Consider the following 115,343-nt stretch of genomic DNA (forward strand, 5'->3'; position numbering starts at 1 on the left):
GAAATCTGGTAGCTGTCGGTGATGCGCTTCATGGACGATGAAATCGCGATTGCATTGAGATAATCGTCGATGAAGACCAAAATACCCAGCACGAAAGTGAGCAGCATGGACTGACGCTTGCTTTTTACTTTCGTCACCAACACTTCACTGAAACTGAGAATGCTGCCGCCTTTCTCCAGAATCGTGATCAGGCCGCCCATCAGGCCACACACCAAAATCAGCCATGCGATGGTTTCATCCATCATCACCGACATCGACATGTCGACCACGCCACCAACCACTTCAGTCGGGTTAAGCATGATCAAGCCGACAATCGCACCACTGAACAGCGCTTCCACCGTGCGGTGGGTTAGCAGGGCGAAGGCCAGAACGAAGACCGTAGGCAGTATGCTGTACCAGCCATATGCCGTATCAGGCTGGTGGTGGGTTCCAATGGTCGCAAAAATGCCAATGAGCACTGCGATACCAAGGACCGCAATCAGACTTTTAAAGTCGAATGCGGGTTGCATCTTGATTGCTGGGTTTTTAGTCGTCATAAATAGAGATCCTTTCTCAATTAGGCTGAATGAAGCATCCATTCCACTTCCAGTGGCGTTACTGCTTGTTCAAACTCCCTCAGCTCCGTGTCTTTACATGCGGTATAAAGCGAAACAAAGTCTTGTGGCAAATACATGCCAATCAGTTCACTGGAACTCAGTGTTCTGAGTGCATCCGCCATGCGCGTTGGCAAAGAGGCTGCGTGCTCATCCAGAGCGGGAGGGCATTGCTCTGGAACGAATTGTTGACTGGCGAGCAGGCCGCTTAGTACGACGGCTGCAAGCAGGTAAGGGTTCACGTCCGCGCCGGCAATCCGGTGCTCGATGCGGCGGTTTTTGCTGTCACTCATCGGGATTCGAAGGGCCACACCACGATGGTTTTCCGCCCAGTCTGCTCGGGTTGGGGTGTACATCATCGGGCAGAAGCGTCGGTAGGAGTTCACATTCGGACAAAGTAGTGCCATAGATTCCGGCATCATGGCAAGCATTGCGGTTAATGTTTTGTAAAAAAACGGGCTGCAATCACCTTGGGTGTCTGAGAAACGATTCTGGCCGTGCTCGTCTAATACACTCAGGTGAATATGCATGCCGTTACCCGCTTCGTCGGCGAACGGCTTTGCCATAAAGGTCACATCAAACCCATGTTTGAGCGCCACTTGGCGGATCAGACGCTTAGCATAAATCACCTGATCGCAGGCATTGATGACGTCAGCTTGATGGTTGAAGTTGATTTCGAATTGGCCCGGAGCCGATTCAGACAGTGCGCCAGATGTATTGAGGCCCTGAGCTTGCGCGGCGATGTTGAGGTCGCTGAGGAAGTCGGCGTAATCGTCCAGATTTTCGATGTTGTACACATCCGATTTGAATTCGCGTCCCTGATGAATCGGGTTGACGGGAGGTTGGATTTCGCCTTTGTCGTTGCGGTTTTTATCGATGAGGTAGAACTCAAGTTCAATCGCGGTGACTGGGAAGAGGTTGTTTGCGTGTAAGCGTTCCATCATCTGAGACAGCACCACACGCGGTGACATCAGTGTCTCTTTTTCCCCTTTGCGGTCCATCATATTGAGCATGATCTGGCCGACTTCGGGGTTAAAGGTTGGGGTTAAGGTGCCTGCAATTGGATAACAAATATGATCCGGTTCGCCAATCGCTTCTCCCAATCCCGCTTCTTCCACCACCTTGCCATGCACACTCAATGACAGCGTGGAGAGTGGCAGATAGACGCCTTTGTCCACTTTATCGAGCGCTTCAATGGGGATGCGTTTGCCGCGTGGTCGCGCATTGATGTCGGGAAAAATGAGATCGATGAAACGAATCTCGGGCCATTCTTGTTTAAAATTTTTAACTTCTTGTGTGAATCCGTCCATTTTCAGACACTCCGTATGGCTGATATGTAACTTATATTTAACAAGCTTTGTGTTTTTGGCAATAATTAATGCCTTTTTGGTAGAAATTTTTAACGAAGATCATATTTTGTGTCTTTTTTGTTAATTTCAGGTTGTACTTTTGGTTTTTGGGTTTTAGTTTGGTAAATATATTGAACAAGCGAGTAGGACGTCGCGATGAATAAAGAGAACGGAATGACGAAGCCCGTGATTGGCGTGATTTGTTGTCGTAAGCAAGTGGAAGGGTATGACGTACAGAGCGTGAATGAGTTGTATCTGAATGCGGTTCGTGATGCCGGAGCTTCGCCACTACTGCTGCCAGCAGGCGCGGATGCCCAAGAGCTCAAACAACTGCTGACCATGCTGGATGGTGTGCTACTCACCGGCAGTCACTCGAACGTCGCCCCGCATCGTTATGCGGCCACGCACGATGAACCGAAAACGGATGAGTCTCGTGATGCGTTGTCGTTTTCACTCATTGATCACTGCATCGAACAAGAGATTCCGCTGCTGGGGATCTGCCGCGGTTTTCAGGAAATGAATGTGGCTTTGGGCGGCACACTGCACCCGAAAGTGCACGAGACCGACGGTTTTATGGATCACCGCGAAAGCGCGAGTTCGGATTTCAATGAAAAATATGCTGACGTGCATACGGTAAAAATATCTTCCAACGGCAGCTTTGCACATTGGCTGAATGCCACGCAGGAAATCGACGTCAATTCGCTGCATGGTCAAGGGGTCAATCAATTAGCGCCGCGTTTGACGAAAGAGGCCGAAGCGCCGGATGGATTGGTTGAAGCCTTTAGCCTCAAGGGGCATCCGTACTTCATTGGTGTGCAATGGCACCCAGAATGGCAATCTCGTCAAAGGATCTTTTCCAGAATTCTATTCGATCGGTTTATCATAGCCGCTTCGGAACGTCGGAGTCTTATAAATGGAAACGGATTCAATTGGTCAAAAAATTGCGCAACTGCGTAAGGAACACAAATTATCTCAACGTGAACTGGCGGAAAAAGCCAATATAACTCACAGCGCCATCTCGTCGATTGAGAACAACAAAGTGAGTCCTTCTGTCAGTTCGCTGCACAAGATTGTGAAAGTATTCAATCTGTCTCTGTCCGAGTTCTTTACTCAGGATCAGGAGATCGATGATCGCCCTGTGGTGATCGCGCCGGAACAGTTAATTGAGATCGGTAACGAACGGGTATCGATGCGATTGGTGTGTGATGGGCGTGATAAACGCCGAATGGGTTTCTTGATTGAGTGTTTTCAACCTCATACCGATACCGGTGTGATCAGTATTAAACACGAAGGCGAGGAGAGCGGAACGGTACTCGAAGGTGAAATTGAACTGACTCTGGGCGATAAAACTTATGTGATTCGCGAGGGTGAGTGTTACCTCTTCGATACCAACGTGCCTCATAAATTTACCAATAAAACGGATAGAGTTTGCCGGATCATTAGTGCTCATACGCCGCCAAGCTTCTAGACGTTTTCTTTGTTAAGGAAGCGTGATGAAAACTCAACAGCAATGGATGGATTTGCGGCAGCAACACAATATTGAAGGACGAGCCTTCATCAATGGTCAATATCAGGATTCACTCAGCGGCGAGACGTTTGAAGTCATCAACCCCGCCACTGAAGAAGTCATCGCCTACGTGGCACGATGCAATGATCAGGATGCGATAGCCGCAGTTGAGTATGCAAAGGGCGCTTTCCGAAGCGGAGAATGGGCCGGTCAGTCACCGGCCGCGAGAAAACAAGTTCTGCTGAAACTGGCCGATCTGATTGAACAGGAGAGAGAGACTCTGGCGCTGCTGGAGACCTTAGACACAGGAAAACCCATCAGTCACAGCTATCAGACTGACATTCCGGGCGCGGCTGCCTGCCTCCGTTGGTATGCGGAGGCCATCGACAAAGTGTATGGCGAAGTCGCGACCACCGAACACAATGTTCACGCCTACATTACACATCAGGCGGTCGGTGTTGTGACCGCCATCGTGCCTTGGAACTTCCCGTTGTGGCTCGCGTGCTGGAAAATTGCTCCGGCATTGGCGGCAGGCAATAGCGTGATCCTCAAACCGTCCGAAAAATCCCCGCTGACTGCAATTTTCCTGGGTCAACTGGCGCAACAAGCCGGGCTGCCGAACGGCGTCTTCCAAGTCCTACCGGGCTTTGGCCACGAAGTGGGCGATGCGCTGGCGCGTCACCATGACGTCGATTGTATTGCGTTCACCGGTTCCACTCGCATTGCGCGCCAACTGATGATCTGCTCGGGTGAGTCCAACATGAAGCGCGTGTGGGCGGAAGCGGGCGGTAAGAACGCCAATATCGTGTTCGCTGACTACAAAAACTTAGATAAAGCAGCGCAAGAAACGGCTGCTGGCTGTTTCTACAATCAAGGCGAAGTCTGCGTAGCGGCGACTCGTTTGCTGGTGCACGAGAGCATCAAAGATGAGTTTGTCCGCAAAGTGATTGCCGCCAGCGAAGCTTTCACCCCGAAAGATCCACTCGACCCAAGCAGCAGCATGGGCGCGCTGATTGACCAAGAGCACAAGAACAAAGTGCTGAGCTACATTCGTCAGGGCGTGGACGAGGGCGCAACTCAATTATGCGGCGGCAGCGTGCAATGCAAAGGCGCGTTTGTGTCACCAGTCATTCTCGACAATGTCACCAACGACATGACCGTGGCGCAGGAAGAGATTTTTGGCCCGGTGTTGTGTGTGATCCCATTCTCAACCGAAGAAGAAGCGATTCAGATTGCCAATGACTCCCCATACGGATTGGGCGCAGCATTGTGGACTTCCGATCTCGACCGTGCTCACCGCGTGGCGCGCAAACTAGAAGCCGGTTCAGTGTGGATCAACAACTACAACGAAGGCGACATGACGGTGCCATTCGGTGGGTTCAAACAGAGTGGCAACGGACGCGACAAATCGCTGCACGCATTGGAAAAATTTACGGAAGTGAAGACGACCTGGCTACGTCTGGGCTCGTACTAAAAGGAGTTAGCTGTGATTAATCATACCAGTTCATATTACGCCGCAACGGCGAATTACCATCGTGATTTCCCTGTGCTTGAAGGCGACATGGAGTGCGATATCTGTATTGTTGGCGCTGGATTCAGTGGCCTCTCTTCAGCGCTGCATCTGGCGCAGAAAGGTTTCAAAGTCGTGGTGCTGGAAAGTGCCAAAGTGGGCTTTGGCGCCACCGGTCGCAACGGCGGCCAAATTGTGAACAGCTACAGCCGTGATGTCGACGTGATTGAAAAACGGTACTCACCGGATGTGGCGCAATCACTGTGCAATATGATTTTTGAAGGCGGCGACATCATTCGCGGCCTGATCAAAGACCACAACATCGATTGTGATTACCGTCAGGGCGGCCTGTTTACTTCAGTCAACAAGAAGCAACAAGCTGGGCTGGCCGCGCACAAACATCATTGGGAACGCTATGGTAACCACGATCTGACGCTGCTGGACAAACAAGAGCTGCAAACCATGATCGGCACCGACGCCTACGAAGGCGGCTTGCTTGATATGCGTGGCGGTCACATTCATCCATTGAAACTGGCGCTGGGTGAAGCTGAAGTGATTTTGTCTCTTGGGGGGCAGATCTTTGAACAGTCGGCAGTCACACGTATCGAAAAAGGGGCGAACCCTGTTGCGCACACGGCGAACGGGTCGGTCAAAGCCAAATATCTGGTGTTGGCCGGCAACGCGTATCTCGGCGGTTTGGCGCCCAATATCAGTAACAAGGCGATTCCGTGCGGCACTCAGATTGTCACCACCGAAGTGCTGAGTGATGAATTGGCAAGCGAGCTGCTGCCACAGCGCTACTGTGTCGAAGATTGTAACTATCTGCTGGACTATTTCCGCCTCACGGCTGACAACCGCATGTTGTTTGGCGGTGGTGTGGTGTACGGTGCACGCGATCCAAACGATATCGAAAAACTGATTCGTCCGAAAATGGAAACCGTGTTCCCACAACTCAAAGGCAAGAAAATCGATTTTGCTTGGACGGGCAACTTCCTGCTCACGTACTCGCGCATGCCGCAGTTCGGTGCCTTTGCAGATAACATCTATTACCTGCAAGGCTACAGCGGCCATGGCGTGACGTGCACGCATCTGGCGGGCAAATTGCTGGCAGAAGCATTGACTGGTCACGCGGAACGTTTCGATGCCTTTGCATCGCTCAAACATTACGCCTTCCCGGGTGGCCGCCACTTCCAAGTGCCATTCACTGCGCTCGGCGCGGCGTACTACAACCTGCGCGACAAATTAGCGATTTAATCAGCCTGCGAGTAAAAGGAACAATCCGATGTCTAGAAACGTAACCTTTGCGTGTGTTCAATTGGCGATCTCTTGGGATGTGGAAGAGAACCTCAACAAGATCCGTCTAGCGGTGGCGGAAGCCGCGTCACATGGCGCGAATGTGGTGGTGCTGCAGGAGCTGATTGCCGCGCCGTATTTCTGCAAAAAGCAGGAAGCGAAATATTTCTCGCTGGCCGAAGAAACTGACCAGTGCCGCTTGATCAAAGAGATGAGCCTGTTGGCGAAAGAGTTCAATGTGGTGATTCCGGTGTCTTACTTTGAAAAAGCAGGGAATAGCTTTTTCAACTCGCTGGTGATGGTGGATGCGGACGGCACCGTGCTGGACAACTACCGCAAATCGCACATTCCGGATGGCCCGGGATACAGTGAAAAATTCTACTTCAGCCCCGGCGATACGGGTTTCAAAGTATGGGATACCCGTTTTGGTCGCTTTGGTGTTGGTATCTGTTGGGATCAATGGTTCCCGGAGTTGGCGCGCAGCTTGGCGCTCGCGGGCGCAGAAGCCATTTTCTACCCGACTGCCATCGGCTCGGAGCCACAAGATCCCACGCTGGATTCACGCGACCATTGGCAGCGCACCATGCAAGGCCACTCGGCGGCGAATTTGGTGCCAGTGATTGCGTCTAACCGCACTGGCGTTGAAACTGATGATGGCATCGAAACCACTTTCTACGGCTCATCATTTATCACCGACCACACCGGTAAGAAACTGGCGGAAGCGGAGCGCCATGAAGAGACCATCCTCTATGCGACCATCGACCTTGAGCAGACGGCTCAAGCGCGTCATAGCTGGGGCTTGTTCCGCGACCGTCGTCCGGATCTTTACGGCGCGATTCAGTCGCTGACCGGACAATAACGCGGAGGTCGGATATGGAACTTACCGGCACACCCAAACAGAACGGATTTTATTTCCCGGCCGAATTTGCGCCTCAGGAGCAAGTGTGGATGGCGTGGCCGTTTCGCCCGGACAACTGGCGCGACAACGGCGAGCCTGCGCAGCGCGCTTTTGCGGATGTCGCGATGGCGATCAGCCGCAAAGCCAAAGTCACCGTCGCGGTTACCGCGGACTATCTTGAGGCGGCGCGTGCCTTGCTACCTGAGCCGATTTCAGTGGTGGAAATGGCATACAACGATGCGTGGATGCGTGATATCGGCCCGACGATGGTGGTGAACGCCGACGGCGAACGTCGTGGCATCAGTTGGCAATTCAATGCGTGGGGCGGTGAATACAATGGCTTGTATGCACACTGGCGTGAAGACGACCAAGTCGCGGGGCAGATCTGCAATCAACTGAATGTCGATCACTACCAAGCGCCGTTTGTGCTGGAAGGCGGCGCGATTCACACCGATGGCGAAGGCACGCTGTATACCACGGAAGAGTGTTTGTTGTCTCCGGGGCGCAACCCGCATCTGAGCCGTGAAGCGATTGAAGCGCAACTGGCGCAATATCTGGGCATTCGCAAAGTGATTTGGCTGCCGCGCGGTCTGTTTAACGACGAAACCGACGGCCACGTCGACAACCTGATGCACGTGATTGCGCCGGGTGAAGTGGTGCTCAGTTGGTGCGACGATGAATCGGACCCGCAGTATGCAATTTCGCGCCAAGCATACGATGTGCTCAAGCGTGAAACCGATGCAGAGGGCCGGCGCATTGTGGTGCACAAGTTGCCGATTCCCGGGCCGCTCTATCTGGATGAACATGAAGCTGCGGGCATTGCAGCTTCACAAGGGATGAAGCGCGCGGCGGGTGAACGACTCGGCGGCTCATACGCGAATTTTCTGATGTGTAACCAGAGCATTTTTCTGCCGCTGCTGGATGACACGATGGACAAGCAAGCGATCGCGGTACTGCAAACGGCGCTGCCCGATTACGAGATCATTGGCGTCGCCACGCGAGAAATCCTGCTCGGTGGTGGCAACATACACTGTATTACCCAGCAGATTCCCGCCGCTCGTTAATACGTCACTCAGGTAAACAAAATGGAACAGATAAAAAATAAAGCGCTGCTGGCGTTCCTTGGTGAACCCTGCGGCATGGAGTTGGCCGTCTCAAATCCGGCGACCGGCGATGTTTTAGGTTACCTTCCGACCCAAAGTGAAGGCGAAATTCTGGATGCAATTGAACGCGCACATTTGGCACAAAAAGCATGGCAAACGCGCACCGCAAAAGAGCGCGGCGCCATTCTTGAACGTTGGTATGACTTGATCATGGCCAATCAGGATGACCTCGGTCGCCTGATGACGCTGGAGCAGGGCAAGCCGCTGGCGGAAGCCAAAGGTGAAGTGGCGTACGGCGCCAGTTTCATTCAATGGTTTGCTGAAGAGGGCAAACGCACGTACGGCGAGTCGATTCCCACACCGGCCAGCGACAAACGCATCGTCACCATCAAACAGCCGATCGGTGTGGCTTGCGCCATCACGCCGTGGAATTTCCCGATTGCGATGATCACCCGAAAAGCGGCGCCAGCACTGGCTGCCGGCTGCGCGTTCATCTGCAAGCCGGCCAATCAGACGCCGCTGTCGGCATTTGCGGTTGCAGAGCTGGCTTATCAGGCAGGTGTACCGCGCGATGTGTTGCAGCTGGTGGTCAATGAATCGTCGTCCATGATTGGTGAGCTGTTTACCACCAGCCCGCTGATTCGCAAGTTGTCATTCACCGGATCGACGCATGTCGGTCGACTGCTGATGGCGCAGTGCGCAAGCAGCGTAAAACGCATGTCGATGGAACTTGGCGGCAACGCGCCGTTTATCGTGTTTGACGATGCAGACATTGAACTAGCAGTGAAAGGCGCGATGGCATCGAAGTTTCGTAATGCCGGGCAAACCTGTGTGTGCGCAAACCGTTTCTACGTGCATGATTCCGTCTATGACGCGTTCGTCAATCGTTTCAAACAAGAAGTGGAAAAGCTCGTCGTGGGCAATGGCTTGGATGATGGCGTGACGGTCGGCCCGGTCATTGAGCAAAAGGCCAAAGAGAACATTCTGGCGCTGATCGAAACCGCGGTCGAGCAGGGTGCGACTCAATTGACGGGCAAAGCGTCGCTGGATGGTCTGTTTATTCAGCCGTGCATTCTGACGGATGTCCGCCACGATATGGACATCGTGCAGGAAGAGATCTTCGGCCCGGTTGCGCCGGTGATTCGTTTCCACAGCGACGCTGAACTGATTGAGATGGCCAACGACACCATTTACGGCTTGGCGGCGTACTTCTACAGCCAGAACATTGCCCGCATTTGGCAGGTCGCGGAAGCACTTGAATACGGCATGGTCGGCATCAACGACGGCATGATTTCAACGGAAGTCGCTCCATTTGGCGGCGTCAAACAATCCGGCATCGGCCGGGAAGGTGCCAAACAAGGCATCGATGAATATCTGGACATCAAATACCTCTGCTTTGGCGGACTCAAAGGATAAGGAACATAGCGATGAATAACTCTCAATGGCAGGAAAGAAAGCAGCAGGTGATCGCCAATGGTATGGCGAACCTGAGTCCGATTTACGTGGAAAAAGCAAATAACGCGCAGTTGTGGGACATCGAAGGCAATCGTTACATCGATTTCGCTGCGGGGATTGCGGTCAACAACACCGGCCACTCGCACCCGCGCATTGTGGCTGCCGTGACCGCGCAATTGCAGCGTTTCTCCCACACCTGTTCGATGGTGACGCCGTACGCGTCATTCATCGAGCTGGCTGAGGCGCTGACCCGCCGCGCGCCGGGCCCTTCAGAGAAGAAAGCGATCTTTCTGACCACTGGCGCTGAAGCGGTGGAAAACGCCGTGAAAATCGCGCGTGCCCATACTGGCCGACCGGGCGTGATTGCATTTAAAGGCGGCTTCCATGGCCGCACCAACATGACCATGGGACTGACGGGTAAAGTGGCGCCCTACAAGAGCAGCTTTGGTCCGTTCCCGGGCGAAATTTTCCACGTGCCGTACCCAAATGATGTGCACGGTATTTCTATTGAGCAAAGTTTACAGGCGCTGGATGATCTGTTCGCGTGTGATATCGAGCCCTCACGTGTGGCCGCAATCATCTTTGAACCTGTGCAGGGAGAGGGCGGCTTCTACGCCGCTCCCCCAGCGTTTGCTCATGCACTGCGTGAGCTGTGTAATCGTCACGGTATCATGCTGATCGCCGACGAAATTCAGACGGGTTTTGCGCGCACCGGTAAACTGTTTGCCACCGAATATCTGGGCGTTGAGCCGGATCTGATGACCATGGCCAAAGGCATTGCAGGCGGTTTCCCGATTTCAGCCGTGGTGGGGAAAGCACAAGTGATGGATTCGGCAGCGCCGGGTGGCTTGGGCGGCACCTATGCGGGTTCTCCGCTGGGCTGTGTGGCGGGTCTGGAAGTGCTCAAGATCATCGAAGAAGAGCGTTTGTGTGAAAAAGCGCTGGATATCGGTGAAGTGATGACAACTGAACTGAAATCGTGGCAGCAACGCTGGCCCCAAATCGGGGATGTGCGCAATTTGGGCGCAATGATCGCGATGGAGTTTATTGACCCGAACGATGGCAAACCGATGGCCGAACTGACGAAATCGTTGGTGGCTGCGGCGCGCGATCAGGGTGTCATCCTGCTTTCGTGTGGCGTGAAAGGCAACGTGATTCGCTTCCTGCCACCACTGACGATTGAGGCAGACGTCCTGCGTGAAGGCCTAGACAAAGTCAAGCAAGCGCTGAGCACGCTCATCTAACCGATGTTGATTTCATTGAGGCTGTTCGCAGATATGGCCTGATGATCAGAAGAACGCGATGGGTGGGTTTCCATCGCGCTCGCTTGGCCTCGACACCAACAAAAACGGTCCGGCTGAATCAGCGGGACCGTTTTTCTATTTCATGCGGGATGAAACACTTAATCGATCAAACCGTACTCTTTTGCCAGTACGTCGATGATTTCCTGTTTTGGATTCGTGCTCAGCTCAATCGGATGGCCGACGATTTTCTCGGCAATACCCAGGTAAGTGCGAGAGATGTCCATCAGTGATTCTAGAGGCAACGCGTTATCACGTGCGAGTGCTTCACGCTCAGGCATGCGCTCTTTGTTGAGCAGAATGTCTGGATCTGGGAAGTAGTTCAGCAGGAACTGACGGAACCCTTCTTTTGAGTTTTCGACAATCTTACCTGCTTGGTATTCCTGCGCATCCCAAATACGAGATGAGTCAGGCGTGCCCACTTCATCCATATAGATCAGTTTTTCAACGCCATTGGCATCGGTCACGTAGCCAAATTCAAACTTGGTGTCGACGAAAATCTGACCAATCGCTTTCAGCGCATCGCTGATCACGCCAAAGCCTTCTTTCAGCAGTTTTTCGTACAGCGCGATGTCTGACGCTTTGCTGAAGTTGAATGCTGCAAAGTTATCTTCAATGTTCTGACGTGTGATGTTGACGTCATCCGCTTCCGGTACGCCGGGAATGCCTTTCAGAATGCCTTTGGTTGATGGCGTCATCAGCAGCTCTGGCAGCGCTTTATCTTTTTCCAGACCTTCTGGCAGCGCAATACCACAGAATTCGCGTTCGCCTTTTGAGTACGCTCGCCACATCGAACCGGTGATGTACTGGCGGCAAATCGCTTCAATCTTGATTGGTTTGGCTTTTTGTACGATCCACACAAACGGGTGAGGGATGTCCAGAATATGGCTATCGGCTAGGCCATTTTCTTGAAATAGCTTAAACCAGTGGTTTGAAATCGCGTTCAGTGCCGCACCTTTGCCCGGAACCCCGTTGACGCCGCCTTCGGCGTGCCAGATACAGTCAAAAGCAGAAATTCGGTCACTGATCACCATGATGGCCAGTGGCGCATCTTCGGCAACGTTGTAGCCTTTTTCTTTGATCAGGCGACGGCTGTCGTCTTCAGTTAGCCAGTATACCGAGCGGACTTTGCCGCTGTGAACAGGTTGGTTGGTGCGGATGGGGAGGTCGTCATTGACGGCAAGAACTTGGTCAGCAAGGCTCATTTAGACATTCCTATCTTATTTCAAACGTCGTTGAGAGAAGATATCCGTAGCGTAAAAACGGGATGAGATATCAAATACTGAGCGCATCATACCAGAACTATTTTCTGTCGCCAGATAAAAAGCAAACGTTTGCTTAAATAACTCAGTGCTTTGTCTGGTCACTCTATTTTACAGCGGGGGAATGTGAAGATTTGGGGGAATCCGTAAGCACGGCAGAAAAGCCCCCCCGCCGAAACGGAGGGAAAAGACAGTAATAATCATCCTTAATGGAAAGCACAATTAATGGAAAGCGGTCGGCATGCCGGAGAGGAAGAAGACTTCACAGTGATGTTCAGCCGCCAACTGTGCCAGCAATTTTTGGCTGACGATGTCGATGTTGCTTGAGGCCACAATCGCACTGGCGTTGCCGGATTGAATCGCTTTCATCACGATTTCGATTTCGGAGTGAGACTGAGAAGGTTTCATATGAATAATTTTTCCGCACTGTACGTGATGTGCATTGAGCTCATCGTATTGAGGACGCGGGCACTGGGCAGTGTAAAGAATCCACTGTTGCTGCTGCGATAAATTAGCCAGGCGAGACATCATGCCGGTGTTAGCCCCTTGTGGGGTGTAACGGGTGGTGTTGTAAGTGTGGTTTACAAAACGTGTGGTCTTGAAATCTGCGTGAAGCATAATACTGTCCTTTCATACATGCTGTATGTGTATACAGTATTATCAAATGCGGTACTGATCAAGTGATAATTCGCTTATGGAATGCACGAATTCAAATCAGTGATGCGTAGTTTTTAATTTATCCTATTGATTATATTTATTATTTTATTGAATTTGGTTGTGTGTTTTTTGTTCGCTAAGTGCGATGTTTTGTGATCGCGGTGGTGCTTTATGGTGACGCGAATACTGTTCAACGACCTGTACAACAGGCAAACCCCTGTATAGAAATCCAAAGGAAAACGGAGACGAGGCTTCATTGCGCGTGTTTGACGACGGAGATCGGCAGAGATAAAAGAAGAGACGAAAAAAGAAGACAAGAACATATGCGGAAGGACGGCGATCAAAAAAGCGCCATCCTGGCGCTCTTTTCTCGGGTTAAGGTCTGAATGCGGCCTGCTGGGCTCGACGCTCTCGCAACGCTTGCTCGGCAATATTAAATTGTCGTACATCCATACGCGCAAATTCATTGCATTTAGCACAAGAGTAGTGTGATTTACCGTCGATATATTCGTGTTTAGTCAGCAGGCTGGGTTGTTTACACCAGTCGCAAATGCCTTCGATTGTGAACATGTTTTCTCCCCACCTGATTCAGGTGTTTAATTCGCGGCGAATTATCGCATAGTCAACTGGGGTAAGTTAAGTGTTTGTTATGGATCTTGCGAGAGTAATCGATTGCGCCATAAGGGCTGCGAGCAATCATGGGAAATTAATATCAGAATAATGAATGTTGAATTAACTATTTATTAACATGGTTAATAATAATCTTTAAGGCGCCGTTCAGACGCTTCATTTCCTCTTCGCTGCCCTTCATGTCGGGATGGTAGATTTTCGACAGTTGTTTGTATCGCACTTTGATGCTGCGTTCATCGGGAAGCTGGCTGGGATGAAAACCAAACATCGCACAGGCCAGTGATAACTTATGATCCTGATTTAGATTGGCTTGCGCGTTTTGCAGAGATTTCAGTTCGCGATAGAGGGTTTCTAACTGGCGCTTTTGTTGTTTAACGATGCCGGATTGCGCGTTGAGTTTGGCGGCATAGTCTTCCTGCTCGTGCGTGGATTGGCGACGTTTGGCCAGTTTGACATAGCGATAAGCCGACAGCAAACAGACGATCACCAACACCACCAGAACGATGAACAGGTAATCGCTCATCAGGCTTTCGGTTTGATGTTGCGTCGTGGTGGTTACCACGGGTGTGGGTTGGGCGGTGGAGGCGTCGATGGCACTTTCCAATTGTTCGATGGACGACACCTGTCGCGCACGCTGCTGGTTGAATTTCTGCTCCAGCAATTGCGCGTACAATTGCTCCGCTTGTGGGTTGTGTTCGGCGGCGCTGTGATACCAAATCTCCGCCATCGCGTCTGGGCTCGGTGATTGCGTTAAGCTTTGATACAACTGCCCGATATGCACAGCAGCGCTCTGATTGCCGTCCACCAAGGATTTGATCAACCAAAAGAGCGCTTTGTGGATGTCTTTGTCTGTGCCAGCTCCGGCAACATAGGCGTTGGCAAGCTGAACCATTGCGGGCGTGTGGCCGGCTTCTGCGGCCTGTTGAAACCAATAGAATGCATCGTCCTGACTGACAGGCGTGTTATGGCCACGTTGATAATCAACGGCGAGCTGATACTGCGCGTTACGATCGCCCTGATTGGCCAAGGTGATCAAATCTGAAATGTCGGCTTGTGCGCTGAATGTCAGCAGTGCAGTAAGAGCAACGAGCAATCCTCGAACGAAGTGGCGCATACCCGATCACGATCCTTATTAAAAAAGCCCGGCGTTATGCCAGGCTTAAGTCATTGATGTTCAGACACATCCCATCATTGTGGCTGGCTCATTAAATCATTTTAGCGGGAGAATTTGAATCTCAACGCGGCGGTTACATGAACGGCCATCCGCGGTGCTGTTGGTGCACAGTGGGTAACGTTCACCATTGCCACGCGCAATGGCACGGCCTGCGGCAACACCTTGAGACAGTAAGAACGAACGAACGGATTCCGCGCGACGTTCAGACAAAATTTGGTTGGTGGTGTCGCTGCCTGTGCTGTCGGTGTGACCGTCAATCACAAGGCTGGTGTCTGGGTATTCGACCAGAATTTTTGCCACACCACGCAGCGTGTTGTGGATAGACGAGTCGAGCTGGTATGAGTTGGTTTGGAAGCCGATGCCGTTTTGCATCCGCAGCACCAATTGGTTTTCGCCCACACGTTCGACTTGAACGCCGGAGTTCAGCAGCTCTTGACGAAGCGCAGCTTCTTGTTGGTCAAAGTAGTAGCCGACGCCACCGCCCACTGCAGCCCCCCCCGCGGCGCCGATGAGTGCACGCTGACGACGCTCTTTGGCATCATCACCACTTGCAAGGCCCACCGCAGCACCCGCCAGTGCGCCGAGCAATGCGCCTTTGGTGGCTGAGTTTGTCTCGGTTTCACCGGTGGTTGCGTTCTGTCGCTGTGTTGCTGCACAGCCAGAAAGTGCGATCAACACGGCCAATGCCAGAGTTATTTTTTTCAAAACGTCATCTCCATGAGTCATTATTTTTTCCGCATGCAATAAACGAAAAAACAGCCTTGTCGTCAATGCAAGCTTAGACGATTTTACTCAGGTTTGACGAAGGATTTACTTCAATAACTTGGGCGCTTGAGCGCCATCAATGGGGCGGCTGACCGAAATTCGACGACCTTTTTTCAGCCCAACTTCGTAATCGGCGGTGAGGTTTTTCATCGCTTCACGCAATTGCTGCTTAAAGGTTTCGCGGTCTATGTTTTTGAATTCTTTATCAATATAACTATTGATTTTATTTGCAGATTCTTCATCTGGCGTAATGATCGGCAATTTTTCCAGTGCGCCTTCGACCCAACCCGAGAGGAATGAGTTCACGCGACGCTGTACTTCTGGGTTCGATGTGCCGCTGCCAGCAAAGCTGTTGCGGAATTGACCGGTCTGTTCGTTCATCTCGCGATAGACGATATCAAACGCAAACGCCGCAAAGATGGCGCGGTCCGCTTCGCCGATGAATTCCACGCGTTTCAGGCCTTTGTGATTGAGCAGCACCGCTTCAACGCCAAACTTGGTGTTGATACCGCGAATGACACGCAAAATGGCAGATGAAATCGAAGCCGGCAGCAGGTGCGTCGACTGCGTTTTCCCCATTTTGATAAACTCAATGTCATCTTTGTCCAAGCCATACTTGAGCATCAGGCGGTGCGCCATCTTGATGGCGTTCGCAGCTTCGTTCACGTTGGCTGAATTGCCTAACTCTAGGCATTTCGCGATTTTTTTGAGGGCTTTTTGTTTATCCATCGACATGCGAAAAACGTTTCTACGGCATTAAGAAAAGTTGGCTATTTTAACGTTTCTGTCATGGAATTTAAAGGCGGAGCGCCAATCTCCTCAAAGAATCTCCTCAAAGATTGGCGCGTCAATGGATTACAAACCCAGTTCGTCGAGTAGGTCAGAAGGGTCAACGTCGTTGCTTTTCGCCGGTTCTTTCTTGGTGGCCATTTTCTGTTGAGTGGCTTCAAGAATCGAATCTGGGCTTTCGTCTTCCTGCACTTCAAACTCTTCCAACTGGATGAATTCGGTTTTATCCATTGCCAGCTCAAGGTAGAAGATGTTGTTGTTTTCGGTGGAGAAGGTGACGCGACGTGCTTGCGGGCGATCGAGGTTGGTGTCGACCGACAGAATGACCTGCTTGTTCAGCGACAGCATTTTAGGTTGGTTTTGCGTGATGTTGGTTTGCAGCTCTTTGCGTACTTTCTTGGTGAAATCGCCGACCAACTGGTTCATCAGTTCTCCCAAGACGTCGCCCACTTCATCGGAGGTGTGCAGAACGGCCAGTTCTTCTTCCGGCATGCCCATGTTACGCATGTAGTTCGCGTAGACTTCCAGAGCGGCTTTCGCCGTAAAGTTAATCACGACCAAGCCAGTGAACCCGCCGTCGAACAGAACGAAGCAACCAAAATCAGGTTTCAATGAGGTTTTGTTGATCTTCTGCACCATCGCAGAATAAGAAATGGTTGAACCTGTGGCTGAAGTAAGCACGCTTGAAACTGATTGGCACAGCTTCAACAAAATGTCTTCGGTGGTCACGATTTTATTTTTTTTCATGTATTTGTCCGTAGATGCTAATAAGACGAAAAGCGGAATAAGCAGCGTATCCTTATCGGTCGAAAAGGAGTAGTGCAATGTGCACATTCCCCTCCATTCAAACCATCAATCGCGAAGAGAAAATTTCTCAGCTAAACGATTGCGTATGTGCTTTGACCCACATTTATGTGTGTTTTGGCTGCAACTTGACCGATTTGGCGTGTCGCCCACAATAAATTCCCTTTCAATTCATTCTGGCATTGAGATTCTGATTTGATCACCTTTTTAAATGTTGTAAAGTGACCTGATTCAAAGATTAATTCCAAAATTAACTCTCAACCCAGAGCTGATCGGATCAGCGCAGTACGGGCAGGAAGCAAATGTTACCAAGACTTCATCTCCAATCCGATGTCGACCCCGTTGTTTTAACCTTTTTGCATGAACTGGAAGCAGCAGGTTTTAGCGGCGACATTGAAACGCAGTATTCAAGCCGTTTGGCCGTGTCCACCGATAACAGCGTGTATCAACAGCTGCCGCAAGCGGTGATTCACCCCAAATCGACTCACGACGTCACCCTTATCGGTAAACTTAGCACTAAACCGGAATTCGAGCGCGTGACATTTTCAGCGCGTGGCGGCGGCACGGGCACCAACGGCCAGTCGCTGACCAAAGGCGTGGTGGTGGATCTGTCGCGTCACATGAACCAAATTCTTGAAGTGAATGCCGAAGAGGGTTGGGTGCGTGTGCAGGCCGGCGTGATCAAAGATCAACTCAACGATGCTGTTCGTCCATATGGGTTCTTCTTCTCACCCGATTTGTCCACCAGCAACCGCGCCACGCTCGGCGGCATGATCAATACTGATGCGTCGGGGCAAGGCTCGTTGAAATACGGGAAAACTTCCGATCACGTGCTGTCGTTGCAAGCGGTGTTTGCCGACGGTTCGATGCTGGAAACCGATTTATCACGCGGTTTGCCGAATGCGGGAGAATATGCTGCCGTGGCGATGCAAGTGACCGAAACGGTGTGCCGCGAAAAACGCGCGCAAATTGTGGAGAAATTCCCGCCGCTGAACCGTTTTCTGACCGGCTACGATCTGAAAAATGCGATTGATGAAGCAACCGATCAATTTAATATCACCCGTGTGTTGTGTGGTGCAGAAGGGTCTTTGGCGTTCATTACTGAAGCCAAACTGAACCTGACGCGCATTCCGAAAGCGCGCACGTTGGTGAACATCAAATACGACAGCTTTGACTCGGCACTGCGCAATGCGCCGGTGATGGTGGAAGCGAATGCGTTGTCGGTAGAAACCGTGGATTCGAAAGTGTTGAATCTTGCGAAAGAAGACATCGTTTGGCACAGCGTGAGCGACTTGATCACTGACGTACCGGGCAAAACGATGCAAGGCATCAATATTGTCGAATTCGCTGACCAAGATGACGCGCTGGTGGCATCCCAAGTGGCGGTCTTGACCGCTCGCTTAGAGCAAATGGTCGCGAATCAGGAAGCGGGCATTATCGGCTTCCAAGTGTGTGACGATCTGCCAAGCATCAACCGTATCTACAATATGCGGAAAAAAGCGGTGGGCCTGCTGGGCGCGGCGAAAGGCCGTGCAAAACCGGTTCCGTTTACCGAAGATACCTGCGTGCCGCCGGAAAACTTGGCTGACTTTATTGCAGAGTTCCGCCAGTTGCTTGATTCCAAAGGCTTGGCTTACGGCATGTTCGGTCACGTGGATGCAGGCGTATTGCACGTGCGCCCAGCGCTGGACATGTGCGATCCCAAGCAAGAGCTGATGATGCATGAAGTCTCGGATGAAGTGGTCAAACTGGTCGCGAAATATGGCGGTTTGATGTGGGGTGAGCACGGTAAAGGGTACCGTTCTGAATACGGCCCTGAGTTTTTCGGTGATGAACTGTTTACTGAACTGCGCCGTGTAAAAGCCGCATTTGACCCGCACAACAAGATGAACCCGGGCAAAATTTGTACGCCGCTCGACACCAACTTTGAATTGGTCAAAGTGTCTGATACCAAGCGTGGTTACTTTGATCGCCAAATCGACGTGCAAGTGCGCGACAGCTTCAAGCAAGCGATGGAGTGTAACGGCAACGGCTTGTGCTTTAACTACGACACCAGCTCGCCAATGTGCCCATCGATGAAAGTGACCGCAGATCGCCGCCACTCACCCAAAGGCCGCGCGGGTCTGGTGCGTGAATGGCTGCGCCAACTGACTGAGCAGGGCATCGATATTCTCGATCTGGAAAAACAGACGCTGGAAACCGCGCCGACCATCAAAACCATGATTGAGCGCGTGCGTAACCGCATGAACAAGCGTCACGAATACGACTTCTCGCATGAAGTATATGAAGCGATGAATGGTTGTTTGGCGTGTAAAGCGTGTGCCAGCCAGTGTCCGATTAAAGTTGATGTACCGAGTTTCCGTTCGCGCTTCCTCAATATCTATCACTCCCGTTACCAACGTCCGGTGAAGGATTACTTGGTGGCGAACATTGAAAGCATGTTGCCGGTGATGGGCAAAGCGCCGAGATTGGTCAATGGCGTGATCGCGCAGAAATGGGTACAAAGCCTGACTGCGTCAACCGTGGGTTACGTTGATGCGCCGCTGCTGTCGGTGCCGACGCTGGCACAGCGTACGCGTCGTCATCCGGTGGCGCACTTTGACATGCAGCGTTTGGCCTCTTTGTCGCAGGCCGATCGCGATCAACATGTGATCATTGTGCAAGACCCGTTCACCAGTTACTACGATGCGGATGTGGTGGAAGATTTCATCGCCTTGGCGGTCAAACTGGGTAAAAAACCGATTCTGCTGCCGTTTAAACCGAACGGGAAAGCGCAGCACATCAAAGGGTTCTTGCAACAGTTCCGCACCACGGCGGCCAATACGTCGGCGTTTCTCTCTCAAGTCGCGGATCTCAACATTCCTCTGGTGGGTGTCGATCCGGCATTGGTGCTGTGTTACCGCGATGAATACGTTGAAGTGCTGGGCGCTGAGCGCGGTGATTATCAAGTTCTGACTGTACACGAATGGTTGCAGCCGCGTCTGCGTGAGTTTGAAGCGCGTGACGCCGGCCAAGAAGAGCCGTGGTATTTGCTGGCGCACTGCACCGAGAAAACCAAAATGCCAAACGCGGAGAAAGAGTGGGGCGCTATCTTTGCGCACTTTGGCGCGACGCTGCAAACTGTGCCCGTTGGGTGTTGTGGCATGGCGGGGACGTTTGGTCACGAAGTGGATAAACTGCAAATGTCGAAAGACATTTACGGCTTGAGCTGGAAGCCCAGCTTAGACAAGTTGCCTAAAGAGCGTTGTTTGATCACCGGCTATTCGTGCCGCAGTCAGGTGAAGCGCTTTGAGCAGGTGAAGCCGAAGCATCCACTGCAAGCGCTGCTGACGCTGCTGTAATCGAAAGCCCGGTATTGCCGGGCTTTCTTGTCTCTGCCGCAGCGAATTGCGGTAGAGTTGGCAGCACGCTGGCGTGTTTTGCGTATACTGAAAGCGACATCGAAAGGAGCGGTTATGCGATATTTGGAGTTAAAAATACCACCAGTGGCGCTGTTTCTGATTGCGCTGGTGATGGTGAATCGTCTGGCTCAAGCGTGTCGATTTGCGGATGTGATGTTGCCTTACCAGTACGGGGTATTTGCGGTGTGCTTTGTGTTGTCAGGCGTGATTGGGATCGCCGGTGTGGTGCAATTTCGCCGCGCGAAGACCACGGTGAATCCGACCAAACCGCATGAAGCGTCGACGGTCGTCGATAGCGGCATTTTCCATTACAGCCGCAATCCGATGTATCTGGCGTTGTTATTGCTTCTGCTGGGTTTTGCATACTGGCATCAAAATGGGGTCAGCTTGCTGGTGGTGGGGCTGTTTGTGGTCTACATGAACCGGTTTCAGATTCAACCCGAAGAGCGAGTGCTGACGCGATTGTTCGGCCGGGCTTACACCGATTACAAAGCGCGCGTGCGCCGCTGGATATGAAAAAAGCTCCCAAGGGAGCTTTTTCTCTTTATGCCATGTGAGCAACCGTTAGGCCGCTTTAGCGAACTTTGCTAGGAAGGCATCCTTTCGCTCGTTGAAGCGATTGACCAAATCGTCAATGTCTTCTTGGCTGTAGGGCTTCAGGCCGCTAGCCACCATCCGTTTCACGCCTTTACCGACCACACGGCCTTCTTCTTTAAAGGCGAAGTTTAAGGTCACGAGACCACGCTTACCATCAACATCAAAAGTGGCACCAGTAAATGCAACTTCTGGATGGGTGAGGTCGAGGTGGTCGAATTCCACTTCCATGCTTTCGTAAATCACCAAGGGGCGTTGGCAGTTGATCATCATCTGCTTCTCTTCCATCAGCGGTACCATGATGTGTGGGAAGTTCATGCCTGAAAACTGCACGTAGTTGGTCACCACGTGTTCAATGAATGCGGCGTTGTGGCTCACATCGCCTTCATGGCGCATGTGCAGGTACTCTTTACCTGCCGCATCGATGACGGCGCTTTCTTTGCTGCACTTGTTCTCAATGTGAAGCGCTGTTCCGTCGCTCACCATCCCCGAGAAGTTGAAGTGCATTTTCTGGCTAATGCCTTCTTTTTGCAGCAGAACCGCAAACAGAAGATCGCCCGGCACACAGAAGCGTTTGCTGTCTTCGTCGTGGATAGGGTTGAAGTCGCCCGCCACTTTTTTGGCAAAGTGACTTGCCTGTTCGCGGGTGAATTGGAACTGATGTTCTTGAGATGAGAAGTACGGAGCTAGAAACATAATTTACGCTATTTCGTCAAAACTGCCTCGGATTATAGCCGCATCAAAAGTTTTAATGGTCCAATGAGTGCCAACTTATTGTGAAATCTTAGCTTTGAGCGCAAAAGAGAGACAAATGACATTGATCGTGCTTGTGTTATCTGCGTATTTCTTGAAAAGTCCACGCGGAGGCGGCCATGATGGCGGGTCATCACAAAGCGCATTTACCATCTAAAATTTGCATCGTTTGCGCGCGGCCATTTCAATGGCGCAAAAAATGGGCACGTTGCTGGGATGAGGTGAAGTATTGTTCGCAGCGCTGCCGACGTAGTCAATGCGCAAAATAAACGCGGAAATAAACGCACAAAAAAGAGCCCCGCAGGGCTCTGATGGATGCGCAAGATGCGACTTACTGCAAGAAGTGACTTACTGCAAGATCTTACCTACTGAAAGCTTGGCAGAATCTGCTCTGGCATCAGGTGGTTATGCACCGCCTGCTTCAGCAGTTCGTTGGCATCGGCGATGTCTGGCGCAAAGTATCGGTCTTTGTCGTAGAACGGCACTTTACTGCGCAGAATTTGCTTCGCTTCTTCCACACGCGCGGACGATTTATTTGGCGCACGAAAATCTAACCCCTGTGCCGACGCGAGGTATTCCACCGCCAAAATGCCACGAGTGTTTTCGCTCATTTCACGCAGACGACGCCCTGCAAAGGTCGCCATGGAAACGTGGTCTTCTTGGTTGGCGGATGTGGGCAGGCTATCCACCGACGCGGGATGCGCCAGCGTTTTGTTTTCGCTCGCCAGCGCCGCTGAAGTGACCTGCGCAATCATAAAGCCGGAGTTCACGCCGCCATTGTCAACCAGGAATGGGGGCAGTTTGCTCAGCGCGCTGTCGATTAGTAGCGCCATACGACGCTCAGACAGGCTGCCGATTTCGGCAATCGCCAATGCCAGATTGTCCGCCGCCATCGCAACCGGTTCGGCATGGAAGTTGCCGCCGGAGATGATATCGCCATCGTCGGCAAACACCAATGGGTTGTCCGATACCGAGTTGGCTTCGACTTCCAGAGTCTCGGCCGCATTGCGGATTTGTTGCAGACACGCGCCCATGACTTGAGGTTGGCAGCGCAGTGAATATGGATCCTGTACTTTTTCACACCCTTGGTGCGAATTGCCAATCTCGCTCTGGCTATCTAGCAGGTGACGATAGGCCGCGGCAGCATCCATTTGGCTGCGATGGCCGCGCACGCGATGAATACGCGGATCAAACGGGCGGCGGCTGCCCAATGCAGCTTCCACCGACATGGCGCCGCACACGGTCGCTGATGCAAACAAATCTTCCGCCATAAACAAGCCTTCGAGGGCGAATGCTGTCGATGCCTGCGTGCCGTTTAGCAATGCCAAGCCTTCTTTGGGCGCCAGCGTGACAGGTTCTAGACCGGCGATTTTGAGTGCCTGTAAGCCTGAAACAATTTCACCTTTGTGGCGCGCTTGACCTTCGCCCAGTAGTACGGTGCTCATGTGAGCCAGTGGCGCCAAGTCACCTGATGCACCTACCGACCCTTTTTGAGGGACGCACGGGTACACTTGGCTGTTAACCAGTGCCATCAGCGCTTCCAGCACTTCCAAACGAATGCCTGAGAAGCCGCGGGCCAGACTGTTGATTTTCAGCACCATCATCAGACGAACAGTTTCGTCGGCCATGAATTCACCAATACCGGCTGCGTGTGACAACACGATACTGCGTTGCAGGATTTCCAGATCCTCGGGTGCAATCTTGGTGTTTGCCAACAATCCAAAACCGGTGTTGATGCCGTACACGGTACGACCTTCCGCAATCACTTGCTCGACAACCTGCGTGCTCTGTTCAATGGCAGGAATCGCGGCTGAATCGAGTGACAGTGTCACAGGTGAGCGGCTGATTTGACGCAGTTGGTTCAGCGTGAGCGAACCCGGTTTAATGACTAAATTCAACATGTCCATTGTCCTTACTTCAGTTGAGCCAGCTCGTCGTTCAGCATCGGCAGATCGAGCTTTTGTTCTTTGGCACAGCGTTTTGCGATGTCGTAGCCTGCATCCGCATGACGCATCACGCCTGTGGCTGGATCGTTGTGCAAGACCCGTGCAATGCGTTGTGATGCATCATCACTACCGTCACAGCAAATCACCATACCGGAGTGTTGGGAGAAGCCCATGCCGACGCCGCCACCGTGATGCAACGACACCCAAGTCGCACCGCCTGCGGTATTGAGCAGCGCATTCAGTAGTGGCCAGTCAGACACGGCGTCTGAACCATCCATCATGCCTTCGGTTTCACGGTTCGGGCTGGCGACGGAGCCGGAGTCCAAGTGATCACGGCCGATGACGACAGGCGCTTTCAGTTCGCCATTTTTGACCATTTCATTGAATGCCTGACCCAAACGTTCACGATCTTTCAGACCGACCCAACAGATGCGTGCTGGCAGACCTTGGAAGTGAATGCGTTCGCGCGCCATGTCCAGCCAGTTATGCAGATGCGGGTTGTCTGGGATCAGCTCTTTCACTTTTTGATCCGTTTTGTAGATATCCTCTGGATCGCCAGATAGGGCAGCCCAGCGGAAAGGACCGATGCCCTCACAGAACAGGGGGCGAATGTATGCTGGTACAAAGCCTGGGAAATCAAAGGCATTCTCAACGCCTTCTTCCAGCGCCATCTGACGAATGTTGTTGCCGTAGTCGAGGGTAGCGGCGCCGCGTTCTTGCAGTTCGAGCATGGCGCGAACTTGAATCGCCATCGACGCTTTCGCTGCTTTAACGACTTTCGCTTCGTCAACTTTGCGCATTTCTGCTGCGTGTTCCATGCTCCAGCCCAGTGGCAGATAACCGTTCAGCGGGTCGTGCGCCGAAGTTTGGTCTGTGACCACATCAGGAATGATGTTGCGTTCAATCAGTTGGGGGAAAATGTCTGCGGCGTTGCCCAGCAGGCCAACCGAAACGGGTTCATCGGACTCGTAAATGATCGCTAGTGCTTCATCCAAGCTGGTGGCTTTCTTATCGACGTAACCGGTGCGCAGGCGGTAGTCGATGCGTGATTCGTCGCATTCCACCGCAATCATCGAGAAACCGGCCATGGTCGCGGCCAGCGGCTGTGCGCCACCCATGCCGCCCAAACCGCCCGTCAGTACCCAGCGACCTTTCGCGTTGCCATCGAAATGCTTCTTCGCGACGGCAACGAACGTTTCGTAAGTGCCTTGAACGATGCCCTGAGAACCGATGTAGATCCAAGAGCCCGCCGTCATCTGGCCATACATCATCAGGCCTTGTTTATCCAGCTCGTTGAAGTGTTCCCAGTTTGCCCAGTGGGGAACTAGGTTGGAGTTCGCAATCAGCACGCGGGGGGCGTTTTTATGCGTTGGGAACACGCCGACGGGCTTACCAGATTGAACCACCAGCGTTTGGTCGTCTTCCAGACGCTCCAGCACTTCGACGATTTTGTCGTAACATTCCCAGTTACGCGCCGCGCGGCCGATACCGCCATACACCACCAGTGAATGTGGGTGTTCAGCAACGTCCGGGTCAAGGTTGTTCATCAGCATACGTAATGGTGCTTCAGTCAGCCAAGATTTGGCGCGTAGTGTGGTTCCGTGGGGTGCACGAATGGTGCGGCTTGTGTCCAGACGGGTACCGTGAGCGTGGTGCTGCGTCATGTTACGACTCCTTTATGTTTGGGTTGGCGAACCCCGTTGTGTCGAGTCAGGGTTCGCCGTTTCATTTGTTTGGCTCGTTTTCCGTTGAGCGTTTTCGGGTTTGTTGTTTCGCGTTGGCTGGCCCGTGGCTAACTATCAGCGCACATTTTTCTCGGCCATGGTGTTGGCGATATCCCAACACAATCGGGCCGCGAGGCGGGCGGTTTGATGGTCGATATCGTAAGTCGGGTTGTATTCCGCAATATCGGCAATCATGAGTTTGTTTTTGTAGTGCAGAATCCGGTCGAGATATGGCGTCAGCGTTTCTAAACTCACGCCCCGCGCCGCGGGTGCACTCACGCCCGGCGCAGTCGCGGCGGGGAACACGTCCAAATCGATGGTGAGATAGAGATAATCGCAGTCATCGATGAAGTGTTGCAGCTGCGTCATGTGATAGATGTGGTTGGCTTGCGACAGCGCGCGATCTTCCACATACCACACGCCCAGTTCATCGGCGCGTTCAAACAGGGCGGCGGTATTGCTCGCGCGGCTGACACCCAGACAGGCATAGTGAAAACACCAGTTGTGCTCGGCGCAGTAGTGTTGAATCTGATTAAATGGTGTGCCTGAACTCGGTTTGACTGGTGCCAGCGCCGATTCAAAGGCACGCAGGTCAAAGTGCGCATCGAAATTGATGATGCCGATGCGTGGCTGGGTGATGCCCTGTGCATGCAGATGCTGAGCCAAGCCTTGAAATGTCGCCCATGCGACTTCGTGACCACCGCCTAACACAATCACTGGCGTATGAGACAGCGCTTTCGCCACCACCTGTGCGCAGCGCGATTGAGCCTGTTCCAAGGCGTCGTCATCACAATGAATGTTGCCCAGATCATAGAGCGCTGAGCTGCGATGCCATGCCATGTTGGCCAGCGCCTGTTTGATGAGGTTGGGCGACTGAGCAGCGCCAACGCGCCCTTTGTTACGCGCCACGCCGGCATCACATTCAAAACCGACCAAAGACACGGCATGGTGTTCGCCGTTGAGTTCACTGGCTTGCAAGCATTGCATCACATGGTGAACCCGTGTGCCCAGTGAGCCATCTTCAGCGTCGTGACGACCAAGCCATTGGTAATCATGGGAAGTTTGAGGAAAATCAGTCATGGCAGAAAGCTCCATCCACAATTCGTGCATGTAAACGAGGAACGCCAACCTGATAGCTGAGATCCGCCGGGTGGTCGATGTTCCAAATCGCAAGGTCGGCATCAAAGCCTGTTGCAACTTGACCTCGTGTTTCTGCAAAGCCCAGTGCTTTGGCTGCGTGAACGGTCACGCCACGCAGCGTTTCTTCTGGGGTCAGGCCGAACAGTGTGCAGCCCATGTTCATCATTAAGGTTAGGTCGGCAAACGGCGATGTGCCCGGGTTCATGTCGGTCGCCAGTGCCATCGGCACCTGATACGCGCGCAATGTCGCAACCGGTGGCTTTTGCGTTTCACGCAGGAAATAAAACGCACCCGGTAACAGCGTGGCGACGGTGCCGGATTTCGCCAGCGCTTTGACGCCGTCTTCGTCGAGGTATTCAATATGATCCGCTGACAAGCCTTGATAGCGGGCGGTTAAGGCCGTGCCACCCAGATTAGACAGTTGCTCGGTATGACCTTTGATCTGCAAACCATGTGCTTGGGCGCACTGAAAGACACGCTCAGTTTGCGCGAGATTAAACCCAACCGATTCACAGAAGACGTCCACGCTGGTGGCCAGTTTTTCTTCCGCAACTTGGGGAATGATGGTTTGACAGACGTGCTGAATGTAGTCGTCCGCGCGGCCGATGTATTCCGGTGGTAGCGCATGGGCAGCCAGCAGCGTCGTGGTGATTTTGACCCGGCGGTGATTTTCCAGCGCTTTCGCGGCGCGCAGCATTTTCACTTCGTCGTTGAGCGTTAAGCCGTAACCGGATTTGACTTCGACCGATGTCACGCCGCTTTTTAGCAGGCCATCGAGCCGTGGCAGGGCCAACTCCACCAGTTCATCCACGCTGGCACGACGCGTCGCTTTGACCGTGGAAATAATGCCGCCCCCTTGCGCTGCGATGGTTTGATACGGCATGCCTTGCAAGCGCATTTCAAACTCATTGGCACGGTTACCGGCATAAATCAGGTGGGTGTGGCAATCAATCAGCCCGGGCGTGACCAGTTTGCCACTGCAATCAATGGGCTTGGCATCGGTGTCGATAGCGTCTGCGCTGATGGCAGTCATTTGACCGTTTTGGATCAACACGTTCATCGGCTCGCTGGGTTGGTAGCCAGCGCTTCCGGCTTGCATGCTGACAATGCGTGCGTTGGTCAGAATCAGTTCCATGTTTCCCTCGGTCAGTCATGCATTGGTCATGACTCAATGAGCACTTCAGCGTGAAGTGTATTTGTCTATTTAAATGTATATACAATTAATAGTGGAAACTAGGGGCGCCGGCAAGGTTGATGTTGCAAAAATGTGATCAGCTTTCGGTCTTCAGGTTTAATTGTCGTCCAACAATACTTTGGACGTGAGCTTGTATTTAGAACCCGGATGATAGAGCAGGGCAGAGCTGACCAGCTTATCGCCACTCCACGTGCGGCGGTTGAGCAGCAGGCATGGCTCGTTTGGATTGAGCGCCAGCGTGGCTTTGATGTGGCTATCGGGCACGATGGCTTCTACGGTGTGTTCTATCGCGCTGAGCGGACAGTTTTCTGAGAGGTATTGATTGGGCGTGATGCGCGAGAAATCTTGCTGGAGATAGTGGGGCGCATAACGGGCGTTGACCCAGCGCACTTCCAGTTGCAGCGGCGCATCGTTGGCGTAATGAAGGATTTCGCTGTAAAACACCGGTGTGCCGAGCATTACCCCCAACTTGGTCGCGACGCTTTCGTCGGCAACCATCTGTTGCTGCTGTATCACTTTACTGTGGTAGCGCTTCCCCCGGCTGACCACTTCATCGGCGATGTTGCGAATATCGAGCAGCGGGGATTCAGCTTTCTCTTCCGGCGCGCAAACGAAGGTGCCCAAACGCGGACGGCGCTGCAATTTGCCTTCCGTCACCAAGTCGCGAATCGCTTTATTGACCGTCATTCGGCTGACATTGAACTGTTCCGTCAATGCCATTTCTGTCGCGATGCGATGGCCGACAGGCCAGCGACCGGATTCAATGTTATCCAGAATGAAGTGTTTGATCTGTAAATAAAGGGGAGATTCGGACATTGTGTTCTGCGTGATTAATTTGAATATACAAATAATCTAAAACTGCAAGACAAATTGCAATTGCTGCTGAGGGTTTTTGCTTCAGGGTGTTAGCAAGGTCTGATTTTTGAGGGCGCGTTTTCATCAACGTGTGGTGAAATGAACACGTCGAGGAGATAAATCAGGCATGATCGTGAAATATGGCCGTTGAATCTGGTGATTTTCCCCCTGCGATCTCGCATAATCGCTGCGGTATTCGATATTTGCATCTACGCAAATTGAGGGTGCAGCGCTGTGTCGACCACAGTGTGTGAATGATTTGAATAAAAGGTGTGTTATGACAGCTCCAACAACCATGACGTTTTTCGCCCGATTTGAGCGCGACATTCTGGCGGGCAAGAAAGTGATCACGATTCGTGATGCCAGTGAAAAAGATTATCAGCCGGGCACGGTAGTGGATGTGAGTACGCTGGAGGAAGGACGTTGGTTCTGCCGCCTGCATATTGAGAGTGTGGAACCGGTTCAGTTCTCGGCGTTGACGGCATATCACGCTGAGCAGGAGAACATGACGCTGGATGAACTGAAGCAAGTGATCAGCGATATTTACCCGGGCATCGAAGCGTTGTATGTGATTACGTACCAGTTGGTGGAATAGCCTGGGTTGAGTAATCGACCGAAAATGAAAACGCCAGCGTGATGCTGGCGTTTTTGAAGCAGATTAATCGCGTTTCCACATCATGTGGCAAGCTTTCTGATCCGGGTCGCGGCTGATGAGCATTCGTGCGAACACATCATCTAATACGTCGTTCTCTTCGTTGACAAGGCCGATGCGTACTTCCGTGAACACTTCCTTATCGACTTCAAAACCAACCTGTTCATCCCAATCATCGCCCACTTCAACGATTTCTGCGGCGCCGCGGTCATCAAATTGCGCGGTGAACAGAATCACGTCGGCTGGCTCTAGGTTGTCGGGTGCCATTTCGAGGAAAATATCGTAAGCGGCGTCGATTGCGTCGTCGTAAGAAATTAAATCAGACATGCAATTACGCTCGGCTCATGAATTTACGTTCAGTGGTGTTCACGATCACGCGTTCACCCGTTGCGATGTATTCAGGAACTTGCACAACAAGACCAGTTGCGAAACGAGCTGGTTTAGTGCGAGCAGAAGCTGACGCGCCTTTGATTGATGGGTCAGTTTCTTCGATCACCATTTCTACCGATGATGGCAGTTCGATTGCAACTGCTTTACCGTCAACCAGAACCACTTGCATACCTTGAATTTCTTCAGTGATGAACAGCAGCTCGTCTTCGATGTCAGCTTGTTTGAATGTGAATTGAGAGTAATCTTCGTTATCCATGAAGATGCACTCATCACCGTCTACGTAAGAGAACGAAATGTTGCGTTTGTTCATGTCTACGGTATCCAGGAAATCGTCCGATTTGTAGCGCTCATCTACACGTGCACCTGTGGTTAGGTCAGTACAACGCAGTTTGTAGATTTTAGAACCACCACGGCCACCTGGAGTGGTCACTTCGATATCTTTGATCAGTAGTGTTTTGCCGTTAGATACGATCGCAAAACCTTTTTTCAGTTCACTTGCCTTTGGCATGGAATAATTTCCTTCGTTCTTAAATTCGGCGCATTATAACTAAAGCAGTGGGGGAAAAGGAATATCTGAGATGAGACTAAACTCGCTGTTCTTTCGCTTAATGTGTAATTCTTCAGCAACGGATTCGGCAAGGTATTGATTCAACGGTAGCCTTGGGCGAACATAACGCTGTCTCCCCATGAACGGATATTGTTTTTGACCATGAGTTTGCCGGTGATCGATCCCCAACAGCCTTTTCAGCCAGAGTACCAACCGGCGATTGCCGATTTGGTGAAGTTTCTGCGTGCCGGGCTTGGCGAACGTCTACACAGTATCTACTTGTATGGCAGCGTGGCGCGCAAAACCGCGCGGCCGGGCGAATCTAACCTCGATGTGGTGGTGATCACCAAGCGCGGCTTTGACGACAACAAAACTACGCTGCTCAACACCATTCGTTGGCGTTTTCAAAAAAGCTTTCCTTTTATTACTGATGTGTCCGTCAAAACGGCCTTGGTGAGTGATGTCGCGACGCTCGACAGCATTTTCTCGTGGGGATTTATGCTGCGTCACTGTTGCGTCTGTGTCTACGGTGACGATCTGGCCGAATGTTTTGGCCATTACGAACCGAGCTGGGAAATCGCTAAGCACTGGAACCAAGATGTGGGCGACTGGCTGACCTTCTACCGTGATAAAATTGCCAAAGCAGGCAATGCGGCCGAGCAGAGTGCGGCACAAAAGACGATTGCGAAAAAGCTGCTGCGGGCCAGTTATTCGCTGATCATGTACCGCGACAAGCAGTGGTTTGACGATCCGGCGGCGTGTGGCGCGCATTTTTTACGTTACCATCCTGAAAAACAACAAGACGTGGAACGGCTGACGATTCTGCTCAGCGGCCGCGTCATTCCCAAACGCTCGGTCATTGGCCTGCTCGATAGTTTTGGCCCGTGGCTGGTGAAACAGTACGAGAAAACAGAATTTCGTATCGGTTAACCAAGACGAGTTGACTCAGAACAAGCCGAGCTGAGGCGCGCTGATCTGTTCAAACTGACGACCGATGAACGGTAAAATGGCATCGGCAACCGGTTTGAGCTGTTTATCGATGTAGTGTTGATAATCCATCGGGCTGTTCATGTACTCTTTCGGTTCGGGGCCATTCACGGTGATACAGTACTCAATCAGGCCACGATTCTGGTATTGCAGTGGGCGGCCAAGACGCGCGTTAATGTCATCGGCCATGCGCGCCGCGCGGACTTGCGGCGGCACATTTTTTTGGTATTCGTGCAGTTTGCGGCGCAGGCGTTTTTGATACACCAACTCGTTGTCGTATTCGCCAGCCAGCGTTGCTTCCACCGTGGTACGAATGTAGTCATCCGGCGATTCGCCGTGGAAAATCATCCAGTAAAGTTGGTGTTGAAAACGCTGTGCCAGTGGCGTCCAGTCGGTGCGCGCACTTTCGAGTCCTTTAAACACCATGCGTTCTTTGTCGCCTTCTCCAATCAAACCCGCGTAGCGCTTTTTCGACCCGGTTTCTGCGCCGCGGATGGTCGGCATCAGAAACTTGCGATAGTGAGTTTCATATTCAAGCTCCAAAATTGAGGTTAACGCGTATTCCTGCTGCAGGTGATTCGTCCACCATTGGTTGATGTGCTGAACCAAACCTTGGCCAATGGCATCGGCATCGTGCTGGGCATGTTCACGACCCAGTGAGACAAACGTTGAGTCGGTGTCGCCGTAAATTACTTGGTAACCTTGCGCTTCAATCAGTTGCTTGGTTTGCTTCATGATTTCGTGTCCGCGCATGGTGATACTGGACGCCAAACGGGTATCAAAGAAGCGGCAACCCGACGAACCGAGCACGCCGTAAAACGAGTTCATGATGATTTTGATTGCCTGCGAGAACGCTTTTTCATTGTTCTTTTTCGCCACATCGCGCGCCGCCCACAAGGTTTCGATCATCTGCGGCAGGAAATGTTTGCTGCGATGGAACTGGCCGCCGCGAAAGCCGGGAACGGCTTGGTCGGGTGCGTTGCCCAGCGGTTGTTGCAATCCTTCAATCAACCCCATTGGGTCAATCAAAAATGAGCGAATAATCGACGGATAGAGGCTCTTAAAATCTAGGACCAACACCGAGTCGTACAACCCGGGAATGGAATCCATCACATAGCCGCCGGGGCTGGCGAGCCAATCTTCGGAGTGCAGATTCGGTGCGATGTAACCCGCTCGATGTAACTGGGGCAAGTAAAGGTTGGTGAACGCTGCAACGGAGCCGCCAATGCGGTCCAATTCCACCCCCGTCAGGCGCGAGCGCTCAATGGCGAAATCCAACAGGTGCGTCTGGGTGAAAATCTTATTCACCAGCACGCAATCTTGCAGGTTATATTTCGCCAGCGAAGGTTTGTCTTCACGGTACATGCGGTTGATTTCATCCATTCGGTCATGCACGTTGTGAATCTCTTTGCCTTCGCCGAGCAATTCTTGCGACACCGATTCCAGTGACCAAGAACGGAAGTGATACGTGGCGGTTTTCAGCGTGTCGATGCCATCGAGCACCACGCGACCGGGAATGGTGATGAAGCCTTGTTGCGTTTGGCTGGCACTGCGAAAGAAACTCGGTTGTTTGGCGCGCCCCAACATCAGCTTCATCTTGTGCCATTCAGCGCGTTTGTGCAGCAAGCGAAAGTCAAAATCAATCACATTCCAGCCGATAATCACGTCGGGGTCGAAACGCTCAAACCACTCAATCAGCGCCTGCAATAGGGCGTATTCATCGGCAACCCATTGAATCGGCGTGTCGGCTTCTTGCGGCTCCCCAATCATGATCACGCGGCTATCGAGCGGGCTGTCGAGCCCGATGGAGTAGAGAATACCTTTCTCGGAACATTCCAAATCCAATGACACCACACTCAGCGCGGGCAGGTAATCGCCCTGACGGCATTTTGCCTGGCGCACTTGACGGTAATCGGCATGAGGTGTGATGTGGCCGGTAAATTCAACGCTGCCTTTGACAAAGCGCTCCATTAAATAGCGATCGGCAAGGCGAATGTCTGCTTCCAGCGTCAGCAGTTGCGCTTGTTCCAACTGGTGGGCCAAAGATTGCGCGTGTTGGATTTGAATGCAGTAACACGCAGCCAGCGGTTCTTGGTCGAATGATTTCAGCGGCAGCGGGCGAATCTCCACGGTGATCTGATGCTGTTGGGCGATCGCCTGCGCTGCATCGATGTCCTGCTGGCGAATAAAGAACACCGGTTGCTCACCACGAATGATCAACTGCGTGGGACCTTGGTCGGTGGCGAGCCAGAGTTCAATCTGGGTTTGGCCTTGGATATCACGCGCTTGTCGAGTTAATAAGAAGCCTTGCTGAATACTCAAATCGCTATTCCGGTATTGATATTAATAACATTCTGTTTCATTGAGCAGAGACTATATCAAAATTCTGAAAGTGGGGAGATTAATGGCAGGAATATCTGCCTTGTCAGCATGATAATTCGTCATATTGGCACGCTTTTTAACCGGAATAATATTCACCAAGTGGCTGAGAATGAGTCAATTTTTATTCGTTACCGGATCCCGTTCAAACTATTGAATGATGACGATAAAAATGACGCAAACGGTTTGATATAATTCTTAACTTGTTGATTTAATAATCGATTCTCAATCCGTGATGGTGAGCAAAAATAAGTGCTTGCTAAACTTTGCGTTTGAGCACATATTCAGAGTAAGAAAATATTCCGAATTTAAGTTAGACTAAGGCAGCCAAGCTGCTATCCACTATCTCAGTGGGTGCAGAGCCAATTAATAAGTGTGGAGATACAAGTTTGATAAGTGTTTTCCTTGTAGATGATCACGAGCTGGTTCGCACAGGGATACGACGTATTATTGAAGACGTCCGTGGAATGAACGTAGCAGGGGAAGCTGATAGCGGTGAAGAAGCAGTGAAGTGGTGTCGTAGCCAACATGCTGACGTCGTACTGATGGATATGAACATGCCGGGTATTGGTGGCTTAGAAGCCACAAAGAAGATCCTGCGCTTCAATCCTGACGTCAAGATCATCGTTTTAACCGTTCATACAGAGAACCCGTTCCCGACTAAAGTGATGCAAGCCGGAGCCGCGGGCTATTTGACCAAAGGTGCAGCACCTGACGAAATGGTGAACGCCATTCGTGTGGTGCACAGTGGTCAACGTTATATTTCTCCGGAAATTGCCCAGCAAATGGCGTTAAGTCAGTTTTCACCCGCCTCCGAAAACCCATTTGCCGATTTGTCCGAACGTGAACTTCAGATCATGCTGATGATCACCAAAGGACAGAAAGTGACTGATATTTCGGAACAATTGAATTTAAGTCCGAAGACGGTCAACAGTTATCGTTATCGACTATTTGCGAAGCTCGACATCAGTGGTGATGTGGAACTGACGCATTTGGCGATTCGACACGGAATGCTCGACACTGAGAAGTTATAAGTGTCTTCATTTGATTCGACCTCCTTTCTGAAAACAGTAACCAATCAGCCCGGCGTGTACCGCATGTACAATGCCGAGGCTGAGGTTATTTATGTCGGTAAAGCCAAAGATCTCAAAAAGCGTCTTTCCAGTTACTTTCGCAAGAAGATAGACAGCGAAAAAACACGGGCGTTGGTGACGCACATCGAGAAAATCGATGTGACGATCACGCATACCGAAACGGAAGCGCTGATCCTTGAGCACAACTACATCAAGCAGTACCTGCCAAAGTACAACGTGCTACTGCGGGATGATAAATCCTACCCATATATTTTCATCAGCGGTCATCGTCACCCGAGGCTGTCGATGCATCGTGGTGCCAAAAAACGCAAAGGCGAATACTTCGGCCCGTATCCGGATTCCGGGGCGGTGCGTGAAACGCTGCACCTGATTCAAAAGATCTTTCCAGTGCGTCAGTGTGAAGATACGGTTTACAGCAACCGAACACGCCCGTGCCTGATGTATCAGATCGGTCGCTGTGCGGGCCCTTGTGTCAGCAGCATTATTTCTGATGACGACTACGCCGAACTGGTGAACTACGTGCGCCTGTTTTTGCAAGGCAAAGACAAACAAGTGCTAGAAATCCTCATCGATAAGATGGAAAAAGCCAGCATGGGATTGCGCTTTGAAGATGCGGCGAAGTTTCGCGACCAGATTCATGCCATTCGCCGAGTGCAAGAGCAGCAATTCGTGTCTGAAGACAGCATGGACGACATGGACGTGCTCGGTTTTGCGCAGGAAAAGGGCATTGCCTGTATCCATATTTTGATGATTCGTCAGGGCAAAGTCCTTGGCAGTCGCAGCCACTTTCCGAAGATTCCACACAACACGTCGCAAGAAGAGGTGTTTGAGAGCTTCCTGAGCCAGTATTACCTCAGCCACAATGAAGCGCGGACGATGCCAAGCCGTATCTTGTTGAATGATGGATTGCTGGTGGATGCCAAACCAATGCAGGATGCCTTAACGCAATTGGCGGGTCGCAAAGTCACTTTCCACGTTAATCCAACGGGCACGCGTGGGCGCTATTTGAAGCTGTCGAACACCAACGCGCTGACGGCGATCACCACCAAGATTAACCATAAGATGACCATCAATCAGCGTTTCAAAGCGCTGCAAGATGAGTTGGGGTTCGACAATATTACTCGCATGGAGTGTTTCGATATTTCGCACACCATGGGGGAAAGTACCATCGCCTCATGCGTGGTGTTTAACCAAGAAGGCCCGCTCAAGCAGGAATATCGTCGCTACAACATCACGGGCATTACCGGTGGTGATGATTATGCGGCGATGGGGCAAGTGCTCGAGCGCCGTTACGGCAAACAGTTAGACGTCGACAGAATTCCAGACATCATCTTTATCGATGGCGGCAAAGGGCAGTTGAACCGCGCACATGAAATCATGACGCAGTGTTGGCAAGATTGGCCGAAGCGTCCGCGGCTGATTGGTATTGCCAAAGGGGTCACGCGCAAACCGGGTCTGGAAACGCTGATCACCACCGATGGCGATGAATTTCATTTGCCAAGTGATGCACCTGCGCTGCACTTGATTCAACACATTCGTGATGAAAGCCATAACCACGCGATTGCTGGTCACCGCGCCAAACGGGGTAAAACGCGTCGCACCAGTGCACTGGAAGGCATTGAAGGGGTTGGACCCAAACGTCGTCAGGCGTTACTCAAATACATGGGTGGTTTGCAAGAGCTCAAACGTGCAACTGTTGAAGAAATCGCCAAAGTGCCGGGCATCAGTCATTCTTTAGCAGAAATCATTTATCAAACATTGAAACAATAAGAAAAATACCGCACCATAAACGCGCAGTCGATAAGAGCCTAAAAATATGCGTTTTAACATTCCCAATATTCTGTCTTTAGTACGACTTTTTCTGATCCCAGTCTTTGTCGTGTGTTTCTACTTACCTTACCACTGGGCTCCATTTGCAGCAGCGATGGTGTTCTGGGTTGCAGGGTTCACCGATTGGTTGGATGGGATGTTGGCGCGAAAACTCGGGCAGACGTCGCGTTTTGGTGCGTTTATCGACCCGGTTGCCGATAAAGTGTTGGTCGCCACTGCGCTGATTCTGATTACTGAGTACTACCACAACATTTGGATCACCATTCCTGCGGTTACCATGATTGCGCGCGAGATCATCATCTCTGCACTGCGCGAGTGGATGGCGGAAATTGGCAAACGCGCCAGTGTTGCTGTGTCTTGGATCGGTAAAGTGAAAACCTTGACCCAAATGTTTGCATTGTGGGTGCTGATTTGGCGCTACGACGACTGGATGGTTTGGCTGGGTTACGCTGCGATTTACGTGGCGACCATTTTGACCTACTGGTCAATGGTGCAATATTTGGCGGCCGCCAAAGACGATTTACTCAGCGAAGAACATCAATAGAAAAGCGGGCGAAAGCCCGTTTTTTTGTCTCTCGATTTTTGTTTTAGGTTGAGCGAGTATTTCGCCATGAAATGCTCGGTCTGAGTTCGGTTATCTTGTGGAAATATCGAGCTTTTTTGCTAGTAAACTGAGCAAATCAACGCTTTTTGAATGCAAAATAGACAAACGATTTAAAATCAAAAAAATTGTGTTGACTCATTTCATCGAATCCGTAGAATGCATCCCGTACTCCAGAGGAATGCCGCAATGCGGTGAGCCTTGAAGAGTGTCAGAGGCGCGTTGGCAGAGTGGCCATGCAGCGGATTGCAAATCCGTGGACCTCGGTTCGACTCCGGGACGCGCCTCCATTTGCGACACTAGCTCAGTTGGTAGAGCGCAACCTTGCCAAGGTTGAGGTCACGAGTTCGAACCTCGTGTGTCGCTCCAAATTACAGTGATAGGATCGACAATCGGTCGTGTTACTTCGATTTGAGTATCGTTATTCGATGCTTAGATGGTGTTACCATCGCAACAATTTTGCGTGCCCTGGTGGTGAAATTGGTAGACACAAGGGATTTAAAATCCCTCGACTTTCGAGTCGTGCCGGTTCAAGTCCGGCCCGGGGCACCATCTCTCTACAATATAGTTTATGCGACACTAGCTCAGTTGGTAGAGCGCAACCTTGCCAAGGTTGAGGTCACGAGTTCGAACCTCGTGTGTCGCTCCAAACAAGAAAAGCCCGACCAGAAATGGTCGGGTTTTTTGCTATCTGGCGGATGCGAAGAGGGCGAACCTCGTGCCTAAGCTGGTCGCGTCGTTCCAAACAAGAAAAGCCCGATCAGAAATGGTCGGGCTTTTTGTTATCCGGCACATGCGAAGAGGGCGAACCTCGTGCCCAAGCTGGTCGCGTCGCTCCAAACAAGAAAAGCTTGATCAGACAGGGTTGGGTTTTTTGTTATCCGGCACATGCGAAGAGGGCGAACCTCGTGCCCAAGCTGGTCGCGTCGTTCCAAACAAGAAAAGCCCGATCAGAAATGGTCGGGCTTTTTGCTATCTGGCATTTATTATCTGATATGGCTGATTGGGCTTTCAGCGCACTGCAACTTTACGGCTTGAGGCGATAAATATTGCCGCTGTCGGTGGAGAAGTAGATCCAGTCATCGGGTGAACGGCGAATATCGCGAATGCGCTCGTTCAGTGACTCCAGTAATCGCGTCTCTTCTATGGCGCTCTGGTTGTCATCCAACGTGATCACGTTAATGTGGGTGAGCTTGAGGGCGCCCGTCAGCAATTTACCATTGAGTTGTGGGTAGCGTTGACCGCGGTAGAGCAATAAGCCGCTGGGGGCGATTGAAGGAATGTACACTTTCCTTGGGGAGTCGATGCCGTCCGCTTCTTCACTGTCGCCGACAGACACCGGCCCCCAGTATTCTTTACCATACGATGTAGTTGGCCAGCCATAGTTGGCGCCTTTACGAATCAGATTGATTTCATCGCCGCCTCGCGGGCCGTGTTCAATTTCCCACAAGGTTTGACTGGGGGCATCATAATACAGCCCTTGCGGGTTGCGATGGCCGTAACTCCAGATCTGTGCTTGTGCGTTGGGATTACCAGCGAACGGGTTGTCATCGGGCGTTGTACCATCAAGGTTTAAACGCAACACGCTGCCTGCATGGGTTCGGCGATCTTGCCCGTTCGGGCGCATACCGCGATCGCCAATAGTGAAATAAAGGTGGGTCGCGTCAAAGGCAATGCGGCTACCGAAGTGACGCGTTGTGGTGGAATTGGACACAGTGATCAATACGTCTCGCCACGCCGTGACAGTTTTTCCGTCCCAGTTCGCCATGGCAAGCGTGGTATCGACACCGGAATCGTGTTGTTTACTGTAGGTGAAGTAGAACACGGTGGGGTCATGAGGTGAGAGTGCCACATCGAGCAAGCCGCCTTGGCCGTTTGCGGCTACCGAGGCCACTTGAAGCAGAGTGGTTTTGGTCTGCGTTTTGAGGTCCACCAGTACAATATCGCCATTTCTTTCCGTCACCAGCAGTTGATCGTTGGAGACAAAACTCATTCCCCAAGGCACCAACAGGCCACTCATCACTTTCTCGGCTTCCCACGCAGCCGCGTTGAAACTGCAAAGCCACATTAATATGCACAGTCGACGCACCATATCCTCATCCTTCACGTTGGGCGATAGAGAGAGTTTAGCAGCCTTTCACGGCCTATTCGTTTGTGTTCAGGGATGGTTGACGCTGTTGATCGCTCATTTATTCGTTAGGTGTGACACGTCATGTCATGTGTTGTCGCGCGTCATACTTTGGTCGAGTCCTCTGCGCGGGCAATGGCGTTGATTTTTCATGAAAGTTTCTTATCTATCTGTTTTTAAGATGATTTATTTCATGTTGAGTGGCCGTTTGGGCGGCGGCTATTTCACTTTGGCGCAGTGAAGCGTCCATATTTTCTGCTTTATCTCACAACCTATTGATGGTTTCTATGGCATAGTCATTACACTTATTGTGGTTTTATGCATTGATGGTGAATTCTTTACGCGACGGAGCCTCTGCTTGATATGAAGTCATTCCAATGGGATCGGTATTTTGAAACGGGCATCGATGATGTCGATGAACAGCATCAATATTTGGTGGGGTTCATTAATCGATATGGCGAGTTACTGTCGGAAAACAACGTCTCATTGCAAGACGTGCGTATGGCGTTGTTTGAACTCTCACGCTATGCCGAATTTCATTTCAAAGAAGAAGAGCAGTTAATGCGTGATGTTGGCATCGCTGAGGCGCACCTGAGTGAGCATATTGATGTTCATCGTACCTTTATGTCGGAGATTTTCAGCATGCAAGCGTTCCTCAGTGAAAGCGATGAGCGGCCTGCGGTGCAATTGTTGGAGTTCCTGATCCACTGGCTCGCTTACCACATTCTCGGTATCGATCAGAACATGGCGCGGCAGGTCAAAGCGATTGAACAGGGCCTCTCGGCGCAACACGCGTATGAGCAAGAAGAACGGCAACGAGACAGCGCGACGGAGCCGTTACTCAATGCGTTAAATGGTTTGTTTGAGCAGGTGTCGGAGCGAAACCGTGAGCTGATTCGCGTCAACCAATCGCTGGAAGAAAAGGTGCATGAACGCACGCAACAGTTGATGCAAGCGAATCGGCAGCTTGAAGCCTTATCGATGACTGACAGTTTGACAGCCTTACCCAATCGCCGCAAAGCGATGCGCCAGTTGGAGGTGTATTGGAACGAATCACAGCAGCAAGGGTTGCCGCTGGTGTGCATCATGATTGATGCAGACTACTTCAAACAGGTAAACGACAGTTGTGGTCATGATGCGGGCGATCGCGTGTTGATGGCGCTGGCGCATACGTTAAAACATGCGTTTCGTAGCGATGACTTAGTGTGCCGACTTGGGGGCGATGAGTTTTTGGTGATTTGCCCTAATACCGATCTCGATGGCGGCGTGCACATTGCAGAACTGACGCGTCAGCAAGTCAACAACCTGTTGGTGCCTACGGGCATGGAGCCTTGGCGGGGGAGCATCAGTGTCGGCGTGGCGGAATCCCATGGGTTTATGAACGATCACCATGCGTTGATTAAGCTCGCCGATACGGCGGTTTATCGCGCTAAAAAGGCGGGCAAAAACCGCGTTTGTGTGGCTCAATTTGAAGAAGTGATGAGCGCAGAGCCCAAGGCCAACTTGGCTTGAAAATCACGTTGCAGATGGGCAAAACAGAGTTCGCGAAACCAACGGTGCTCATCGTCATTTTGGAATTTTGCATGCCACAGTAAGTAGTAATTGTGCGTGGCCAATTCAAACGGCGCACTCAGTACCGCCAACGGGTAACGCTTGGCGTATTGCGCAGCGATATGCAGCGGCACCGTGACCAAGCAGTGTGTCCCAATGACGGTCTCCAAAGCCAAGCGAAGGGAAGGGAGCGTCGCGAAAATGCGGCGTTGTTTCTTGTGCTGACGAAACAAGTTATCCACCTGTCGCGTCTCTTCATGTAAGTCACTGACCAGAATATGTCGCGCGGAGAAGTAGTGCTCCAGCGACATGCCGTTTGTGGCGATCTCATTCGTCTGACAGCAGCAAATGACATAATGGTCGCTGGCCAGGCGTTTACCGTACAAATTCTCTGGCACCGTGACCGCCAATGTGCCCAGCAAGTCAAAGTTGGTTTCACCCAATTCACTCAGCGGTGCATTCTGCCACAGCGAGGTTTGAATGCCCGCTTGCGGGGCCTTCTCATACAGTTCAGCACAGAGCGCAGGCAGAATATCCATGGAAATGAAACTGTTGAACGCGAGTCGGAAAGAGCGGTCGCAATGTTGAATATTGGCTTGCGGCGGTAAATACAATTGATCGAGCTGAAACAGCAACGCGGGCAGGCGCTCTTTGAGCTGTTCGCCCCGCTGTGTCAACGTAAACTGCTGGCCATCACGGATGAGAATCGGATCCTGAAACTCGTCGCGAATCAAGCGCAGCGCCTTACTCATCGCCGGTTGAGTCACGTTCAGGCGGCGCGCGGCATCCGTGAGATTGCGAGTTTCAAGCAGCGCCATCAGCGCAGGCAGCAGTTTGTAGTTGTTCATCCGTGTCCTTACAGCGTTTTCAGCATCCACACATCGCAGCCGTTGTGTTCGGTGCCGGGCATCGCCGAGGGCAAATGCTCAAACCCCAAACTCTCATACAAACGCACTGCGGTACTCATATTCGACAGCGTGTCGAGGTAACAGTGCGTAAACCCTTGGTGCTTGGCAAAGGCGAGGCATTGTGTGGCCAGCGCTTTGCCCAAACCATGACCACGACTTTCCGGCAACAGGAATAGCTTTTTGAGTTCGCAGACGGAATCACTGCCGTTGAATGGTGCGATGCCGCCGCCACCAACGATCTTGCCGCCCAGCGTTGCAACCCAATAGCCACTGCGATTTTGGGCCACATAATGCTGGCTCATTGCCAGTACTTCATCATCGGATGGGCCGAAACCGTCGCCAATTGCGCCAAATTCAGCACCGACGCTTTTGATGATCGTGCAGATGATGGGATCGTCGTCTGTGCAGATGGGCTGGATGTGTGTGTTCATGTCGACCTCGAGAAATGATGAAGATGGAGTCGTCACCTTACGTGGGGAAGAGTATAAACAGAAATCAAAATATTCACTAATCACCATAACCAAAAGTGATAGCTGGCGAAAAATAATCGGAGGGTCAAATTCGGCTGTTTAACAAATAAACGAAAGCACCTTTTCCTGCGGTTGAAAGTGTGATTCAGGCCGATTTCAATTTGGCTTTGACAGCAGCTTTCGTTACTATGTACAGCTATTTGAAAAACCCCAAGAATCCCTTATGGTCAGCCTATCGGTACCCCAAAAGGGCACCAAGGTCACCCTTTTGGGCTCCTTAAGGAAACTGCTCATCAGCAGACGAGGAAACGATGCAACATCTACAAGAGATTATTGCTAACGCGACCGCAGCCATTAATGCTGCAGAGTCGTTAGTCGCACTGGATGAAGTGCGTGTTCAGTACCTGGGCAAAAAAGGTGAGCTGACGGCTCAGCTGCAAAGCCTAGGCAAACTTCCACCAGAAGAGCGCCGCACTGCTGGTCAGGAAATCAACGTCGCAAAAGAAACGGTTCAAAAAGCCATTGCTGCGCGCAAAGACAGCCTGCAACGTGCAGAGCTGGAAGCGAAGCTGGCGGCAGAAACCATCGACGTGACCCTGCCTGGTCGTCGTATCGAGAACGGTGGTCTGCACCCAGTCACCCGTACGATCGAGCGTATTGAAAGCTTCTTTGGCGAACTGGGCTTTACCGTTGAGTCTGGTCCTGAAATCGAAGATGATTTCCATAACTTCGATGCGTTGAACATCGCCGACGATCACCCAGCGCGTACTGACCACGATACCTTCTTCTTTAATCCAAAGTTGATGCTGCGTACTCACACGTCTGGCGTACAGATCCGTACCATGGAAGAGAACCAGCCGCCGCTGCGTTTCATCGCACCTGGCCGTGTTTACCGTAACGACTACGACCAAACACACACGCCAATGTTCCACCAAGTGGAAGGCATGCTGGTTGACGAAAACGTCAACTTCGCACAGCTAAAAGGCATCCTGCACGACTTCCTGTGTAACTTCTTTGAAGAAGACTTGGAAGTGCGTTTCCGTCCATCTTACTTCCCATTCACTGAGCCTTCAGCAGAAGTGGATGTGAAAGGTAAGAACGGTAAATGGCTGGAAGTACTGGGCTGCGGTATGGTGCATCCAAATGTACTGCGCAGTGTGGGTATCGACCCTGAAAAATACTCTGGTTTCGCATTCGGTATGGGCGTTGAGCGTCTGACCATGCTTCGTTACGGTGTGAACGACTTGCGTGCGTTCTTCGAAAACGACCTTCGTTTCCTAAAACAGTTCAAGTAATCCAGAGGTTTAATCACAATGAAATTCAGCGAATCTTGGCTTCGTGAGTGGGTTAACCCTGCGGTTACCACGGACGAGCTTACTCACCAAATTACGATGGCCGGCTTGGAAGTTGACGATGTCCTTCCGGTTGCGGGCACTTTTACTGGCGTGAAAGTGGGCCACGTTGTGGAATGTGGTCAGCACCCAGATGCCGACAAACTGCGTGTAACCAAAGTGGATGTGGGCGAAGAAGAACTGCTCGACATCGTGTGTGGCGCGCCAAACTGCCGTCAGGGCCTCAAAGTCGCGGTTGCGACGGTTGGCGCTGTACTGCCAGGCGATTTCAAAATCAAAAAAGCGAAACTACGTGGCCAGCCTTCTCACGGCATGCTGTGTTCTTTCTCTGAACTGGGTATTGATGTTGAATCCAACGGCATCATGGAACTCGCGGAAGATGCCGTGATCGGTACTGACTTCCGTGAATTCCTGGCGTTGAATGACGTCACCATCGATGTTGACCTAACCTCAAACCGCGCCGACTGTTTCAGCCTGCGTGGTATGGCGCGTGAAGTGGGCGTACTCAACCGCGCGGATGTGGCTGAGCCTGCCGTTTCACCTGTTGCTCCCACGATTGATGCGAACATTTCGATCGAAGTGAAAGCACCAGCGGCGTGTCCTCGCTACTTGGGTCGTATTGTGAAGAACGTCAACGTTCAAGCGCAAACGCCATTGTGGATGCAAGAAAAACTGCGTCGTTGTGGCATTCGTTCTATCGATCCAATCGTCGACATCACCAACTACGTGATGCTTGAGCAAGGCCAGCCAATGCACGCATTTGATCTGGCGAAGATCGAAGGCGGCATCGTGGTGCGTCTGGCTGAGCAAGGCGAGAAACTGACGCTGCTAGACGGCAACGAAGCGGAACTCAATGCCGACACACTGATCATTGCTGACCACAACAAAGCGCTGGCGATTGCGGGTATCTTTGGTGGCGAGCACTCAGGTGTGAGCACTGAAACCAAAGACGTGCTGTTAGAATGTGCATTCTTCGCTCCGGATCATATTCGTGGCCGCGCACGCAGCTACGGTCTGCACACTGATTCTTCTATGCGTTACGAACGTGGTGTGGATTACGCACTGCAACACGCTGCGATGGAACGTGCAACACAACTGCTGATCGACATCTGTGGTGGTGACGTTGCACCGGTTGTGGCGGCTGAATCTGATGCGGATCTGCCAAAACCAAACACCGTGGCTCTGCGCCGCACGAAACTAGACAACCTGCTGGGTCACCACATCGCGGATGCGGACGTGGTTGAAATCCTGCAACGTCTAGGCATGAGCGTTGAAACCACAGCGGAAGGCTGGACTGCGACAGCGCCAACTTGGCGTTTTGACATCGCTATCGAGCAAGATTTGGTGGAAGAAGTTGGCCGTATCTACGGTTACGACAACATTCCAAACCAAGCGCCGGCGGCTGCACTGAACATGAACCTGCACAAAGAAGCAAACCTGCCTCTGAAACGCGTTCGTGATCTGCTGGTTGACCGTGGTTACCACGAAGCCATCACATACAGCTTCGTAGAGCCAGAACAGCAAAAACTGATCGTGCCAGATGTAGAGCCTTTGATTCTGCCAAACCCAATCTCAGCAGACATGTCTGCGATGCGTTTGAGCCTGATTCAAGGTCTGCTGAACACAGTGGTTCACAACCAAAAACGTCAGCAACCACGCGTGCGTCTGTTCGAACAAGGTCTGCGTTTCATTCCGGATCAAGCGGCTGAAAACGGCATGCGCCAAGAGCCGATTTTGGCGGGCGTGATTTCAGGAACTCGTGGTGAAGAGCACTGGAACCTAGAAACCGCAACCGTTGATTTCTTTGACTTGAAAGGCGACGTGGAAGCGATTCTGGAACTGACTGCGAACGGCAAAGCATACAGCTTCGCTGCGGCAAAACACCCAGCGCTGCACCCAGGCCAATCCGCTGCGATTGTTCTGGATGGCAAAACGATCGGTGTGATCGGTACGGTTCACCCAGAGCTTGAGCGTAAATTTGGTCTGAACGGTCGTACCATCGTGTTTGAAATCGAATGGTCGGCGATCAACACCAAAGTGATCCCAGAAGCGGTTGCACTGTCTAAGTTCCCATCAAACCGTCGCGATATCGCGGTTGTGGTTGACGACGCGGTGGCATCTGGTGACATCGTGAAAGCGTGTCTGGCGCAGGGCGGCGAATTCCTAAAAGACGCCAAACTGTTTGACGTTTACGTGGGCAAAGGCGTTGAGGATGGCAAGAAGAGCTTGGCAATTGCTCTGACGCTACAATCCGCTGAACGTACGCTGGAAGATGCTGATATCGCCGGTGCGGTTGAAGCCATCGTGGCTCATGTCTCCGCGAAATTTGGTGCCACACTGCGCGACTAATGGTTGCAAATTGTGTGAAAAAGCAGGCTCGAGAGCCTGCTTTTTTTATTCCGAATGACTTGCATTTGCCCCATCGGTTGGCGCATCATTTGGAGCAACCACCTGATTTACAGATAAATTTAAAAATTTTTTTTGGCGTAACGAAAATTTTTTCCTACGCTGTAATTAGAGAGAAGCTCTAAATATTTTGGGTGAATTAGTATAAGTAACTAAAATATCAGTAGTTTTTCTTTAAATGTGAAGACAAGTTTTGCGGCTAAGCGCGCGATGAACGTCTCTTTTTGTGGTGAGATTTTGGTTGGTCTCAATAAAAAAGTTGGCGAAAATCATAAGCTTGGCATACACTTTTCAGGTGATGCCAATTATGTCTTTGATTGGCTAAGCAAAAATTGCTTTGGTGCTGTCGTTGCACAGCAAGGTTTAACATAGCTTTGAGGGAAGTTTTATGGCGCTCACAAAGGCCGATTTGGCTGAGAACCTGTTTGAAAAACTAGGGTTTAGTAAACGGGATGCCAAGGAAACGGTTGAAGTGTTTTTTGAAGAAATTCGCAAAGCACTCGAAGGTGGCGAACAGGTAAAACTCTCCGGTTTTGGTAATTTTGATCTGCGAGACAAAAACGAACGTCCGGGTCGAAATCCAAAAACGGGTGAAGATATTCCGATCACCGCTCGACGTGTCGTAACGTTCCGCCCAGGGCAAAAACTAAAAGCCCGAGTCGAGAACATTAAAAAGTCGTAAAAAGACCGAGCATTAGACCACGCTTTCGCGTGGTCTTTTCATATCTGGCTTATGCGGCTTGAATGTGTGTGGTGATGTAAGGCTGCCATGCCTGCTGGTAGAGATCTTGTGACTCGCGGCGAATCTTCTGAATTTTAGCCATCTCCCAATCGTTGAGTGCGCGCTGGTCACGACCTGCGGTGCGCTCAATGTTCTGAATCTGTTTATAAAGGTCATGCTCTGGGCCACTTTTCACATCGGCAATCGCTTTCAAGTGAAATTGTACTTCGGCAATGATGCCGGTTTTTGGCAACTGAACCAGCACGTTCAAGTCGCGATAACCTGATTCCGCTGGTGATTTAAAGCGGTTTTTCACCTTCATCACCGTCGCTTCGCGGCTCAGGGCCTCATAGGCGTCAACCAAGCTCGGCACATCATCGGCGATGATCGTGGCGCGCGCCAAATCGGTAATGCGTTCCGGTTGACCATTCAACTCCAATTCGATTTTTTCCAAGGCGCGGTGGTGTGATTTTACGCCAGAAAAGTAGGCGTGGGTGGATGTGAGTAGTGCGGTACTTTTGCACAAAGTTTCCAGTTCACACTGGGCTTGATGCGCTTTGCTGTAGAGGATGTCGAAATCCTGATAAGGCTGCAGAACGCTGTTTTGCGTGGTTTGAATGCCGTAAAGGCCGCTGAGGCTATGTTTGAAAAGCTTTGAACTGACTTGATTTTGCGATTCACCTCGGTTGTCTTCCGACGTGGTATCAAAAGGCAGAGCGGCCGCAAAAGCAGGCGCTCGGCTCAGAACCAGAAGCATCAGTGCCGTCGTTCGTAAGAATAGGCTCATTCACTCTCCTTAGCTTGCGCTGTTAGGTCAAAATTGGCAATCAGAAGGGCCATAACAGTGTGCAAACGAAGCATTCTCTTCAATAAAGATGTTGGGTTGAAAACGCTAAACTCAATCGCATCCCAACGACAAATGTGCAGAGTGTGTGGTCTGTCACATGACAATGCTCGGTTATTCAGACTATTAGCCGAATAAACAGTTCCTTTTGAGAGTGTAAGGAAGTGTGTCTTTCACAAAACGCTGACCGAGTGTTAAAAACTGGCTACCGAATTTAACCAGAATTCGTTACCCTATCGCGCTTCCATGACTTCAGAGATGACGAATGAACGATCCAGAATTTTGGCACGCGAAATGGGCCTCAAACCAAATTGGCTTTCACTTGACCGATGTGAACACATTGCTCAGCGATCACTGGCACGAGACACAGCCAAAACGTGATGAACGCGTTTTGGTGCCGTTGTGTGGTAAAAGCGAAGACCTCATTTGGTTGGCGGAAAAACATGACGATGTGCAAGGGGTGGAACTCAGCCCGATTGCGGTGCGCGCCTTTTTTGCGGAACACTTCTATACTCCAACTGTGACGCAGATTAACGGCCTGCATGAGCTGTATCAGTTTGATGAGCTGTCAATTTACACCGGGGATTACTTCACGGCGCCGCTGCAACCGGTCGACATTGTTTATGATCGCGCGGCACTGATTGCCTTGCCGGAAGGGATGCGCGCGGATTACGTGGCTCGTCTGAAATCTCTGCTCAATCCGGGCGCACGGATTCTTTTGGTCACCCTCGATTACGATCAGCAAGAGCTGAGTGGCCCACCGTTTAGTGTGAATGAAGAGGAAGTGAAGCGCTTGTTTAGTGGGTTTTCGGTTCGTCGTTTACTGCGTGATGAAGCCAACGCACAGCATCCGAAACGCGCCAAAAAAGGCCTCAGTCGTTTTGCCGAAGAAGTTTGGTTGATTGAAAGCTGAACCTGTGGCTCACGAATGGAGTAAAAGGTCTAATCAAAGATTGTAAAGGTGCCAAGATGCTGTACGATATGGCACCTTTTCGCTAGGTTGAAAAATAAGCAGCGCATGAAGAATGCTGCAAATCATCTCAAATTTTCCGATTGTGGCGGGCTCTCCCGCAATACCATGAGGTCCTAGTATGTTTCTTTTTAACAGCCGTAAACAAGAACAGAATCACCAAGCTCAACTCGACGCCATACGCTCTGCCAGTATGGTGCTCACTGCGATTAAACATCGCGTACCGTATATCGAATTTTCCAGTGATGGCCGTATTCTTACGGCCAACGAACTGTTTCTCAGCGCGATGGGATACTCGCTTGACGAAGTGCAAGGCCAACACCATCGTCTTTTTTGTGATAAGCAACTGACTTCATCGGCATCGTATCAAAATTTTTGGCGTGAATTGGCGCAGGGCAACCCGCAACACGGGACGTTTCGCCGCGTGCGTAAAGATGGTCAAGATATCTGGATTGAAGCCACGTACGTGCCGGTGGTCGATGAACAGGGCCGCGTGGTGAAAGTGGTCAAAGTGGCCAGCGATGTCACCGAAGAAAAATTGCAGCTCGATAGCCAAGCCGCCATTTTTGAAGCACTAAAAACGTCGTTGGCGTACATCGAATTCACCCCGCAGGGGCAGATCCTCAATGCCAATGATAATTTCTGTCGCTGCGTGGGGTACTCACTGCGTGAGATTCAAGGCCAGCACCATCGCCTATTTTGCAGTGAGGCGTTCATGCAGAACAATCCCGATTTTTGGCCATCATTGGCCCGTGGTGAATTCAAATCCGGACTGTTTGAACGTCGCAATCGAAATGGTGATGTGATTTGGTTGGAAGCCACCTACAACCCGATCAAAGATCAGCAGGGCAACGTGGTGCGAGTGGTGAAATTCGCCAGTGAAATCACCGCGCGTATTCATCATCTGCAGGCGATTCAACAGGCGTCGAAGGTGGCGCAGCGCACGTCGCTTGAAACGTTGGACATTGCCAATGATGGCGCGAAAACCTTAGATGTCGCCGCTGATGTGGCGAACCAGATTGACGGCTCGGTAGAGCAAGCGTCGTCGTTGATGGAGAAACTGACCGAACAGTCACAGCAAATATCGCAAATCGTCACCACCATTTCGACCATTGCTGACCAAACCAATTTGTTGGCATTAAACGCTGCGATTGAAGCGGCAAGAGCCGGTGAATATGGCCGTGGGTTTGCGGTGGTGGCCGATGAAGTGCGTAAGCTTGCGGCGAACACATCGCACGCGACGGATGAAATTGGCAACATCGTGAAACGGAACAGCGAATTGACCCAAGTGTCAGAGCAAACCATGACGGAAATTCAGCGCAAGGTCATTGAATGCAATCAACAATTGCAAGCGACCCAAGCGCTCATCGACGAGATTCGACACGGTGCGCAGAATGTTGCGGATACGGTGAGTCAACTCGTCAACGACTGATTGCTTCATCACGCGACAAAAAAGCGCGCTCAATGGCGCGCTTTGTGTTTTCTAATGCCACGAACACTCAGTAGTGGATTTTCACTGCTTTGGCGCATTCAATCGCGCGAGTTGTTGCTTCAGTGGTGGTTTTCCCCCGAGACAGCGCCACACCTAGGCGGCGACGACCGTTGATTTCGGGTTTGCCGAACAGGCGGATTTGCGAGTTCGGGACACACAACGCATCGTCTAAACCGGAGAACTGAATATCGCTTGAGGTGCCTTGACCAAGAATCGCCGCGGACGCAGCAGGGCCGTATTGCGTGATCTCGCCAATCGGTAAGCCGCTAAATGCACGCACATGCAGTGCGAACTCTGATACATCTTGAGAGACCAACGTCACCATGCCGGTGTCGTGAGGGCGAGGGGAGACTTCGTTGAAGATCACTTGGTCGCCTTTGACAAACAGTTCAACACCAAACAAACCATAGCCGCCCAGTGCGTTGACGATTTGTTCTGCCACGTATTCTGCTGCTTTGAGTGCATTTTCTGACATCGTTTGTGGCTGCCAAGATTCACGGTAATCCCCGTCTTCTTGACGGTGGCCAATTGGCGCGCAGAAATGAACGCCATCGACCGCGCGCACGGTCAGCAACGTAATTTCATAATCAAAATCGATAAAGCCTTCAACAATCACACGGCCTGCGCCTGTGCGGCCGCCTTCTTGCGCGTATTGCCACGCTTTTTCTACATCTTCCGCGGTCTTAATCACGCTCTGGCCTTTGCCCGATGAGCTCATGACCGGCTTACATACACAAGGAATACCGACGAATTCAACCGCCGCGACGAAATCGTCATAGTTGTCAGCAAACTGATATGGGGACGTCGGCAGAGAAAGTTCTTCAGACGCGAGGCGACGAATGCCTTCACGGTTCATGGTGAGACGCGTCGCATTTGCCGTGGGAACCACGTTCAACCCTTGCGCTTCCAATTCCACCAGTTTGCTGGTGGCGATCGCTTCAATTTCGGGTACCACGTAATGCGGTTTTTCTAAATCAATCACCTGTTGCAATGCGTTTGCATCGAGCATATCGAATACATGGCTGCGGTGCGCGACTTGCATCGCTGGCGCATGTTCATAACGATCGCAGGCAATCACTTCCAAGCCTAAACGCTGGCACTCAATCGCCACTTCTTTACCAAGTTCACCAGAGCCAAGCAACAGCACGCGTTTAGCACTGTTTCGAGTCGCAGTCCCCAACATAGAGCGAAAATCCTTATAGTGATGCATCGATTCCCAGTATCACAGCGATACTGGGAATACCCTGAGTAAAAACAGCGGCAATCATACTGGAATTTGCTAAAAAAGCAAACGTTTGCGCTAGGTGTGTCGTGAGCAAAATTAACGCATCGCAAACCGTTCGGAATGAAAGTTTTGTTGCGGTAACCCCATGCCAATCAACTGATTTTTCAAGCTGGAAGCAAAGCCTGCTGGGCCACAGAAACTGACACTCGCCTGTGTGAGGTTGAGGTGCTCTGCCACGCGTTCGGCACACAATCGTTCGTTGTTGGCCGAGGTGTAAACATGCAGGTTCACGTTCGGCAAGTTGCTGACGAAGCGCTCCAAGAGTTTGACGAAATACTGCTGTTTGTTGTTATCACGGCAGTAGAACAATTCAATATGACGTCCTGATGAATGCGGTTGTTGTGTCAGGTGTTGTAACCACGCGACAAACGGCACAATCCCGATTCCGGCGCCCACCCACACTTGTTGCACCTCGGCAGGGACTTGGAAACGTCCGTAACCCCCTTCGACGGTGACCGCATGCCCTTGTTGCAATGTGGTGAACAGGTGATGGGTGTAATCGCCCAGATCTTTCATCGCAAATTCAACGTGTTGGGTGAATGCATCGTACTTCAAGATGGAGAAGGGGTGAGGCGCTTCGCCATCTTGAAAATCGAGGTAAGCGAATTGACCTGCACGGTAATCCAACGGCTTATCCAACGTGATGCCAATATGCAGCACACGATAATCATTGCTGTCATCCACCACGTGTTGCACCAATGACACCCGCCCATTCACTTTGCGACGGCGACCAATTTGGCCGCTGAGTGACAGCACGGCGCACAGTGAACCGACTGCCGCGCAAACCCAAACCAGCGTGTTTAAGGTCGCGGCACTCCATTGATAATCCAGCACGGCCACCGAGTGGAATGCACCGGCGAGGAAAATCGCGCCTGCTAGTTTGTGAGTGAAACGAAAACGGCGGTAACTGATGGCTTGAAATAGGCTAATCGCGACGAAGATAACGAACACATAAAAGCTGTATTCGCCGACGACTTTCCCCCAATGCATCCAGTTGATGCCCTCGATGGCTTGCCCTAACCGTGCACGACGTTGCGGTGCGGCTAACAGGCCAAGGCTGATGAGCCACTTAGGAGATTCAATCATGATCCAGTGCGCTACTAGGGCTACGAGCGCGCCGATCCCCATCTGTTTGTGAATGGCGTAGCCTTTGTCGAGTCCGTTGACAAACTCTTCCACTTTGGGCAACCGCATCGCCAACACCATTGCGACGGCCATGTAGGCAAACCCGATCGCACCAGTCAGCAGGATTAGTTGGTGACGCCAATAGAAAAAGTTTGCCTCTGGATCCCAGGTGAACAAGACATTGGGTAACCATAACAAACTGATAATGAACGCAATTGTTTTCATGATCTAAGTCCTTTCATTTATTGTGGGTATAGATTAGATCGGTCAATGAAAAGACGGAATCGACTTTATCTTGTTTTACTTGGGTTGACTTATCTTTACATAACACCGCTTTCCAGCGACAGCGCAAAGATCAGCAGTAGGGGGAGGGTCACGACGCACAAGAAGTTGCCAAACAGCACCATGGACGCCACATTGGTTGGCTCGATATGAAACCGTTCGGCGAACAGATAGTTCATGACCGCAGGAGGTAACATGGTAAACAGCACCATCATTTGCAATTGCATGGTGGGCAAAGGAATCAAGATGTAGATGAGGGTAAATGCGACGGCGCCGGTGGCGAGTGATTGCGCGGTTGAGATCAACCCAACCCGTAAACCCGACAGGCGCATGTTGGTCATCTGAGCGCCCAACGACAGCAGCATCACGGGCACCGCCGCTTGGCCCAGCAGGGTGGTTGCTTCGTAAAGTGGCGTCCATACGGGCGTGCCCGATAAGTTAAACAGCATGGCAATCACGGTCGCAATGAATACAGGTGCAGTGAAAATCTGACGAAATGACCCGCCTTTACTGAGCAGCGCAAGCCCCAAGCTGATGTGCAAGCACGCGGAAACCACAAACAGCAACACCGCCGAAGCGAGCGCGGTTTCCCCAAACGTATAAGTAAACAGCGGAATGGCGAGGTTACCGCTGTTGCGAAACATATGCAGCGGCGCCCATGCTTTAAAGTTCCAGCCGCCGATTTTACACAGTGGGATCATCAGTAATCCGGGCACCAACACCGCAATGAGTGAAGCGTAAATCAGCGGCAGTTGCGCGGTGTCTAATGGCATGGTCGCCAGTGAAGAGAACACCAAGGCGGGCAGAAACGTATCCATGTTGATGCGGTTGATAGGGCGAAAATCGGGTTTGAGCCAGCGCCCAATCGCATAACCCACGCACACCAGAGCCATCACGGGAAAAAGAATACTCACGACCTGTTCAAACATCGGTGTCCTTACCTAAGTTACGCCACATAAGGTGTTCAAATTAGCAGGGTTTTTCACCAGCGTCACGGATTCGATGGGGGATTCGTGCAGCGTGTGGCGCCGAGGTGTGTCGTTGGCAACCATGGGCTATCGCCAAAAAGTGCAATCAAAGTCAGGGATAAGAAGTCGATTAACGGTGTCGCTCAACTAAGCTTTTGATTACTACAACAATAAGGAATCAGCGTATGAAATCATCCTTCGTAGCAATCGGATTAGGGCTTGTTGTCGTCAGCAGTGGCAGTGTGGCCAGCACCGATAACTTTGATCGGTTTTACATCGGGCTTGGCGCGAGTTTTACCGAATTGGAAAGTGAGAGTTACGACATTGTCTCGGAAGACAAAGCGGACGTGACCTCACTCGGGTTAGTGTTCGGTTATCAACCGATCAAATATTTTGCCATTGAAGGGCGTGAACTGTTTCGCGTCTCTCGACACGATGATCTCTACGATACACAAGCGTCGTTGTTGGCGCGCGGTATCTTACCCATTCATGAATACTTCAACTTTTACGCGGTGGCAGGGTTGAGTTTGCTTGCCAAAGATGGATTTGACGAACACGGCACAGACTTTACCTACGGCGTGGGCATGCGTATCAAAAACCGCACGCCGTTCATTTTGGATGTGGAGTACCGCATGCTCTACGACGACACGTTTGATGGCATCGACATGGAGCTTCGTTCAATCAACCTCAACTTTTTATACGGTTTTTAATCTGCGTAGCCCACGATGTGTGGTGGGCTGTGCTGCCATATGTCGCGAAAGCACGCCAAGACAGCATTTGAATCGGATGAGCAGCGCATCTCATCGCGTTTTGATGCTCGAACAATAGAAACGCGGCGTGAATCATTTCAATTCGATATATTAACGATTAGAATTTTAGCCATTACTAACATTTAGCCATTGCTAACATTCAGAGGACTGAGATGTCTCGCTTTCGCTTAGTCAAACTGCACACGAAAACGGTGCTGCTGTTCTCATTGGGTATCATGGCCGTCCTATTGAGCTGCCTATTTGTCACCCGTTACTTTTTCCTGTTTAGTCTCAATGAACTTGAAGATATGGAGATTCACCGCGCCAGCGACCAAGCGCAGGCGGTGATTCAGTCGTTGGTGAGTCGTCAAGAAAAGAACTCGTATGATTGGGCTTACTGGGACGAAACCTACCGTCTGCTGATTGATGACAATCCCGAGTATATTGATCGAAATTTATCGCAGGAATCGCTCGATGCGTTGACCATCGATCTGATGGTCTTTATGCGGCCCGACTACACATCCGTGGCCACATTGCGTCGCAGCGACGATGAGCACGTCGATGTACCCGTTCTGCTTGCCACATCAAGTTTGCATGCGTTTCTGCAGCATATGTCGACACGCTTAGACAGCCAAAAACGCAGCGAAGCGGGGCTGGTCAAAGTGAACCAACAAGTCTGGATCATCACCATCACCCCCGTTCGTGACAGCAATGGCGAATCTGAGACCGTGGGCTGGATGCTCTGGGGACAACTACTCACGCGTTCTTTCCCCGCGTTGTATCAAGAATTATTGATGGCACAGAGCCAACTGCTGACCGATCCCAACGTCATCTCTGGCGTGCACGAAGCCTTTGGGGTTGACGACAACCCCCATTCGATACTTAGAACCGATGACGAATTGGTTCACTACGCGTCGATTCGAGATTTGAGTGGCAGCGAAGTGGCGATCCTCAAAACGTGGGAGCCGCGCTTGTACTACCAGAAAGGTGAATATGTTTTTTTCTATATGATCCTCAGCCTATTGGTAGTGACATCGTTGATTTCGGCGGTCGTGTATTGGTTGTTTAAAGACAAAGTGGGCAAACGCTTCACCCATTTTGAACAGAATATCGAGGCGCTGCTCGGCAGCGTGCCGTTGCAATCGGACGTACGCCAAGATGAGTTTGAACGCATAACTCAGTTGGTGGAGTCGCTGGCGCGTTCGTCCAATCAAGCGCAAGATCAGTTGAAGGCGACGTTGCAAAAGTTTGAAGCGCTTTATCATGGCCAGTCGGTGGGCATGATTTTGCTGAATGAAAAAGTCATAGTGGATGTCAATCCGGCCACATTGGAGTTGCTCGGCTACTCACGTGAAACCTTGATTGGCAAAACGCTGGAGGCGATTTGCGGCACCAGCAATGCTGACTGCGCAGTGGAGCAGTTTTTCGCGATGCTCGACAAGGGGCAAAACAAATTCGAAGCCATGATGCTGCGATCTGATATGACAGAAATTGCCTGCTCGATAGAAGCCACGATTCTGCAAGATGGCGATACGTCTTCGGTGATGTTGGCGGTGCAAGATATCAGTGAGCAAAAGCAGCAGGCGGAATTGATTCAAACGCTGACGCAATACGATCCAATTTCCGGCTTACTCAATCGTCCCACACTCATTCATTGTGTTCGCCGCCTGTTTCGTCATCAGTCCGAAGGGCTTGAATTTTCAGTCATCTACTTTAACGCGACCCGGCTCAAAGAGATTGATGAAGTGTATGGTCATGAACTCTACGATGCGTGCGTGCGCCACATCGCCGACAGTTTGAAGCGTTATTTTAGCCGCGAAGATGTAGGGCGGATCAGTGAACATGAGTTTATCGTCTGCTGCACTGGCCCGCTGAATCGCGTGGAGTCGATGGGCAGCCACATTCTGTCAGCGTATCGCGCGAAGATCAGTTTGGCGGAGATGGAGCTCGACCTTGGGCTCAAAGGGGCGTTGCTGCCGTCTTCCATCGATTTCGAGAACTTTGAAAATATCGTCCATTGTGGTTACTACACCGTCATGAATCGCTCGTTGTCGGTGGCACATTCGCTGAACGTCGTGACGCCAGAACAGTTTGAGCAAACCCAAGAAGTGCAGATCCTTAATCGCGACATCGTGGCTGCACTGAAAAATCGCGAAATCATTGCTCATTATCAACCGATTGTGAAAGCCGCATCCGGCCAGTTAGTTGGCTTTGAAGCCTTGGCGCGCTGGAAACATTCGCAATTTGGAATGGTGTCGCCTGCCGTGTTTGTGCCACTGGCCGAACAGCGAAAACTGATAGTGGAACTCGGCGAGCAAATTCTTGACCAAGCGTGTGCATTTTTGCAAACGTTTCAACAAGCGCAAGGCCACAACAAACAGATGGTGAGCATTCACGTCAACATCTCCAGCCCGCATTTTTATCACAGCAGTTTGGTTGATACGCTGCGCAACGTGATCGCGCAGTATCAACTTGAAGCCGGGCAATTGGTACTAGAGCTGACGGAAAGCATTCTGATGGGGGTTGAAGAAGAGACGCAGCAGCGCATGGATGCCATTAAAGCGCTTGGCGTTCAATTGGCGCTGGATGATTTTGGTACGGGTTACTCATCGTTCAGTTCGTTGTGTAATTTTCCACTGGATATTGTCAAACTGGACAAGTCGTACATCGATGGTTTAGACACCAATGAGAAAGCCAAATCGCTGATTCGCAATATCATCAACATGTCACAAGAACTCGGCTTAACCACGGTGGCCGAAGGGGTTGAGAACGCGTCACAGCTGAGAAAGCTCAACGTGTGGAACGTGGATGAAATTCAAGGCTATTACTTCTACAAACCGATGGATGCAGCGCTGGCGCTGGAAACGTTTCGTCATTGAAAGAGGGAACGTTGATGGGAAATGGCGAAGAAACGTCGGCAAAAAGGTAAGAGCGAAAAGAAAAAGCCAGACTGCGTCTGGCTTTTTCGTGGATATCATTCTTTGGGGCACCGAGCGTTACAGTGACAGATACGACAGTGGAATGTCCGGATTAATGGCTTCCAGTGTGGATTGGGTATCGGCCAAGTGACTGATGCTGCCTTCGGCCATTTCAGCCAGCGCGGCACTTTCGATGGTGTCGAATGTTTCACCCGCCATGCGCAATTGAATCAAGGCCACTTGCAATGGGGGCAAGCTTGGGTTGAACGCCGCATTTTCTGCGTACGCACCCAGATATTGCTGACCGCTGGTGGTTTGCAGCGCTACGCCGCTCAGGTTGGCGGTGTATGGCGCGTGGCTGCGGTTCAGGGCAACTAGTGCTTGCTGCACCAATGGTTCTTCATCGTCGCTGGTTTTGCCATGATTGACGTTGGCCATCAGCGCCGATTCAATGCCTAAATCTGCTGGGCCAAACGATTCTGGCAAGTAGTATTGCAACGACTTTTCTTCACGTTGTGGCAGTTGAATTGACAGCGTTTTCGATGTGTTCAATTCATTCATGAACTGACGGCAGTGACCACATGGGCTGTAGTTGACGGTAATGTCCGCCAAACCTTCTTCGCCCTTCATCCAAGCATGGCTGATGGCCGCTTGTTCAGCGTGAATAGTTTGACCCAGTTGCACCCCAGAAAACTCCATGTTGCCGCCGAAGTAGAGGCGACCCGACAGGCCACGCACGATGGCGCCGACATAAAACTTGGAGATAGGCACATAGGCGTAGGCCGCTGCCAAAGGAAGCAAAGTCACACGCAGATCAGCATCACTCATTTCCGAAATGGAAAGCAGTTGGTTGAACTGGTCGGGAGAAAGGGTAGCGTCAAAATCATCAGCCAAGGTGATCGGAGTCAGAAACTCTGCGATTGGCTTCGGCATGCCCGCTAGCGCCTGTTCAATACGGCTTTTCATAAAGAATCCTTAATAATGTATTGAACTTCATTTTAGGCAACCGATGCAGCTTTACTGAGATTTTTGTCACATAAATGAATGTAACGACATTTCAGTTTTCATAATTAGAGTGATATCACACATGTCATCGATTGCACAAGGCGAAAGAGTGAAGTCCGTCGATGATCGCGTCACGATCATCGACAGAGGCCACAAAGTTTCCATGAGTTTAGAGGGCGGAGAGCCAGATCGCGAATCCAAATAGGCTTGGTGCGAGAATCGAGGTGATGACGCCGCACAGCACCAACGCCAGAGAACTGAAGGCCGCATCGCGCGGGTCTCTTTCTGCGCAACTGGCGGTGCCCAATGCGTGGGACACGGTGCCCATCGTCAGGCCGCGAGCGATCGGGTGTGTCACGTTGAGCACTTTGTAAATGGGGTAGGCGAGAATCGCGCCAAACAGACCAACCATGAGTACCAGAATGGCGGCCACCGCTGGCTCACCGCCAAGGTTACTGGCGACTTCCATGGCAATCGGTGTGGTGACGGATTTGCCCATCAAGGCGGCGATCAAGCTGATTTCGGCTTTCATGCTCACCGCGATCAAGCTGGCGGTCAACATCGACATCACACTGCCCACGCCACAGGCCAGCATCACCAAACGCCAGTTGGCACGGATCTGAGGCAGTTGCTCATACAGCGGATAGGCGAGCGCCACCACGGCGGGTTGCAGCAAGTCGCTCAACCATTTGTTGTCGGCATAGTAGGTTTCAAACGGCACCTTCAGGTACATCAGCACCGGAATGATGATCGCGATACAAATCAGCAAAGGATTCAAGAACGGTGAATTGCCTTTCTTCGCCACCCAACGAGCGAAGAAGAAGACGATGAGGGTGACAATCAACCACATGATTTCTTACCTCGCTTGAGAAAACGATCCAAGCAGACACCAAGCGTGACGATCACCAAAGTGGTGCCGCCAATGGCGCTGGCAATGATGGTCCATGCGTTGGCGACCAACATATCAAAATGTGCCATCAAGCCCACACTGACCGGCACAAACAGCAGCACCATGTAGCGAATGAACAGATTGGCTCCGGGTTTGACCCATTCCACGGGAACGAGGCCACTTGCCAACAAGGAGAACAGAATCAGCATGCCGATGATGCTGCCGGGAACGGACACGCCGAGCCAGCTTTGCAGGTTCACACCGGCCAGTAGGCACAGGAAGATCAACCCGATTGAGACCACATATTGTGCGATGGTTTTTACCATGAGAATGTCAGCCGTAATTGCAATCAAATAAACTCAGAAACTAAGAGGCTAGCTTCTCTACGTATTGGTAAACGGATTTGAGAATCGCGATTTTCTTTTCATCACTTTCATGTTCATGCACCAGATTTTCCAGGTTCAGCATGTAATCGGGCAGATGCGTTTCGTAGTAATCGCGACAATGGTTCGCCCAGCGGCGTTGCTCTTCGTCGTCGAGCGTCCACGGGAAGTTGCGCGCGCGGTAACGAAACAGCAGAGGTTCAATGCGTTTGTCGCTGAACGTGATATCCAACTCGCCGAGCAGTTCAGGATTCGTGGAACGAATAATTTCCATCGCAGCTTTATCTGCAGGGGAGAAGAACCCGTCATAGAGCTGCGTATCCACATCGTTCGAGGCTTCAAATTCGCGCTCAATACTAAACAGCGCCGCCAGTTTTTCGCGAATATCGGGAGACTGACGAATGCGTGCCAAGTTGGCCAAGCACAGTTCGCGGTCGATGCCGATGGTGGCGGCATTTTCGGCGGTGAGCGTTTTCGCCGGGGCTAGAATCGGACACTTGTTGAGATGAACCAGCTTGACGGGCACAGGCAATTCATCCGGCGCTAAATCGTCATGACGAGTGTATAAACGCGCGTGCAGTGATTCCACATCCAAATCGAGCAGCGGCTGCGGGTTTTTGGCTAAATCCACCACAATGACCGCGTTTTGGTTGGTCGGGTGCCAAGCAATCGGCACAATCCAACTGGTGTATTGGCATTCACGGCCCAGCATGCCAGAGACATGCATCAGCGGCGTCATGTTGACAATATCAATCAGTTCATTGAGCTTGCGTTTATGACGCATCGAGAAGAAATACTCAAACAGCTTGGGTTGCGCGGCTTTGACTTTTTTCGCCAGTTCAATCGTCGCAATCACATCCGCCATCGCATCGTGCGCATTTTCGTGCTCAATGCCGTTGGCTTTTGACAAATGCTCCAGTTTGAAGCTGGTAAACCCTTCGTCGTTTTCTGGCCACACCACACCTTCCGGGCGCAATGCGTGACATGCACGCATCACATCCAGTAAATCCCAGCGGGAGTTGCCGTTTTGCCAGCTCCAAGCATACGGATCAAGGAAGTTGCGATAACAGGTATAGCGGGTGACTTCATCGTCGAAACGAATGCTGTTGTACCCAAGGCTTGTGGTGTTTGGTGTCGATAACTCGGCGTGAATTTTGGCGATGAATTCGGGCTCAGGCAGCCCTTGAGCCATCGCTTTTTGCGGAATGATGCCAGTAATCAGCGCGGCTTCTGGCGCCGGCAGGTAATCCGATGGCAATTGGCAATAAATCACCAACGGCTCACCGATGATATTGAACTCCATGTCTGTGCGTACACCAGCAAACTGACTCGGACGGTCTTTGGCCGGGCTGGTGCCCCACGTCTCATAGTCAAAGAAAAAATAAGTGGGCTGCTGTTGCTGCATGTTTGTTTACCAAGTCGCTGATTTAAAAATTATTGAACGGTTATTAGAACATTCCGCACTGGACATGGCAATCTCGAAACCCAGCGGCAGGCTATGTTCGGTCAGTGATGCAACAAAAAAGCCGACGTTTAAGCGTCGGCTTTGGATGATTCATGATGGCGGCTTAGGCCGTTGCTTCTTGCGCGGCTTCTGCGTCTGCTGAATTCTCGGCAGTTTGGTTCAAAATGCGGCTGGTAATGGTGCCTGCGGTCATTGAACCGGACACGTTGAGCGCGGTACGTGCCATATCAATCAACGGCTCGATCGAGATGAGCAGCGCAGCAATCGTGACCGGTAGGCCCATGGCTGGCAGCACAATCAGAGCTGCGAAAGTAGCGCCACCACCGACACCTGCGATACCAAATGAGCTGATCGCGATGATGGCAATCAGTGACAGAATGAACTGAATGTCCAGCGGGTTGATGCCCATGGTGGGTGCAACCATCACAGCCAGCATAGCAGGGTAGATGCCTGCACAACCGTTCTGACCAATCGTTGCACCAAAGGATGCTGACAGGTTTGCGATCGCTGGTGACACGTTCAGTTTGGTGATTTGCGCTTCCACATTCAGTGGAATGGTTGCCGCTGAGCTACGCGAGGTGAACGCGAACGTCAGTACAGGCCAAACTTTCTGGAAGTAAGTTTTTGGATTCACGCCCACAAATGACACCAGTACGCCGTGAACGACAAACATCAAGGCGATGGCGATGTACGACGCCACGATAAAGCCCAGCAGGTTCAGGATGTCAGCAGCGCTTGAGGTTGCGACCACTTTTGCCATCAGTGCAGCGATACCGTAAGGCGTCAGCGCCATGATCATTTTCACCAAACGCATGACGATCGATTGAATCGCGTCAACAAACGTGCGGATAGGTGCTTCTAGTTGCTCTTTTTCAATCATCACTTTGCGAGCAGCAATGCCAACGAGCACGCCGAAGATCACCACGGCGATGATTGATGTTGAACGTGAACCGGTCAAATCTGCAAATGGGTTGGTAGGAATAAAGCTCAGCAGCATTTGCGGAATGGTCAGGTCAGCGACGGTGGACGCGCGGCTTTGCAGCACCGCAATGCGAGCGGTTTCACGCGCGCCTTCCGTCAGGCCCGCAGACGTTAGGCCAAACGCTTGGGTGACCAGAATACCGATCAGCGCTGCAATGGCGGTGGTCAACAGCAAAATGGCAATCGTTAGGCCGGAAATTTTACCCAGTGACCCGTTTTTATCCAGCTTCACCACGGCAGAAATCATCGACACCAAGACCAACGGCATGATGACCATTTTCAGCAGGCCAACGTAACCATTGCCGACAATCGCGACCCAAGATAGGGTTTCACCGATGACATAGCTGCCTTCGCCAAAGATGAGCTGAAGTGCTAAACCGAACGCACTGCCCAGCACTAAACCGAGTAACACGAGACGAGAAAGGGTGTAGGCTTTTTTCTGTTGTCCAAATAAGAAGAACAGAATGCCGACAAATACCGCAATCGATGCGATAGCTGCAACTGACATAATTGAGAATCCTTAAAACGGGTGGATATCGACTTGGCGGGAAACCGTCCGCGATATCGAAAAAGTAGGAATATATCTAGGGAGCACCATAACGTTTCATATGCTGAATAGAAAATATAAAAACAGCATTATTTAGAACGAAACGTTATGAATGCAGGGTGTTGTACAAATTATTGTCGAATCGATGGTGAAATATTCGTTTCAGCGATAATTCTTCAGCAGGCGCTGCATGTCGGTGGTGTGCAGAACGGATACGGCCGGAGCGCGGCGATCAAACACATTGTAGAGCAGCGCTTGGGCGACCGCTTCGGCGCGAATCGGGATCAGGTTTTTCAGTGTGCCCCACAGCAGGTATTGGCCGATTTTCATCACGCGTTGCAACCAAATTTCATCGGATCTGACGACCTGCCGTTCACCCACCAACGGGCCGGGGCGAACAAACGTGACGTGTTCAAAGCCCATTTGGCGAATGGCTTCTTCCATCTTGCCCTTGCAGCGTAGGTAATGAGATCGCGAGCGTGGGTGCGCGCCATAGCTCGACACCACCGCCAAACGTTTTACACCGATGGTTTTCATGGTTTGAGCAACCTGGCAAACCAAGTGGTAATCGACCGCTTCTAATCCGGCTTGAGAACCTGCTTGTTTGCGTGTTGTGCCCAGCGCAATCACGCCATAATTGGGCGCAATGTGCTGCTCATCCCACTGCTTGATGCCTAGTTCGCTATCGCATATTGCGGTGAGTTTTTCATGGCTCGCCAAGGGTTTTCGCGTGAGCGCGTACACGCCATCAATCGCAGGCGTTGCCAATAACTGGTGGAGTGCACATGAACCGACAAGGCCGCTGGCACCGGCGATGATCACGTGGGTAGAGGAGGAAGTTGTCATGCTATTCTTTCGCTATCGTCTTATTCGCTATCATCTTATTCATTATCGTCGTAAAAAGACCCCGCGAAGCGAGGTCTTGTTCGGTGAATGATACATCAGGTGAGCGACAATGGGATTTGATTGTGCTTTTTGTTTCCCGACGATTTTGCCGGTTTCTGTTTTTGCGATCGTTGATTAGCAAACATAACGTCTCCTTTGCTGTGAGTTATCGCGGACGACAGTGCAGCCCTGCATCATCTGTACCAAAAGTATAGTGTATAAATTGATCAATGGCTTACCTGCACTTGCCAATCTATTGAGCGTCGTTTCGGCAAATGCACGCAACGCAGCGGCAAAGTTTGGTATCCAAGATTGTTTGCGGGTAGACTGCAAAACGAATTCACGTTCCTCTCATTGCCAGCTTACGGACTAGCTCATGTATATTGATTTCAGCCAGTGGGATCCTTCGGCGATCTACCATCTGATGACACAAACGGTCGTTCCTCGTCCCATCGCTTGGGTGTTGACCGAATCGGCCGACCAAAACTTCAATCTTGCCCCTTTTTCTTACTTTACCGCGGTGTCGAGTCATCCGCCGCTGCTGATGATTTCGATTGGCAAAAAGCCGTCTGGCGAGGTGAAAGACACCGCACGCAACGCCAAAGCAAGAGGCCAATTGGTGATTCACATTGCGGATGTCGGCCTCGCGGAAGCCGTCACTCAAACGGCTGCGACACTTGACCACGGTGAATCGGAAGTGACGGCGAACGGGATTGAACTGAGTGATTTCGACGGTTTTCCGCTTCCGCGCGTCAAAGCATGTCCGGTGGCATTTGGCTGCACACTTTATGAAATGCAGGAGATAGGCGCGACCCCACAAACGCTGCTGTTTGCTAAGGTCGAACAGGTGTATCTCGATGACCGCATCCTCAACGTGCAGGACGATCGCCTGACCGTGGATGCGTTGACGCTGGACCCGCTGTCTCGTCTTGGCGGCGGCGAATACGCCACGCTCGAAAAAACTTTTACCATTCAACGCCCACACTAATCAGGACATTTTCATGTTAGACCGTTCATTCCACGATGCCATCACGCAGCGTATCGACCAAAAAACCAAGCCGCTTGGTGCTTTAGGACAACTGGAGCAGGTGGCTTATCAATTGGCCTTGATTCAAAGCCAAGGCCAAAGCAGCGCCGTCACGCACATTGCGATAGAGCAACCAACGGTGTTGGTGTTTGCGGGCGATCATGGCATCGCCGATGAAGGCGTCAGCATTGCGCCGAGTGCGGTGACGCAGCAAATGGTGCTCAATTTCCTCGCTGGTGGTGCCGCCATCAACTGTTTTTGTCGTGCCAACCAAGTGGCGATGAAAGTAGTGGATACCGGTATTCTGCTGCCCATCGACGCGCAACATCCGGACTTCGTGGTGCAGCGTTTAGGGGAGCGCACCGAAAACTTTGCCCATCAAGCGGCAATGAGCGCTGAGCAGGTCACGCAAGGGCTGGCGCTGGGGCAGGCTCTGACCGAACGCGTCATTGATGGCGGGTCCAATCTGGTGATGTTTGGTGAAATGGGGATTGCCAATACCAGCAGTGCGGCGGCGTTGCTGGCGGCGCTGAGTGGGTTGTCTGCTGAGCAATGTGTGGGGATGGGAACCGGGATTTCTGAGCAGCAGTTTGAGAAAAAACGTCAGTTGGTGGCGCAGGCGGTTGCGCGCTGCGACGGCCTTGATGTGGAAGCTATATTGGCGGAAGTGGGCGGCTTTGAAATCGTCCAAATGGTGGGCGCGTTCTTGGGCGCATCACGCCGTAATACGCCTGTGCTGGTCGATGGTTTTATCGTGACGGTCGCAGCGTATGTGGCCACATTGCTGGAGCCGAAGGCGCGTGATGTCATGATTTTTGCGCATCGCTCACACGAATCGGGTCATCGCGCAGTTCTGGATTTGTTAGACGCTGAGCCGCTGCTGGATTTGGGATTGCGCCTTGGCGAAGGAACCGGCGCGGTCTTGGCCGTCCCGCTACTGCGTGCTGCGGCGGAGTTTTATAACACCATGGCAAGTTTTGCCGAAGCGGGAGTGACGGTGTAATGCCTGCGTCGCTTTTGTATCAATGGCAGCTCTTTTTACTGGCGGTGAGCTTTTTCTCACGCTTGCCGGTACCGGCGTCATTGCCTTATAGCAGTGAACGTATGAATCAAGCGGGCCGTTATTTTGCGCTGGTGGGCGTGTTATTGGGTGGTATTTGCGCGCTGGTGTACGTGCTGCTGAGTCATCTGTTTTCGCCGGCGATCAGCGTTTTTTTGACGATGGTCGTGAGCTTGCTGCTGACTGGAGCGTTTCATGAAGATGGCTTAACGGACATGGCAGATGGCATCGGCGGTGGCATGACCGTCGAGCGTCGCTTGATCATCATGAAAGACAGCCGCATTGGTACGTATGGTGCGTCGGCACTGGTGATGACGCTGCTGGGTAAATTTCTGTTTTTGAGTGCATTGGCGGAGCAGATGTCGCTTGTGAGCGTTTGGCTGTTGGGTTACACCCTAAGCCGCGCAGTCGCAGCTTCACTGATTTATGACATGCCTTATGTCTCTGACCCCGATAGCAGCAAATCCAAGCCGCTGGCGAGTCGTCAAAGCCGCCGTGAACTACTGATCTTATTGGTGACGGGGCTAATTCCTTGTCTTTGGTTCAGCGCCTACGTTTGGGTCGGCGCCATTGCGCTGTGCGTGGTGATTCGCGTTGCGCTCAAACAGTGGCTGATGAAACGCTTGGGCGGTTTTACTGGCGATTGTTTGGGCGGCACGCAACAAATTGTCGAACTGAGTCTCTATTTGTTGCTGCTGGCTTACTTGCACACTGGCATTACGGTTAGCGGAGGGCTGGTGGGATGAGCATTCATTTGATCTTGGGGGGCGCGCGCAGCGGTAAATCGAGTTTTGCGGAACAAAAAGCGAAGCAGTTTGCTGCGCTTGGCGCGAGTCAACGCCATTATGTTGCGACGGCGATTGCGTTTGATGACGAAATGCAGCAACGCATTTTGCATCATCAGGCGCAGCGCGGCGATGCGTGGTGTGAACATGAAGCGCCCATCGCGCTGGCGGAAACCTTGGCTCAATTCACACGTCGCGATGTGGTGTTGGTTGATTGCCTCACGTTGTGGCTCAACAATGTGATTTATAACCATGGCGAAACGCTTGATGCGCAGGCGATTGAAGCACGCGTTACCGCGCTGACAGACGCATTGGTTGAAACGCAAGCCACGGTGCTGCTCGTCTCAAACGAAGTTGGCCTTGGGGTGGTGCCGATGGGGGAAGTGTCGCGTTTGTTTGTTGATCACGCAGGGTGGATGAATCAAGCGATTGCACGACACGCCGACAGCGTGACGCTCATTGCGGCGGGCTTGCCGCTGGCGCTCAAGGGGAATCTATGAATCAAGGGAAGCCGATGACTCAAGAGGAGCCCATGAATCAAGAGCCAGCGATGAGTCAAGAGACAACGATGAAGCGCGTCTTTTTGTTGCGGCACGCCAAAACGCTGGGGCCGGCCGCGCTCAACGGTTCAACCGATATTGCAGTGGCTGATGAAGTGCAAGATGAACTGGCGCAGTTACTCAACTCGCACGGCTTTACGCACATCATCACCTCTCCGCTGCGTCGCTGCGCCGATTTAGCGCACAAACTGCAAGCGCTCAACCCATCGCTGACGGTGGCCATTGAATCCGATTTTCGTGAAATGCACTTTGGCGAGTTCGACGGACAACCCTTTGACGCGTTGGCGCCTCATTGGGCGATGCTTGAAGCATTTTGGCAGTCTCCGGCAGAACAGCCATTGCCCGGCGCAGAACGGTTGGCGGATTGCTATCAGCGCGTCACGCAAGCGTGGCAGCGCAGGTTGCCGTCATGCCCGGACAACACTTTGATCATCACGCATGGCGGCACGATTCGTTTGTTACTGGCGCATGTGCTGCACACCGATTGGCGCAATCCGCGTTGGTATTCGTCGTTGGCCATTGGCAATCAAACGTTAACGCAATTGGACATTTTTCCCGCGCCGACGCCATTTGTGAGTGTGAGGAATATCGGAATTGAACTCAAAGATAAGCCACTGAACTAATTGAATATAGAGTATCTGAAGTGGTTAGTGGTAGAATCCGCCGTTAGTTATCGATTCATCCATCAGTACTTAAACATGATGGTGGGCGCGTGAGTTAAAGGGTGTCGTACGGCAAATATTTCCCTTGTGAGTTGGGTTGGACTGGTCTTGATAAGTGGGATCGTTCCAACATAATTTGGCAGTACAATTCTTTAACATAGCCGCTGTGCAATAAAGGAGTAGCGCATGACGAAGTCCCTCTTTCGCCAATCTTTTCTTTTTGACAGTTTAGATCTCGAGCAATCTGTGACGCGCGGAGAAATACAAACCGCAGCGGGTATCACACTGAAATTGCACGATCGCGGTGTGTTAGAAGTGCTGCCAGCGGCGCAGGACGAATCAACCCGTCATATTGTCATTTCCTGTGGTATTCATGGTGACGAAACGGCGCCGATGGAGTTGGTGGACAAGCTGGTGGATGACATCATTTCTGGCTTCCAACCGGTTCAAGAACGCTTGCTGCTGATCATTGCGCATCCGAAAGCGACCAATCAACATACCCGCTTTATCGATGTGAACCTGAATCGCCTGTTTGATGACAAGCCGCACGATTCGAGTGAAGAGCTGGCGATTGCCGACCGGCTTAAAATTCATGTGCAAGACTTCTATGCAGAAACGCCGATGTTGTCGCGTTGGCATCTGGATCTGCATTGCGCGATTCGCCAATCCAAACATTATTCATTCGCCGTCAGTCCTAAAGCGCGTCACGCTGTGCGCAGCCACGCGCTGATGGATTTTGTTGAAGCAGCACACGTGGAAGCGGTGATGCTGTCCAACGCGCCTTCGAGCACATTTAGTTGGTATAGCGCCGAGCACTTTGGCGCCCAAGCGTTAACGATGGAGCTGGGGCAGGTGGCTCGTCTGGGTGAAAACAACCTCAAACGTCTGGTGGCCTTTGATTTGGCGCTGCACAATCTGGTGGCGCGTAGTGCCTGTGAACACCTGTCGAAAAAAACCATTATGTACCGCGTCAGTCGCACCATTGTGCGTTTGCATGACGATTTTGATTTCCGCTTTGACGACGACGTCGAAAACTTTACTTCGTTTATGCATGGCGAAGTGTTTGGTCACGATGGCGACAAGCCGTTGATGGCGAAAAATGAAGGCGAGGCGATTGTGTTTCCGAATCGACATGTCGCCATTGGTCAGCGCGCAGCGTTGATGGTCTGCACCGTGGATACACGCTACGAAGACGATCAACTGGTCTACGATTAAGGTCTGCGCAACCCCAGTGATGCGGGGCAACTAACACTTTCTATTTGATTGGCTTAACGTTATGGTTAGGCCAATCTTCTTTCTGGCGCCGTTCATTAACCTGAGTACTGCATGGATTTTAGTCAGCTTCTATTACAAAAACAGCGCCGTTGGCAGCGCGCTGCGCTCATCATGTTGGTTTTACTTGGGGTAGCCAGTGCCGCCTATGTGATGGTCGGCGAAATCTTTATCTCGCCTTTCTCACCCCTTTCTCCGCTCGAACAGCAATTGGTGGTCGAACTACGTTTGCCTCGTTTGTTGGCCGCGATTGTGATTGGTGCCGCACTGGCGGTGTCTGGCGCAACGCTGCAAGTCTTGCTTGGGAACGTGCTTGCAGAGCCCGGAATCATTGGCATTTCCGGTGGGGCTAGCGTGGCGATGGTGATTTTGCTGTTTTTCTTTCCAGCCGCTGCAACCCCAGTCGGGTTTATGCTCTCGGCGATTGCCGGATCGCTGGTATTTACGTTGCTGCTGGTTTCAATTGCCAAAGCGATGCACCTGACGACCACGCGCTTGTTGTTGGTGGGAGTGGCGCTGGGGATCTTGTCTGGGTCGGTCGTGACGTGGGCATTCTATTTCAGTGATGATTTGAGCTTGCGCCAACTGATGTATTGGCTGATGGGCAGTATCGGCGGGGCAAGTTGGTATCAACACACGTTGTCGCTTGTCGCCATTCCCGTGATGGTGTGGCTGGTGATGCAAGGCAGAACACTGGATAAATTAATGCTCGGTGAAACCCACGCCAAACAGCTGGGGGTGGATGTGATCGCCCTGCGCTGGAAACTGATCCTCGCGGTGTCGGTGCTGGTAGGTGCGGCTGTGGCACTGGGTGGCGTGATTGGTTTTGTCGGCTTAGTGGTACCGCATTTGCTGCGCTTGGCTCTGGGGACAGAAAACCGCATGTTGCTGCCACTGTCTGCCATTTGTGGCGCACTGCTCTTGGTCTTTGCAGATACCATTGCGCGGCTTGCGTTAGATTCAGCAGAGCTGCCACTGGGGGTGGTGACCACCACGCTCGGCGCGCCTATTTTTATCTGGATGTTGGTAAAGAGCCATGATTCGCATTAACAGCTTGCGTGTCGAATCACGCCTATTGCCATTGTCGTTCACCTGCAAGCCGGGCGAAATCTTGCATGTGGTTGGTCCAAATGGCAGTGGTAAAAGCACCTTACTGGCCGCGCTTTCGGGCGTTTTAGACAGTGAGGGCGACATTCAGATCGGCGACGTGGATGTGCGTACTGCCACGTTGAGTGAGTTGGCGCTGCATCGTGCTTATTTGTCGCAGAGCGAAAAGCCCGCATTCAATCTGGATGTGTTTCAATATCTCGCGTTGTCGTTGCCTGCCTGCGCGGCGGAAAAGGGAGATGAGGTCAATTTGGCCATCCGCCAAATCACCACGCTGCTCAACATTAAAGACAAGCTGCATCGTTCCATCCATCATTTATCGGGCGGCGAATGGCAACGCGTGCGTCTTGCGGGCAGTTGTTTGCAAATTTGGCCATCGCTCAACCCTTACGCCAAACTACTGATTCTCGATGAACCGGCTGCGCCGTTAGATATCGCGCAAGAAGGGCTGTTGTATGCGTTGATTCAGCAGGTGTCCAAGCAGGGCATCACGGTGATCATGGCCAATCACGATCTCAACCGTTCTCTGCGTCATGCCGATCAAGTGTTGTTGCTGAGTCAAGGCATCGTGCACTGCGTCGACACGCCACAAAACGTGCTCACGGAGCAACATCTGGCTCAAGTGTTTGAAACTTCTGTGAAGCGCGTCGAAGTTGAAGGTAAACCTTACCTAATTTTCGACTAATTTTGGTGCATAGAGCACAATTTTGGGTCGGCTACCCCTTTGGAGTCATCACTCTATTTTGCGTTGAAAAATTGTTTCTATTTAAAATCAATAACTTAAATTAATTTCAAAAGTTGGCACGCAAATGGCATTAATAAGATCGATACATTCTCGTTCTTGTTAGGCTTTTTATAGTCTCCTTAGCCACCTTGCTCCCAAGGTGGCCTTTTTTTTTCTAAATCGCCATCGAACGTGTTGTCGAATCAACTGAGTTGTCAACTGAGCGAGCAGCGCTTACTTGTACTTGAGGCGCGCAGAACGGCTGAGAATGGAGAGCGTCGTCCCGTTGTGGAGAAGGGCGCTCATCGTCGGATTGAGCCACCCCAGCGCAGCTGCCAACATGATGCCGCTATTGACGTATTCAGCAATTTTGATGTTGGAGTTAATCACGCTCATCGCAATATTGGCCAGCTCTCGCGCTTCAGCAAGCCCGTAGAGTTGATCGCGCAAGAGCACGACATCGGCGACTTGGCGAGCCAACTCGGTGCCGCGTCCCATCGCAATGCCAACGTCTGCAATGGTCAGTGCGGGCGCATCATTCACACCATCCCCCACAAACATCACGGTACGCCCCTCGGATTGAAGCGCTTCGACGATGGTGGATTTCTCGGCAGGCACGGCTTCGGCAAAGACGCGGTCTAACTTCAACTCATCTGCGAGAATATTGGCCTTATATTGGCTGTCTCCGGTGATCATGATCAGCTCTTTGACCCCAAATTGGCGCAGGGCGTTTAAAGTGTCCCGCGCATCTTCCCGCAGGTGATCGCGCAAGCCAATCATGCCAATCAGTCGGTTTTGATGGGAGATGAACACCAAATGGCGCCCTTGTGCTTCGTAGCTTTCGATCACCGCCTCAAAGGGTGTGAAATCGACCTGCTCGTGCACTTCTAAGAAGTGTCGGCTGCCCATCACCAGTTCGTGGTCATTCATGGTGCTTTTGAGACCATGGGCAATCACGTACTCAACTTCGCCGTGCTCGATATGTGGCAGTTGGTTGTGTTTCGCTGCGTTGACCACCGCTTGAGACAAGGGATGGTTGCTGTGCTCTTCGACAGACGCGGCAATGGCGAGTAAGTCGCGCGCAGAGTTGGTGTCACACAATGGAATCACATCAGTGACTTGCATATCTCCGTGCGTCAGGGTTCCCGTTTTGTCAAAGACGCAGGTATCGACGTTGACGAGTTTCTCTATCGCACTGCCGCCCTTGAACAAGATTCCTTGCTGCGCTGCGCGGTACATGATGGATTTGAATGTGACCGGTGTGCTGAGTTTCAACGCACATGAGTAGTCAACCAAGAACACCGAGGCAACGCGGTTTAAGTCTTGTGTTAAGGCAAATACGGCCGCCCCAATACCCAAGGTGATTTTCACGCGGCGGTTCGCCATGTCTTGCGTGACTTGTTGAATTTCACTCTTTTCACTGAGCGAGTCATAAATCAGCTTGGCAATTTTTGCCGTGGTGGCTTCGCTACCCACTTTGTCGACACGAACCTGAATGGTGCCTTCATGCACACTGGTCCCAGAGTACACGACAGCGCTTTGTTCACGACGCACTGGGACGTTTTCCCCAGTCAACGAAGATTGATTGATCAGCGCCGCACCTTTGACGATGGTGCCGTCGACCGGAATCGAGACGCCGGGAGCGAGCTCAATGATATCGCCAACGGTTAAGGTTGATGAATTGACTTGTGTGCGCTCTGTGCCATCCACTCGCCATACGATCGATTCTTGAGGCCGCATTAAATCAGCCAACAGTTGATCGCTATTTCGGCAAGTTTTTTGTTCCATATATTCGCCTAAGCTGATGAGACTTTGCGTCATCATCGCCGTACGATAATCCCCGCGCCAGGCTGATAGCCCCACGGCAATTGCATCCAACACTTCCACCGAAACCGTTTTGTCTCGGAGATCGTTGATACCTTCAAACAGGGTCGGTGCAATCAAGGTGGCTGTGGACAGCGCGCCCCATTTATTGGGCAATAATGCTGCCGCGATGGTGCCGATGACGTTTAATGCGACATCGCCACGCGTAAATTTGTGTTCGGTCTTTTCTTGTGTCGCTTCGTTCAAGTCAAGTTGGTTTAAACGCGCTTCCACGATGTTTGCTTGCAGCAATTGGGTGTCATATTCCACCACAACCGACTGAGCCGATTCGTTGACGCGCACCGCGCTGATGCCTTGAATAGCCATGAGGCTGGATTCAATCCAAGTCCCCACATCTTGATGATGTCTCAGCGCAGGTGCTTTGAAACGGATCCGGCCAGGGAAATGGTGCTTGACCAGAATCGCGATCATTCTTCGCCTTTACATAAGTTACGGTAGTATTCCAGCTCGGCTTGTGTATCTTCCAAGCGCTCTTTTAGCTCTTCAACTTCACCTCGAACGGCTGACCATGCTTTTTCACCTGTGGTCGCGACACCTTGTTGAAATTTCTTATTGGTCAACAAGTAAGCGACGGCGGCACCGGCTGCCAAGCCCATCATAAAATGGGTTTTGGTGTTTTGCTTTTGGTAGGGTTGTTCTGGTGTCTGTTGCGGTTGCTGTGGATCGGCCGCTGGGTTGGGTTGTTGAGGATAGCCGTAATAAGGGTAACCGTAATAGGGGTTGTTATTGTTCATCTTTAGATTCCGAAACTTGATCCATCAGGTAAAGACCCGCTGCGCCGACGCTGAGAATGGTCAGCAGAGAAAGCGCAGGGCGTCCGGCCATTTGTTCTGCGACATAGGTGGTGACGCCCGCAATGGCCGCCGTTTTTAGCGCTGATTTCGCTGCATTCGCGGCCATATCCTGAGTCTCGATATGGCCCGCTTTGTGCTCTTTCCACTGGCTGGCGATGGTGGCGCTACCCCCTGCAATCGCACCAACGATCATGGCGCGATTGGCAGAACTGAGTTTATTGGCTGAGTTACTCATGTTCTTTGAGCGTGCGTTGGCTGTCGTCACCTTGGGTATCTTCCCCCGGTGCATCCTCGGCGCGCGTCTCGATTTGATGTCGCTTCACGGACTCTTTGAAGCCTTGTTTACCTGCCGCATAGGTGTCTTTGAAAATCTCGCTGCCTGTCGACACATTGTCTTTCACCGCGCTTGCTGTATGCACCGCGCCTTCTTTGACGCTCGAACCGCCAGATTTAAGTAGGTCTCCCGCGCCGGAGACTAAACCCATGAGTTTGCCACGCACGTTCTCATTGCTTAATAGAAGTGCAGCCGCTGCGCCGACCATAGCGCCTTTCCAAAACTCTTTATCGTTCATACCGAAAGTTCCTAATATCTCTTTAAACATACCCGCTTCTTCACCGAGAGCGCCGTCGAGCATCGCTTGTGCCTGCTCGAATAATGGATCGCTTTCTGATGTTTCAGGCGGTTGTGGTGGGTGTTGAGGTTGAGAAGGGGATTGTGTCATGCCCGGATGTGGCCAACTTGGCGGTGGCGGCATCATGTGCGGGGGAAATGGCGTGCCCATCGGTGGCATTTGATAAGGATGACAAAATGCAGGATGGGGGAACGCGGGCATCATGTTCATTTGAGGCGGCATCATCGGGGGCTGCTCGCCGTTTTGAATGCTTGTCATATACGCATTCATCATCTCCTGCTGCATCGCCATCATTGCCCTCACATAGGCTTCGTATGGATTTGCATTGTTCAATGAGTCACTCATGACCGTTCTCCATTTAGGTCTAATTGCTCAGCGATGGCGTAACACGCCTGTTCTGCGACTTGGTCAGACTCCGAAAACAATGCCTCAATGGACTGAGGGTTGATGGTTGCAGCATCGTATTCAATGAGGATACTGCCCGTCACATTGTTCAACTGATAGTGCTTAAACGCTGGAATCGAAGCGATGGCTTGTTCGATGTCGCCAGCACGGAACTTCGCCAGATGCGCCACAATACCAAGCTTGTATTTGAGTCTTACTCTTCCTGGGATATGGTGGCCAATCGATACCCATTTTCTTAGTTTTAAGGCCTGATCAACGTACGATTTCATAAAAAAATTATAAGGTAACTTCTTGTTATCTCAGCGAACAATTCGCAGCGAGGGGCAATTAACTACAAATGCTTTGCGCTAAATCAATTTTGATGCTAACGTTGAAAATAATAATTGTTATCATTTGGATTGGCGTTAATATGAACACTTATATTCATAAAACAAATCAGAGGCTTAGGGTTCGTTCTGACTACATTAAAAATAATCCAAACGAAGTGGGCGAGTTGATTGATCAGTTGAAAGATATTGACGCGATTCGCTCAATTAAACATCAAAAATATGCGGGTTCTGTTGCGATCTGTTTTGATCATGCAGAGCTTGATTGTGAAAGCCTATTAGAAATATTAGAAAGCCATCATTGGACACAAAGTAGTGAGACTCCCTCGTTTATTGAAAAAGCGATGGTGACGGGCACAAAGAGTTTAGTGAAAGGATTAACGGGCATCGCGTTGACGCGCTTAGTGGGGCCGACGATTAGTCGAACCGTGATGAATTTAGCGTGACGTGTGCCAAGCGGACACCAAAAGGCCCAACCGACATCGGTTGGGCCTTTTTTGATCGAGCGGAGCAAGTTTGAATCGTTTTACGCACTGAGACTAAATTTTTTCGCGGCGCACTTACAGATGCCGTTTGAGAGTGCCGGGCAGCGCTTGCATGGCGGGGATTTAAGCGGCAAATGGCCGACTGATTTGATTGCAAAGATGGGGGACGCATCATTCGCCGATTGTTTGATAGCAGACACCTTGCTGCGAGGCGATGCCGATGTCACGCCGCCACTCACGTTGATGCCGCCAAACCAAGAAAGCAGCGGGTTGAGCGGCGCGATGAGTTCATTCGCCGCTTGCATTAGTGCTTGGTTTGCAACCGTTTTGACTTCTTCCGTGAGCCTCGGTTGGTTGCCTGATGTGGCATGTTGCGTCGACGGGCGATGAGCGCCAGGCTGCTTCTCCAATGCGCGGAGTTGTTTTTTGGAACCGCTCAGTTGACCGTTGATGACGGCTTTTTTTAATTTTTTCAGTGCTTTCTTGCTATTCATTGATTCTTTCTGCTCGTTTCCATGCACGTGCCGCTAATGTACCACAGTTGAAAATACTTATCATTCGCTCATTGTGTCTGCAAACGCATCGAGATAAAGCTGGCCGTTATAGAATCAACCCGGACGAGGACGATTGGATGCTCTCCACCCACAGATCCGCACCGCCGACATGAGCATAATGAGCGGTTTTCAAAAGCGGTGTATAACTTGAGTTTGCGCTGGAAGTTTTAACGGGAAGAGGGTTGTCGCTGGAAGCGGGGGATATTCGGTTTCGAACCATTGAGCTTATGACATTGTGAAACGTCAGATACAAAAACGGCCCTGGGGGATTGGGCCGTGAATGAGAGGTGGACTCGATTAGTGCTCTGGTGTTTCCAGGAGTTTAACCGCGCGATCCACAGCGTTATTGATGCCTTCAGGACTCTCAAGTTTTCCTGAGCTAGCAGGACCAAGAGCACATGAATACAGCGCCAGTTGCTTATCAAACGGCAAATCCAATTGCTCGTAAAGATCTTGGCGAATCTGGGCGTGTTGTTCCGGTTCTTGGCTAGCAAGGCTAATCAAAGCTTCGTAGATAAGCGTCTTCATGTTTTTCCCTTTTTATTTTATCGCACGGAGTGCATATGGATTGTAAAGGGTTGCACGATAAAAATCGTCCGCCACAGTCACATAACAAAGACTCAAACAAAAATTAGATAAAAGATAGTTGCATCGAAACCGAAATCGCGAAGTTGAAACAATCTCCATCCATCAATTAACTGGCGGTTAACGCGGTATCCATCAGTGGTTTCAATTGTTTGACACGCACTGCGCCAACCTCCAAAAGCCTGATGTGATGGCGCAGCACGGCGATCATCAGCGGATCAAGTGAGCTGGTGATTGTTCCGCGGATCATAAATAAGAAAGTGTATAAATAAGAGAATGGGAATTCCCGTTTGATAGCGAGAATACTTGAATCATTAAATTTACTTAATAAATCGTTATGGGTGTCAATATTCAACGATTTAATTATATTTCTATTTGAGATGGGAATCGTGATTTCGTATTATCGTGAATACGAAATCACGGTTAAGTTTAATTCATTTTAAAACTATCTCGCCACACGAATTCGTGGTTAAAGAAAATGTTTTTCTTATATTTTCTGCCTTGTGTTTTTTCAATAAACATATCAATGGCCGCTTCGCCCATTTCAAATGGGAATAAGCGCATGGTGGTGAGGCTTGGGCTCATGTGTCGAGCTGATGAGATGTCGTTGGTGCCGATCACTTGAATGTCATCGGGGATCGACAGTTCATGCTCATAAATGGCGCGATAGACGCCGACAGCAACCATATCGGTAGCGGCATACACAACGTCGGGTAATTCGTCGTAGCGCAGCATGTCTTTCATGGCCTGATAACCAGATTCAATGCAGTACTCTTTGCTCACTTTGCAGAATTTTTCCTGATATAACCCCCGTGAACGCGTTACTTCGCGAAAGGCGTGCAAGCGTGCTTCGTTATTGCCAATAAAGGCCGGGCGTTTGCAATCGCTTTTCAAAATGTACGCCATGACGTCTGTCGCCAGTGCCATTCGGTCGATCAGTACGGCATCGGTTTTCAACCCCAACGGATTAGAATCCACGAAAATAAGATTTTTGTTATTGCGATAGAGATACTCGGTTTCACTTGGTGAAAAATGGCCGACCGCAATGACCGCTTCGGCATTTTTCATCAAGGTTAAATTGGCATCCACTTGATGAAGATGCAGCGTTCGCAATGTCACGCCCTTTTCCAAACATCGGTTTTGAATACCGGCTCGAATCGATGTGAAATATGGATCATCGATTTCTTGGGTCGGGGTCAGAAAATTAATCATGAGCACTTCGTGGCTCATGGCGCGGTCGAATGTTTCTGCGGCCACCGGTTTATGGTCGAATTGTTTTTTACTGCGTTTCGGCGATGTATAACCCAAGGCTTCGACGGCTTCGAGTATGGCCTGTTTTTTCTTGTCACTGACAGATAACGTCGGATCGTCATTTAAGAAGCGAGATATAGTAGACGTCGATATGTTAGCGCGTTGTGCGATATCTTTCAGAGTCGCCAAGGTGATCACCTGCTTTATTTGACTGCAAGAGGGAAGACCAAGGAACGCTCCGGCGTTCCTTGGTCAACGATTCTTTAATGCGTAGAGTCTACCGCATTGAATTGAATGGCATTTCCATCCGGTTCAAAAATATGCAAACACGTTACAGACGTGTACAAGGATACCGCTTCGCGTGGCTTAGTTTGTGTGTCACCATGCAGCAAATATTTAAAATCATCCACGCCACCACATTGACCAAATACGTAAGTCATGCCCCCCAATCGTTCAACCACTTCACACTGGAAATCAAGCTGGACGGCATCGGGTTCGGTGGAGAGGTGCTCCGGTCTGACCCCTAAGGTTAATTCAGCGCCGTGTGGTAGGCGGGCGGTGGCAATTGGCAGGGTCAACTGCTGACCCAGCGCCAGTTTGACGGTTAAGCTGATGTCATCTTGCGCCACCACGGTGCAAGGCAAGAAGTTCATTTTAGGAGAGCCAATAAAGCCCGCGACGAATTTGTTTTTCGGACGATGATAGAGATCCATGGGTGACCCCACTTGCTCGACTTGGCCATCACGAAGCACGACAATTTTATCAGCCAACGTCATCGCTTCGACTTGATCGTGTGTGACGTACACCATGGTCGATTTCAGCTCTTGATGAAGTTTGGCAATGTGTAGGCGCATATCGACACGCAGTTCCGCGTCGAGGTTGGACAACGGTTCGTCAAACAGAAACACCTTCGGGTCGCGGACGATCGCGCGGCCAATCGCGACACGCTGGCGCTGGCCACCCGAGAGTTGAGCGGGCTTGCGATCGAGCAAGCTTTCTAACTGTAATGCTTTGCTTACCAGTTGGACTTTTTTCTCACGCTCTTCTTTCGGAACTTTGTTTACTTTCAGTGAATATCCCATGTTTTCCGCCACCGTCATGTGCGGGTAGAGTGCGTAGGATTGAAACACCATGGCGACGCCTCGTTCTGAAGGTGGCGTATCGTTGACGATATTGCCAGCAATAGAAATATCACCACCGCTGATATCTTCCAAGCCAGCGATCATTCTTAGCAACGTAGATTTCCCACAGCCCGATGGGCCGACAAACACCACAAATTCGCCTTCATCAATAGAAAGATTCACATCATGGATGGTTTGGACATTGCCAAAACGTTTAACGACATTGGATAGCAGAATAGAAGACATGTTGAATTCCTTATAATTGGATAAAAATTAAATAAGATGATGTGATCAAATTCGTTTTTATTTAGTAAATTTTATTTTTCACATGTTTGATTAATCACAATGCTTGTCACGGTTAGTGATTTAAATCACATCAATGAATCACCTGTATGGGAAAAAATAACACAATAAAGCATATTTGCACCATAAATTTTATTTCTACTAATAAAAATAAGGCGAGAAAATTTATGGACAGTAAAAAATTTAGTAAAAATATAAATATCCTTGCTGCGACGACTGCATTGCTATGTTCTCCACTGGCATTCGCTCAGCAATCCTTATTAGTTTGGGAAGATATTCAAAAAGCGTTTGGGAACGCTGATGCGGTTGCCGCATTCGAAAAACAACATGATGTGAAGGTGCAAGTGCTTGAAATGCCTTATGGTGGCCAAGTTGAATCCCTGCGCATGGATGGCCCAGCAGGTACGGGCCCGGATGTTATTCTGATTCCACATGACCAAATTGGCGGTGCTGTGATTCAAGGATTACTTGCGCCAATTCAATCTAAACCAGAAGTCATCAATACATTCAGCCAATCTTCGATTGATGCGTTGACTTATAATGGTGTGTTGTATGGTTTACCTAAATCTGTGGAAACTGTATTTATGGTCTATAACAAAGACCTTATTCCAGAGTTGCCCGACACGCTCGATGAAATATTCGAATTATCGAAGAAGTTTCGAGAAGAGGGTAAATATGGCTTATTAGCAAAATGGGATGAGCTGTATTACACCTACGGTATTTTAAATGGCATGGGCGGTGACGTTTTTGCCAAGAAAGCAGATGGCTCATATGACTCAAACCGAGTGCTGCTCAACAACCCTGGCGCCGTTGAAGGTGCGTCATACATTCAAAAATTCTATCAATCGAAAGTGTTTCCAACCGGCATTATTGGCAACAATGGTCTGAACGCGATTGATTCCTTGTTTACCTCAAATAAAGCGGCCATCGTTCAAACGGGTCCTTGGTCACTGCAACCTTATAAAGAAGCCGGCATCAACTACGGTGTTGCGCCACTGCCTAAACTGCCGTCGGGTGAACCGATGGGATCGTTTATGGGGGTGAAGAGTTATAGCATCTCGACCTTCTCTAAAAACAAAGCATTGGCGCAGGAGTTTATTGAATTCATCAATAACTACGACAACGCGAAACATCGCTTTGAATTGACGGGTGAAGTACCGGCCGTGACCAAGCTGGTGGATGATCCGGTGATTAAAAATGATCCAGGTGCGCGCGCAGTCGCGATGCAATCTATTCACTCCACATCGATGCCTTCTATTCCTGAAATGAACGAAGTTTGGGGCCCTGCGAACAGTGCGCTGCAACTTATCGCGACCAATAAACAAGATCCAAAAGGCGCGTTGGATGCCGCAGTCGAGAGCATCAACATGCAAATTGAAGCCAACCACGCAATGATGGGTCAATAATTCGATGGCGTGAATGATACATCGCGTTTGATGACGTTCTCCTGCTTCGTCCATGGAGCAGGAGCATCAAGCAAGATGGTTTCCGATATGGAGTTGTAAGTGATGTCTGACATGAGTGAACACATGGAGCCCGATACCGCGTTCTACCGTTCTCAGCGGTTTACCGCCTTGGTACTGGCGATAATTCCTGGCTTTGGTCAGTTTTATAACCGTCAGTTCGTGAAAGGTGCTCTGTTTTTTGTTCTTTTAGTAAGTTTTTATGGCGTTAGCCGCGATTTTATTGCCCACGGCATGTGGGGAATTCGCACTCTGGGGGAAAACCTTCCGCAAGACAATTCGGTCTTTTTATTGGCGGAAGGGGTGATTGCATTATTAGTGATGTGCTTTGGGCTCGTCGTCTACGCATTGAGTATGAATGACGCGTTTCAAAACGGGAAATTACTGGATGAAGGCAAGCCACTGAACTCTCTACGTGTTCAATATCGCAACGTGATCAATGCGGGCTTTCCTTATTTGATGATTAGCCCCGGGTTTATTTTGTTGGTTTTTGTCGTTGTCTTTCCGATTATTTTCGGCTTTGCCATTGGGTTTACCAATTACAACTTGTACAACTCCCCGCCAGCAAAACTGGTCGATTGGGTTGGGTTGAAAAATTTCTTTAATATTTTCCAGATCAACCTATGGCGCAACACGTTCTTTGATGTGCTGCAGTGGACCATTGTGTGGACGTTATTGGCTTCAACGTTGCAGTGCACCGTTGGCGTGTTACTCGCGATTTTAGTGAATCAAAAGGACCTCAAATTCAAACCGTTGATTCGTACGATTTTCATTCTTCCATGGGCGGTTCCTGGCTTTGTTACCATTCTGATTTTCACCGGGATGTTCAACGACAGTTTTGGTGTGATCAACAACGTGATTTTGGATTTCTTTGGTATCGAACCCAAAGCATGGCTCACCGATCCGTTCTGGACCAAAGTGGCGTTGATCGCGATTCAAACTTGGTTGGGTTTCCCGTTTGTATTTGCAATGACCACAGGAGTATTGCAAGCCATTCCAAATGATTTGTATGAAGCGGCGACCATGGATGGCGCAAGTAAATTTCAGCAACTCAAAACCATTACGTTGCCGCTGGTGTTGTACTCGATTGCGCCGATATTGATCACGCAATACACCTTTAACTTCAATAACTTCAATATCATTTATCTGTTTAATAACGGTGGCCCTGCAGTGATTGGCAGTAACGCCGGGGGCACGGATATTCTGGTGTCATGGATATACAAACTGACCATGTCTTCGTCGCAATATGGCATCGCCTCGGCGATTACACTGCTGTTGTCTATCTTCGTGGTGGGGATCGCACTGTGGCAATTCCGCATGACGAATTCATTCAAAGAGGAGACGAGATAAATGATGAGTATTAAGCGCAGTAATCGCATTCGTCTGACGCTCAGTTACCTGCTGATCGCCGCGGTCTCCATCATCATTATCTATCCGTTGGTGTGGACGGTTGGTGCGTCGTTCTATCCGGGCAACAGCATCATGGGTGAATCGATTTTTCCCGATAACCCGACGTGGAGTCACTACGCAACACTGTTTGCTAATGACAAAGTGGCGTATCTGACTTGGTTTTGGAACAGCTTAAAAATCAGTTTCTTAACTATGGTGTTAACGCTGGTCAGCGTGTCATGTACCTCGTATGCGTTCTCACGTTTTCGCTTTAAAGGGCGTAAGAATGGGTTGATGCTGTTCCTGTTGTTACAGATGATTCCGCAATTTTCCGCATTGATTGCCATTTTTGTCCTGGCGCAGATGCTGGGCCTCATTAACAGCCATCTTGCGTTGGTGTTGGTGTATGTCGGCGGCATGATTCCGATGAATACCTATTTGATGAAAGGTTATCTGGATGCGATTCCGAAAGATTTGGATGAATCAGCGAAAATGGATGGCGCCAGTAATATTCGAATTTTTCTTGAAATTATATTGCCAATTTCCAAGCCAATTATCGCGGTGGTTGCTTTATTTTCTTTCACCGGTCCATTGGGGGATTTTATTCTGGCAACCACGATATTAAGAACACCAGAAAATTACACCTTACCGATCGGTTTATATAACTTGGTGGTAGAGAAAATGGGCGCAAGTTATACCACTTACGCAGCGGGTGCGGTGCTGATCTCCATTCCTGTCGCGTTGCTCTATTTATCGCTACAAAAATATTTTGTGTCTGGCCTAACTGCCGGTAGTACCAAAGGCTAATCGAAGAGGGAACACGATGACTATCAAATTTAAGGTTGCACTGATCAGTGCGGCAGTGGCGCTTGCTGGCTGTCAAACCGCCAATCAATCCATGACGACGACGCCAAATAGCTCGTCAACGCAATCGACTGTGGAGATGACTGCACCTGAATTACGCGCCGACTTTATTCGCGGTATGGATATTTCCATGTTGCCTGAAATTGAAAAGTTGGGTGGTAAATATTATCAAAATGGCACACAAGAAGATTTGGTTCAAATTCTAAAAGACAACGGCGTGAATTCGATTCGTGCACGCGTGTGGGTTGATCCTGCTTCAGTTGATGGCCAAGTTTACGGCGGCGGTAATAATACGCTTGAGCGTTCGATTGAGCTGGGCAAACGCGCTCAGGAAAATGGCATGACGTTCTTGCTCGACATTCATTACAGCGATTTTTGGGCCGATCCGAAGAAACAGCAAAAGCCCAAAGCGTGGGACAACCTCAGTTTTGATGCACTGAACCAAAAAGTATATGACTACACGGCCGCTGTCATGCAAGCGCATCTCAAAGCGGGAGTCGTGCCAGACATGGTGCAGGTGGGCAATGAGCTCAATGGCGGCATGTTGTGGCCCGACGGTAAAAGTTGGGGCCAAGATGGGAAAGAGTTCGATCGTCTCGCGGTATTGCTCAAGTCTGGCATTCAAGCCGTGCATGACAACGCCGGCGGTAAAGATATTCAGATCATGCTGCATTTAGCAGAAGCGGGCGACAACGGTTTATTCCGCTGGTGGTTCGATGAGATCACCAAACGCAACGTGGCATTTGATGTGATTGGCATGTCGTACTACCCATGGTGGCACGGGCCGATCGCCAAAGTGAAAGCCAACATGAACGATGTCATCAATCGTTATCACAAACCGATTGTGTTGGTTGAAACCTCGTTTCCGTTCACCAGCAAAAATGGCGACGCATTGCCAAATGGTTACTCAGAATCCGGGCCAATTGAAGGCTACGAGGTTAGCGTGAACGGTCAGGCGCATTACCTTTCAGACATCATGACGTTGATGAATGCTCTGCCTGATCAAAAAGGTTTGGGAATCTACTACTGGGAGCCCGCTTGGTTACCGATTGATGGCGCCACATGGTCGACTGAAGCGGGGATGGACTACAGCGGCGATAAATGGGACATGGGGAACTCATGGGAAAACCAGGCGCTGTTTGATTTTGAAGGTAACGCTTTACCGTCACTGAAAGTATTTAAAGGCAAATAATGACTAATAAAAATTTTGTGATTCCCAAGATAAAAGGGCTGCTGCATGGTGCAGATTACAACCCTGAACAATGGTTAGATCGACCTGACATTCTGGCCAAAGACATCGAATTGATGAAGCAAACCCGCTGCAATGTTATGTCGGTCGGTATTTTTAGTTGGTCTGCACTGGAACCGACGGAGGGGGAGTTCCAGTTTGAATGGTTGGATAACGTCCTTGACCGCTTGGCAGAGAATGACATCTCGGTCTTTCTGGCCACCCCAAGTGGCGCTCGTCCCGCTTGGTTGTCGCAACGTTATCCAGACGTGCTACGTGTGAACAGTCAGCGAGTGAAGCAGTTGCATGGTGAACGTCATAACCACTGTTACAGCTCGCCGAACTATCGCAATAAAGTGGCGATCATCAACACCAAGCTGGCGGAACGTTACAGTCATCATCCGGCGGTGATTGGTTGGCACGTCTCAAACGAGTACGGAGGAGATTGCCATTGTCACTATTGCCAAGACGAATTCCGTGTATGGCTCAAAGCCAAATATCAATCGCTGGACAAGTTGAACAAGCAGTGGTGGAGCACATTTTGGAGCCACAACTATTCAAGTTGGGAGCAGATTGAGTCGCCATCACCGATTGGTGAAAACTCGGTGCATGGTTTGAAGCTCGATTGGAAGCGTTTCTGTACCGATCGCGTGTCGAACTTCTGCCAACATGAAATTGCGCCATTAAAAGCTGTGAATCCGGCGTTGCCGACCACTGCCAACTTCATGGAATACTTCTATGACTACAACTACTGGGAGCTCGCCAAAGCGATTGATGTGATCTCTTGGGACAGCTATCCGCTGTGGCATCGTGACCACGATGAGGTGGCGCTGGCGTGTTATACCGCGATGTACCACGACTTGATGCGCACCTTGAAGCAGCAGCCATTTCTGTTAATGGAATCGACACCCAGTCAAACCAACTGGCAGCCGATCACCAAGCTCAAACGTAATGGCATGCACCTGTTGTCATCGCTGCAAGCGGTCGCACACGGCTCTGATTCGGTGCAGTATTTCCAATGGCGAAAGAGCCGGGGCTCAGTCGAAAAATTCCATGGTGCGGTCATCGATCATGTGGGGCATGCCGACACCCGTACTGGCAAAGAAGTGACGGCAGTCGGTGAGTACCTGATGCGCATCAATGACGTTGCTGGCACAGGGTCGAAAGCGGATGTTGCCATCATTTTTGATTGGGAAAACCGCTGGGCGTTGGATGACGCTTCCGGCCCACGCAATCAGGGCATGCATTATGAACAAACCGTATGCGATCACTATCGCGGGTTCTGGGAACAAGGCATCAACTGCGACATCATTGAGCAACTGAGTGATTTCTCGCCCTATCAAGTGGTGGTGGCGCCAATGCTGTATCTCGTTAAACCGGGGGTGGCGGAACGTCTAGAAGCGTTTGTTGAACAAGGTGGTACCTTGGTCGCAACTTACTGGAGTGGGATTGTAGATGAAAACGATCTCTGCTTCTTAGGTGGTTTCCCGGGCGGTGAACATAGTCCACTGCGTCGTACGCTGGGCATTTGGGCGGAAGAGATTGATTCACTCTACGATGAAGAGCGAGTCGCCTTTGCGGCGTCTTCCACACCCCAGTTCCAATTGGATGGCGTGTTTACAGCCAAGCATTTGATGGAGCATATCCATGCAGAAACGGCGGACGTTTTAGCGCATTTCACATCGGATATGTTTACTGGCAAACCAATGCTGACGCGAAACACGCACGGGAAAGGCTGCGCCTATTATATTGCTGCGCGAACGGAGGTTGAATTTAACCGCGCGTTTTATCGAGCTTTGGTGGCGCAGCATCATATTCAAACGCCATTGGACGTCATTCCGTATGGTGTTTCGGTGACAACAAGAGAAGATGATGATTATCAATATCTATTTATGATGAATTTATTATCGGATCAACGGGTCATTCAATCACCAAAAGGACAATGGGTGAACATGAATAATGGTGAAACGATAGGTCATGAAATTATTTTGAGTGAATATCAGGTCGCTGTAATTAAAAATAAAAAGTAAATAATAAATTTTAAATTCATGAAGTGATTTAAAAGGCAATGAGGCAAATTTTGTCTCACGGGTAAGTCATGCCTGAATCCCGTACTCAGGCATATTTACCCAAACCAATAACTCGAAAAACAAAAGGGAAATAAAATGAAAAAGACAACATTGGCAGTCGCAATTTTAGGCTCCTTACTGGCTACTCAAGTTTCTGCTGTTGATTTTCACGGATATGTCCGAGCAGGTCTGGGTGCAAGTGCCGATGGCGGTGGCACTGAAGGTGGCGATGAGTTTAACAAAACAAAACTAGGTCGCCTGGGTAACGAGTACGATACCTATTCTGAAATTGGACTTGGACAAGAGTTATTCAACGCGGAAGGTCGTTCGATGTACTTTGAAAGTATGTTTGAAATGTCGTCCGATGGAAATCTGGAATCTGAAACATCGAAAGATGACAGCGCCAATTTCGCCATCAAACAGCTGAATATTCAGGCGAAAGGTTATATTCCAGCCTCGCCAGATGCTGTGATTTGGGCGGGTAAACGTTTTTACCAACGTCACGATCTGCACATCATTGACACCAAATACTGGAATATTTCAGGTTACGGTGTGGGGATTGAGAATATTAAACTCAGCACTGGCGCCATTTCAGCCGCGGTCGTGCGTGCTGACAATGAGCTCTCGACTTGGGACAGCAGCGGCAATGAAACCAGCTACGGCGATCTGAACTCCTACTTCCTTGATTTACGCTATGCCGGGTTTAGCCCATGGGAAGGCGCGTGGACAGAGTTTGGTCTGGATTACGCCGTGGTCAACCCAAGCGATGATCAAGAGTCGCTGACGGACGACTTCAAGAATGGCCTGATGTTAACCGCAGAACTAAGCCAAAGCTTCTCCTTGGGTTGGAACAAGGTTGTGTTGCAATACATGGACAAAGGCTTAGCGCAGAACGCCATTTCTCAAGGGGGGGGTTGGTATGATATTTGGAGTGGCGATGTGAGCGATGCGAAAGGCTTCCGCTTTATCAATACGGGTGAAGTGAAAATCACCGACAACTTCATGATCAACCATGTGCTGACGTACGGCCATGCACAAGATCACGGTGATTGGCTGGACAAAGAAGACCTGTTCTCATTTGTTGCCCGTCCGACCTACAACTGGTCGCCTTACAACAAAACTATGGTCGAAGTTGGCTATTTTGATCAGAAGAAAACTTGGGATTCAGGCTCAGAAGAGAAATCTGGTGGGACCAAATTTACCATCGCGCATGCCATCTCTGCGGGTGAGTCCTTCTTTGCTCGACCAGAAATTCGCTTCTTTGCCAGCTACTTCAAAGACAATGAAAACGACAATACGTTTAACAGCGGCAAGAGTGACGACACGATCAACTACGGTGTTCAAATCGAAGCTTGGTGGTAACGCCGCATAGCAATACACAGGTTGGAATGAACGTTCCAACCTGTGGGTTGTTCTATTCATTACATGATTATTTGCTCCTAAAATGAGTCTGGTTTATCGGGGGATAACAACTATGACGACGTTGACATTTTAGGGGCTTTTTTATTGGGTCGGTCACATGAAGTCTATTTCTTTGTAACGCGTGAAAGTAGTGATGCATGTCGAAACGTCACAAAGCAAGTGGTTGTGCAAATGCAAAAGATGCAGGACGCTGTGGAGCGAATTATTTCGATCAACACGATGATTTCATCGTCCTCGCAGCAACAAGGCATCATGATGCGCGAGTTGAATGGACATGTCTCGCAGACTAATCGGTTAAGTGATGATATTTCTCAATGTGCGGCGGCGATTTCGGCAATCAATCAGCGCATCGATCAGGCGTCGGCCCAATTGACGGACCGATTGCAGGCGTTCAAGGTTTAGGGGCAAATCGTCTGGTGGTGGCATGTTCTTCACGCTGAATACATCGGACGGCATTGCGACCCATGACGATCATGAGGAGTGTTATGAATATTAAACACAAAATGCACAGCCAACAGGTTTACTACTGCAACGATGAAGGATTGGCGCAGGAACAACAGCGATGTTTGGATGTGTTGTATGATTTTAATCACACGCGGCCAACGCAGCAGGCGCTAAGGCAAACGATCTTGCGCCGTATTTTTGCCGAAATGGGTGAGGATTGCTACATCGAACCACCGCTGCATGCCAATTGGGGGCGGCATACTCACTTGGGCCATCATGTGTATGCCAACTTCAATCTGACGTTAGTCGACGATACTGATATCTACATTGGTGATTATGTGATGTTTGGTCCTAACGTGACGTTGGCGACCGCAGGACACCCCGTTGCGCCAGAGTATCGAGAGAAGGTCGCACAATTTAATATTCCCATTCACATTGGGCGTAATGTTTGGATTGGTGCAAACTCGGTGGTTTTGCCGGGCGTGACGATTGGGGAGAACTCGGTCATTGGCGCGGGTAGTGTGGTGACCAAAGACATTCCAAGCAATGTCGTGGCGGTCGGAAACCCATGCCGCGTGGTGAGAGAGATTAACGAGCGCGACCGAGAGTTCTATTACAAAGACCGTCGTTTCGAAACGCAGGTCGTTGACTCTTGACGTGATACATCCAAACCATCTTGACGTGACACACCCGAACCATCGCCCACAAAAAAGCCAGAGTCTGCTCTGGCTTTTTGGCGTCTTGATATTTCGTATTGTGCGGCGCTTATTGTGTCAGTTTCGCCAGGTCTGCTGGGCGGTAGTAAACTGATTTCAGCACTTTGCCCTGACGGATGGTTTTGCCTTCAGAGACAAAATCCTGCGCACATTTTGCGATGATGTAATCGCCTTTTTGTACCGCCATCAGCTGAATGCCTTGCTTGGCGTAGAACGCTTCGGTTTCTGCGTATTCTTGCTCGTTGCGGCACACTTTACTCATGTTTGAGCTGTGTACTTCGTCCCAGCAAGGAAGGAAATCAATGCCGCGGTTGACTGCCACGTTCAGCAGCAGATCAATCAGGTAGCTGATCGCGAGGTTGTCGCTGACGTTTGTGTCACCGAGGTGTACCAAACGGCCCATTAACACGTAAACGCTATCGACGATCGCATCGGCTTGTTCAGTTTTGTTGTCTGCTTCGGCAAGTTCGGTCAACTCTTCAATGGCCAGCGACGTGTGCAGTGTATCGGCTTTACCATCCAAGCTCGCAGGCGCGGCTACTGGTAGGTCAAACGTACTACGAAACTCAGTGATGTCGCGGTAAAGGTGATCGTAAATGTCTTGAGTCAGCTTAGATAAATGCATGCTTTCAGTCCGATGGCTAAAAATAGGAGATGATTCGTTAGAAAATAAAGAAGGCGCTGTTGCGAGCGCCTTATTGGGTACGATTACAGATACAGCTTGGCGAGTTCTGATGGTTCAAGTTCTTTCCCATCGAGATTCTCGTTCCAGTTGATGCCAACCAGCACGCCGTCTTCATCCAGCGTGATCAGCCAATCTTCAACGAAGATATCCAGCGGGATTTCCAGTACTTCGAAATCGGCCCACTCTTCGACGTTATGAAATTGCGCGTCTTCTTTCGATGACCAAAATGGCATCACTTCGCTTTCTTCAAATTCCGTCGATTCACAAGACAACCAGCCTTCTTCATTACGCAGGCCCCAAACAAGGTTGTTTTCTTGGGACTCTTTGATGAACAATTCAAGGTTAGCTTGAATATCTGTCGTTAATTTGCTCATTTTATTCTCTCACTAAGAATGATGGCGTAAGGGTAGCATTTTCAACGGTTAAATCCCATTAAGATTTAGGCCATCCGCGACTTTTCTCCCCGTGTGCGACTGTCATTTATTTGCGAAACAGGTACGGGAACAGCGCCTGACGTTCTGCGTCGCTGAGGCTCGAGACACGCTGGATATTTGTGTCAGGAATCGCTTCCGGATTTGGGTAATGTTTGAGCACTTTTTCCATGCTCTCTTCGCGGATCAAATGGAAGATCGGATACGGCGCGCGATTGGTGAGGTTTTCGGCATCGTCCGGCTCTGTTCCGGCAAAATAATAATTGGGGTGGAATGTCGCAACTTGGAATACGCCCTCCCAATCTTGCTGGCGAATGAGCGCTTCCACCCAATCAATGAAGAAGTTGTAGTCGGTGAAATCGTGCAGCATATCTGGCACAACAACGAGTGTGGTTTCCAGTTCTTGCGGTGCTTTGGTATCGAGTTCCAGCAACTGATCCAGAATGTCTTGCAGCAGTTCTTCTTCGCGAGTGGCGTTGCTGACGTAAATTTTAATCTGCTGATTGCGCTGAGGTTTGGCCGCAAAAGGGCACAGATTCAGGCCGATCACCACGTCGTCTAACCATTGATTGACGCTGGCGGTGATGGCCTGATTGTTGGTCGTTGAGCTCATATTCTTGTCGTCGTTGTTGTCTATTTCGCGGCAAGAATACCACAACTTAATGAGAAGATTTTAAAACCGTGGTCGTGCTGTTGGCGGCGGTGCTTTTGTGGCGCAGGCTTAATCGCCAACATAAGGTAAAGAGCACGGCATACACGACGAGGCCGCCCGCGGTGACCATGTGCCAACCGCCATGTTGCCAGCAGTAGAGCAGATAAAAACCGCCCAAGCTGCCGCCCACATAATAGTGCACTAAATAGAGCGCAGTGGCCGTTGCTTTGGCTTCGGTGGCTTTCTGGCTGACCCAGGCATAGGCCAATGTGTGAGTGAAGAAGGCGCCAAAGCTAATCAGCATCAAGCCTAGCATCATGAACGGGATTGATTCGACCAACGCAATCAACATGCCCGCCATACTCAGCACACCGCCGACGACCATGCCAGTGATTGGTGGGTAGCGTTTGGTCCAGTTGGCGGTTAATTTTGAGCTCAATGTGCCCGCCAGATAGCACAGGAAAATCAGTGACGCGAGGCCAATCGGCATTGAATAAGGTTCTGCGACCAAACGAAAGCCCATGACCGAATAGAGGTTCACAAACAGCGCAAAGTTGGCGCCGCCGATCAACATCGCAAGCCATATGGTGCGGTTGGACAGGTGTTTCACCAGCGCGCGATTGTGATGAAAGAACATGCCGCGTTGCGGTTTAAAGTTGATTTGAGCGGGCAAACACGCCAGCACCACAAGCGCACCAATGAAGGTGAATCCAGCCATGGCGATCACAGCTTGCTGCCAACCCAATGCATCGGTCAGTAACCCACCAAAAATACGGCCGCTGATCCCGCCCAGTGAGTTGGCCGCGATATAGCCGCCAATCGCTTTACTAAAAGCTTGTGGTGACAGCTCTTCCACCATATAGGCCACTGCCACGGATGCAAACGCGGCGAGCGCCACGCCCATGAATGCGCGCGCCAACACCAATACCCAAAATTCGCCGCTGATCAGCATCATCACGCCGATCATCGGCATAGCAAACAGGCCGAGCAGCATCACGCGGCGACGCCCAATGGCTTCAGAGCTGATCGCCCAAGGCACCAAACTGACAGACAAGGCCAATGTGGATGCTGCGAACAGCCAGTTGATCTGTGTTTCCGATACTGCAAAGTGTTTCGCCATGTAAGGCAGCATCGGCTGGAACAAATAGAGGTTGCAGAAAACCAAAAATGACCCGAAGGCGAGGGCAAAGGTCACTTTGCGATATTGGGGGCTGCTTAATTCAATCATGGCGACAACTCAACTCGGCTCATACAACGATGTGACCAAAGTATCAGCAGTGAGTGAATTAATAAAATATATTAAAAATATTGACCTCATATAAATTATATATGGGGAAGTTCACGCCGAGCAGTGGGCTAAACAACGGGGTTGGAGCCTTATGGATACACGTCATCTCAAACATTTTGTTTCGGTTGCGCGCAACGAGAGTTTTACTCAGGCAGCGAAAGCGTTGCACATTGCACAGCCGGCGCTGAGTATTTCAATCAAGAAGTTTGAGCAGCAACTGGGCGTGGTGCTGTTTAAGCGCGATGAGCGCAAAGTAACGCTCACTCATGAAGGGGTGGTGTTGCTTGAGCACGCCACGCGCATCTTGCAGCAAATTGAAGATGCACAATTGGCGATGGATGAACTCAAAGGCTTGGTCAAAGGTGAAGTGCGGCTGGGTGCGCCGAGCATGATGGGGTCTTACTTCTTTCCACAAATCGTGATGGCATTTAAAAGTCATTTCCCGAACCTCAAGATGACGATTATCGAAGCGGGGTCGCAGTCGATTCGTCACATGTTGCTGTCGGGCGAGTTGGATATTGGCGTGATTCTCAACCACGATCTCCCACCGGATCTGGAAATTGACCCGTTGTTGTCATCGCAAATGGTGGCGGTGGTGGGGAACGAACATGAATTGGCGCAGCGCACGCAGATTCGTTTTGATGAGTTTTTTGAACATGAACTGGTGATGTTCAAGCCGGGTTATTTTCACCGAGAGTTCATCGATAAAGTGTGCAAAGAGCACAAATTCAATGCCAATTTCTCGTTTGAAACCAACTTGCTGCCGATGATCCTCAGCATTGTGAAACATGAATACGCGATCACGGCATTGTTGGAATTGGTGACCGATAACGAACCCGAGGTCACCGCGATTCCGTTTGAACCGCCGGTGTGGCTCGATTTGGCGCTGGCTTGGCGCAAGGATGGCTATTTATCGAATGCCGATCGCACCTTCATCGAGTTCGTCAAACAGTACGTTTAGGATTATTTACTGTTGTAAATGCGGTCGAAATTGGTTGGGTTCCAGCCGATCATCATGCGATCGCCAATCTTCAATACGGGCACACTACGCGCACCCATCGCATCGAGTTCTTTGCGGCCACGTTCCATTTTGGCGTTGCACAGGCGGTATTTCACCCCTTTAGCATCCAGATAGCGCTGGGCATCTTTGCAGTGTGGGCATTTATCTTTAACGTACAAAACAACTCGTTTCATGGGGCGCTCGCGAAGTGTGGAAAGGCGCAGAGTGTAACGGCGAACGGCAGTGGATGCAAATTGGCAGGATGATTCACAGCCGGGTTTCGGTTACACTTTGCGACCTTAAATTTTTGGCCTGTCAAAGTGGTCCTGTTATGCATTCGGTACTGAAATACATTCACGGTTATCCTGCTCACATTCTAGAACCGGTTCAACGCTTGGTCGAGTCTGGCAAGTTGGTGGCTTGGTTTGAGCAGCGTTACCCGCAGCGTCATGACATTCAAAGTGAAAAAGCGCTGTTCAACTACACGATGGATATCAAGAATCAGTACATGAAAAAGACCGCGCCGCTGAGCAAAGTGGTGTACGACGGTAAAATCCATCTCATCAATAATGCGTTGGGGCTGCACACTTACGTCTCTCGCGTACACGGCAACAAAATCAAAGCCAAAAACGAAATTCGTATCGCCAGTGCATTCAAAAATGCTCCAGAGCCATTACTGCGCATGCTGGTGGTTCACGAACTGGCGCATTTACGCGAAAAAGAACACAACAAAGCTTTTTATCAGCTGTGCTGTCACATGGAGCCGAACTATCATCAGTTGGAGCTTGATGCACGTTTATACATGATGGTGCTTGAACTAAAGGCGGGAAAATAACTCGATGTCGAAATCAACACGTCCGTTTGTGCGCCCATCTGAGCGCCGCGCAAAACCAACCGTGAAACCTCAATCTGGCGGCCAGTCGGTGAATGCGCCGAGCGCGAAGAAAAAAGCGTCCACGTCGCTCAAAGGCAAAGCGGGGTTGCATCCGCGAAATCAACACAAAGGCAATTATGATTTCCCAGCATTGTGTAAAGCTTTGCCAGAGCTAGAACGCCACCTCATTAAGAACCCGAAAGGGGAATGGAGCATTCCATTTTCTGACCCGGTGGCCGTGAAGCTGTTGAACAAAGCGTTGCTGGCGCATCATTACGGTGTCACGTTTTGGGACCTTCCGGCCGGCTATCTTTGTCCGCCAATTCCGGGCCGCGCTGACTATATTCATCGCGTGGCTGATTTATTGGCTGAGGAGTGTCCAGCGCTTGTACACCATCGTGTCAAAGCGCTTGATATTGGTGTCGGGGCGAACTGCATTTACCCCATTGTTGGCGTGACAGAATACGGCTGGCACTATACCGGCAGTGATGTGGATCCTATCTCGGTCAAGCAAGCCAATCTGATTGCGCAGGGGAACGCGGTGCTCAAAGGGCGCATTGAATGTCGCCTGCAGAAAAACAGCAAAGCGATTTTCAGTGGCGTGATTGGCAAAGATGAACGCTATGACGTGACCACCTGTAACCCGCCGTTCCATGCTTCTTTGGCGGAAGCGCAGCAAGGCACAGAACGCAAAATTCGCAATTTGCGGGACAATCAACGTAAGAAAGGGGTTGCGCAAGAGGTCTCGGCGAAAGCAAGTGCGCACGCGCCGACATTGAACTTTGGCGGTCAGAAAGCTGAGTTGTGGTGTCCTGGCGGCGAAGCGGCGTTTGTCAAAACCATGGCGGTAGAAAGCAAGCTGTTTGCGCAACAGGTTTTGTGGTTCACGACCCTGATTTCGAAAAGCGATAATGTGCGCTGGTTGAAAAAACAACTGGAGAAAGTTGGCGTTCAGTCGATAAAAGTAGTAGAGATGCAACAAGGACAGAAAGTCAGTCGCTTTGTGGCATGGACGTTTCAAAATGCCGAACAACGCAAGGGGTGGCTGAGCGAAAAATGCTAAACTAATTCACAAGATAACAGCAGAGGAGGTTGGCCATGGACTTTGAAATCTATTCACCATGTCAGCCTGATTGGCTATGTGTACCGTTTCTTTCTGTATTCTCGATTATCTTACTGATCGGTCTTGTGCTGTTTATTCGTATCTTATATCGCGAATATCTTAAGATTCAGCGTTCTAAAAAGGTTCGACGTTTACGCCGAACCCATTACCGCGACCGCAAAGGCGGTAAAGATGGCCGCCCAACCAACATCGGCAAGCGGCGCTGATCATGAGGGAGAAAGTGTCAGAAGAATGTGCTGATACTTTTTCTCCAATGCGGTATTGCCCGCCTGTTTTTCCAGTTCCACCAACAATTCTAATGAGGCTTTTTGATAGCCATAGCGCTGATGAAATGCCATCAATTTGATTCGAGCTTGGGTGAAGTCACCTTGTTCGATCTCCAGTTTTGACAGCTGTAACACGGAGCGAACGCGAGTCGGATCGTGGTCGATGGCGCGTTTAAAATAATAAGCGGCTTTCGATTTGTCACCGGATTTGAGCGCGCAAAACGCCGCATTCTCATAGCTGGCAGAAATCAGATAGTAGTAGGGCTGTTCGACAGCGCGGTTGAAGTAGGTGTCGGCTTGTTGATATTCGCCATGCTTGCACAGAAATGTCCCGTAATTATTGAGCACATTCCCGTTCTTCGGATGATCGCGCAGCGCCGCGCGGTATGCTTGGCGAGCGGCATCCGTTTCGTCGACGATTTCAAAGTAGTGGGCCATCGAGAGTTGTGCGCGGTAATAATGAGGGGCGTGTTGCAGCGCTTTTTCGAGGTTTTCCCGCGCTTTGATCATTCGGCCGTTGTCTAGATACCCTAGCCCGAGCGCAATGCGTGATTCCGCCATTTCGACCGGATCGCTTTTCACATCGTGGTTGTCTGATTCGGTAACCGTCACGCACCCCGTGAGGCTGATTGCGCCTAGCAACATCCATTGGTATTTCATTCGCACTCTCCTTCGCTTGCGGCACAATGATAAGCACGTCAGGCGCTTCGCCCAGTTGCGCGGGGAAACATTGCGAGTCAGTTGGCAAACATACGGCTCAAGGTGTGCAGATTGCGAGCGAGATAAAACTGCCCAACCGCGCATAAAAAAGGCCGCGTGAGCGGCCTGAGCGGGGCAATATTGATTAATCGTCTTTGGTGAAGCGATCTTCGCTGAAATGTTCCAGATCGTACGGCGTTTGTTGGTAAACGCAGTAGTTGAGCCAGTTTGCAAACAGCAAATGCCCGTGGCTGCGCCAACTGGCGCGTGGTGTTTGCGAGGGGTCATCATTTCGGTAGTAATTGACCGGAATCATGGGGTCAAGCCCTTCACCCACATCACGAACGTATTCATTGTGCAGCGTGAGGGAATCGTATTCCGGATGCCCGGTCACGAACACGTTGCGTTTGTCTTTGGTGGATGCCAAATACACACCCGCTTCGTCTGATGTCGCCAGAATATCCAGATCGGTATGTGTATCCAGAAATCCGGGCTCAAAATCGGCGTAACGTGAGTGAGGTGCAAGGAATGTATCATCAAACCCGCGTGTCAGCGGATGGAACGGCTGCAGCGTTTCATGGTGATACACGCCAGACAACTTCTCTTCTCGAGTGCGTTTTGGCAGGTTATACAACAGTTTTAGGCCAGCTTGTGCTGCCCAACACACATACAGTGTGGAGGTGACATGCTCTTTGGCCCATTCCATGATGCGTTGCAAATGATCCCAATACACCACATCCTCAAATTGCACTAAACCTAAAGGCGCGCCAGTAATGATCAGACCATCGAAGTTACGATGACTAATGATTTCAAATTGGCGATAGAACTCGTTTAGATGCTCTTCTGGGGTGTTTTTGCTTGGGCGATCGTCGATGCGCAGCAATTCAATGTCCACCTGAAGCGGTGAATTGGACAACAGACGCAAGAACTGCGTTTCTGTCTCAATTTTCTTGGGCATCAGATTTAAGATCAGCACTTTCAGCGGACGAATTTCTTGCGTGGATGCCCGAGATTCAGGCATTACGAAGATGTTTTCTTTGCGTAGAACATCAGTTGCAGGCAATTGATCGGGGATCTTAATCGGCACAGCTTTCTCCCTAAGCGTTACATTTGGACGTCTATACTTCTAGACTTATAACCTAACTCCTAGAAGTTGTCGATAGCAAAATGCAGCGAACGCCAAATTAAGTTAGTATAAAAGCTACGATTTTCCTAATCAAAACAGACCATGACGCTCACCTTAACCTTGATTCGCGGTTTGCCCGGTTCCGGTAAATCCACACTGGCGAAAACCTTGCCGGGCGTGCATTTGGAAGCGGATATGTTTTTTGTCAATGCGCAGGGGGAGTACCATTATCGCCCTGAGTGGATCGGCAAAGCGCACGAATGGTGTCAGCAGGCATGTGAACGCGAGTTGGCGCAAGGAAATAGCGTGGTGGTGGCGAACACGTTCGTTCGTCATTGGGAAATGAGTGCCTATAAAAAACTGGCGCGAACATATCGCGCCAAATTGGTCATTCAAGTCTGTCGGGGGAATTTCCAGAATATTCATGGTGTTGACCCCGCCACCATTGAGCGCATGCGTCAGCAATGGCAGGCATAAAGCGCTTAATCGCGATGCGCTAACTCACCTTGACCTGTGCGTTGAAACTGCCACCATGCCAAAACACCCCAACCGATGGTTTGAAGCCATAACAGCGTCCATTGTGGCGCGATCTGCCGCCATTCTGCGCCCATCTGGTTCAATGCCAAAAATCCCTGAATCCCCGGTGTACTCGGAAATAGCTTCGACAGCCAAACCAACGGCGTGGGAATCGCTTCAATCGGCCAGATAAAGCCCGCAGAAAAGACCAGCGGCATCGAGCTGATCAGCACCACCAAGGTCACCAGTTCACGACGTGGCGTGATGGCGCCAAGCCAAATACCGATAAAGCAAGCACTGAGCAAAAAGGGCAGCAGCAGTGTGAGCAATTGTCCTGCGCTGGCCAGTGTGTTCACGCCGTGAGAGGTGAAACTGGCGCCGAAGTAATACATGCTGAGCAGGTAGTAGCAGGCGACGATGATGCATGTTCGCACCAAAACCAACCGCAGCGGCGACACTCGGCTCCAATAGCCGCGTCCTTGCTTTTGTGTGCCGACCATCAAACCCGACGACATCGCCAGCGTTTGTTGCAGGATCAGCACAAACACCGCAGGCACCACGTAGTCAACGTAGCCCATGCGTGCGTTAAACGTCGGTTTAAGGTTTGATTGCGTTGCGGCATAGTGATGCGTGGCCAGCGCCATCGGTTCGCCTTCCATCACCAAGCGAGAGACTTTGGCTTTGGCTGAAACCGTGCCGCCCACCTGCGCCAAACCTTCCACAATGGTGCCGTAAACCAGAAAGTAAGACGCGTCACCGGCGTACGCTAAGGTTGGGCTTTTTCCTAGCAGCAAGTCTTTGTAAAAATGCTCAGGGATCACCAAGATGCCACTCACTTTGCCATCCAGAAACGCCTGTTTGGCGTCTTCAATCGAATGATCGCGCTGAACGACGTGTACTTGCGGTGTCGCATCCACCATGCGTTCCAGTTGATAGCTGGCCTGACTTTTATCAAGGTTCACCACGCTAATGGTTTGCTCACGTGGCGTCTGGTGACTGTAGGGCAGTGGATAAAGGAACGAATAGAACACCACGCCGCCAATCATGGTCAACATGACGACCGGATTAGTGAAAAGTGCTTTCAGTTCGGCTTTAAACAGTTCAAGCAGGGTCATGGGCACTCCTTACAGCCTGTTCTTTGCGTTGGTGTTTGCGGATCAGCGCCACGGTTAGCAGCAGCGGGAGAATGTATCCCGCCATCGGCCACAAGTGGGCAAGCGATTTCGCCGCGTTTAACCCATAACTGACTTGGCTCACTTGCACTTCAATGTAGTGGCTGATGGGCAGCAGGCTACGCCACGCTTGCGCCAGCGATCCCATATCCGATGTTGGAAAAGTGATGCCCATAAACGCAAAGCTCGGCGCGGTAAAGGCGCCTGCAAAGCTCATGGCTCGCGCGGGATCCAAAGTGAGGAAGTAGAACGCGGCGCCCATGATCATGCAGGCGATCGCCGTCAGTAGCTGTGCGACCAGCATCACCATCATGCTGCCATGCATTGGCCACTCCAGCACCGTGTAAAACCACACCAGAAATGCGCCGCCTTGCAGCACGAAAATGGGATAGTAGGGCGCTAGCGTGCGCGTTAAATTTCGCAAGGGGCGGTTACCCAACCATGCGTTGAGTCCGTATTCGCGATAGTTGGCCGTCAGGATCAAAATGGTGCTCACCACCACCACGATCTGCCACAACGCAGGCACAATGGCCGACACCAAAAACTGGGCGTAGTTGGTGTTTTTGTTAAACAGCGCTGTAATTTGCGTGCGCACGGGCACTGAACGCCCCATCGCGCTGAGGGTGGTTTGGTCGCCAGAAGCGAGTGTTTTCACCACATCAATTTTTGCGTTGAGTGTGCCTTGAACTTGCACCACGGCGGAGTTGATCAGGCGGCCCACCAGAATGTACTGGCTGTTGTAAAAGGTTGTGACGCGTGGTTGCTCGCCGCGATAAATCGCTTTATCAAACTGATACGGAATGACCACGTAAGCGTAGATGTCACTGGTCACCAAATCATCTTTGGCTTGGGCTACGTTTTGATAGTGGCGGGTGACCGCCAGCGTCGATGTCGCGTCAAGATCACGCACCAACTGGCGAGACAGCTGACTGTGCGACAAATCCACCACGCCAATCGGTAGGTTCTGCGCGATACCCGCCGAGAAAATCCACCAGATGGAACCGGCCAGCAGCAGGGGAACCCACGTCAGACAGGCCAGTAACCAATGGTCGTGGCGCAGCAGTTGCCATTGAGAAGGAAGAGCGCGGCGCATCACTTACAACTCAACGACCACGCTCATGCCCATGCGCAGTTTTGCTTCTGGCGCGGTTGGGCGAGCTTCGATTTCAAAGGTACGCAAGTCAAAGCCTTGCGCAGAGTCAGTTGAGCGCCAAGTGGCGAAATCACCCATCACCGCAACGTGCGTCACTTTAAATTCCAGCGATTGATTGAGTGCAGGCAAATAAGCGGTAAATGTTGCGCCTTTTTCAAAATGGCTGAGCAGATCTTCACGTACATTGAGCACCGCCCATGAGTCTTCGCGATCAATCACCGTCACCACCGGGAAACCTTGCGGAGCCAGCTCACCGCTTTGCATCAGCACTTGCGACACTTCGCCATCAAACCAGCTTTCGATCTTGGTATCGGCGGCGTAAGCTTCCACTTCTGCCACGGCACCTGCGGCCATGCGTGCTTTTTCCTGAGCCGCTTGTTTGGTTTCGGCACGTGCACCTTCACGGGCCATTTCATACATTTGGAATGCGGCGCTTTCAGTGTATTTCGCAGCTTGCCATTGGGTATTGGCTTCGTCGCGTTTTTGTTCGGCGACCACACCGTCGTTATACAGATTGTTAACGCGTAGGTAAGTCTTTTCTGCCAGTTCCGCCGCAGCTTTGGCTTTCATCCATTGGTCTTTGGCCGCGCGAATTTGCTGTTCACGCGCGCCGTTTTCCGCTTCTTGCGCCAGCGCGCCTGCGGCTTTCTGACCGGCGATGGCCTGTTCCAACTTGGCTTCAATTTCTGGGCTGTGCAGGGTGAAAATCAGTTGGCCTTTTTTGACGTCATCCCCTTTGCGCACATAGACCTGATCAATTCGACCCGGCACTTTGGAAGAGATGCTGTATTGCTGCGATTCAATTTGGCCTTGTAGGCGCACGGGCGCGGGTTGATAGGCCTGATAAAAGCTGTAACCAATCCAGCCCGCGGCTGCTAAGACAGTGACAGCAAGAAGAGACGATTTTGCCGCTTTCATGAAGGATCCTTTTGCGTGTTGAATTGGTTGTCGGAAGGGTGTGTCACCAGAGGAATAGCGCTCTGAGTGTATTGCGGGAAGGTGGTCATTTCACTGGAAATTGCCAATAGTTTGGTCAGTGAAATCAGATAATTAAACCCTGCCGCGGCTTGCTGCGTGCGAATGCTGGCGAGATACAATTCGGCATCCACCACATCCAAAGAGGTCGACAGCCCTTGGCTGAACGCTTTCTGGCGCAGCATCAGGTTCTCTTGCGCCAGTTTTAAGCTCGAATTCAAGCCTTGTACTTCTTCTAGCGCTTGTTCGGCTTCTTTGTAGGTTTTTTGCACCAACACGCTGAGATCTTGTTTCGCTTGCGCGGTTAAAAATTTCACCTGATTGACGGTGCTGCTGGCGGCTTTGACTTGAGACGAACGGCCCGTGTTTTCAATCAGCGGGACGTTGACGCCAACGCCAACCATCCAGTCGGGGGCCAATTGGCTGGCAAGCGAGTCGTCTTCATACAGGTTGTAGCTGCCGTACAGGTAGACTTCTGGGTAATATTTGCCTTTCTCCGCTTTGATGAGGCTCGATGCCTGCTTCTCTTTCGCAGCCAGTATGGCTAGCCCCGGATACGTCGCCAAGGTTTGATCGATGAAGGCACTCATGGGAGGCAAGCTCTGATTGATGAACAGGCCGCCGCTCGGTTCGACAACCGACTCTTGACTGAGAATCTGCGTCAGTGCACTTTGCGCAATATCGAGATCTTTCTGCGCTTTTTTGCGCTCCACTGTCGCCTTATCCAATGAAGCGTCGGCTTGCAAGCGTTCAACGTGGGCGATTTGCCCCTGTTTTTCCAGCTTAATCGCGTTATCACGGTGTTTGGTTAACCCTTGCTCAACCGCGATGCGCGTTTGCACGACCTCCTTTGCCAGTACCACACTGAAGTAGTATTTGGCGAGATCTTCATAACGGGCTTGGGTTTCCATCGCCAGTTTGCTTTGCGCTTCTTCTTTTTTACCTTCCGCGGCATCTTGCGCTGCGGTGATGCGTCCACCCGTAAAAATAGGCCACATGGCGCGAATGGAGGATGTAAACACATCGCGCTCGGTGATGGTAGAGGTGAGGGAGCCGAGTGATGCAAAGAGTGGGGCATAAGCAGCCAAAGAGGCCGGAATGCTCACGCCTCCCGCGCTATCGGCGATCTGCTTCAGAGATAAGGTGACGTCTTGATCAAGACGGGTGTAGTTGGCGCCGACCGTGACCGACGGCAGGTTCAGGTTCCACGTCGCATCTTGCAGGTGTTCGTAGTGTTCAACGTTGGCTCGTTCAGCGGCTAAAGAATTATTGTTTTGCTGCAATATTTCCCAGGCTTGCTGGAAAGAGATGGGCGCAGCAGACACTGACGAGATTCCTAACAGTGAACACATCAGCATACTGATGGTTTTCACTTTCATGCTTAAGCTCAGAATTTGGTTTTTAGAGTTAATGCTCTATGTTATCGATTTTCTGCCTGACGTGACAGAATTTTAAAAGCCATCAGCAGTATACAAGAAAGTGCAACGCATGCGAGAGCACGCTGACCCGGATTACGAAGTCAGCGAACGATTAGATCTGAGAATGAGAGGGACACAAGAAATCAGCGCGCCAGATAAGTTTTTTGGTGCCTTGCATGGTCACCAAGACATCTTTACCAGACATTTGTGGGAATGCGAGCAGCACACGTAGGTGGTCATCATCTTCCGCTTCCAGCTCATAAGCCCGAACATGCGTAAATGTGCCGTGCAAATTCTCGAATAGCATGTCATGCGACAAACATATTCCAAATGCATCTCTTTCCATGGTGAGTTTCCTTCTGACAATGTAGTTGTATTCGTTAAGCCGCAATCACGTTTGAATAGTTATTTAAAAGTCGTGACTGTCATTACAACGCTTCCTTCAGTGCTCACTGCCCATTGAGTATATCGGCTATTCACCCAAACGAACTAAAAATAACCTAAATATGATGTGATCTATGCCATGTTTTAAGGGTGTAAATGGTTTTGTTTTTTTGATGATTTATTGGACGCTTTGAGTTGGTTTTTTGACCAGCGATTTTTGTTATCGAAATGAATCAGTTGGCGACTATCACAGGGCTCACAGTTCTCAGCTCCGCGTTTCGCGCTGTTGTTAATTCAATGTTAGTTTTGTTGGCAATAAGGAGACTTCGATGACATGGAACAGCATCAGCTTTCGCAAACGAATGCTGATCATAATGACTTTATCCGGGTTGATAGAACTGCTGGTGCTGGTGGCGGCCGGGTTCGTATACATCAAGCACGCACAGGAAGAAGAAATGGGGCTGAAAGCGCTCGGTGTGGCGTCGTTTCTGGCCAGTTCTCCTGCGGTCATCGATTTAATTCAAGCCGGCGATGCGTCCGACGCGCAGCAGGCGCGGTTTCGCGATCTGACCCAGCTGATTGGCGCGGCGTTTATTGTGATTGGCGATGAGAAGGGCATTCGCATTGTGCATCCGCTTGAGCGTCGAATTGGCAAGCCGATGGTGGGGGGCGACAACGAGCGCGCCTTGATCAACGGTGAAGCGTATGTGTCGTTTGCCCAAGGCTCGCTGGGTAAGTCTGTGCGCGGCAAATCGGCGGTGCTGGATGCGCAGGGCAACATCATCGGTGTGGTGTCCGTCGGTTATTTGCTGGAACGCCTGCAAGATCGCATCGAACCCTATTTAATCTATTTGATTGGCATTACGTTTCTGGTGGTGGCGGCCAACGGCGTGGTTTCTAGCTATGTCTCCCGCCGTTTTCAAAAAGCGATTTTGGGCTTTGAACCGGAGGAGATCGGGCGATTGTATGTGGAACTCGATGTCACCATGAGCACCATCAAAGAGGGCATTTTAAGCATCGATGACCAAGGCGTGCTGCGGTCAATCAACAAGAGCGCGTGTGAAATTCTCGGCATTGACCGCGACAAAGCGCTCAATCGGCTGCTGACCGATTCGCTGCCGGACAGCGACTTGTACACCGTGTTGGAATCGGGCGACATTGACCACGATATTGAACTCTACCTCAACAAGCAGCGTTTGATTGCCAACCGCAGCCCGCTGATTGTTGAAGGTAAAGTGGTCGGCGCGGTGTCGAGTTTCCGCTTGCGTGATGAACTCAATGAGCTGACCGAGCAACTGTCGCAAACCAAAGAGTACGCGGAGATGCTGCGCTCACAAACCCATGAACATCGCAATAAACTCAATACCATCAGCGGCTTAGTGCAGATGGGTGAACTTGAGGCGGTGCAACAGTTGATTGGCCAAGAAACTGAACATTATCAAAGCTTGATCGAGTTTTTGCGCGAAACCGTGAAAGATCCGCTCATCGCAGGCATGTTGCTGGGCAAAACCGAACGCGCGCGCGAGATCGGCTTGGAACTGCGAGTGGATGAAGGGTCGCATCTAGATGTCTTGCCACCGCGAATCAAGGCTGAAGATGTGGTGACGATTTTGGGCAATCTGATTGATAACGCCTTTGATGCCGCGCTGAGCGTGATTCGCAGTGAACAACTGATTCCGCAGGATCGACGTATCATTGATGTATCGGTGAGCGATTATGGGCATGACATTATTTTGGAAGTCGAAGACCAAGGCTGCGGGCTGCCGCATGATGTGGATCCGAACACCTTGCTGCACAAAGGTATCTCCAGCAAAGCCAAACAGAACCGCGGTGTGGGGCTCTATTTGGTGAAACAGCTTTCAGATCGCTATCAAGGCCATTTGGACATGGCCAGCAACCAAGAATTTGGAACACGTATGACGGTTTATTTACCGAAGGAAGAATTGCAATGAGTACTCGGGTTTTAATCATTGAAGATGACGTAGCGATTGCTCAGTTACATCACAAGTACCTCAACCAAATGGGTGGGTTTGATGTGGTGGGCATTGCGACTTCGCAAGCGGAAGCCGAGATGCAACTTGAGGTGCTGAAACCGGATTTGGTGCTGCTGGACGTGTACCTGCCTGATGGCACGGGGCTCGACATTCTTCAATGGGTACGCGGGCGCAACGCCTGTTGCGATGTTATTTTGATCACCGCTGCGCGTGATGTCGAGACGTTGCAGCAAGCCATGCGTGGCGGTGTGGTCGATTACTTGCTCAAACCGGTGATGTTCCCGCGTCTGGAAGCGGCGCTGAAGAAATATCAGGCGCGTCAGGTGGAGCTTGGCCAAGTGGCGGATCTTGATCAAGGCTTGGTGGACAAAATGCTCACCGCGCACGCACAATCCGAAGCAAATTTGCAACGCCTGCCGAAAGGCATTGATGCTGTGACGCTGGATAAAATTCGTCATTTGTTTCGTCAACCCGTGTGCTTAACGGCGGATGAAGCAGGGGAGCGCATTGGGGCCAGCCGAACCACCGCACGTCGCTATTTGGAGTATTTGATTGGTTCGGGAGAACTTGAAGCCGACGTGCGCTACGGCAGCGTTGGCCGCCCAGAGCGCAGCTACAAAAAAGTGCTACGTCATTAAATTACTGCCATCGAAGCCCGCGCCCCCGCGCTAGACGAACTTTCTATCCCTATCTACAGTTAAATGCAGACGTAGTCTGAACATAGGTAGGGTGTTATGACGATAGGTAACACATTCGGTAAAGCGGCTTTTGTTTGGGTATGCTCGTGTTCCTTTGCCATGGGAGCAACCTTGGATTCTCTGACGTATTACACCGAAGAGTATCCGCCTTTTAATTTCAATCAAAACGGACAGGTCACTGGGATTTCGGTCGACCTGCTCAAGCAGGCTGCGCAAGTGGCTGGGGTTCAACTGCCCAGCGATCACATTGTGTTGCAGCCTTGGGCCCGTTCTTATCGTTCCACCATTTTGCGCCCGGATTCGGTGCTGTTTTCCACCACACGCACTCAGCATCGCGAAGACCTGTTTCATTGGGTCGGGCCGATTGACGACATCAAAGTCACCATCATTGCGCGCAAAGACAGCCAGATCAAAATTGCGGAGCCGCTGGAGATGGCGTCGTATCGGATTGGCGTGATTCGTGACGATGTGGGCGAACAGATGCTGTTGCAGTTTGGTGTGCCGCGTGAATCGATGCAGGAAGCGGGGTATGTCAGCGTGCTGGCCGAGCAATTGCTAAAAAAACGCATCGATCTGATCGCGTATGACGAACGTGCCGCACAGTGGTGGATCAAACAGGCGGGTTATAATGTAAATGAGTTTGAAACGGTTTATGTGTTGAAAGAAGGTTTGTTGTATTATGCGTTTAACAAAAACGTGAATCAAAGCTTGTTGAACGACTTACAAAAAGGTATTGATACAATTAAGAATACCACCGACGAAGATGGTGTGAATCGGTATCAAGCCATCTTAAACAAGTATCGATGACTGGCCTTAAAGATGTGACCAATATGAGCAATCCAAGCAGTACTATCTTATTAGAAAGCGGCACGAACGAGTTAGAGATAATCGAGTTCCATTTGGAGAAGCTGCTGCCTAGCGGTGAAACCAAAACGTGTTATTACGGCATCAACGTGGCGAAAGTCCGCGAGGTGATTCGCGTGCCGGACACCACGGATTACCCGAATGCACAGCCACACATGATTGGTGTGTTTTCATCACGTGAAATTCTGACGCCGCTGGTTGATTTGGCGGGCTGGTTGGGCGTACCGACGCGCAAAGAAATCGACAATAAGTTTGTGATCGTGACCGATTTCAACCGCATGACAAATGGCTTTTTGATCGACAGCATCAGCCGCATTCACCGCATTTCGTGGAATGATGTGGAATCGCCCAGTCAGTTTCTGGAATCGGGCGAACAAGATTGCGTGGTCGCGGTGGTACGCAAAGAAGGCAAGCTGATCATGATCCTCGATTTCGAAAAGATCATTGCCGACATCAACCCAGAATTGAGCATGGAAAAATACGATGTAAAAGTCGACCGTTCCGTGGATCTCAACCACAAAATGATTGGCAAGCGCAACGCGAAAACCGTCATGGTGGTTGATGATTCAGCGTTCATTCGCAGCCTGATTCAAGACACACTCAGCACGTCTGGTTACAACGTGATTGCGTGTAAAGATGGTGGTGAAGCGTACGAGAAAATGATGGACATTCAGCGCATTGCCAAAGAAGAGAACCTGCCGGTGAGCGAACTGATTGATGCCATCGTGACTGACGTAGAAATGCCACGAATGGATGGCATGCACTTGGTCAAACGTCTGCGTGATTGTGAAGCGTACGCCAAAACACCAATCGTGATGTTCTCGTCGTTGATGAGTGAAGATAACCGCCACAAAGCGATGTCGCTGGGTGCCAATGACACCATCACTAAGCCGGAAATCGGCAAATTGGTCAGTATGATGGACAACTACATTTTTAGCTGAGTCGCGCGATGTGACTGAGCAGGATGTTGAATGAAGCAAGCGGAGCCTACGAGCTCCGCTTTTTGATGCGTGCTTTCTGAGACGTACTTTTTGAGACGAGCTTTCAACGGTGCCTTTTGATATGTGGCTTTCTGCGCTGTGCTTTTGATACATAGAACAAGCGTCCCACCCCCTGAACACAGGCGACGATAACGCCGCATTGACCATGATCGACCCTTCTATGGAAGGGGGGCGATTCATCACTGAGGTTTTTAGATTGTTTTCCGAATGTTCAGTTTGTTGCATTTGATGTAAAAATAATTGAAGAATTCAAAATAATTTGAGTTCATTCGATGGAACAGTGATTTATATCAAGAAACTGATGTAAGAATTTACTTACCGTTGAACACGTTGTGGAATGAGATGGGGTCTGGTGGCCCTCTTGGTCTTCAAAACCAAAGTGAGCCGCACAGGCTTTGGTAGGTTCGATTCCTGCCTCTTCCGCCAATTCTGTCACTATATCAATCGCCTCCGTAGTGACCTTGTTGTATTGACCAGATAACAAGGAATCATTTTGAACTCAAAATCCCCTCAGCTTTCAGAGGCGAGTACCGCTCGCATCAATTACCGTCTTCCTCAGGTCGAACAGTTACTGCAACTCACTCTACTTGCCCCTTTTATCAGTCAACTGAGCCGTCCTGTGGTTACCGACCTGATTCGCGCCGAACTCGCGAGCATTCGTCAGTCGGAAACCTTTAAAACCGAAGGCACGCAACACATCGATGTCAATCAACGCATTGTACAGCGCTGTGAGCGCTTGATGCTGCAACGTCAACATCGCGTCATCAATGCGACTGGTATCGCGCTACACACCAATTTGGGACGCTCTCCGCTGCACCAAGAGGTGTGGGATGCGATCTCAGAGGTGAACACTGGCTACACCAATTTGGAAATTACGCTGGAAAACGGCAAACGGGGTGGCCGCAATGGGCTGCTACCGACCTTGGTGAGAAGCTGGCTGGGCGCAGAGAACGTCCTGTTGGTGAACAACAACGCCGCCTCGGTGTATCTGGTGTTGCTGGAACTTGCCAAAGGCAAAGAAGTAATTGTGTCTCGCGGCGAACAAATTCAAATCGGTGGCGGCTTTCGCATTCCCGATATTTTGGCATTGTCGGGCTGCAAACTGGTTGAAGTGGGCACCACCAACGTCACCACTGCGGACGATTATATCAACGCGATTACCGACGACACCGCGCTGGTGTTGATGGTGCATCAATCCAATTTCTTCATCGGCGGATTTACTGAATCCCCCGATATTCGCGACGTGAAGCGTCGTTTGCCAAGCCATGTCAATCTGGTGATTGATCAGGGCTCAGGCATGTCGACCGAAAGCTTTGCGCCAGACGAAACACAACTGGCGACCTATTTAGACATGGGCGCGGATTTGGTCTGTTTCTCGGGCGACAAAATTTTGGGTGGCCCTCAAGCGGGTTTGATCGCTGGTCGTGATGACCTCATTCAACGTTTGGGTCGCAACCCCATGATGCGTGCTTTTCGTTGCGGACGCATCATTCTGTCACTGATGGAAGAGCTGCTGGTTCGCAAACTCAACCAAGACACGGCCGGGCAGGGCATTGCTGAACGGACATTGGCGCACCTGCCACAGGCACGTCAATGGTGTGAATCGCTGGCGCAGCGTTGGCCTCATTGGGTGGCGTTTGTGGCACTGTCAACCCAAGTGGGTGGTGGCACTATGCCCGCGCAAACGTATCCCGGCTGCGGCTTAGTGCTGAACACGCCGCTGAAACCTCAAGCGCTGCTGGATCACTTGCGTCTTGGCACGCCAGCCATCTTTGGTTATCTGCACAACAATCAAGTGGTGTTGAATCTCACCACGGTGCTGGCGGCGGATCAGGCCGCTTTTGTCGAACGCTTGGATGCTTTTTTTCAACAGCTCGACAGCGGTGAACACGCATGAGCGGCATCGATACCTCACCTCAGACGGTCATTGGCCTCGCAGGTCACGTTGACCATGGTAAAACCACGCTAGTGAAAGCGCTGACAGGCATGATGACCGCTCGTCCGCATGAACAAGCGCTGGGCATGACGCAAGATTTAGGCTTTGCCCATTTCGAAGACGAACAGGGTCGCACCATCGGCATCATTGATGTACCGGGGCATGAGCGTTACGTGCGTAACATGGTGGCCGGCGTGTGGCACATCAATATTCTGTTGTTAGTCATTTCCGCCACCGAAGGGTGCATGCCCATGACCTTTGCCCACATGCGCTTGGCGCGTGCGATGGGCGTCAAAGACATCGTGGTGTGCATCAACAAAAGCGACCTCGTCAGCGAGCAAGTGCTGGCCGACGTTGAAGAATCGGCCTTGGAAAGCATCATGGACGTCACCGGCATTGTGCCCGAAGTGGTGTGCGTCAGCGCGCTTACGGGACACAATATTGAGACGTTGCGTCAAACCTTGCTGGACATGGTTGCGCGAGTTGAACCGAGCGATGTGATGCCGGGCGATGCGACCACGCCATTGTTGTACGTAGATCGCGTGTTTGTGGCCAATGGTGTGGGCACCATTGTGACCGGAACGCTGGCCCAAGGCACCGTGAGTGTCGGCGATAAACTGTTCAGCCCGAACGGTGGCACAACGGGCGCGGTTCGTTCCATTCAGTGTTATCACCAACAAGTGCATGATGTGACCGCCACCTGCCGCGTGGCGCTCAACATCAAAGGGTTAAGTCGAAAACAGGTACAACGTGGCGATTTGCTGTGCGCGCCGTCGGCACCGGTGACGATGACGGACAGTTGCATTGTGCGCCTTGATGATCGCTACAGCGATGCAAGTTTAACCCGTTCGACGGAAGTGGAAGTGGCCGTGGGTACTTGGCACGGTTTGGCGCAGTGTATTCCATTGCCCAATACTCGCTTGGCACGCTTGCTGTTTCGTCAACCACGTCCGATGTTTTTTGGTCAGCGATTGGCGATCATTCAAAGCAGCGGTCATGGATTGTTAGCCCAAGCGGATGTGGTGTGGACATCGTTCATCGCCAAAGCGCGGAAGCGTGCCATCTATCAAGCGTTGTCTGATTTGCCACAAGGACTGACGGCGAATGCGCAGTTGGACATGCTGCTGCAACTGCAAGGCTACTATTCGGTGGCGTTACTGTGTGGCGAACCGGCGACGCAAGGCGTGGTTGAAGGCCAATATGTCTTTGATCCGCAATGGTTGGCTGAGGCGCAAGCGCGCATCATTCAACAGTTGTCTGAAGGCCGCGCGATGGGGTCGGGTGAACTGTCGAGTTCGCTGCAAATGGAGTCAGACATCGTGCAAGTGCTGACACAACAACTCAAACAGCAAGATCGTATTTTTTATAGCTACGCGAAATGGCAGCTGGGCAGCGGACAAAGTGAAGATGAATTGCCTGAGGTGGCGCAGACCATTTTGCGCCTCGCGCGTGAAGCGGGCGCAGCGGGTTTAGAGCTTAATAAAGTGTCTCTTGGCCAAGATAAAAAATGGCTTCGTCAGCTCGCGCATCAGAAATACATCACCGCGATTGATGAGCAAATTTACTTCGATATGGGGGTGTATCAGGCACTGGTTCATCAAGCGATTGGCGCGAACCAACCTCATGATCGGGTCACTTTGCAAGAGATAAAACAGCGGGTGGATTTGAGCCGAAAATACCTCATTCCGTTTGTCAATCGAATGGAAAAAGATGGCTGGTTACGCCGCGATGAAGAGGTTCGAATCATCCTCAAATCGGCCAACGAATAGGCCAAATTTCACCGCAAAATCACAGCATCATGGACAGTAAAACGGCAGAGGGAACTCCCTCTGCCGTTTTGTTTTTTAAGCGGGAAAATGTGAGTGTCGTCACAAGTGTCGACGGGGTGTGTCGAGGGGAATGTCGACACACAATGACGTGTCTAAATATGGAACAATTTGGGAGTGGGTTTTAATTTAACTTATTGTTTTGTAATGATTTAAATTAAAGTTTACGTTCTGGCACGGTTTATGCTCTTAAAGGGCACTATTAACAACCAGGGTATACTATGAAAAGCTTTGTGGTTGCCGACCCAACAAAATGCATTGGCTGTCAAACCTGCATGGCAGCATGTTCCGATGTGCATAAGAAACAAGGGTTGCAAAGTCATCCTCGCTTAACCGTAGTCAAGCATAACGACGCGACCGCGCCGATTATGTGTCGACATTGTGAAGACGCACCTTGTGCGACGGTTTGTCCGGTTCACGCGATCAAAAAAGAAGAGGATCGCATTCTCTTACAAGAAACATTGTGCATAGGTTGTACCTTATGTGCTGTGGCGTGTCCTTTTGGTGCGATCGCGCTGGATGGCAGCCGTCCTGTTGCGATGTCTCATAGCTACGACACCTTTATCCCTTCAACGCCGCGTTCTAGTAATCCTTGTACGTCGAATCCGAAAAGTTTTGGCCACGACCTGTTGGCGTGGGAACCGGGCGTGAAAAGCATTGCCGTGAAATGCGACCTGTGCGGATTCCGCGACCAAGGTCCGGCCTGTATGGAAGTGTGTCCAACGGGTGCGATTGTGCTGGTGGACGAAGCGAGTGCTTTGCAAGCGCGTGATGCAAAACGTGAAGTGGCGTCGAGCGTCTCCGCTGTTGTCAATATGGAGTCGTAATCATGAATCCTCTTGTGCTTACCGCGTTATCCCTGTGTGGTTATCTCGCTGCGGCGTTTGTGGCCATGTTCTCTCGTCATCATGAATGGGAAAACCTGCGTTTATCCAGCGTGATCAGTATGTTTGCGGGCATTTTGAGCCTGATCTCTGCTGTGGCTGTGATCGTTCATCCGATTGGATATACGCTGCAATTTAGCTTGTTTTACGATGTGTTTGTGCTGGATAAATTATCCGCGTTGTTGCTGTTGGTGATTGCGATTGTTGCGATTGCCGCTGCGGGATACGCGATGAATTATCTTGATGAGTACCTGGGCAAGGGCGCCCGTTCCATTACGGTTTTATTTAACCTGTTCGCCGGTGCGATGACTGCGTTAGTGGCAGCCAATCAGGCGATCGCGTTCTTAATCATCGTGGAAATCATCTCACTCAGCTCGTTTGCTTTGGTGATTCAAGGAAACACCGCTGCACACCGTAAAGCAGGTTTACATTACTTGGTGATGGACCATGTGGCGAACGTGTTTATCGTCGCGACCTTTGCGATTTTGGCCTACCACGCCAACAGCCTGATGTTTAGTGATTGGATTGCGACCCCGCCGCAAGGTGAATTGGCGTCGCTGACCTTTGTATTGGCGCTGATTGGTTTTGGCATTAAGTCTGCCGGTATTTTCTTCCACGAATGGCTGCCGAAAGCGTACCCATTGGCGCCGTCACATTGTGCGACCTTGATGTCGTGTGTGATGGTGAAACTGGGCGTATACGGTTTGCTGAAAGTCGCCATTGTGTTTCTTGGTGCGACCCAATGGTGGTGGGGTTTGGTGGTGCTGATTTTCGGTGCGCTGTCGTCCGTGCTGGGCGTCATGTTTGCGCTGGCAGAACACAACATCAAGCAACTGCTGGCTTACCACTCAGTGGAAAACATCGGGATCATCTTGATGGGTGTGGGCGTGAGCATGATGGGTATCGCGACCGATCACATGGTGATTGCGGTACTGGGTTTGCTGGGCGCGTTGTATCACTTGCTCAACCACGCTGTGTTTAAAGGGTTGTTGTGTTTGGGTTCCGGCTCGCTGGTTTACCGCCTACACACCAAAGACATGGAAAAAATGGGCGGTTTGGCGAAACGTATGCCAAAAACTGCGCTGACTTTCTTGATTGGTAGCATGGCGATTTCTGCGCTGCCACCGCTGAACGGCTTTGTGAGTGAATGGTTTATTTACCAATCGCTGTTTTCTATCAGCCAAACCGGCAGTGTTGCGCACCTCGTCTTTGGCCCATTTGGCGCGGTGATGCTGGCTTTGACCGGCGCGCTGGCGTGCATGTGTTTTGTCAAAGTGTACGGCATCTGTTTTGGTGGCGCGGCGAAATCTGATGCCGCGGAAAACGCCACTGAAGTGGGCAACGCGATGGTGAATGCGACGATCGGTTTGTCTGTGCTGTGTGTAGTGCTGGGCATTGCATCGCCATGGATTGCACCGTACATCGCCGATATTGCCAGCGCAACGTTGCAAACTGGCGCGGTCACTGTGGCACAAGGCATGTCGTTGTTCCCTGCCAGCAACATGCAGGCGCTGCTATCGACGCCACTCATTTTGTGCGCGCTGGCGCTGCTGCTGTTGGTACCCATGGCGATTCTGGCCTTCCACAAACGTCAACGTTTAGCGAACCGTCACCAAGGCGACCCTTGGGCGTGCGGCTATCAATATGAGCAAAAAATGACAGTGTCTGCCGGTGGGATCACCCAGCCGATGCGTCACATGTTCCGCTATATCTATCAATCTCGACCTCACCGCACGTGGACAGAGCGCTTCTTACTGTCTCAACCGGCTGCGGGGCAAGAAATCTCGCGTTGGGCTTACCGCAGAACCATGGCGTTCTGGATTGGCCTTGTGGTGCTTTGCACGATCTTTTTCCCGTTGATTTCTGGAGTTATGTAAATGTATTCACTAGAAATGCCCAGCTTAAACTGGGTGATCTTTGCGGTATTCCAAGCGTTGCTGATGTTATGTCTGGCACCGCTGGCGACCGGTTTTTCTCGTGTCATTCGAGCCAGAATTCACTCTCGCCGTGGTCCTGGCATTCTGCAGGATTACCGCGATATCGGTAAGTTGTTGCGCCGCCAATCGGTGGCACCAGCCAATGCCAGCTTTGTGTTTTGGATGATGCCTTGGGTGCTGCTGACCAGCTTGCTGCTGATCAGCATGTCGCTGCCAACTTTCACCAACATGTCGCCATTTCCGGTGTCGGGCGATTTGATCACCGACATTTACCTGTTAGCGATTGGCCGTTTCTTCTTCTCCTTGTCGGGCATTGACTCCAACAGCATGTTTGCCGGCATGGGCAGTAGCCGCGAGCTGACGCTGGGTATCTTGATTGAACCTATCTTTATCCTCGCGATTTTCATCATGGCGCTGGGCGCGGGGTCGACCGACCTTGGCGTGATCAGCCACACCGTGCAAAGCGGCGAGTGGGTGCGTCCGGTGACTTACTTGTTTGCAGGCATTGCGTGTGCTTTTGCCGTGTTCGTTGAAATGGGCAAACTGCCGTTTGACAGCGCCGAAGCAGAACAAGAGCTGCAAGAAGGCCCAGCAACAGAGTATTCCGGTGCGGGTCTGGCGATGGTGAAACTCGGCTTGGGCTTGAAACAACTGGTTGTGGCACAGCTCTTTTTGGCCATTTTCATTCCTTGGGGCCGCGCAGCGAATTTGAGCGGCGCAGAGTTGGGCAGCGCCGCATTGTGCCTGTTGGTGAAACTGTTCGTCGTGTTCTTGTTGGCTGGCATCGTTGAAAACTGCATGGCGCGTATTCGCTTTCTCAACATGCATCGCACGGTGTTCCCCATGATTGGCGGCACTGTGCTCGCGTTGGTCTTTTTTATTTTTGGTTGGTAACAGATGATGACAATGAATACACAAAACGATGCCTTAGCAAAAACAGGCAAACACTATCTGGCGGGGTTGGTTCAAAAATTCCCGAGTGCCATCCTTGAAGAAGAGTGGCAGACCAACACTCAAGTCACCATCACCGTGAAAATGACCTCGCTGGTCGAAGTGATGCAATGGCTTTACTACGATCAAGGCGGCTGGCTGACTGTGTCGTTTGGTAACGACGAACGCAGCATCAACGGTCACTTCGCGGTGTACCACGCCTTGTCGATGGAAGGCGTTGAAAAATGCTGGATCACCGTCAAAGTGCTGGTGGATGCCAACAGCCAAGAGTTCATCTCTATCACGCCAACCATTCCCGCAGCGGTTTGGGGCGAGCGCGAAATTCGCGACATGTTTGGTCTGCGCCCTGTGGGCCTGCCTGACGAACGCCGTTTGGTCCTACCGGATGACTGGCCAGAAAATCTGCACCCATTGCGTAAAGATGCGATGGATTATCGCCAACGTCCACAACCGACCACGGACACAGAAACGTACCCGTTCATCAACGAACGTGGTGACGATTCCAACCGCATCGTGCCTGTCGGTCCTATGCACATCACCTCCGATGAACCGGGCCACTTCCGTCTGTTCGTGGATGGTGAAGACATCGTGGATGCCGATTACCGCATGTTCTATGTACACCGCGGCATGGAAAAATTGGCAGAAACACGCATGGGCTATCACGAAGTGGGCTTTTTGGCCGACCGCGTGTGCGGCATTTGTGGTTTCACCCACAGCGTGGGTTACGCCAACACCGTTGAGAACTCACTCAATGTCCAAGTGCCACTGCGTGCGAAAATGATTCGTACCATTTTGCTTGAAGTGGAACGTCTGCACAGTCACCTGCTGAACATTGGTTTGTCGAGCCACTTTGTGG

109 protein-coding genes and 5 tRNA genes (2 of these 114 running past the window's edge) are annotated in these 115,343 nt (G+C 50.9%); 61 read left to right on the forward strand and 53 right to left on the reverse strand.

The window, feature by feature from the left end:
- Both ACS18Q_RS05880 and ACS18Q_RS05885 read right to left on the reverse strand, forming a co-directional pair.
- Positions 1-536: the start of a Na+/H+ antiporter NhaC family protein gene (locus ACS18Q_RS05880; protein WP_014205256.1), read on the reverse strand. It extends 937 nt beyond the left edge of the window; 536 of the gene's 1,473 nt are visible here — the first part of the coding sequence; the start codon lies at positions 534-536; its stop codon lies beyond the left edge, outside the window.
- Positions 537-556: 20 nt separating this feature from the next.
- Positions 557-1,903 carry a glutamine synthetase family protein gene (locus ACS18Q_RS05885; RefSeq protein ID WP_004726245.1) on the reverse strand — a complete coding sequence of 449 codons (1,347 nt, stop codon included), beginning with the start codon at positions 1,901-1,903 and terminating at the stop codon, positions 557-559.
- 195 nt (positions 1,904-2,098) lie between these two features.
- Here ACS18Q_RS05885 and ACS18Q_RS05890 point away from each other — a divergent pair, with 195 nt between their 5' ends.
- Genes ACS18Q_RS05890 through gabT form a run of 8 tightly spaced genes read left to right on the forward strand, consistent with a single transcriptional unit; the run spans position 2,099 to position 10,952 of the window.
- The gene (locus ACS18Q_RS05890) at positions 2,099-2,899 is read left to right on the forward strand and encodes a gamma-glutamyl-gamma-aminobutyrate hydrolase family protein (protein ID WP_004726244.1); all 801 of its coding nucleotides are present in this window, start codon (positions 2,099-2,101) and stop codon (positions 2,897-2,899) included.
- Positions 2,856-3,410: an HTH-type transcriptional regulator PuuR gene (gene puuR, locus ACS18Q_RS05895; protein ID WP_004726243.1), complete on the forward strand. Its 555-nt coding sequence runs from the start codon at positions 2,856-2,858 to the stop codon at positions 3,408-3,410. The genes ACS18Q_RS05890 and puuR overlap by 44 nt, the downstream gene beginning before the upstream one ends.
- Positions 3,411-3,435: 25 nt before the next feature.
- Complete coding sequence (locus tag ACS18Q_RS05900; protein ID WP_143679124.1) at positions 3,436-4,923, forward strand: aldehyde dehydrogenase; 1,488 nt, start codon at positions 3,436-3,438, stop codon at positions 4,921-4,923.
- Between the two features lie 12 nt (positions 4,924-4,935).
- Positions 4,936-6,213 (forward strand): NAD(P)/FAD-dependent oxidoreductase, encoded by a 1,278-nt coding sequence (locus ACS18Q_RS05905; RefSeq protein ID WP_004726241.1) that lies wholly within the window; start codon positions 4,936-4,938, stop codon positions 6,211-6,213.
- A gap of 28 nt (positions 6,214-6,241) precedes the next feature.
- A complete protein-coding gene (aguB, locus tag ACS18Q_RS05910) occupies positions 6,242-7,111 on the forward strand; it encodes an N-carbamoylputrescine amidase (RefSeq protein WP_014205253.1) in 870 nt (289 codons plus the stop codon).
- Between the two features lie 14 nt (positions 7,112-7,125).
- Positions 7,126-8,214 (forward strand): agmatine deiminase, encoded by a 1,089-nt coding sequence (aguA, locus tag ACS18Q_RS05915; RefSeq protein ID WP_004726239.1) that lies wholly within the window; start codon positions 7,126-7,128, stop codon positions 8,212-8,214.
- 21 nt (positions 8,215-8,235) lie between these two features.
- On the forward strand, positions 8,236-9,669 hold the full coding sequence (locus tag ACS18Q_RS05920) for an NAD-dependent succinate-semialdehyde dehydrogenase (RefSeq protein WP_014205251.1): 1,434 nt from the start codon (positions 8,236-8,238) through the stop codon (positions 9,667-9,669).
- 11 nt (positions 9,670-9,680) lie between these two features.
- Positions 9,681-10,952 carry a 4-aminobutyrate--2-oxoglutarate transaminase gene (gene gabT / locus ACS18Q_RS05925; RefSeq protein WP_014205250.1) on the forward strand — a complete coding sequence of 424 codons (1,272 nt, stop codon included), beginning with the start codon at positions 9,681-9,683 and terminating at the stop codon, positions 10,950-10,952.
- 158 nt (positions 10,953-11,110) lie between these two features.
- Here gabT and ACS18Q_RS05930 read toward each other — a convergent pair whose 3' ends face one another.
- The 7 genes from ACS18Q_RS05930 to ACS18Q_RS05960 all read right to left on the reverse strand — a co-directional run bounded on the left by ACS18Q_RS05930 (position 11,111) and on the right by ACS18Q_RS05960 (position 17,033).
- Complete coding sequence (locus ACS18Q_RS05930; protein WP_004726236.1) at positions 11,111-12,214, reverse strand: phosphoribosylaminoimidazolesuccinocarboxamide synthase; 1,104 nt, start codon at positions 12,212-12,214, stop codon at positions 11,111-11,113.
- A gap of 279 nt (positions 12,215-12,493) precedes the next feature.
- Entirely contained in the window at positions 12,494-12,889 is a 396-nt protein-coding gene (locus tag ACS18Q_RS05935; RefSeq protein WP_441257526.1) for a hypothetical protein, read from the reverse strand.
- A 414-nt stretch (positions 12,890-13,303) separates the two neighbouring features.
- A complete protein-coding gene (locus tag ACS18Q_RS05940; protein ID WP_014205247.1) occupies positions 13,304-13,498 on the reverse strand; it encodes a hypothetical protein in 195 nt (64 codons plus the stop codon).
- A gap of 166 nt (positions 13,499-13,664) precedes the next feature.
- Positions 13,665-14,672, reverse strand: a complete 1,008-nt coding sequence (locus ACS18Q_RS05945; protein WP_441257527.1) for a J domain-containing protein — start codon at positions 14,670-14,672, stop codon at positions 13,665-13,667.
- A gap of 96 nt (positions 14,673-14,768) precedes the next feature.
- Positions 14,769-15,437: an OmpA family protein gene (locus tag ACS18Q_RS05950; protein ID WP_014205245.1), complete on the reverse strand. Its 669-nt coding sequence runs from the start codon at positions 15,435-15,437 to the stop codon at positions 14,769-14,771.
- A 105-nt stretch (positions 15,438-15,542) separates the two neighbouring features.
- Complete coding sequence (locus tag ACS18Q_RS05955; RefSeq protein ID WP_038151448.1) at positions 15,543-16,226, reverse strand: DUF2786 domain-containing protein; 684 nt, start codon at positions 16,224-16,226, stop codon at positions 15,543-15,545.
- 126 nt (positions 16,227-16,352) lie between these two features.
- Positions 16,353-17,033 (reverse strand): DUF3334 family protein, encoded by a 681-nt coding sequence (locus tag ACS18Q_RS05960; RefSeq protein ID WP_038151248.1) that lies wholly within the window; start codon positions 17,031-17,033, stop codon positions 16,353-16,355.
- Between the two features lie 359 nt (positions 17,034-17,392).
- Here ACS18Q_RS05960 and ydiJ point away from each other — a divergent pair, with 359 nt between their 5' ends.
- Positions 17,393-20,431, forward strand: a complete 3,039-nt coding sequence (ydiJ, locus tag ACS18Q_RS05965; RefSeq protein WP_208549704.1) for a D-2-hydroxyglutarate dehydrogenase YdiJ — start codon at positions 17,393-17,395, stop codon at positions 20,429-20,431.
- A 114-nt stretch (positions 20,432-20,545) separates the two neighbouring features.
- Complete coding sequence (locus ACS18Q_RS05970; protein WP_158140868.1) at positions 20,546-21,007, forward strand: methyltransferase family protein; 462 nt, start codon at positions 20,546-20,548, stop codon at positions 21,005-21,007.
- A 48-nt stretch (positions 21,008-21,055) separates the two neighbouring features.
- Here ACS18Q_RS05970 and ACS18Q_RS05975 read toward each other — a convergent pair whose 3' ends face one another.
- Complete coding sequence (locus ACS18Q_RS05975; RefSeq protein WP_004726227.1) at positions 21,056-21,781, reverse strand: DUF3581 domain-containing protein; 726 nt, start codon at positions 21,779-21,781, stop codon at positions 21,056-21,058.
- A 179-nt stretch (positions 21,782-21,960) separates the two neighbouring features.
- Here ACS18Q_RS05975 and ACS18Q_RS05980 point away from each other — a divergent pair, with 179 nt between their 5' ends.
- Positions 21,961-22,107 (forward strand): DUF2256 domain-containing protein, encoded by a 147-nt coding sequence (locus tag ACS18Q_RS05980; protein ID WP_081454217.1) that lies wholly within the window; start codon positions 21,961-21,963, stop codon positions 22,105-22,107.
- A 96-nt stretch (positions 22,108-22,203) separates the two neighbouring features.
- On the opposite strand, the gene hutH is transcribed toward ACS18Q_RS05980, so the two are convergent.
- The 5 genes from hutH to hutC all read right to left on the reverse strand — a co-directional run bounded on the left by hutH (position 22,204) and on the right by hutC (position 28,659).
- Positions 22,204-23,739: a histidine ammonia-lyase gene (gene hutH, locus ACS18Q_RS05985; RefSeq protein ID WP_441257528.1), complete on the reverse strand. Its 1,536-nt coding sequence runs from the start codon at positions 23,737-23,739 to the stop codon at positions 22,204-22,206.
- An 11-nt stretch (positions 23,740-23,750) separates the two neighbouring features.
- Positions 23,751-25,448 (reverse strand): urocanate hydratase, encoded by a 1,698-nt coding sequence (gene hutU, locus ACS18Q_RS05990; RefSeq protein WP_412498396.1) that lies wholly within the window; start codon positions 25,446-25,448, stop codon positions 23,751-23,753.
- Positions 25,449-25,583: 135 nt separating this feature from the next.
- Positions 25,584-26,588: a formimidoylglutamase gene (gene hutG, locus ACS18Q_RS05995; RefSeq protein ID WP_441257529.1), complete on the reverse strand. Its 1,005-nt coding sequence runs from the start codon at positions 26,586-26,588 to the stop codon at positions 25,584-25,586.
- The gene (gene hutI, locus ACS18Q_RS06000; protein ID WP_441257530.1) at positions 26,581-27,783 is read right to left on the reverse strand and encodes an imidazolonepropionase; all 1,203 of its coding nucleotides are present in this window, start codon (positions 27,781-27,783) and stop codon (positions 26,581-26,583) included. Before hutI ends, hutG begins: the two co-directional genes overlap by 8 nt.
- Positions 27,784-27,939: 156 nt before the next feature.
- The gene (hutC, locus tag ACS18Q_RS06005; protein WP_441257531.1) at positions 27,940-28,659 is read right to left on the reverse strand and encodes a histidine utilization repressor; all 720 of its coding nucleotides are present in this window, start codon (positions 28,657-28,659) and stop codon (positions 27,940-27,942) included.
- 316 nt (positions 28,660-28,975) lie between these two features.
- On the opposite strand from hutC, the gene yqfB reads away from it, so the two are divergent.
- A complete protein-coding gene (yqfB, locus tag ACS18Q_RS06010; protein ID WP_158165171.1) occupies positions 28,976-29,293 on the forward strand; it encodes a N(4)-acetylcytidine aminohydrolase in 318 nt (105 codons plus the stop codon).
- A gap of 63 nt (positions 29,294-29,356) precedes the next feature.
- On the opposite strand, the gene ACS18Q_RS06015 is transcribed toward yqfB, so the two are convergent.
- The gene (locus ACS18Q_RS06015) at positions 29,357-29,677 is read right to left on the reverse strand and encodes an HI1450 family dsDNA-mimic protein (RefSeq protein ID WP_004726220.1); all 321 of its coding nucleotides are present in this window, start codon (positions 29,675-29,677) and stop codon (positions 29,357-29,359) included.
- Positions 29,678-29,681: 4 nt separating this feature from the next.
- Complete coding sequence (gene yeiP / locus ACS18Q_RS06020) at positions 29,682-30,248, reverse strand: elongation factor P-like protein YeiP (RefSeq protein ID WP_004726219.1); 567 nt, start codon at positions 30,246-30,248, stop codon at positions 29,682-29,684.
- Between the two features lie 201 nt (positions 30,249-30,449).
- On the opposite strand from yeiP, the gene ACS18Q_RS06025 reads away from it, so the two are divergent.
- A complete protein-coding gene (locus ACS18Q_RS06025; protein WP_038151446.1) occupies positions 30,450-31,217 on the forward strand; it encodes a nucleotidyltransferase domain-containing protein in 768 nt (255 codons plus the stop codon).
- A 15-nt stretch (positions 31,218-31,232) separates the two neighbouring features.
- Here the strand turns inward: ACS18Q_RS06025 and ACS18Q_RS06030 are convergent, their stop codons facing one another.
- Positions 31,233-33,596: a DNA polymerase II gene (locus ACS18Q_RS06030; protein ID WP_441257532.1), complete on the reverse strand. Its 2,364-nt coding sequence runs from the start codon at positions 33,594-33,596 to the stop codon at positions 31,233-31,235.
- Between the two features lie 446 nt (positions 33,597-34,042).
- Here ACS18Q_RS06030 and uvrY point away from each other — a divergent pair, with 446 nt between their 5' ends.
- The 7 genes from uvrY (at position 34,043) to ACS18Q_RS06065 (ending at position 37,827) form a co-directional block, all read left to right on the forward strand.
- Positions 34,043-34,687, forward strand: coding sequence for a UvrY/SirA/GacA family response regulator transcription factor (uvrY, locus tag ACS18Q_RS06035; RefSeq protein WP_038151245.1), 645 nt, complete (start codon positions 34,043-34,045; stop codon positions 34,685-34,687).
- The gene (gene uvrC / locus ACS18Q_RS06040; protein ID WP_441257533.1) at positions 34,688-36,517 is read left to right on the forward strand and encodes an excinuclease ABC subunit UvrC; all 1,830 of its coding nucleotides are present in this window, start codon (positions 34,688-34,690) and stop codon (positions 36,515-36,517) included.
- A gap of 46 nt (positions 36,518-36,563) precedes the next feature.
- Entirely contained in the window at positions 36,564-37,121 is a 558-nt protein-coding gene (pgsA, locus tag ACS18Q_RS06045; protein ID WP_004726215.1) for a CDP-diacylglycerol--glycerol-3-phosphate 3-phosphatidyltransferase, read from the forward strand.
- 273 nt (positions 37,122-37,394) lie between these two features.
- Positions 37,395-37,468 (forward strand) — tRNA-Cys (locus ACS18Q_RS06050).
- A gap of 3 nt (positions 37,469-37,471) precedes the next feature.
- A tRNA-Gly gene (locus ACS18Q_RS06055) sits at positions 37,472-37,547 on the forward strand.
- A 96-nt stretch (positions 37,548-37,643) separates the two neighbouring features.
- A tRNA-Leu gene (locus ACS18Q_RS06060) sits at positions 37,644-37,730 on the forward strand.
- Between the two features lie 21 nt (positions 37,731-37,751).
- Positions 37,752-37,827 (forward strand) — tRNA-Gly (locus tag ACS18Q_RS06065).
- Between the two features lie 378 nt (positions 37,828-38,205).
- Here the strand turns inward: ACS18Q_RS06065 and ACS18Q_RS06070 are convergent.
- The gene (locus tag ACS18Q_RS06070; RefSeq protein WP_441257534.1) at positions 38,206-39,270 is read right to left on the reverse strand and encodes a PQQ-dependent sugar dehydrogenase; all 1,065 of its coding nucleotides are present in this window, start codon (positions 39,268-39,270) and stop codon (positions 38,206-38,208) included.
- A gap of 399 nt (positions 39,271-39,669) precedes the next feature.
- On the opposite strand from ACS18Q_RS06070, the gene ACS18Q_RS06075 reads away from it, so the two are divergent.
- Positions 39,670-40,818, forward strand: coding sequence for a GGDEF domain-containing protein (locus tag ACS18Q_RS06075; protein ID WP_232658665.1), 1,149 nt, complete (start codon positions 39,670-39,672; stop codon positions 40,816-40,818).
- Here the strand turns inward: ACS18Q_RS06075 and ACS18Q_RS06080 are convergent.
- Both ACS18Q_RS06080 and ACS18Q_RS06085 read right to left on the reverse strand, forming a co-directional pair.
- On the reverse strand, positions 40,770-41,705 hold the full coding sequence (locus ACS18Q_RS06080; RefSeq protein ID WP_441257535.1) for a LysR family transcriptional regulator: 936 nt from the start codon (positions 41,703-41,705) through the stop codon (positions 40,770-40,772). The genes ACS18Q_RS06075 and ACS18Q_RS06080 overlap by 49 nt on opposite strands.
- 8 nt (positions 41,706-41,713) lie before the next feature.
- Complete coding sequence (locus tag ACS18Q_RS06085; protein WP_143679110.1) at positions 41,714-42,196, reverse strand: GNAT family N-acetyltransferase; 483 nt, start codon at positions 42,194-42,196, stop codon at positions 41,714-41,716.
- A 350-nt stretch (positions 42,197-42,546) separates the two neighbouring features.
- Between ACS18Q_RS06085 and pheS the strand changes: the two genes are divergently transcribed.
- The 3 genes from pheS (at position 42,547) to ihfA (ending at position 46,675) form a co-directional block, all read left to right on the forward strand.
- Positions 42,547-43,530 carry a phenylalanine--tRNA ligase subunit alpha gene (pheS, locus tag ACS18Q_RS06090; RefSeq protein ID WP_004726210.1) on the forward strand — a complete coding sequence of 328 codons (984 nt, stop codon included), beginning with the start codon at positions 42,547-42,549 and terminating at the stop codon, positions 43,528-43,530.
- A gap of 18 nt (positions 43,531-43,548) precedes the next feature.
- Complete coding sequence (pheT, locus tag ACS18Q_RS06095) at positions 43,549-45,936, forward strand: phenylalanine--tRNA ligase subunit beta (RefSeq protein ID WP_441257536.1); 2,388 nt, start codon at positions 43,549-43,551, stop codon at positions 45,934-45,936.
- 445 nt (positions 45,937-46,381) lie between these two features.
- Positions 46,382-46,675, forward strand: coding sequence for an integration host factor subunit alpha (ihfA, locus tag ACS18Q_RS06100; protein ID WP_004726208.1), 294 nt, complete (start codon positions 46,382-46,384; stop codon positions 46,673-46,675).
- A gap of 49 nt (positions 46,676-46,724) precedes the next feature.
- Here the strand turns inward: ihfA and ACS18Q_RS06105 are convergent, their stop codons facing one another.
- Entirely contained in the window at positions 46,725-47,501 is a 777-nt protein-coding gene (locus tag ACS18Q_RS06105) for a hypothetical protein (protein ID WP_004726207.1), read from the reverse strand.
- Between the two features lie 322 nt (positions 47,502-47,823).
- Here ACS18Q_RS06105 and ACS18Q_RS06110 point away from each other — a divergent pair, with 322 nt between their 5' ends.
- Entirely contained in the window at positions 47,824-48,471 is a 648-nt protein-coding gene (locus ACS18Q_RS06110; RefSeq protein ID WP_055466766.1) for a thiopurine S-methyltransferase, read from the forward strand.
- 178 nt (positions 48,472-48,649) lie between these two features.
- Complete coding sequence (locus ACS18Q_RS06115) at positions 48,650-49,960, forward strand: methyl-accepting chemotaxis protein (RefSeq protein ID WP_441257537.1); 1,311 nt, start codon at positions 48,650-48,652, stop codon at positions 49,958-49,960.
- 67 nt (positions 49,961-50,027) lie between these two features.
- On the opposite strand, the gene purT is transcribed toward ACS18Q_RS06115, so the two are convergent.
- The 3 genes from purT to ACS18Q_RS06130 form a co-directional block, all read right to left on the reverse strand.
- Complete coding sequence (gene purT, locus ACS18Q_RS06120; protein ID WP_441257538.1) at positions 50,028-51,203, reverse strand: formate-dependent phosphoribosylglycinamide formyltransferase; 1,176 nt, start codon at positions 51,201-51,203, stop codon at positions 50,028-50,030.
- Between the two features lie 138 nt (positions 51,204-51,341).
- Positions 51,342-52,655 (reverse strand): ferredoxin reductase family protein, encoded by a 1,314-nt coding sequence (locus ACS18Q_RS06125; RefSeq protein ID WP_441257539.1) that lies wholly within the window; start codon positions 52,653-52,655, stop codon positions 51,342-51,344.
- 95 nt (positions 52,656-52,750) lie between these two features.
- Complete coding sequence (locus ACS18Q_RS06130; RefSeq protein ID WP_004726202.1) at positions 52,751-53,641, reverse strand: AEC family transporter; 891 nt, start codon at positions 53,639-53,641, stop codon at positions 52,751-52,753.
- Positions 53,642-53,865: 224 nt separating this feature from the next.
- Here ACS18Q_RS06130 and ACS18Q_RS06135 point away from each other — a divergent pair, with 224 nt between their 5' ends.
- Together ACS18Q_RS06135 and ACS18Q_RS06140 are read left to right on the forward strand one after the other, a co-directional pair.
- Positions 53,866-54,390, forward strand: a complete 525-nt coding sequence (locus ACS18Q_RS06135) for an outer membrane beta-barrel protein (RefSeq protein ID WP_014205228.1) — start codon at positions 53,866-53,868, stop codon at positions 54,388-54,390.
- Between the two features lie 212 nt (positions 54,391-54,602).
- Positions 54,603-57,308 (forward strand): bifunctional diguanylate cyclase/phosphodiesterase, encoded by a 2,706-nt coding sequence (locus tag ACS18Q_RS06140; protein WP_441257540.1) that lies wholly within the window; start codon positions 54,603-54,605, stop codon positions 57,306-57,308.
- Positions 57,309-57,425: 117 nt separating this feature from the next.
- Here ACS18Q_RS06140 and cdd read toward each other — a convergent pair whose 3' ends face one another.
- The 6 genes from cdd to ACS18Q_RS06170 all read right to left on the reverse strand — a co-directional run bounded on the left by cdd (position 57,426) and on the right by ACS18Q_RS06170 (position 63,463).
- Complete coding sequence (gene cdd / locus ACS18Q_RS06145) at positions 57,426-58,313, reverse strand: cytidine deaminase (RefSeq protein WP_004726199.1); 888 nt, start codon at positions 58,311-58,313, stop codon at positions 57,426-57,428.
- Between the two features lie 208 nt (positions 58,314-58,521).
- A complete protein-coding gene (locus ACS18Q_RS06150) occupies positions 58,522-59,202 on the reverse strand; it encodes an LrgB family protein (RefSeq protein ID WP_014205225.1) in 681 nt (226 codons plus the stop codon).
- Positions 59,193-59,567: a CidA/LrgA family protein gene (locus tag ACS18Q_RS06155; protein ID WP_004726196.1), complete on the reverse strand. Its 375-nt coding sequence runs from the start codon at positions 59,565-59,567 to the stop codon at positions 59,193-59,195. Before ACS18Q_RS06155 ends, ACS18Q_RS06150 begins: the two co-directional genes overlap by 10 nt.
- 40 nt (positions 59,568-59,607) lie before the next feature.
- On the reverse strand, positions 59,608-61,029 hold the full coding sequence (gene sbcB, locus ACS18Q_RS06160; RefSeq protein WP_394624474.1) for an exodeoxyribonuclease I: 1,422 nt from the start codon (positions 61,027-61,029) through the stop codon (positions 59,608-59,610).
- 163 nt (positions 61,030-61,192) lie between these two features.
- Positions 61,193-62,578, reverse strand: a complete 1,386-nt coding sequence (locus ACS18Q_RS06165) for an L-cystine transporter (protein ID WP_143679099.1) — start codon at positions 62,576-62,578, stop codon at positions 61,193-61,195.
- A gap of 201 nt (positions 62,579-62,779) precedes the next feature.
- On the reverse strand, positions 62,780-63,463 hold the full coding sequence (locus ACS18Q_RS06170; protein ID WP_441257541.1) for an NAD(P)H-binding protein: 684 nt from the start codon (positions 63,461-63,463) through the stop codon (positions 62,780-62,782).
- A gap of 415 nt (positions 63,464-63,878) precedes the next feature.
- Here ACS18Q_RS06170 and ACS18Q_RS06175 point away from each other — a divergent pair, with 415 nt between their 5' ends.
- From ACS18Q_RS06175 to btuD, 8 genes are all read left to right on the forward strand, one after another.
- Complete coding sequence (locus tag ACS18Q_RS06175; RefSeq protein WP_206982140.1) at positions 63,879-64,490, forward strand: flavin reductase family protein; 612 nt, start codon at positions 63,879-63,881, stop codon at positions 64,488-64,490.
- Positions 64,491-64,503: 13 nt separating this feature from the next.
- Entirely contained in the window at positions 64,504-65,532 is a 1,029-nt protein-coding gene (gene cobT, locus ACS18Q_RS06180) for a nicotinate-nucleotide--dimethylbenzimidazole phosphoribosyltransferase (protein ID WP_055466755.1), read from the forward strand.
- Entirely contained in the window at positions 65,532-66,335 is an 804-nt protein-coding gene (locus ACS18Q_RS06185) for an adenosylcobinamide-GDP ribazoletransferase (RefSeq protein ID WP_441257542.1), read from the forward strand. Before cobT ends, ACS18Q_RS06185 begins: the two co-directional genes overlap by 1 nt.
- Positions 66,332-66,874, forward strand: a complete 543-nt coding sequence (cobU, locus tag ACS18Q_RS06190; RefSeq protein WP_232658677.1) for a bifunctional adenosylcobinamide kinase/adenosylcobinamide-phosphate guanylyltransferase — start codon at positions 66,332-66,334, stop codon at positions 66,872-66,874. Before ACS18Q_RS06185 ends, cobU begins: the two co-directional genes overlap by 4 nt.
- Positions 66,875-66,942: 68 nt before the next feature.
- Positions 66,943-67,557 carry a histidine phosphatase family protein gene (locus tag ACS18Q_RS06195; protein ID WP_412498451.1) on the forward strand — a complete coding sequence of 205 codons (615 nt, stop codon included), beginning with the start codon at positions 66,943-66,945 and terminating at the stop codon, positions 67,555-67,557.
- A gap of 225 nt (positions 67,558-67,782) precedes the next feature.
- Positions 67,783-68,811, forward strand: a complete 1,029-nt coding sequence (locus ACS18Q_RS06200) for a succinylglutamate desuccinylase (RefSeq protein WP_014205212.1) — start codon at positions 67,783-67,785, stop codon at positions 68,809-68,811.
- A gap of 111 nt (positions 68,812-68,922) precedes the next feature.
- Positions 68,923-69,918, forward strand: coding sequence for a vitamin B12 ABC transporter permease BtuC (gene btuC / locus ACS18Q_RS06205; RefSeq protein ID WP_055466751.1), 996 nt, complete (start codon positions 68,923-68,925; stop codon positions 69,916-69,918).
- Positions 69,905-70,660, forward strand: a complete 756-nt coding sequence (gene btuD, locus ACS18Q_RS06210) for a vitamin B12 ABC transporter ATP-binding protein BtuD (protein ID WP_055466750.1) — start codon at positions 69,905-69,907, stop codon at positions 70,658-70,660. Before btuC ends, btuD begins: the two co-directional genes overlap by 14 nt.
- Before the next feature lie 273 nt (positions 70,661-70,933).
- On the opposite strand, the gene ACS18Q_RS06215 is transcribed toward btuD, so the two are convergent.
- From ACS18Q_RS06215 to ACS18Q_RS06235, 5 genes are read right to left on the reverse strand one after another with little or no spacing between them, the layout of a single operon-like run.
- Positions 70,934-72,994, reverse strand: a complete 2,061-nt coding sequence (locus ACS18Q_RS06215; protein ID WP_143679091.1) for a heavy metal translocating P-type ATPase — start codon at positions 72,992-72,994, stop codon at positions 70,934-70,936.
- On the reverse strand, positions 72,991-73,317 hold the full coding sequence (locus tag ACS18Q_RS06220) for a YtxH domain-containing protein (protein ID WP_014205208.1): 327 nt from the start codon (positions 73,315-73,317) through the stop codon (positions 72,991-72,993). The genes ACS18Q_RS06215 and ACS18Q_RS06220 overlap by 4 nt, the downstream gene beginning before the upstream one ends.
- On the reverse strand, positions 73,307-73,612 hold the full coding sequence (locus tag ACS18Q_RS06225) for a magnetosome protein MamC (protein WP_004726182.1): 306 nt from the start codon (positions 73,610-73,612) through the stop codon (positions 73,307-73,309). The genes ACS18Q_RS06220 and ACS18Q_RS06225 overlap by 11 nt, the downstream gene beginning before the upstream one ends.
- A complete protein-coding gene (locus tag ACS18Q_RS06230; protein WP_441257543.1) occupies positions 73,605-74,354 on the reverse strand; it encodes a YtxH domain-containing protein in 750 nt (249 codons plus the stop codon). The genes ACS18Q_RS06225 and ACS18Q_RS06230 overlap by 8 nt, the downstream gene beginning before the upstream one ends.
- Positions 74,351-74,683, reverse strand: coding sequence for an HMA2 domain-containing protein (locus ACS18Q_RS06235; protein ID WP_172475405.1), 333 nt, complete (start codon positions 74,681-74,683; stop codon positions 74,351-74,353). Before ACS18Q_RS06235 ends, ACS18Q_RS06230 begins: the two co-directional genes overlap by 4 nt.
- Before the next feature lie 140 nt (positions 74,684-74,823).
- Between ACS18Q_RS06235 and ACS18Q_RS06240 the strand changes: the two genes are divergently transcribed.
- Positions 74,824-75,186, forward strand: a complete 363-nt coding sequence (locus ACS18Q_RS06240; protein WP_014205206.1) for an HMA2 domain-containing protein — start codon at positions 74,824-74,826, stop codon at positions 75,184-75,186.
- An 80-nt stretch (positions 75,187-75,266) separates the two neighbouring features.
- Here the strand turns inward: ACS18Q_RS06240 and ACS18Q_RS06245 are convergent, their stop codons facing one another.
- From ACS18Q_RS06245 to ACS18Q_RS06265, 5 genes are all read right to left on the reverse strand, one after another.
- The gene (locus ACS18Q_RS06245; protein WP_441257544.1) at positions 75,267-75,719 is read right to left on the reverse strand and encodes a hypothetical protein; all 453 of its coding nucleotides are present in this window, start codon (positions 75,717-75,719) and stop codon (positions 75,267-75,269) included.
- Positions 75,720-76,076: 357 nt separating this feature from the next.
- The gene (locus ACS18Q_RS06250) at positions 76,077-76,307 is read right to left on the reverse strand and encodes a PAS factor family protein (protein WP_004726165.1); all 231 of its coding nucleotides are present in this window, start codon (positions 76,305-76,307) and stop codon (positions 76,077-76,079) included.
- Between the two features lie 166 nt (positions 76,308-76,473).
- Entirely contained in the window at positions 76,474-76,719 is a 246-nt protein-coding gene (locus ACS18Q_RS06255; RefSeq protein ID WP_441257545.1) for a hypothetical protein, read from the reverse strand.
- 74 nt (positions 76,720-76,793) lie between these two features.
- Positions 76,794-77,813 carry a LacI family DNA-binding transcriptional regulator gene (locus ACS18Q_RS06260; protein WP_158165197.1) on the reverse strand — a complete coding sequence of 340 codons (1,020 nt, stop codon included), beginning with the start codon at positions 77,811-77,813 and terminating at the stop codon, positions 76,794-76,796.
- A gap of 65 nt (positions 77,814-77,878) precedes the next feature.
- The gene (locus ACS18Q_RS06265) at positions 77,879-78,982 is read right to left on the reverse strand and encodes an ABC transporter ATP-binding protein (RefSeq protein ID WP_004726163.1); all 1,104 of its coding nucleotides are present in this window, start codon (positions 78,980-78,982) and stop codon (positions 77,879-77,881) included.
- A 146-nt stretch (positions 78,983-79,128) separates the two neighbouring features.
- On the opposite strand from ACS18Q_RS06265, the gene ACS18Q_RS06270 reads away from it, so the two are divergent.
- From ACS18Q_RS06270 to ACS18Q_RS06305, 8 genes are all read left to right on the forward strand, one after another.
- Entirely contained in the window at positions 79,129-80,445 is a 1,317-nt protein-coding gene (locus ACS18Q_RS06270) for an extracellular solute-binding protein (protein ID WP_232281694.1), read from the forward strand.
- Between the two features lie 102 nt (positions 80,446-80,547).
- Entirely contained in the window at positions 80,548-81,852 is a 1,305-nt protein-coding gene (locus tag ACS18Q_RS06275) for a carbohydrate ABC transporter permease (RefSeq protein ID WP_275138681.1), read from the forward strand.
- Positions 81,853-82,698: a sugar ABC transporter permease gene (locus ACS18Q_RS06280; RefSeq protein WP_020327503.1), complete on the forward strand. Its 846-nt coding sequence runs from the start codon at positions 81,853-81,855 to the stop codon at positions 82,696-82,698.
- Positions 82,699-82,714: 16 nt separating this feature from the next.
- A complete protein-coding gene (locus ACS18Q_RS06285; protein ID WP_014205200.1) occupies positions 82,715-83,947 on the forward strand; it encodes a glycoside hydrolase family 53 protein in 1,233 nt (410 codons plus the stop codon).
- Positions 83,947-86,013: a beta-galactosidase gene (locus ACS18Q_RS06290; protein ID WP_441257546.1), complete on the forward strand. Its 2,067-nt coding sequence runs from the start codon at positions 83,947-83,949 to the stop codon at positions 86,011-86,013. The genes ACS18Q_RS06285 and ACS18Q_RS06290 overlap by 1 nt, the downstream gene beginning before the upstream one ends.
- Positions 86,014-86,148: 135 nt before the next feature.
- Positions 86,149-87,414: a maltoporin gene (locus ACS18Q_RS06295; protein ID WP_441257547.1), complete on the forward strand. Its 1,266-nt coding sequence runs from the start codon at positions 86,149-86,151 to the stop codon at positions 87,412-87,414.
- Positions 87,415-87,645: 231 nt separating this feature from the next.
- Positions 87,646-87,876 (forward strand): hypothetical protein, encoded by a 231-nt coding sequence (locus ACS18Q_RS06300; RefSeq protein ID WP_143679074.1) that lies wholly within the window; start codon positions 87,646-87,648, stop codon positions 87,874-87,876.
- An 83-nt stretch (positions 87,877-87,959) separates the two neighbouring features.
- Positions 87,960-88,574 (forward strand): sugar O-acetyltransferase, encoded by a 615-nt coding sequence (locus tag ACS18Q_RS06305; RefSeq protein WP_394624497.1) that lies wholly within the window; start codon positions 87,960-87,962, stop codon positions 88,572-88,574.
- Positions 88,575-88,683: 109 nt separating this feature from the next.
- On the opposite strand, the gene ACS18Q_RS06310 is transcribed toward ACS18Q_RS06305, so the two are convergent.
- The 4 genes from ACS18Q_RS06310 to ACS18Q_RS06325 form a co-directional block, all read right to left on the reverse strand.
- Complete coding sequence (locus ACS18Q_RS06310) at positions 88,684-89,259, reverse strand: nucleoside triphosphate pyrophosphohydrolase family protein (RefSeq protein WP_004726154.1); 576 nt, start codon at positions 89,257-89,259, stop codon at positions 88,684-88,686.
- A gap of 83 nt (positions 89,260-89,342) precedes the next feature.
- On the reverse strand, positions 89,343-89,693 hold the full coding sequence (locus ACS18Q_RS06315; protein WP_441257548.1) for a DUF2750 domain-containing protein: 351 nt from the start codon (positions 89,691-89,693) through the stop codon (positions 89,343-89,345).
- 106 nt (positions 89,694-89,799) lie between these two features.
- A complete protein-coding gene (locus ACS18Q_RS06320) occupies positions 89,800-90,363 on the reverse strand; it encodes a DUF1415 domain-containing protein (protein ID WP_020327496.1) in 564 nt (187 codons plus the stop codon).
- Positions 90,364-90,409: 46 nt separating this feature from the next.
- Positions 90,410-91,630, reverse strand: a complete 1,221-nt coding sequence (locus ACS18Q_RS06325; RefSeq protein ID WP_004726151.1) for an MFS transporter — start codon at positions 91,628-91,630, stop codon at positions 90,410-90,412.
- A 151-nt stretch (positions 91,631-91,781) separates the two neighbouring features.
- On the opposite strand from ACS18Q_RS06325, the gene ACS18Q_RS06330 reads away from it, so the two are divergent.
- Positions 91,782-92,651 (forward strand): LysR family transcriptional regulator, encoded by an 870-nt coding sequence (locus tag ACS18Q_RS06330; protein WP_014205194.1) that lies wholly within the window; start codon positions 91,782-91,784, stop codon positions 92,649-92,651.
- Positions 92,652-92,653: 2 nt separating this feature from the next.
- Here ACS18Q_RS06330 and ACS18Q_RS06335 read toward each other — a convergent pair whose 3' ends face one another.
- On the reverse strand, positions 92,654-92,884 hold the full coding sequence (locus ACS18Q_RS06335) for a glutaredoxin family protein (RefSeq protein WP_038151225.1): 231 nt from the start codon (positions 92,882-92,884) through the stop codon (positions 92,654-92,656).
- A 137-nt stretch (positions 92,885-93,021) separates the two neighbouring features.
- On the opposite strand from ACS18Q_RS06335, the gene ACS18Q_RS06340 reads away from it, so the two are divergent.
- Genes ACS18Q_RS06340 through ACS18Q_RS06350 form a run of 3 tightly spaced genes read left to right on the forward strand, consistent with a single transcriptional unit; the run spans position 93,022 to position 94,893 of the window.
- Entirely contained in the window at positions 93,022-93,525 is a 504-nt protein-coding gene (locus tag ACS18Q_RS06340; protein ID WP_004726148.1) for a M48 metallopeptidase family protein, read from the forward strand.
- Positions 93,526-93,529: 4 nt separating this feature from the next.
- A complete protein-coding gene (gene rlmF, locus ACS18Q_RS06345; protein ID WP_441257549.1) occupies positions 93,530-94,627 on the forward strand; it encodes a 23S rRNA (adenine(1618)-N(6))-methyltransferase RlmF in 1,098 nt (365 codons plus the stop codon).
- A gap of 35 nt (positions 94,628-94,662) precedes the next feature.
- On the forward strand, positions 94,663-94,893 hold the full coding sequence (locus ACS18Q_RS06350) for a hypothetical protein (RefSeq protein WP_004726145.1): 231 nt from the start codon (positions 94,663-94,665) through the stop codon (positions 94,891-94,893).
- Here the strand turns inward: ACS18Q_RS06350 and pilW are convergent, their stop codons facing one another.
- Together pilW and metA are read right to left on the reverse strand one after the other, a co-directional pair.
- Positions 94,894-95,613, reverse strand: coding sequence for a type IV pilus biogenesis/stability protein PilW (pilW, locus tag ACS18Q_RS06355; protein ID WP_154181099.1), 720 nt, complete (start codon positions 95,611-95,613; stop codon positions 94,894-94,896).
- 184 nt (positions 95,614-95,797) lie between these two features.
- The gene (gene metA, locus ACS18Q_RS06360) at positions 95,798-96,739 is read right to left on the reverse strand and encodes a homoserine O-acetyltransferase MetA (RefSeq protein WP_004726143.1); all 942 of its coding nucleotides are present in this window, start codon (positions 96,737-96,739) and stop codon (positions 95,798-95,800) included.
- A gap of 141 nt (positions 96,740-96,880) precedes the next feature.
- Here metA and ACS18Q_RS06365 point away from each other — a divergent pair, with 141 nt between their 5' ends.
- Complete coding sequence (locus ACS18Q_RS06365; RefSeq protein WP_004726142.1) at positions 96,881-97,255, forward strand: ATP-binding protein; 375 nt, start codon at positions 96,881-96,883, stop codon at positions 97,253-97,255.
- Positions 97,256-97,260: 5 nt separating this feature from the next.
- Here the strand turns inward: ACS18Q_RS06365 and ACS18Q_RS06370 are convergent, their stop codons facing one another.
- From ACS18Q_RS06370 to ACS18Q_RS06390, 5 genes are all read right to left on the reverse strand, one after another.
- Complete coding sequence (locus tag ACS18Q_RS06370) at positions 97,261-98,409, reverse strand: ABC transporter permease (protein ID WP_395211980.1); 1,149 nt, start codon at positions 98,407-98,409, stop codon at positions 97,261-97,263.
- Positions 98,396-99,559, reverse strand: coding sequence for an ABC transporter permease (locus tag ACS18Q_RS06375; RefSeq protein WP_004726140.1), 1,164 nt, complete (start codon positions 99,557-99,559; stop codon positions 98,396-98,398). Before ACS18Q_RS06375 ends, ACS18Q_RS06370 begins: the two co-directional genes overlap by 14 nt.
- Positions 99,560-99,562: 3 nt before the next feature.
- Positions 99,563-100,537, reverse strand: coding sequence for an HlyD family secretion protein (locus ACS18Q_RS06380; protein ID WP_055466729.1), 975 nt, complete (start codon positions 100,535-100,537; stop codon positions 99,563-99,565).
- Positions 100,534-101,973, reverse strand: a complete 1,440-nt coding sequence (locus ACS18Q_RS06385; RefSeq protein WP_038151222.1) for a TolC family protein — start codon at positions 101,971-101,973, stop codon at positions 100,534-100,536. The genes ACS18Q_RS06380 and ACS18Q_RS06385 overlap by 4 nt, the downstream gene beginning before the upstream one ends.
- 151 nt (positions 101,974-102,124) lie before the next feature.
- Entirely contained in the window at positions 102,125-102,358 is a 234-nt protein-coding gene (locus ACS18Q_RS06390) for a hypothetical protein (RefSeq protein WP_014205186.1), read from the reverse strand.
- Between the two features lie 367 nt (positions 102,359-102,725).
- Here ACS18Q_RS06390 and ACS18Q_RS06395 point away from each other — a divergent pair, with 367 nt between their 5' ends.
- From ACS18Q_RS06395 to ACS18Q_RS06445, 11 genes are all read left to right on the forward strand, one after another.
- Positions 102,726-104,348 (forward strand): ATP-binding protein, encoded by a 1,623-nt coding sequence (locus tag ACS18Q_RS06395; protein ID WP_004726137.1) that lies wholly within the window; start codon positions 102,726-102,728, stop codon positions 104,346-104,348.
- Positions 104,345-105,028: a response regulator gene (locus ACS18Q_RS06400; protein WP_004726136.1), complete on the forward strand. Its 684-nt coding sequence runs from the start codon at positions 104,345-104,347 to the stop codon at positions 105,026-105,028. Before ACS18Q_RS06395 ends, ACS18Q_RS06400 begins: the two co-directional genes overlap by 4 nt.
- Positions 105,029-105,187: 159 nt before the next feature.
- Complete coding sequence (locus ACS18Q_RS06405) at positions 105,188-105,895, forward strand: substrate-binding periplasmic protein (protein ID WP_231623464.1); 708 nt, start codon at positions 105,188-105,190, stop codon at positions 105,893-105,895.
- 23 nt (positions 105,896-105,918) lie between these two features.
- Positions 105,919-106,893, forward strand: a complete 975-nt coding sequence (locus tag ACS18Q_RS06410; protein ID WP_172562165.1) for a chemotaxis protein — start codon at positions 105,919-105,921, stop codon at positions 106,891-106,893.
- Positions 106,894-107,287: 394 nt separating this feature from the next.
- Positions 107,288-107,379 (forward strand) — tRNA-Sec (locus tag ACS18Q_RS06415).
- A gap of 67 nt (positions 107,380-107,446) precedes the next feature.
- On the forward strand, positions 107,447-108,850 hold the full coding sequence (gene selA / locus ACS18Q_RS06420; protein ID WP_055466726.1) for an L-seryl-tRNA(Sec) selenium transferase: 1,404 nt from the start codon (positions 107,447-107,449) through the stop codon (positions 108,848-108,850).
- Positions 108,847-110,658 (forward strand): selenocysteine-specific translation elongation factor, encoded by a 1,812-nt coding sequence (selB, locus tag ACS18Q_RS06425; RefSeq protein WP_441257550.1) that lies wholly within the window; start codon positions 108,847-108,849, stop codon positions 110,656-110,658. The genes selA and selB overlap by 4 nt, the downstream gene beginning before the upstream one ends.
- Before the next feature lie 278 nt (positions 110,659-110,936).
- A complete protein-coding gene (locus ACS18Q_RS06430) occupies positions 110,937-111,542 on the forward strand; it encodes a 4Fe-4S dicluster domain-containing protein (RefSeq protein ID WP_441257551.1) in 606 nt (201 codons plus the stop codon).
- 2 nt (positions 111,543-111,544) lie between these two features.
- Positions 111,545-113,476: a proton-conducting transporter transmembrane domain-containing protein gene (locus ACS18Q_RS06435; protein ID WP_055466723.1), complete on the forward strand. Its 1,932-nt coding sequence runs from the start codon at positions 111,545-111,547 to the stop codon at positions 113,474-113,476.
- The gene (locus tag ACS18Q_RS06440; protein WP_004726129.1) at positions 113,477-114,430 is read left to right on the forward strand and encodes a respiratory chain complex I subunit 1 family protein; all 954 of its coding nucleotides are present in this window, start codon (positions 113,477-113,479) and stop codon (positions 114,428-114,430) included. It begins immediately after the preceding gene.
- A gap of 3 nt (positions 114,431-114,433) precedes the next feature.
- Positions 114,434-115,343 carry the 5' portion of an NADH-quinone oxidoreductase subunit C gene (locus ACS18Q_RS06445; protein ID WP_195723463.1) on the forward strand. 836 nt of this gene lie beyond the right edge of the window, so 910 of the gene's 1,746 nt are visible here — the first part of the coding sequence; its start codon is at positions 114,434-114,436; the stop codon falls past the right edge of the window.

Source organism: Vibrio sp. Vf1514 (genome assembly GCF_052076135.1).
Lineage (GTDB): Bacteria > Pseudomonadota > Gammaproteobacteria > Enterobacterales > Vibrionaceae > Vibrio > Vibrio furnissii.

Coding starts and splice junctions, on each gene's coding strand:
- hutH (WP_441257528.1), bottom strand. CDS start 23,739: ATGTTGAATTTAGTCATTAAACCGGGTTCGCTCACGCTGAACCAACTG.
- ACS18Q_RS05940 (WP_014205247.1), bottom strand. CDS start 13,498: ATGTTCACAATCGAAGGCATTTGCGACTGGTGTAAACAACCCAGCCTG.
- ACS18Q_RS06075 (WP_232658665.1), top strand. CDS start 39,670: ATGAAGTCATTCCAATGGGATCGGTATTTTGAAACGGGCATCGATGAT.
- ACS18Q_RS06370 (WP_395211980.1), bottom strand. CDS start 98,409: ATGACCCTGCTTGAACTGTTTAAAGCCGAACTGAAAGCACTTTTCACT.
- aguA (WP_004726239.1), top strand. CDS start 7,126: ATGGAACTTACCGGCACACCCAAACAGAACGGATTTTATTTCCCGGCC.
- pilW (WP_154181099.1), bottom strand. CDS start 95,613: ATGAAATACCAATGGATGTTGCTAGGCGCAATCAGCCTCACGGGGTGC.
- ACS18Q_RS06335 (WP_038151225.1), bottom strand. CDS start 92,884: ATGAAACGAGTTGTTTTGTACGTTAAAGATAAATGCCCACACTGCAAA.
- ACS18Q_RS06185 (WP_441257542.1), top strand. CDS start 65,532: ATGCCTGCGTCGCTTTTGTATCAATGGCAGCTCTTTTTACTGGCGGTG.
- puuR (WP_004726243.1), top strand. CDS start 2,856: ATGGAAACGGATTCAATTGGTCAAAAAATTGCGCAACTGCGTAAGGAA.
- ACS18Q_RS06290 (WP_441257546.1), top strand. CDS start 83,947: ATGACTAATAAAAATTTTGTGATTCCCAAGATAAAAGGGCTGCTGCAT.
- ACS18Q_RS06320 (WP_020327496.1), bottom strand. CDS start 90,363: ATGAGCTCAACGACCAACAATCAGGCCATCACCGCCAGCGTCAATCAA.
- ACS18Q_RS05960 (WP_038151248.1), bottom strand. CDS start 17,033: ATGAAAAAAAATAAAATCGTGACCACCGAAGACATTTTGTTGAAGCTG.
- ACS18Q_RS05975 (WP_004726227.1), bottom strand. CDS start 21,781: ATGTTTCTAGCTCCGTACTTCTCATCTCAAGAACATCAGTTCCAATTC.
- ACS18Q_RS06385 (WP_038151222.1), bottom strand. CDS start 101,973: ATGAAAGTGAAAACCATCAGTATGCTGATGTGTTCACTGTTAGGAATC.
- ACS18Q_RS06285 (WP_014205200.1), top strand. CDS start 82,715: ATGACTATCAAATTTAAGGTTGCACTGATCAGTGCGGCAGTGGCGCTT.
- purT (WP_441257538.1), bottom strand. CDS start 51,203: ATGTTGGGGACTGCGACTCGAAACAGTGCTAAACGCGTGCTGTTGCTT.
- ACS18Q_RS06155 (WP_004726196.1), bottom strand. CDS start 59,567: ATGGTAAAAACCATCGCACAATATGTGGTCTCAATCGGGTTGATCTTC.
- ACS18Q_RS06400 (WP_004726136.1), top strand. CDS start 104,345: ATGAGTACTCGGGTTTTAATCATTGAAGATGACGTAGCGATTGCTCAG.
- ACS18Q_RS05945 (WP_441257527.1), bottom strand. CDS start 14,672: ATGCGCCACTTCGTTCGAGGATTGCTCGTTGCTCTTACTGCACTGCTG.
- ACS18Q_RS06340 (WP_004726148.1), top strand. CDS start 93,022: ATGCATTCGGTACTGAAATACATTCACGGTTATCCTGCTCACATTCTA.
- ACS18Q_RS05935 (WP_441257526.1), bottom strand. CDS start 12,889: ATGCTTCACGCAGATTTCAAGACCACACGTTTTGTAAACCACACTTAC.
- ACS18Q_RS06235 (WP_172475405.1), bottom strand. CDS start 74,683: ATGAAATCGTACGTTGATCAGGCCTTAAAACTAAGAAAATGGGTATCG.
- ACS18Q_RS05920 (WP_014205251.1), top strand. CDS start 8,236: ATGGAACAGATAAAAAATAAAGCGCTGCTGGCGTTCCTTGGTGAACCC.
- pheS (WP_004726210.1), top strand. CDS start 42,547: ATGCAACATCTACAAGAGATTATTGCTAACGCGACCGCAGCCATTAAT.
- hutC (WP_441257531.1), bottom strand. CDS start 28,659: ATGTCCGAATCTCCCCTTTATTTACAGATCAAACACTTCATTCTGGAT.
- ACS18Q_RS06330 (WP_014205194.1), top strand. CDS start 91,782: ATGGATACACGTCATCTCAAACATTTTGTTTCGGTTGCGCGCAACGAG.
- ydiJ (WP_208549704.1), top strand. CDS start 17,393: ATGTTACCAAGACTTCATCTCCAATCCGATGTCGACCCCGTTGTTTTA.
- ACS18Q_RS06110 (WP_055466766.1), top strand. CDS start 47,824: ATGAACGATCCAGAATTTTGGCACGCGAAATGGGCCTCAAACCAAATT.
- pheT (WP_441257536.1), top strand. CDS start 43,549: ATGAAATTCAGCGAATCTTGGCTTCGTGAGTGGGTTAACCCTGCGGTT.
- ACS18Q_RS06430 (WP_441257551.1), top strand. CDS start 110,937: ATGAAAAGCTTTGTGGTTGCCGACCCAACAAAATGCATTGGCTGTCAA.
- gabT (WP_014205250.1), top strand. CDS start 9,681: ATGAATAACTCTCAATGGCAGGAAAGAAAGCAGCAGGTGATCGCCAAT.
- cobT (WP_055466755.1), top strand. CDS start 64,504: ATGTTAGACCGTTCATTCCACGATGCCATCACGCAGCGTATCGACCAA.
- ihfA (WP_004726208.1), top strand. CDS start 46,382: ATGGCGCTCACAAAGGCCGATTTGGCTGAGAACCTGTTTGAAAAACTA.
- hutG (WP_441257529.1), bottom strand. CDS start 26,588: ATGACTGATTTTCCTCAAACTTCCCATGATTACCAATGGCTTGGTCGT.
- ACS18Q_RS05980 (WP_081454217.1), top strand. CDS start 21,961: ATGGCGGGTCATCACAAAGCGCATTTACCATCTAAAATTTGCATCGTT.
- yeiP (WP_004726219.1), bottom strand. CDS start 30,248: ATGCCAAAGGCAAGTGAACTGAAAAAAGGTTTTGCGATCGTATCTAAC.
- selB (WP_441257550.1), top strand. CDS start 108,847: ATGAGCGGCATCGATACCTCACCTCAGACGGTCATTGGCCTCGCAGGT.
- ACS18Q_RS06405 (WP_231623464.1), top strand. CDS start 105,188: ATGGGAGCAACCTTGGATTCTCTGACGTATTACACCGAAGAGTATCCG.
- ACS18Q_RS06165 (WP_143679099.1), bottom strand. CDS start 62,578: ATGTCAGTTGCAGCTATCGCATCGATTGCGGTATTTGTCGGCATTCTG.
- ACS18Q_RS05930 (WP_004726236.1), bottom strand. CDS start 12,214: ATGAGCCTTGCTGACCAAGTTCTTGCCGTCAATGACGACCTCCCCATC.
- ACS18Q_RS05900 (WP_143679124.1), top strand. CDS start 3,436: ATGAAAACTCAACAGCAATGGATGGATTTGCGGCAGCAACACAATATT.
- ACS18Q_RS06080 (WP_441257535.1), bottom strand. CDS start 41,705: ATGAACAACTACAAACTGCTGCCTGCGCTGATGGCGCTGCTTGAAACT.
- ACS18Q_RS06305 (WP_394624497.1), top strand. CDS start 87,960: ATGAATATTAAACACAAAATGCACAGCCAACAGGTTTACTACTGCAAC.
- ACS18Q_RS05890 (WP_004726244.1), top strand. CDS start 2,099: ATGAATAAAGAGAACGGAATGACGAAGCCCGTGATTGGCGTGATTTGT.
- ACS18Q_RS06270 (WP_232281694.1), top strand. CDS start 79,129: ATGGGAAAAAATAACACAATAAAGCATATTTGCACCATAAATTTTATT.
- btuD (WP_055466750.1), top strand. CDS start 69,905: ATGATTCGCATTAACAGCTTGCGTGTCGAATCACGCCTATTGCCATTG.
- ACS18Q_RS06015 (WP_004726220.1), bottom strand. CDS start 29,677: ATGTCTGATTTAATTTCTTACGACGACGCAATCGACGCCGCTTACGAT.
- rlmF (WP_441257549.1), top strand. CDS start 93,530: ATGTCGAAATCAACACGTCCGTTTGTGCGCCCATCTGAGCGCCGCGCA.
- ACS18Q_RS06230 (WP_441257543.1), bottom strand. CDS start 74,354: ATGAGTGACTCATTGAACAATGCAAATCCATACGAAGCCTATGTGAGG.
- ACS18Q_RS05970 (WP_158140868.1), top strand. CDS start 20,546: ATGCGATATTTGGAGTTAAAAATACCACCAGTGGCGCTGTTTCTGATT.
- ACS18Q_RS06365 (WP_004726142.1), top strand. CDS start 96,881: ATGACGCTCACCTTAACCTTGATTCGCGGTTTGCCCGGTTCCGGTAAA.
- ACS18Q_RS06265 (WP_004726163.1), bottom strand. CDS start 78,982: ATGTCTTCTATTCTGCTATCCAATGTCGTTAAACGTTTTGGCAATGTC.
- ACS18Q_RS06310 (WP_004726154.1), bottom strand. CDS start 89,259: ATGCATTTATCTAAGCTGACTCAAGACATTTACGATCACCTTTACCGC.
- ACS18Q_RS06195 (WP_412498451.1), top strand. CDS start 66,943: ATGAAGCGCGTCTTTTTGTTGCGGCACGCCAAAACGCTGGGGCCGGCC.
- hutU (WP_412498396.1), bottom strand. CDS start 25,448: ATGACGCAGCACCACGCTCACGGTACCCGTCTGGACACAAGCCGCACC.
- ACS18Q_RS06275 (WP_275138681.1), top strand. CDS start 80,548: ATGTCTGACATGAGTGAACACATGGAGCCCGATACCGCGTTCTACCGT.
- ACS18Q_RS06295 (WP_441257547.1), top strand. CDS start 86,149: ATGAAAAAGACAACATTGGCAGTCGCAATTTTAGGCTCCTTACTGGCT.
- ACS18Q_RS06085 (WP_143679110.1), bottom strand. CDS start 42,196: ATGAACACACACATCCAGCCCATCTGCACAGACGACGATCCCATCATC.
- btuC (WP_055466751.1), top strand. CDS start 68,923: ATGGATTTTAGTCAGCTTCTATTACAAAAACAGCGCCGTTGGCAGCGC.
- ACS18Q_RS06140 (WP_441257540.1), top strand. CDS start 54,603: ATGTCTCGCTTTCGCTTAGTCAAACTGCACACGAAAACGGTGCTGCTG.
- pgsA (WP_004726215.1), top strand. CDS start 36,564: ATGCGTTTTAACATTCCCAATATTCTGTCTTTAGTACGACTTTTTCTG.
- ACS18Q_RS06105 (WP_004726207.1), bottom strand. CDS start 47,501: ATGAGCCTATTCTTACGAACGACGGCACTGATGCTTCTGGTTCTGAGC.
- ACS18Q_RS06200 (WP_014205212.1), top strand. CDS start 67,783: ATGACGAAGTCCCTCTTTCGCCAATCTTTTCTTTTTGACAGTTTAGAT.
- ACS18Q_RS06240 (WP_014205206.1), top strand. CDS start 74,824: ATGAACACTTATATTCATAAAACAAATCAGAGGCTTAGGGTTCGTTCT.
- ACS18Q_RS06350 (WP_004726145.1), top strand. CDS start 94,663: ATGGACTTTGAAATCTATTCACCATGTCAGCCTGATTGGCTATGTGTA.
- sbcB (WP_394624474.1), bottom strand. CDS start 61,029: ATGCAGCAACAGCAGCCCACTTATTTTTTCTTTGACTATGAGACGTGG.
- ACS18Q_RS06410 (WP_172562165.1), top strand. CDS start 105,919: ATGAGCAATCCAAGCAGTACTATCTTATTAGAAAGCGGCACGAACGAG.
- ACS18Q_RS06070 (WP_441257534.1), bottom strand. CDS start 39,270: ATGGTGCGTCGACTGTGCATATTAATGTGGCTTTGCAGTTTCAACGCG.
- ACS18Q_RS06325 (WP_004726151.1), bottom strand. CDS start 91,630: ATGATTGAATTAAGCAGCCCCCAATATCGCAAAGTGACCTTTGCCCTC.
- ACS18Q_RS06380 (WP_055466729.1), bottom strand. CDS start 100,537: ATGAAAGCGGCAAAATCGTCTCTTCTTGCTGTCACTGTCTTAGCAGCC.
- cobU (WP_232658677.1), top strand. CDS start 66,332: ATGAGCATTCATTTGATCTTGGGGGGCGCGCGCAGCGGTAAATCGAGT.
- ACS18Q_RS06135 (WP_014205228.1), top strand. CDS start 53,866: ATGAAATCATCCTTCGTAGCAATCGGATTAGGGCTTGTTGTCGTCAGC.
- ACS18Q_RS06395 (WP_004726137.1), top strand. CDS start 102,726: ATGACATGGAACAGCATCAGCTTTCGCAAACGAATGCTGATCATAATG.
- ACS18Q_RS05885 (WP_004726245.1), bottom strand. CDS start 1,903: ATGGACGGATTCACACAAGAAGTTAAAAATTTTAAACAAGAATGGCCC.
- ACS18Q_RS06245 (WP_441257544.1), bottom strand. CDS start 75,719: ATGAATAGCAAGAAAGCACTGAAAAAATTAAAAAAAGCCGTCATCAAC.
- ACS18Q_RS06280 (WP_020327503.1), top strand. CDS start 81,853: ATGATGAGTATTAAGCGCAGTAATCGCATTCGTCTGACGCTCAGTTAC.
- yqfB (WP_158165171.1), top strand. CDS start 28,976: ATGACAGCTCCAACAACCATGACGTTTTTCGCCCGATTTGAGCGCGAC.
- ACS18Q_RS06225 (WP_004726182.1), bottom strand. CDS start 73,612: ATGAGTAACTCAGCCAATAAACTCAGTTCTGCCAATCGCGCCATGATC.
- hutI (WP_441257530.1), bottom strand. CDS start 27,783: ATGGAACTGATTCTGACCAACGCACGCATTGTCAGCATGCAAGCCGGA.
- ACS18Q_RS06125 (WP_441257539.1), bottom strand. CDS start 52,655: ATGAAAACAATTGCGTTCATTATCAGTTTGTTATGGTTACCCAATGTC.
- ACS18Q_RS06250 (WP_004726165.1), bottom strand. CDS start 76,307: ATGAAGACGCTTATCTACGAAGCTTTGATTAGCCTTGCTAGCCAAGAA.
- ACS18Q_RS06170 (WP_441257541.1), bottom strand. CDS start 63,463: ATGACAACTTCCTCCTCTACCCACGTGATCATCGCCGGTGCCAGCGGC.
- aguB (WP_014205253.1), top strand. CDS start 6,242: ATGTCTAGAAACGTAACCTTTGCGTGTGTTCAATTGGCGATCTCTTGG.
- cdd (WP_004726199.1), bottom strand. CDS start 58,313: ATGAAAAGCCGTATTGAACAGGCGCTAGCGGGCATGCCGAAGCCAATC.
- ACS18Q_RS06375 (WP_004726140.1), bottom strand. CDS start 99,559: ATGCGCCGCGCTCTTCCTTCTCAATGGCAACTGCTGCGCCACGACCAT.
- ACS18Q_RS06220 (WP_014205208.1), bottom strand. CDS start 73,317: ATGAACAATAACAACCCCTATTACGGTTACCCTTATTACGGCTATCCT.
- ACS18Q_RS06390 (WP_014205186.1), bottom strand. CDS start 102,358: ATGGAAAGAGATGCATTTGGAATATGTTTGTCGCATGACATGCTATTC.
- ACS18Q_RS06300 (WP_143679074.1), top strand. CDS start 87,646: ATGCAAAAGATGCAGGACGCTGTGGAGCGAATTATTTCGATCAACACG.
- ACS18Q_RS06175 (WP_206982140.1), top strand. CDS start 63,879: ATGTATATTGATTTCAGCCAGTGGGATCCTTCGGCGATCTACCATCTG.
- ACS18Q_RS06315 (WP_441257548.1), bottom strand. CDS start 89,693: ATGAGCAAATTAACGACAGATATTCAAGCTAACCTTGAATTGTTCATC.
- ACS18Q_RS06025 (WP_038151446.1), top strand. CDS start 30,450: ATGAGTTTGCCGGTGATCGATCCCCAACAGCCTTTTCAGCCAGAGTAC.
- ACS18Q_RS06440 (WP_004726129.1), top strand. CDS start 113,477: ATGTATTCACTAGAAATGCCCAGCTTAAACTGGGTGATCTTTGCGGTA.
- ACS18Q_RS06215 (WP_143679091.1), bottom strand. CDS start 72,994: ATGATCGCGATTCTGGTCAAGCACCATTTCCCTGGCCGGATCCGTTTC.
- ACS18Q_RS06435 (WP_055466723.1), top strand. CDS start 111,545: ATGAATCCTCTTGTGCTTACCGCGTTATCCCTGTGTGGTTATCTCGCT.
- ACS18Q_RS05955 (WP_038151448.1), bottom strand. CDS start 16,226: ATGGATAAACAAAAAGCCCTCAAAAAAATCGCGAAATGCCTAGAGTTA.
- ACS18Q_RS06150 (WP_014205225.1), bottom strand. CDS start 59,202: ATGTGGTTGATTGTCACCCTCATCGTCTTCTTCTTCGCTCGTTGGGTG.
- ACS18Q_RS06130 (WP_004726202.1), bottom strand. CDS start 53,641: ATGTTTGAACAGGTCGTGAGTATTCTTTTTCCCGTGATGGCTCTGGTG.
- ACS18Q_RS06115 (WP_441257537.1), top strand. CDS start 48,650: ATGTTTCTTTTTAACAGCCGTAAACAAGAACAGAATCACCAAGCTCAA.